Genomic DNA, 113,151 nt, shown 5'->3' with positions numbered 1-113,151 from the left:
AACGTTTGCAACTGCTTCCGCGACGGCATCGGTGTCGTTCAGATCGAGCGAAAGATGCTCGAAAGCTGGGTGCGCGAAAGCCCCACGACGGCGGCTGACACCCGTCACACGCCAGCCGTCGGCGAGCAGGCGCACAGCGATCGCTGCGCCGATCCCTGAGCTCGCGCCCGTGACCAGGGCGTGGAGCTTTGCCGCCATATCCTAGCCCGCAGCCTTGGAGGTGACCCATGGCTCGGTGACGCGCACGTGCTTGATGGCCCGGCGATGGAAGGTGAACGCCATGTGGAGCGCGCCGTCCGCTGTCTGCTTGATGGACGGGTACGACAGCTCGCGGTTGGTTTGGTCGCGCGAATTGTTGGTCAGGCAATATCCGTCGCCGATCTCGACGTCGCGCTTTGTCCAGCTGCGTCCATCGTCGGTGGAGACAGCCAGCGTCATCGGGGCCCGCGGTGCGCCCCAGAAGGCTGTGCGCCCATCCGCCTTGCTGCCGTCGTCGGCGATCACGGGCGGCAGGTCGTCTTCGATCTCGTCGTAGAGCGAGAGGCGGCGCTCGGTTGCGGTCTTGGCGCTGGAGTCATTGAAGACCAGCGCGAGGTGTCGGTTGGCAAGACGCGTGAACTGGATCGAGGAGTTGTTGTTAGGAAGCGCGGTGGCAACCGGTGCCGACCAGGTGCGGCCGTGATCCTTGGACCGGCTCTCATGGATATTGTCTGCCCAGCGGCTGCGAAACAGCGCGAGCAGCGAGCCGTCGCCGAGCCGCTCGATGCACATATGCACACAGCCGCGGCTTCCGGGGACCTCGACGTCTCGCCAGGTCACTCCGGCATCGGAGGAGATTTTTACGGCGCTGGTATCCTCATCGCCGTTCCATTTCCGTCCCGGCAGGCTGTGACAATAGAACACCGGCAGGAGCCAGTCGCCATTGTCGAGCACCACGATCGGCTGCCGAATGAAAGTGCCGCGGCCGCGCTGCTCAGGGAACAGAGTCTCGATCGGACCCCAGCTCCGGCCGTTGTCGCGGGAGAGGCGCCGACGGACGAAAGCGGTGTCCTGGTTTCCTGCGATCTGCGCTGTCCACATCAGCCACAATTTGCCGTCAGGTGCAGGGAATAGCACCGGATTCTGCTCGGAACGCCTGGAGTCGTCGGACAGCTTTTCGGCCGGCGACCATTGCGTCGAACCGCGGGGCAGGCGCGAGAACCAGACCGAGATGTCCGACATGCCCTCTTGCGTGCCGCCGAACCAGACGCAGCCGAGATCGCCATTGGCAAGCGGCATCAGATTGGCCGCGTGGTTCTGCACGCACGGCGATGGAATGAAGGCGTCGAACCGGTCGGGATCGCCGGCGATCTGACGCATGACGCCGTCGGCCGCAATGTCGATTGCGCCGGTCATGTCGAGGTCCTTTCCGCGAAAGCGTTCGGTTGCGCGGCGGCAGGCGCGGCATGGCCGGCAGAGGCGGGGCCGAGCGCGAGCCGCTCGATCACCATGACGATCAGCGGCGTCACCGCGGCGATGTACATGTTGTCGATATCAAAGGGATTTCCGAGCAGGTACCAGACCGTGGTCGAAATCGCCGCGCCGATCAGGCCCGCGGTGGCTCCGCGGTTGCTGACGAACATCGGCAGATAGAAGCCCATCATCGCGACGAGGGTGATCGACAGCCGCAATGCGCGGGTAAAGAACGATAGTTTGAGGATCTCCGGAATGAAGAACACGAACACCAGCGGCACGACGCCGATCAGCACTGAGAACAGGCGCGTCATCTTCAGCTCGCGTTCCGCCGTCGGCTTCCAGTAGGGCACGTAGAAATCGCGCACCACCAGCGAGGCGATCGCAAGCGCGACCGTGCAGACGCTGACGAAGATCGAGGCAACCAGCGACGTCGTCACGAAGGCGGAGGCCAGCGGCGGCATCTTTTCCAGGAACACCGGCAGCGCGTACAGGCTCTTCATGTCCGGATAGAGAAACTTCGCCGCGACACCGATCAGAGCGAGCAGGAAGCCGAGCGGAAGACAGAGTGCTGCTGCATAGAACGTCGCCTTGCGGGCATCCTGCGCGCTCGGCGTCGAGGAGATCGCCTGCACGATGAACTGCGTGGAGAAGATCGCGCCGACCGTCCCGAAGGTCCATGCAAAGATGGTCGCAAATCCGATCTTGCCGTCCCAGGTGAAATAATAGGCCGGCAGCTTGGCCTGAATCGGTGCGATACCGCCGGTCAGCGACATCGCGACCGCGAAGATGATGACGATGCCGATCACCTTGACAGCGCTGTGCAGGATCGTGACCCAGGCGACGCCCTTCAGCCCGCCGAACACGTAGTAGAACGTGCTGACCACTGCGATGATGCACATCGCGACCGGCAGGCTGACATGCAGCGCGGTGGCAATCGCCGCTGCGCCGCTGACATAGTTGCCGACGTTCACGAGCAGCAGCGCATAGATCATGATCACCGACACCGTGAGCATGGTCGACTTGCCGTATTTCTGCGCGATCGCCGCGGAGATGGTGTATTCGCCGGAATTGTAGAGCTTCTTCACCATCAAAAGCCCGAATAGCAGAAAGCCGATCGAGGCGCCGAGCACGGCCCACCCGGCCGCCATGCCGGACTGGAACGCCTCCTGCGCGGTGCCGACCGTCGACTTGGCCCCAATGAACTCGGACATCATCAGGATGCCGACGACAACCGCCGGCATGGCGCGAGCACCGGTCATGAATTGATCATTCGTCCTGCTGCGCAGCTTGATCGTCAGCCACGACGTGAAGGCGATATAGGCGACGATCATCGCGACGACGAGCGTGCTTTCGCCATTGAGGATAGCTTGCATGTGTTTCCTCTCATGATGCGGCAGCGGTGCGAAGACGCCCGCGGGCTTCTTTTATTGATCGGAACGCGAACAATTGTTGTTAACGGATATTAGACCTTCCCGCTGCCCGCCAGTCAAGCGCGTGGGTCTACGTGGAACGCTGCCCGAATCGGCGAGCATCACCGGGCCATAGCAGGCAAGGTGCACGCGATCCGCGGTCTCCATGGCGACAGCCCGCGGGATGTTCTCGCATTTGCCGGGCCGCGATGCCGGATGAATTGCCGTTACGGGCGTCACCGCGCCGTGCTAGATGATTCGTTTCACGGCGGGCAACGGCATTGGCGGCAAAGCGAAGTCTGAAGTGGCAGCGCGACCCCGAGGGGATGCGCCTGCGCATTCTGGAGGCGGCAAAGCAGGAGTTCGCCGCTCACGGCCTGGCCGGCGCGCGGGTCGATCGCATCGCCGCCAAGGCCGGCGCCAACAAGCGCATGCTCTATTACCATGTCGGCAAGAAGGATGAGCTTTATCTCGCCGTCCTGGAGGGCGCGTACGAGAAGATCAGGAGCGAGGAGAGGGGGCTCGATCTCGAGCACCTCGCTCCGCCCGAGGCAATCAGACGCCTGATCGAATTCACCTGGAACTACTTCCTGCGCAATCCGGAGTTCCTGGCGCTGCTGCAAACCGAGAACCTGGCGCGCGCGAAATATCTCAAGCGCTCGACCAAGGTGAAGTCCCTGCATTCTCCATTCGTCGAGATGATCCGGACCGTGGTGCGGCGCGGGCTCGAGAGCGGTGACTTCAAGGTCGCGGTCGATCCGGTCCAGCTCTACATCTCGATCGCCGCGCTGAGCTTCTTCTATCTGTCGAACAGCGCGACGCTCAGCGTGATCTTCGGCCGCGATCTATTGTCTCAAGCGGCAAAAGATGAACGGCTGACTCACATGGTTGCGCTCGTGCTGGCCGCCTTGACCGGCCGTTCGGCCGCGCTGTTCGACGTTGCGAAGAGCGGACGGCCCCGCGCGCCTGTGCACCAGACGGTCTGAACGGGTTCCCAAGAAGACCACGACATCGCTGCATTGCAGGTGATCCGCCGATTACCGGGAGCAAGCGTGCCGAGCCCATGGGAGCCAAATGTCGCTGGACAGTATTTATCCAACGAGTTAATTACGGGACAAAGAAACTGAAGAACGACAGATGGGAGTGAAGCCGTGGCCGAGCCGAAGGCGCCCTCGATCTTCGCAAAGGCGGTGAATGCAGCCTGGGTCAGGCCGGTCCTGTTGCTGGTCCTCATTGTCGTGATCTGGGATCTGACGATCCGTCTGTTCCAGATTCCCGCCTACCAGATCCCGGCGCCCGCGGATGTCGTAGCCGTGCTGCTGAGCGACTGGCCCGAACTGCTCAGGCAGTCGTGGCCCACGACCTACGCGACCCTCTGCGGGTTTCTGCTGTCCGCGGCGTTCGGCATTCCCGTTGCCATGCTGATTGCGGGCTCGAAGACGGTGGAGAGCTATGTCTATCCGCTGCTGGTGTTCTCGCAGTCCGTGCCGAAGGTCGCGATCGCGCCGCTGTTTGTCGTCTGGTTTGGCTTCGGCATCATTCCGAAGGTCATTTCGGCTTTCCTGCTCGGCTTCTTCCCCGTCGTGGTCTCGGCCGTGCAGGGCTTCAAGTCGGTCGATCCCGACATGGTCGACTTGGCGCGCGCGATGCAGGGCAGCCGCTTGCAGGTGTTTCGCGCGGTCAATCTGCCCCATGCCCTTCCGGCGATTTTCTCCGGCCTGAAAGTCTCGGTCACGCTGGCCGTTGTGGGCGCCGTCGTCGGCGAGTTCGTCGGCTCTAATTCGGGGATCGGCTATGTGCTGCAGCGCTCGATCGGCACCTTCGACCTGCCGACGATGTTTGCCGCGCTCGTGATCCTGGCGCTGCTCGGCGTCGTCCTGTTCTGGATCGTCGACCGGGTCGAGCGACTGATCATTCCCTGGCACGTCAGCCACCGGGAGGACATTGTCTTCACAGCGTAGAGCGCTTGGCCGCGCCAGCGCGGCCGGTGAAACCAATAACAAGGAACAGGGAGAGAGATGATGCGCTGGATTTCAGCTGTTGCCGCGGTGCTCGCCTCCGCTGCGCTGGCAGTCGCGCCGGCTCGGGCCGCCGACAAGGTGGTGCTGATGCTGAACTGGTACGTCTATGGCGAGCATGCGCCGTTCTATTACGGCAAGGCCAAGGGCCTCTATGCTGCTGAGGGCATCGACCTCGAGATTCAAGAAGGCCGTGGTTCGGCGGCGACGACGCAGGCGGTCGCCGCGAAGACCGCCGACTTCGGTTATGTCGACGTGCCGACGATGATGCGCGCGGCGGTCAAGGGCGCCCCGGTGATCGCAACGGGGGTGCTGCTGCAGACCAGCCCGATGTCGGTGATGAGTCTTGCCGAGAAGAACATCCGCAAGCCCGAGGACCTCAAGGGCAAGACCGTCGCGATCACGCCCGCGGATTCGATGACGCAGATCTGGCCGCTGTTCCTGAAGAAGACCGGGCTGAAGGAAAGCGATTTTCAGACGGTCGCCGGCGACGGCCAGACCAAGCTCAATGCCGTCATCAACGGCCAGGCGGATGCGCTGCTCGGCTACGTCATGGACCAGTCGATGAAGATCAAGGACGCCACAGGGAAGGACGTCTATCCGATCAAGTTCGCCGATTACGGCATCAATCTCGTCTCCTCCGGCATCATCGCCAACACGGACTACGTCAAATCGCATCAGGATCTGGTGCGCCGCTTCATGGCGGCAACCACCAAGGCGGTCGAAGCCGCCGAAAAGGAGCCCAAGGCGGCCGCGCAGTCGATCCTGGATGCCAATCCCAAGGGCGGCAAGCTCGAAACCCTGACGCAAGGCTTCGAACTGACGATCCCGCTGTATCGGACCAGCGAAACCAAGGGCAAGCGTCCGTTCCAGGTCACCGACCAGAACATGGCCGATAGCGTCAACTTGATGGTCGAGTATGGCGGGCTGGACGCCAAGGCCAAGGACAATCCGAAGACTTTCTATACCAACGAGTATCTGCCCAAAGGCGACTCATGAGAGGCCGCAATCAGGCATGACCCCGGTGATGAGACCGACGGACCAATCTGCGCGCCTGCGCCTCGTGAGCGATCGCGCCGAAGCGCGCGCTCCAGAGATCACGTTGTCGGGCGTGTCCAAGACCTATCGGACGCGCGACGGCGAGGTGGCGTCGCTGCGGCCGCTCGACTTTCGCATCAATGAGGGCGAGTTCTTCGTCGTGGTCGGCCCGTCCGGCTGCGGCAAGTCCACGCTGCTCAAGCTGATCTCCGGCCTCTTGGCGCCGACGACGGGTGAGATCACGGTCGGCGGGGAGAAGGTGATGAGGCCGCACGGCAATGTCGGCATCGTATTTCAGAACGCGCTGCTGCTGCCTTGGCGCAACATCCTCGCCAATGTGATGCTGCCGATCGACATGAAGCGCCTGCCGCGCGAGCAATACCTGCCGCGGGCCAGGGACCTCCTGAAGCTGGTCGGCCTCGAAGGTTTCGAGAAGAAATTGCCATGGCAGCTCTCCGGCGGCATGCAGCAGCGCGCCTCGATCTGCCGGGCGCTGGTGCACGATCCCAAGATTATGCTGATGGACGAGCCGTTCGGCGCGCTGGATGCGCTGACGCGCGAGCGTATGAACCTCGAACTAATGGCGATCCAGCGCGAGACCGGCAAGACCGTGCTCCTCATCACGCATTCGATCCCCGAGGCCGTTTTCCTCGCGGACCGGGTGCTGGTGATGACGGAGCGCCCGGGCGCCATCGCCGCTATCTATGACGTGCCGTTGCCGCGTCCGCGATCGCTCGAGGCGATGGGAGATCCGGCATTCACCGCGCTGGTGCAGCGCATCCGCAAGCATTTCTTCACGCAAGGAGCGCTGGACTGACCATGGCGCTTCGCTTCGGCTTACGCGATATCGCTCTCTTCGAACGGCCCGTGCGCTTCGCACGACCGTTTCGCTTTGGCGCGGTGACGGTGGAAGCGACGCCGCAGCTGCTCGTGCGGGTGGAGATCGAGACCGAAGGTGGCGCGCGTTTCGTCGGCGCCGCCGCGGAGCTGATGGTGCCGAAATGGTTCGATAAGCGGCCGCAGCTCTCGCCCGAGCAAACCGTTGCGGATTTGCGTCGCTCGCTTGCGATCGCGCGCGAACTCTATCTGGCGCACGAAGGCTTCGATACCGCGTTCGCCCTGCACGCCGCCTGCATCGGTGCGCAGCTGTCGGCCTGCGCGCAGGAGGACATTCCACCGCTTGCGGCGGCCTATGGTCCCGCCGAGCTCGACAAGGCGCTACTGGACGCGGTGCTGCGCGCTGCAGGCATCGATTTTTTCAGCGGTATGGCCGAGAACGTCGCCGGCATCGATACGCGCCTCACGCCAGATCTGAGTGATGCCGAGGTCGCCGCCTTCCTTGCTGCGCGCAAGCCGCTCGCGCGCGTCGCCGTCAGGCATACAGTTGGGCTCGACGACCGCATTGAGGGGCAGGGCGGGGTCGCCGATATCAGCGAGAACGCCGGGGCGCGCTATTTCAAGCTGAAGCTGTCGGGCGATCCCGACGCAGATACATCGCGCCTGCGCCGCATCGGACGGGAGCTTGCGCCCCTTCCTTACGACTACATGGTTACGCTCGACGCCAATGAGCAATACGCCGAGCTCCCTGCGCTTCATCTCCTGGCGGATCGGGTCGAGACTGACAACAGCTTGCGGCCGATCGCGGCAAAGCTGCTCTATATCGAGCAGCCGATGCCGCGCGATCTGACGCGGCAATCCCCGCTTGGCGGTCTTGCAGCGCGGGACTTCATCATCGACGAAGCGGATGACAGCTACGAGGCGTTCCCGGCGGCGCGCCAGCTCGGCTATCGCGGCGTCTCCTCGAAATCCTGCAAGGGTCTCTACAAGTCCGTTCTCAACGCTGCCCGAGCGGCCAAGTGGAATGCCGAGGGCGGCAGGTTCTTCGTCACCGGCGAGGACCTGACCTGCCAGCCGGGGCTCGCCTTGCAGCAGGATCTCGCGCTGGGCGCATGGCTCGGCCTGCAGCACGTCGAGCGCAATGGCCACCACTATGTCGACGGGTTCGGCGAGACGCCGGAGCGCGAAGCCGCCGCGTTCGCGGCGGCGCATCCGGATCTCTATCGCAGCAGCCCCGATCGTGTGCATCTCGCGATCCACGAGGGTGACCTTCTCACCACGTCCCTAAGCGTCCCAGGTTTCGCCAGTTCGGTGCATCCCGACTGGGCTTCCCTGTCACCGGTTCAGCAGACAACACCAAGACTCTCCAAGGAGCACTTCGCATGACCACACAGCGCCTCGGCCTGATCATGAATGGCGTCACCGGCCGCATGGGGTTGAACCAGCATTTGATCCGCTCGATCGTTGCCATTCGCAACCAGGGCGGCGTGAAGCTGGCCAATGGCGATCGCGTGATGCCGGACCCGATTCTGGTCGGGCGCAATGCCGAGGTTGTCGAACGCCTGGCGCGGCAGTTCGAGATTGCGCGCTGGACGACTGATCTCGACGCGGCGCTTGCGGCCAAGGACGACACCGTGTTCTTCGACGCGGCAACGACGCAGGCGCGCCCCTCGCTGCTCAGACGCGCGATCGAAGCAGGCAAGCACGTCTATTGCGAGAAGCCTATTGCGACCAGCTTCGAGCAGGCCGTCGATGTCGTACGGCTCGCCAATGCCAAGGGCATCAAGCACGGCACGGTGCAGGACAAGCTGTTCCTGCCCGGCTTGAAGAAGCTCGCCTTCCTGCGCGACTCCGGCTTCTTCGGCCGCATGCTCTCGGTGCGTGGCGAGTTCGGTTATTGGGTGTTCGAAGGTGGCTGGCAAGAGGCGCAGCGGCCGTCCTGGAACTACCGCAGCGAGGACGGCGGCGGCATCATTCTCGACATGGTCTGCCATTGGCGCTACGTGCTCGATAACCTCTTTGGCGAAGTCGAGAGCGTCGTCTGCATCGGCAACACCGATATCCCTGAGCGCTATGATGAGCGCGGGGAGAAATACAGCGCCACCGCCGACGATTCCGCCTATGCGACGTTCCGCCTCAAGGGCGGCGTCATCGCCCATATCAACATGTCCTGGGCGACGCGGGTCTATCGCGACGACCTCGTCACCTTCCAGGTCGACGGCACGCTGGGCTCGGCAGTCGCCGGCCTCACCGACTGCATGATCCAGGCCCGGCAGGCGACGCCGCGCCCGGTGTGGAATCCCGACGAGAAGCGGCTGCACGATTTCTATGCCGATTGGCAGAAGCTGCCCGATAACGTGGTCTACGACAACGGCTTCAAGGAACAGTGGGAGATGTTCATCCGCCATGTCTGCGAGGACGCCCCGTACAAATACACGCTGCTCGAAGGCGCCAAGGGGGTGCAACTCGCCGAATGCGCGCTGAAGAGCTGGCGGGAGCGGCGCTGGATCGACGTTGAACCGATCAAGCTGTGAGGCTCACGATGAATAAGCTCGTGCCGCCGACGCCCTCGCTATCGCTCAAGCTGCCGCAGTCGGATCGCTCGCTGCAGACCTATCGCCTGGCAGCGGCGCGAAGCTTCCCCGAAAAGCTTGAGGGCAGGTTGAACCGCGTTGCGTTCTCGGCCGTGCATGTGGTGGCCGATCCCCTGGCCGAGTGCGATCCCTGGCTCTCGGCAGCGATCGACTGGGACAGGACCATCGCCTTCCGGGAGCACATCTGGGACCTTGGGCTCGGCGTTGCCGAGGCCATGGACACGGCGCAGCGCGGCATGGGCCTGGACTGGCCGACCTCGCTGGAATTGATCAACCGCTCGGTCGCGGCGAGCAAGCAACGCGGCGAGGCGCTGGTCTTTTCCGGGGCCGGCACCGATCACCTTGCGGTCGACCAGGCCAAGACGCTGGACGACGTCATCGGCGCGTATGAAGCGCAGATCGCGGCAATCGAAAAGGTCGGCGGGCGGATCATCCTGATGGCCTCACGCGCGCTCGCCAGGCTCGGCCGCAATGCCGACGACTATGCGAAAGTGTACGATCATGTGTTGTCGCAGGTCCGCGAGCCCGTGATCATCCACTGGCTCGGCGACATGTTCGATCCGGCCCTCGCGGGCTATTGGGGAACAGCCGATCTCGATCAGGCAATGGAGACCGCGGTCGCCATCATCAACGCCAACGCGGCGAAGGTCGACGGCGTCAAGATCTCGCTGCTCGACAAGCAGCGCGAGATCGACATGCGGCGCCGGCTGGATCAGCGCGTGAAGATGTATACCGGTGACGATTTCAACTACGCCGAACTGATCGCGGGCGATGCGCAGGGTCATTCGCATGCGCTGCTCGGCATCTTCGACGGGATCGCGCCCGCCGCGTCCTATGCATTGTCGCGCCTCGCCGTCGGTGACGAAGCTGGGTTCCACGACGTCCTTGGGCCGACGGTGCCGCTATCGCGCCACATCTTCAAGGCGCCGACCCGCTTCTACAAGACCGGCATCGTGTTCATGGCCTATCTCAACGGCCATCAGGATCACTTCACCATGATCGGCGGCCAGGAGAGCGCGCGCTCCACGCTGCACCTGGCCGAGCTGTTCCGGCTGGCCGACAGGGCCGGGCTGCTGGCCGACCCCGACAAAGCAACGCGCCGAATGAAAACATTGCTCGCAACGCGTGGTGTCGAGGCGTGATGCGGGACTTCTCTTCAGATCATCGCTGGCTGTCGCTGAACACGGCGACGGTGCGCAAGCAGGGCGATCTCGCCACCATCATCGACGCCTGTGCGAGGCACAGCATCCGGGCCATCGATCCCTGGCGCGATCAGGTGGCCGCGGTCGGGCTGGAGCGTGCGGTTCGCGCCGTGCGCGACGCCGGGCTCGAACTGTCAGGTTATTGCCGCGGTGGCATGTTCACCTCGGATGCAGCGCGTCGCGGCGAGGTGCGCGACGACAACCGCCGTGCGGTCGACGAGGCGCATGCGCTGGGCGCGACCTGCATCGTGCTGGTGGTCGGCGGCTTGCCGCAATATTCGAGGCCGGGCAGCACAGTTTCGAAGGATATCGCGGCGGCGCGGGTTCAGGTCGAGGACGCCATCGCCGAGATGCTCGACTATGCCGGGCAGGCGGGCCTGCCGCTCGCGATCGAGCCGTTGCATCCGGCCTATGCCGCCGACCGCGCTTGCGTGAACACGACGGGCCAGGCGCTCGACATCTGCGACCGGCTTGATCCGGCGCGTTCGGGTGCCATCGGCGTGGCGCTCGACGTCTATCACATCTGGTGGGACCCGGCGCTGATGGACCAGATCGCACGTGCGGGCAGGGATCGCATCCTCGCCTTTCACGTCTGCGACTGGCTGGTCCCGACCACGGACATCCTCAACGACCGCGGCATGATGGGCGACGGCGTCATCGATATCAGAACGGTAAGGGCCGCGGTCGAGGCCCAAGGCTACGCGGGCTATTCCGAGATCGAGATCTTCTCCAATGATTGGTGGGGAAGGCCACTGGACGAGGTGCTGCGGGTCTGTATCGAACGGCATAGAACCGTCGTCTGATCGTCCGCTCGGGCTAGTGTAGATGATCTGCAGTGCGCGGGCCTCCAAGCGCGCGCGGTGCGCCGCACATGCCATCGCGGTTGGAGCGTGCGATAGGATATCCCGCGCGGGAGAGGAGCTGCCAAACCTTCGTATAGCCCCCGCATACCTTTCCATACCGGATGCTTACCTCGGTACAATTGAGCTCATCGCGTTGACCTTCTACCCTCGCAGCGCATTGAAGGGCCGATTGCAGGCGATGGAATAGTTGCTATCCGGGACCACGTGCAGTGGGCATTATCCTATTGCCTGCCTCGATTTCCCGAATGTCCAGGCGAGAGGTTACAACGATAATGACGGCCTCCTCCAAAATCGCGCTGTTCATTGATGGCGCCAACCTCTATGCGACGGCCAAAGCGCTCGGCTTCGATATCGACTACAGGCGCCTGCTGCAGGAGTTTCAGGGCCGCGGCACATTGCTGCGCGCCTTCTATTACACGGCCATCTTTGAGGATCAGGAATACTCCTCGCTCCGTCCGCTTGTCGATTGGCTCGATTACAATGGTTATACCGTCGTCACCAAGGCGACCAAGGAATTCATCGACGCCAACGGCCGCCGCAAGGTGAAGGGCCGCATGGATGTCGAACTCGCCGTCGATGCCATGCAGCTTGCCGACCATATCGACCAGATGGTGCTGTTTTCCGGCGACGGCGACTTTCGTCCGCTGGTCGAGGCGGTACAGCGCCGCGGCGTCCGCGTCAGCGTGGTTTCGACCATTGCGAGTCAGCCGTCGATGATCGCCGACGAGCTGCGCCGCCAAGCCGACGTCTTCATCGACCTCGCCGAATTGCGCGCCAAAGTCGCTCGCGAAATCGTGGAACGGCTGCCCCCGCGCGAAGCACGGTCGACGGCGTCGCTTTAGGTCGCCATGGCACATCGAAGAGATCGGGCAGACCGCAAGCAGGCGCGCGATCTCACATTTCGGTTTTGCTCCTGCGCGATTCGAGCGCGATATCGAGACACTTGATCAGATTATGGACGGCGAATGGCTTCGCAAGAAAGCAGATCGCTCCGGCCTTCATCGCCCTTGCGCGGAGGTTTTCATCGGGGAACGCCGTGATGAAGATGAAGGGAGGATCATGGCCCTTCGCGTGCATCTCCGCCAACAGCTCCAGACCGCTCATAGCCGACATTTGCACGTCCGCAATCACGCATGACGTCTGATTGAAATGCGGCGAGAGCAGGAATTCTTCGGCCGACGCAAAGGTATACACGACGTAGCCGCGCGATCTCAGCAGATTGTTGGTCGCGACCCGGACCGAGGCGTCGTCGTCAATGACCGAAATAACCGAAGACGCCGGCACGACGACCCTCCTGAATGTGGGAAGGTTTGCCGAAGCTCCCCGGCCCACAGAAATGGTGACCCGTCGTATTGAAATTGTAAAATCATACTTAGGTTTGCAAGGCGGTGGAGCGCGACGGCATTTGGCCGAAGCGAAACGGCAGGCCGATCTTTGTCGCATCGATCATTTCGGAAAACCGGTTTCGCTCTTGTGCCGATCCGGATTATGTGCCCGTGGTCTTGGCGGGACGAATTCCGAGCGCTTCGGTCATTCTGATCAGTTCGGCGAGTGACTTCGCGCGCATCTTCTTCATGATGTGGCCGCGGTAGATCTTGACGGTGATTTCGGCAAGGCCGAGCTCGGCCGCGATCTGCTTGTTCATCAAGCCGGAGGCGACGAAAGCGAGCACCTCGCGTTCGCGACTGCTCAAGGTCTCGTACAGCGCCTGCAGGCTCGCGACCGTCTTCTCGGCTTCCCGCCGCTTGCGATCCTTATCGATCGCGCTCACCACGGCATCCAGCAGGTCCTGATCTCGAAACGGCTTGGTGAGGAAGTCGACCGCTCCTCCTTTCATGGCGCGTACCGTCATCGGGATATCGCCGTGGCCGGTGATGAAGATAATGGGGATGTGAATGTTCGCTTTGGCGAGCTCGCTTTGCAGATCCAGGCCGCTCAGTCCTGGCAAGCGGATGTCGAGCACGAGGCAGCTTGCCACCTCGGGCAGCTTGTTGTTCAAGAGTTCGGCGGCCGAGCCGAACGCCCCGACTTCCAGTCCCACCGATTGAAAGAGATTGGTCAGCGCCCGGCGCATGGAGAGATCGTCGTCAATGACGAACACGATTGATTCTGTGATCGGCCCCTTGCCGCCCGCAGGCTCAGGCGGGGGTTTCTGTCGCTCACTCACGCCTTGTCCCCTTCGTGCACGGGCAGGACAAATTGGAAAGTCGCGCCGCCCCCCTCGGCATTGAACACCGATAGCCGTCCCTCGTGAGCTTCCAGAATCGAACGGCAGATGGAGAGGCCCATGCCCATGCCGCTGGATTTGGTGGTGAAGAACGGTGCGAACATGCGTTCGGCATCCGCGTCAGGGATTCCGACGCCGCTGTCGGCGACGGCCAGAAACACCCGGTCCGTGTCGTGCCGGCCTGTCTGCACCGTCAGTATGCGCGGCCGATCGGCAACGGCTTCCATGGCTTCAACGGCGTTGATCACCAAATTGATGATCACCTGCTGGAGCTGGACCCGATCACCGAAGATCCCGGGCACGTCGGGCGCGAGCTTCAGCTTCAACGACACCTCATGAGTAGAAAGCTCACGCTGCACGAGCGCCATGACGTCGCGTGCAACATCGTTGATGTCGAGCGGCGTCTTCTCGATGTCGGTCTTTTTTGCTAGCGCGCGGACGCGCCGGATCACCTCGCTTGCCCGATTGCCGTCTTCGATGATCCATTCCACCGAGCGGCGTGCGGCATCGAGATTGGGAGGATTGCGGTCGAGCCAGCTCAGGCACGCCTCCGCATTCGCGATCACGGCGGCGAGCGGCTGGTTGATCTCATGCGCGATGGAGGCCGTGAGTTCGCCGAGCGTCGTCACGCGCGTCACATGGGCGAGCTCGGCTTGCGCCTTGCGCAGCTCCCGTTCGGCCTGGTCGGCGCGGATGCTCGCGGTGATATCGGTGCTGACGCCGCGATAGCCGAGAAAAGCCCCGTTTGCATCGAAGACCGGCTTACCGCTGGTGCGGACGTAGATCGAAGATCCCATCCGGTTTTCACTGCGATACACCAGATCACGGAAAGGCAGGTGCGCTTCGAGCGTCGCACGATGCTGCCGCCATTTCTCGGGTTCGGATTCGAAGTCGGACGCAAGTTCCCAGCGCAGCATGCCCGTTGCCAGAGACGCGGCCGCGTCGGTGTGCTCGGACAAATGCGTGAACCGGTGGTCCGGTCCGGTCTCCCACAGCCAGTCGGAGGCCGTCTCAGCATAATCGCGGAAGCGCTGCTCGCTCTCGCGCAGCGCCAGAATGGCCTGTTCCAGCCTCTCCTTCGCTGCATGTTGATCGGTCACATCCATATGCGTACCGATGATCTCGTTGACCAGGCCGTCGCTATCGACCACCGGGTGCGCCACTGAATGGACGCGCCTTATCGCGCCGTCAGGCAGCACGATCCGAAAATCAAACTCGAAGTGTCCCTGCTTGGCTCGCACAGCCTGCCGGACCACCTCGCCAAGCGCCTGCAGGTCTTCTTCCGGAATACGCGACTGGATTTCTTCCGCCGATGCTCCCTGTTGCGGGTCGAAGCCGAACAGGCGATAGACCTCGGCGGAGCGATAGACGAAGTCGCGACGGCGCACGTCCCAGGACCAGCTGGCGGTGTGGCTCAAATGCTGGGCCTCTTCCAGATAGCCCTCGCTGCGGCGCAGCCGCTGCTCCGCCTGCTTTGCGGCGGTGACGTCCGTAACTGCCCCGACGAACTCGAGGTGGCCTGCTGCATTGATCGTCGCGCGTGCCAGGGCGTGGACATGCTTCACCGACCCATCCGGCAACAGAAGCCGGTATTCATGCTCGAAATCCTGCTGATTACGGGCCGCCTGATCGACGGTCCTTTGCACGGCGTCGCGATCTTCCGGATGCGTACGTTTGATGACCAATTGAACGGTCGGCTTGGTGTCGGGATCGCATCCGAAAATGCGAAACGTCTCCGCCGTCCAGGTGATCTCTCCGGTGGCGACTTGCCAGCCGAAGCTGCCCGTGTGGCTCAATGCCTGCGCATGGGCAAGATAGGCCTCACTCTGCTGCAGCGCATCTTCGGTTCGCTTGCGCTCGGTGACGTCCTCGCAGGCGACCAGAACGATGAGCTTGTCGTCGGCGCGCCGCATTGCCTTGGCGTTCTCGCGCACCCACAACAGCGAGCCGTCTTTCCGGATCTTCTGGATCTCCCAGGTGTGCGATTGGCCGACTGTTTCCAGACAGACTGCCACACATCTGCGCACGAACGGGCGGTCTTCGTCGAGAAAGACATTGAGCACGGACTCTCCCACCAGCTCCGCAACGGTATAGCCGAGCTGTGCGGCGCCGAAGCTGTTCACGTTCAGCACGGTTCCATCGGCATCGACCATGAAATACATGACCGGGTTGTGCTCGAAGACCTCCCGCCATTCCCTTTCGCTGTTGCGCAATTCGACCTGGCTGCGCTTGAGCCTTGCCTCGGCCTCGAGCGCTGCGTCCTTCTCCTGGCGAGCATTTCCCATCAGCCACGCGACGATCATCCCTGTCGCGCAGAAGGCGGCCACGAGGACGAGGTGCTGTGCATCCTCGATCGCGAAGCTCAGGGCGGGAGGAGCAAAGAAAAAAACCAGGCTGGTGACCGCCAAGAGGCAAAGCAAGATCGCGGCGGCGAAGCTGCCGACCACCGAAAACAACAAAATCACGACGAGATCGGCAAAGGCGGTCGTCGCGAGGTCGGCGCGAAGCACAAAGCAAACCAGGCTTGTCAGTGCCAGCGCAATGCCGCCGAGGACGAACTGCGCGGCTGAACCTGCAAAGTTCCTGGTCGGGTTTGGCGTCATTCGCAAACCGCCTGTATCGGCGGACAGATTAAAGCATTTTGCAAGAAAGGCGGTAGTTCGTTCTGATGTGACTTACGTCGCTGGGCATACGCCCTGGACCATCACGGCGCTCTTACTGCCGCACGTCCGCGACGCCTACATACCCGAGTATAGCTCGATGAACCCTTTCAATATCGCCCTATTACCTCCGTACAATTGAGCCGTCCCATCGACAGTCCTAGAGTTTGGGCCAGACGGGAACAGCCGATTGCGGCGGCGGATATTGTCCCAAAGGGGCTGGTCACGCGATCGCAGTGCGAAGGGGCCGGCACCAAATTACCTGTCAGGCCTGCGACTGCTTGGCAAATTATTTCGATCCCGAAGCCGGACTTCACCTGCATGCAATGTTCGATGCCAACGACGAGCCGCGCAAGACCCAGAGGAGACGGACATGCTCAACCAGGACAATCGGCAGAATCGGCGCGGTCAAGTTGCACGGTGTGCTCTTTGCGACGGAAAGTTTGGTCTCATTCGTTATTATCGCTGCCGCACTGCGCTTTGTTCAACGAAATGCGTCGAGCACTTCAAAGCCCGTCGGGAGAGCGACAGCCGCTGGCTGTGGCGATTTCAAGCCGCCTGAAGGCGGAAGAGATCACGCAATGATGTCCTGGCGCGCGACATTTCCGCACAAGGAATCGGCATGTTGAAGGTTCGAGTTTTCGCCCTATTCGGGACCCGGCGTCATTTTTGCACACCGCTGCCCGGTGTCTCGGGCCCGTCAGATGCGGTCCAGTGCTTCTCCTTGGGAGGCGCCACATGAAGTTCGTGCTGGTCAATGGCAGAACGCCGTTCCGGAAAAGTCACTGTGTGCTTTGCGCCGTTCCGATCGGCGAGGGCGGCTATCTGCGGGACATCCGGACGGGGCTTTGTTATTGCGGCGCCGAATGCTACGCGCTCCGGTCCGCCAAATCGTCGACGCTTCCGGAAGACCAGGCGAGGGCCTCGTGAAGAGGTCGTGTAAGGCTCAGTCATCTCGAAAACGATCGGCCTTCCCCATGAAGTTCGTATTGGTCAATCATAGGACACCGCTGAACAGGTCGAGCTGTGCGGCGTGCTCGAAGACGCTCGGATCAGGCTATCTGAAAGCCGTATCGACGCAGCGCGCGTACTGCGATCACGATTGCTACCTCCGCGGCGAGTCGACAAGCCTGTCGATCTCATGGCTCGCCACCACTCCCTTCGAAATGATGGCCTCGTTTGCCGCCGCATCCAGCTGCTATTCGATGGAGATGGCGAGGGCAGCGCTACGGATGAGTGAAGTGATGGCGGCAGAATTGCAGGCGGCGAGCGGCGGCGGAGAACCTGAAGTCTGGATGAAGCGAGAGCCAAAGTAGAGTCAAAGAATCTGGCCGGCTGTGAGCTCCGCTCTAGGTGTGGTCTTTCAGGAGGTTGTCCATCTGGCCTGAACCGAGGAAGCTGAGGTTGCGAAGCTTCAGTGTTCCAAGGAGAGACCAGATGAACATCCATAAGAATGCGCCTTTGACGCCTAAAGGTCGAGAGGCGATGGTTCGCAGCGTCGTGGAAGGCGGACTAAGCCAAGCCGACGCAGCCTACCAGTTCAATACGACGCCCAAAACGGTCGCCAAATGGGTCAAGCGGTTCCGCGCAGAAGGTGCGGCTGGGTTGCAGGATCGCTCCTCCAGACCTCATTCATCGCCAAGCCAAACCCCGCCTGCCACGTGCACGGTCGTCGAGACGTTGCGCCGGCAGCGCCACACCAGTAAGCAAATCGCCGCTGAGGTTGGGGTGTCACCGGCTACTGTGAGCCGCATTCTTCGCCAATTGGGATTGAACCGGATCCGCGATCTGGAGCCGGCCGAGCCGGAACGCCGCTATGAGCGCGAGAACCCAGGCGAGATGCTTCACATCGACATCAAAAAGCTCGGGCGTTTCGAGCATGTCGGCCACCACATCACCGGCGATCGCACCGGCCAGAGCAACAGCCGCGGCGTCGGCTGGGAGTTCGTCCATGTCTGCATCGACGATCATTCCCGCGTCGCCTTCTCCGAGATCAAGCTGGACGAGACGGCTAACAGCGCCGTTCGCTTCCTCAAGGCGGCGGTCGCCTATTACAAGAGCCTCGGCGTCACCGTCACGCGCGTCATGACCGACAACGGGAGTTGCTACAAGGCATTTGCCTTCCGCGATGCCTGCAAGGACCTGCGCATCAGGCACGTCCGCACCAAACCCTACACGCCCAAGACAAACGGTAAGGCCGAGCGCTTTATCCAGACCGCGCTCCGGGAATGGGCTTACGCCAAGGCCTATCCCACATCAGATCGGCGCGCCGAAGAGCTGCCGATCTGGCTGCACCAGTACAACTGGCATCGGCCTCACGGTGGTATAAAGTCTCAAACGCCTATCAGCAGACTCGGTCTAACCGAGGACAACCTCTTGAGGCTCCACATCTAGGACGGAACAGTACGAGGCCCGGTGCTGCCGCGCGCCACGATCTCGAAGCCGAGGTCAATCTGCCGAGTCCCGGGTCGTTTTCCGGTGGCAATCACCTGAAGCACCAGTTCGGATGCAACGCGTCCCATGTCGGCGCGGGGCGTCAGCACGGTCGACAGCGGCGGATTGGACGCGCTTGCGAATTCCAGGTCGTTGAAGCCGATAAGCGAGATACGGCGAGGAACGTCCAGTCCCGCGTGCTGGCAAGCGAACAGGGCCCCGAGCGCGATATTGTCGTCACAGCAGAAAATCGCATCCGGCGGTTCAGCCGCGAGCAGGTCCTCGGTCAGCTTCCGTCCCAGCGAGATCGTCGCCTGCGCCGGCCTTGATGCGACCAGCGAGGAGCAGTCCAGTCCCGCCTCCGCGAGGGCGGCACAATAGCCCTCGAGCCGCGCGCGTGCGCGATCGTCGCGCTGCCCGGAAAGATAGGCGATCCGTCGATGTCCAAGGTCGAGCAGGTGGCGCGTCGCGGCGTAGCCGCCGCCATGCTGCGACAGACCGACGTTGAGATCGATGGGATCATCGGCCAGCTCGAACGTCTGCACCACCGGGATGCGCGAGCGTTCCAGCACGCGCCGCGCGGGGCGGGTCTGGTTCACCCCGACCAGGATCAGCGCCTCGATATTCTGACCCAGCAGCGCTTTGATCGCTGCCTCTTCCTCCTGTGCCGAGTAGCGGCTGCTCACGACCACCGGCCGAAAGCCGAGCGGCAGCAGACTGTCATAGATCGCTTGCAGGTAGTCGGCGAAGATGCCGTTGGAGAGGGATGACACCACCACGCCGATCGAATGCGTGCGCGCGGAGGCGAGCCGGCTCGCTGCGAAATTCGGTACATAAGCCAGCCTCTCGACCGCTGCATCGATCCGCTTGCGTAGCGCCGGCGAAACCATGTCGGGCCGCCGCAGCGCCCGCGAAACCGTGATTGCGCTGACATTGGCAAGCCGCGCGACGTCCTCCAACGTTGTGCGACGCTTCTGAAGCATGATCTCCGGTATCTCTGCTGACAGGCCTTGGCTGGGCCTCACCCGCCGCCGTGACGTGTGTCGCGCGGCAGAAGCCGAGCAACCGCTGATTGACAGCGCTATCATAGGCCAGTAACCCTTAAGGTGTCGAGATGGCGAGCTACGCTCGGAAAGCCTCCGCAAAACAAGTGAGGCGTCTCGCACTGGCGTCAGGCATTGGCGCCACAACAACAGGGGAGGTCACCAATGTCGTCCAAGTCGATGAAGGCGCGATGCCTTGGAGCCTGCGCATCGCTCGTGCTGCTGTCGGCCTTCGCCAGCAAGGCGCTGGCCGAACCCGAGGTCGTCAAGGGACCGGCAGCCGAGCCTGAATGCATGGTGCCGTGGACTGCCGATACCAAGTTCTTCAAATTCCCGGCCAAGAAGGGTCCCTACCGCATCGCATTGGCGAACGGTTACATCGCCAACACCTGGCGCATCCAGATGATCCAGACCGCCAAAGCCTATGCGGCGCAACCGGAGGTCAAGGCCAAGCTGAAGGAATTCAAGGTCGTATCGACCGGGGAAGATGTGCCGGCTCAGATCTCGGCGATCAACAATTTCATCGACTCCGGTTATGACGCGATTGTCGTCAACGCGCAGAACCCGACCGCTTTTGGTCCCGTGATCAAGCGCGCCAAACAGGCCGGCGTGGTCCTTGTTGCCTTCGACAACATTCTGGCGACGGAAGATGCCATCAACGTGAACGTCGATCAGAAGGGGCTCGGAGAACTCTGGGCGCGGTGGCTGGTCAAGAACGTACCCGGCGGCGGCAAGGTGCTCGAAGTGCGTGGCGTGGCCGGAACTTCGGTCGATACTGACCGGCACAACGGCTTCCATGCCGTTCTCGACGGATCGGGCAAGAAGTGGCAGGTCACCGAAGTGGTCGGCAAATGGGACGATGGCGTTGCCCAGAAAGCCACGGCCGATGCCATTGCGACCAACGGCCCCTTCGATGCGGTCTCCGGTCAGGGCGGCGACACCGGAATCGTGCAAGCCATGCTTGATGCCAAGCACAAGATGGTGCCGTTCGGCGGTGAAACCGAAAACGGCTTTCGCAAGTTCTGCGCCGACAAGGCGTCGGAAGGGCTGAAGTGCTCCTCGGCCGGCACCGGTCCCGCGCAGGTCGCGGTGGCGATCAAGGTGGCGCTTGCGGCACTGGAGGGCAAGGTGGTGCCGCAGTCGGTCAAGCTGCCGCTCGCCGTCGTCGAGGATCCCAACTTCAAGAAGGATCAGGACTACTTCCCCGCCCAGTCCGACAATTTCTTCGTCGGCAACTCCTTCCCGACCTGCGGCATCAACTTCACGGCGCAGGAAATCATGGGTCAGTCCAAGGAAAACCAGTAGGGCGTGACTACGAGGGAGTCGGCCAATCAGTTACGCGTCATGCCCGGGCATGCCTCGCCGGCGCGGCCGAAGCCGCTTAGGCGCGGCGGAGACTCGGGCATCCAAGCCTGTCTTTGCAGGTTCTCCAAAGACGTGGGTGGCCGGGACAAACCCGGCCATGACGACGCGGAGAGAGATGGGCACAAGCTAATGTGCTTATATGCGACTGCCTTACGGCAGCGAGCCGGACGTGTCGTCCGGCGCCAACGTTGGTTCGTGAGGCCCTTCGCGGTTAGCACGTCCCTGTCTCCGAACCGTTGAGGGATTCCGCATGATTGCGGCCGAGCCGCTGTTCCGCGCCAAGGGTCTTTCCAAGCGCTATGGCGGAGTCGTTGCGCTCGACCGAGCGGACCTGGACGTTCATCCGGGCCGGATCCACGCCATCCTTGGCGAGAACGGGGCAGGGAAGTCGACTCTGATCAAGCTCATGGTCGGCGTGGTCGCGCCGGACGAGGGGCGCATGACGCTCGAGGGGCGCGAAGTCGCATTCGCGCGCCCGGCAGCGGCGACCGATGCCGGCGTCGTCTGCATTTTTCAGGAATTGTCGCTGATCCCCGACCTGTCGGTCGCCGATAACATCATGATCTCCCGCCCGCCGACGCGGTTCGGCATGATCGATCGGCGAGCCCAGCGCAGACTGGCCGAGGAGGCGCTCGAGCGTGCCGGCGCCGGCGACATCCACCCGCGTGCGCTGGTGAAGGATCTGCCACTCTCGCGCCGGCAGATGGTCGAGATCGCCAAGGCGCTGTCGCGGCAGCCGAAGATCCTGATCCTCGACGAGGCAACATCGGCGCTGACAGCATCCGACGTCACGAAAGTGTTTGGGGTGCTGAAGCGCCTGCGACGCGAGGGCCTCGCGCTGCTCTATATCTCTCATCGCATGCACGAGATCGCCGAGCTCGCGGACGAGTGCACCGTGTTTCGCAATGGACGCAGGATCTCGACCTTTGCAGCCGGCAGCAAGACGGATGCGGAAGTGATCGAGCTGATGATCGGCCGCGAATACAAGCACGTCTTTCCCGCCAAACCCGGGCGAAAGGCCGACGGCAGGCCGCCGGCGCTGCAATGCCGGAGTCTCAGCTGGAACGATCGGCTGAAGGACATTTCCTTTTCGCTGCATGCGGGAGAGATCATCGGCCTTGGCGGGCTCGATGGCCAGGGCCAGCGCGAACTTCTGCTGGCGCTGTTCGGGGTGCTGCGCGGCTGCCGCGGCGATATCCTTGTCGACGGCGATAAAGTGGAGATCGAAAGCCCCGTTGCCGCCAAGTCCGAACGCATCGGGCTTGCCCTGATCCCGGAGGACCGCAAGACGGAGGGGCTGATGCTGCCGATGTCGGTGCGGGACAACCTGTCGGTGGCTGCCTTCGACCGTTTTGCGCGGTTCGGCGTCATCGATCGGCGGCGGCAGTCCGCTTTGATCGACGAGATGATCCGCCTCATCGAGATCAAGACCGCATCGGCGGATCTTGCAGTGAGCGCGCTGTCCGGCGGCAATCAGCAGAAGGTCGTCATCGCCAAATGGCTGATGAACAAGCCGCGTATCATCCTGCTCAACGATCCGACGCGCGGGATCGATGTCGGCACGAAGCAGGAGATCTATCGGCTGCTGCGCCGGCTCGCCGACGAGGGCGCCGCCATCCTGCTCTATTCGACCGACTATGACGAGCTGATCGGCTGCTGCGATCGTGTGCTGGTCATGTATGATGGTGCGATCAAGCGCGAGCTCGCGGGCACTGAAATCACCGAGCGCGCGCTGGTCAGCAGTGCTCTCAACGTGAAGGACAGCGAGCCATCGGGATCGAGCGTGCCATGAGCGAGTGGCGGTACCGGTTCTCCGAACAACGCGGCACGTTGCTGGCGATCGGCATCTTCGTCGCGATGTTCCTGATCTATTCGACCAACCATCCGGCCGGATTCAGCGTCAACATGGTGCAGACCGCGGCCAACAAGGCGACGCTGCTGGCCTTCGTCGCGATGGCCCAGGCGATCGTGGTGATCACCGCCGGCATCGATCTGTCCGTCGGCATGATCCTGACATTGACGAATTGCCTGGCGTCCTGGATCGTAGTCGGCTCTGCCACTGAAACGGCGTTAGGAGTGATCGGCGTGCTCGGCACGGGGCTCCTCTGCGGCATGGTCAACGGCGCGGTCGTGATCTTCGGGCGTCTGCAACCGATCGTGACCACCATCGCCACCGGCGCGATGTATTACGGCATCGCGCTGTTTCTGCGGCCCAATCCCGGAGGGTCTGTCAACGAGACATTGGCGGATGCCTTGACCGGGCGGTTGTTCGGCGTGCTGCCGACCAGTCTGGTGACGCTGGCGGTGGTGGCGCTGGTGATCTGGGTGCCCTACAGCCGCTCGGTCCTCGGCCGCGCCGCGTTCGCGACCGGCTCCTCCGAGATCGCAGCCTTCATGTCCGGCGCGCCGATCCGCGCCGCCAAGTTCACCGCCTACACGCTGGCGGGCCTCTTGTCCGCGATCGGCGGCCTGTTCCTGACCTTCTTTTCGTATACGGGCGAGGCAGCCTATGCGAGCGGCAATGCCTACACGTTGTTCTCGATTGCGGCCGTGGTGCTCGGCGGCGTGTCGCTGATGGGGGGAAGTGGCAGCGCAATCGGAGCGATCTTCGGCGCGCTCGCGTTCCGCACCATCGGCGATCTCCTGTTCGTGTTCGACCTCGATCCGCTGTGGCAGCCGCTGTTCCAGGGCCTCGTGCTGATGCTGGCAGTCTCGATCGGCGCGTTTGGCCTCGTTCGCGTGCGCAACCGGCTGGAGTGGTTCGGATGAGCGAGGCGACCGCCCCCCGATCGGCCCCCCGCGGAATCGCCATGCTACGCCGGCTCGACCCGGCCGTGGCGGCGTCCTTTGGCTGCATCGTGCTCCTGCTGCTGCTGGGCAGCCTTTATTCGCGCAGCTTTCTCTCGCCGGATTATCTGCTCCAGCAGCTGAAGGTCGCGAGCTTCCTCGGCGTGATCGCCACCGGCATGATGCTGGTGATCCTGCTCGGTCAGATCGATCTGTCGGTGCCGTGGGTGGTGACGACGGGCGCGATGATGGCCTGCGCAGCAGCAGGCCATGGCACGATCGGCGCCATCATCGCGATTCCCTGCGGCATTGTTTGCGGCGTAGTCATCGGCCTCGTGAACGGCGTCGGTGTCGCTTACTTACGCATTCCCTCGATGATCATCACGCTCGCAACCAACGCGGTCGCCCAGGGCCTGATGGTCGCGTACACCGGGGGCTTCGCTCCGCAGGATGCCGCCTCCAAGGCCATGCGCTATCTCGCCACCGGGAGTGTCGTGCCCGGCCTTCCCAACGCGGTGCTGGTCTGGGCCGCGATCGGAGGAGCAGCGATCTGGATACTGTCGCGCACCACGTTCGGTCGCGCCATCTATGCCATCGGCAATCGCGAGGGAGCCGCCTATCTCTCCGGCATCGACACGCGGCGCGTCACGATGCTGGCGTTCGCATTGTCCGGCGGGCTCTCCGCCTTCGGCGGCGTGCTGCTCGCCGGCTATGCGTCCAAGGCGGCGCAGTCGATGGGTGATGCCTACCTGCTGCCGTCCATCGCGGCGGTCGTGCTCGGCGGGACGCACATCCTTGGCGGCCGCGGCAGCTATCTCGGCACGGTCGCCGGCGCCGTGCTGATCACGCTGCTGCAGTCGATCCTGTCGGTGATGCAGATCAGCGAGGCCGGCCGTCAGCTGATCTATGGCGCCGTCATCATCCTGATGCTCCTGATCTACGGCCGCCAGAAGGCGTAGCGAACAAGCCGCGTGCGGTCGAAGCGTCGTTCACGCAGCCCGAAGAACGCGATCTTCGAGTTCCTCTTTGCAAACCGCGCACATCGCAACGCCAATTTCGACATATCGCCGCTGAGAAGAACGTGCCTGCCGGCGAGGCCGGAACAAACGGCGATTATGGTCAGCTTTCCTGTTGCTTGCTCGCACGGCAACGCGCCTCGCAACTTCCGCGCACGTCAACTACTCCCGCTTGAGGTGTATGGATAGGGATTTTAGTTGCGTACCTCAAAATTTGAGGGCAGGATCGCAGCAAACGAACAGAAGCCGGTTGGGAGGAGTGTGATGAGACCGCTGGGAAAGCTGGGACTCGCCGCGGCCACATGCCTGCTTGCAGCCAATTTCGTTGCGGCCAATTTCGTTGCAGCTAATGTCGCCATCGCCGACACGACTGTGAAATGGCTGCACATCGAGCAGAATCCCGCGCAGGTGAAGATTTGGGAGGAGGTCGCGCGCGACTACGAGGCATCGCATCCGGGCGTCAAGCTAGAGATGCAGTTCCTCGAGAACGAGGCTTACAAGGCCAAGCTGCCGACCATTCTGCAGTCCAAGGATCGGCCGAACATCATCTATAGCTGGGCCGGCGGTGTCCTGAAGACACAGATCGAAGCCGGCGTGCTCGAGGATATCACCGATCAGGTGAAAGGTTACGGCGACAGTCTCACGCCGGCAGCGCTCGCCGCCTTTACCGACAACGGGCGCGTTTATGGCCTGCCGATCTCGCTGTCGCAGGTCGGCTTTCTCTGCAACAGGGAGCTGATGGCGAAGGGGAAGGTCGATCCGGCCGCAATCAAGAGCTGGGACGATCTGCTGAGCGCCGTAAAGACGCTGAAAGCCGCCGGGGTCACTCCGATCGTGGTTGGCGGCGCAGACAAGTGGCCGCTGCACTTCTATTGGACGCATCTCGCGGTCCGCATTGGCGGCAAGCCGGCATTCGACGCTGCATTGCGCGGGGAGAATGGCGGCTTCGCTGGCGAGACCTTCCGCAAGTCCGGCGAACTGTTCAAGCAGCTCGTTGATCTCCAGCCGTTCCAGAACGGTTTTCTCGGCTTCAAGAATCCGCAGGCGGTCGGCTATTTCGGCGACGGCAAGGCAGCGATGACGCTTGCGATCAGCTCGGTATATCATCTGCAGCGTGCGCTCGCCGCCGACAAGGTCGGATTGAGCGAAGACAAGATCTGCTGGTTCGATTTCCCTGGCGTGGCCGGCGGCAAGGGTGCGCCAACGGACACGCTCGGCGGCATCACCGGCTGGCTGATCACCAAGGGCTCGCCAAAAGAGGCGGTCGATTTCCTAAAGTATTTCATTTCGAAGGACGTGCAGACGCGCCTTGCGGCGCGTAATTTCATCATCCCGGTGGTGAAGGGCGCGGAGGCCGGTCTCAACAACTCCTTCATGAAGCTGATCGCGAGCAATCTGGCGAAATCGAACTACCACCAGAACTTCTATGACCAGAGCCTGGGCCCCTCCGTCGGGCGGGTCGTCAACGACGTCACGGCGGAGATCGCCGGTGGCAGCATGAGCCCGCAAGACGCCGCCGACGCGATCGAAGCAGCGCGGAAGCAGGGCAACTGACAGTGGCATGGCGGATGGCGAGCTCGCCGGTGATGGGCGTTGCGGAGGCGTCGCTCGCCTCGCATGCGGTTCACGGTCCGAGCTGGGACGGTCGGTTCACCGTCTTGATCCTGTTCCTGCCGCCGGCACTGCTGTTGTTCACGCTGTTCGTGGTGCTGCCGATCGGCGAGGCCGCCTGGTACTCGGCTTTCAACTGGAACGGGTTCGGCCGGCCGACCAACTGGATCGGCTTCGACAATTACCGCTTCGTGCTGCAGACGCGTGCCTTCTGGCTCGCGCTGCGCAACAACGGGCTAATCATCGCGGTCTCGCTCGCGATCCAGCTGCCGCTTGCGCTGACGCTGGCCCTGATGCTCGCCGAACGCTTCCGCGGGGCGGTGGCGCTACGAATGCTGTTTTTCATGCCGTATATCCTGGCGGAGATCGCAACCGGGTTGATCTTCAGCTTCGTCTACGACGGTGACTACGGCCTTGTCGCCTCGATCTGGCGCGCTTTCGGCGCCGAGCCGCCGCATCTCTTGGCCTCGACCGACACATCGATGTTGGCCGTGCTGATCGTGATCGTCTGGAAATACTTCGGCTTCCACATGATGCTGTTCATTGCGGCGCTCCAGAGTCTCGACAAGAGCCTGATCGAGGCGGCCCGGATCGACGGGGCGACGCGGACGCAAACCCTCCGCCATGTCGTCATTCCCTTGCTCTATCCGACGATCCGCCTGTCGGTATTCTTTGCCATCATCGGCTCGCTGCAGCTGTTCGATCTGGTGATGCCGCTGACGCGCGGAGGACCGGCCGATTCCTCGAACACGATGGTGAGTTTCCTCTACAACAACGGCATTTCGCGCATGCGGGTCGGCTATGGCAGCGCCATTGGCGTCATCCTGTTCGTGATCTGCGTGACCTTCGCCTTCACCTACAAGCGATGGTTCATGCGTGATGAGTAGCGCGAGCACCACCCGCGCGCCGTTCGATCCCGCCGTGCTGTTCAAGGCGGCGTTCCTCGCCTTGATCGCGGTCATGGTGCTGGTGCCGCTGCTCGCGACCTTGCTCGGCGGCTTCAAATCGCTCGGCGAATTGCGCGTCAATCCATTCGGCCTGCCGCGTCACTGGGAGTGGCAGAACTATGCCGACATCCTGTTCTCCGCGCGCTACTGGCAGCTCATGCGCAACTCGCTGATCATCTCTACACTCACGGTCGTGATGACCCTGATCGTCGCCGCGATGGCGGCATTCACGTTCGCCCATATCAAATTCTTTGGCAGCTCGATGCTGCTGAACTACCTGACGCTCGGCCTGCTGTTTCCAGCAGCGACCGCGGTGTTGCCGCTGTTCATCAAGGTGCGCGATCTCGGGCTGCTCGATACCTATTTTGGCGTTGCGCTGCCGCAGGTGGCTTTCGGCCTGGCGATGAGCGTGCTGCTGCTACGGCGTTTCTTCAAGGACATCCCCTATGAACTGCTCGAGGCGGCGCTCGTGGATGGCTGCAGCTATGTCAAGTTCTTCCGCTACGTGACGCTGCCGTTGTCGCGGCCGATCCTGGCGACGGTCGGCACCATTACCTTCGTCAACAGCTGGAACGCCTACCTGCTGCCGCTTGTGATGCTCAACACCGATGCGCTCTATCCCTGGCCGCTCGGCATCATGATCTATCAGGGCGAATATTCGTCTGAGTGGCACCTGATCCTGGCCTTTATCACGCTGACCATCCTGCCCACGATCATTCTCTTCCTTTTGGCGCAGAAGCATATCGTTGCCGGCCTCACCGCGGGCGCGGTCAAGGGATGAACGGACCGTCACGGAGACCAGGATGGGAAAAGTAGGCATCGGCATCATTGGCTGCGGCACGATCAGCACCGCTTATCTGAAGGCGGCCCAGCGCTTTCCGGTCATGGAGATCAAGGCGCTCGCCGACATGCGCAGCGAGGTCGCAGAGCGGCAGGGCGCCACCTTCGCGCTGCCGGCGATGCGGGTCGACCAACTGCTCAGACGTGACGACATAGAGATCGTCGTCAATCTGACGGTGCCGCTCGCACACACCGATGTCAGCCTCGCCGTGCTGAATGCCGGAAAGCACGTCTATTCGGAGAAGCCGCTCGGTATCAATGTCGCCGAAGCGCGCAGTGTGATGGAACTCGCCGCGCAGAAAAATCTGCGCGTTGGCTGCGCCCCCGATACGTTTCTCGGCGGTGGACACCAGACCGCACGCAAGCTGATCGATGACGGCGTCATCGGCAGGCCGGTCGCTGGTAGCGCTTTCTTCGGCTGCCCCGGACATGAGCGCTGGCATCCTGCACCGGGTTTCTATTATCTGCGCGGCGGCGGGCCGATGCTCGATATGGGGCCGTATTACATCACCGATCTCGTTCAGTTGCTCGGCCCGGTTGCGAGTGTGATGGGCTCGAGCGCGCGCCCCAAATCCGAGCGACTGGTGACCAGCCAGCCGATGAGCGGAGCGCTGATCCCGGTCGAGGTGTCGACCCATGTTGCCGGCACGCTCGAGTTCGAGAACGGGGCGGTCGTCTCGATCACCATGAGCTTCGACGTGCCGAAACATCGACATAACCAGATCGAGATCTACGGCGACAAGGGCAGCATGTCGGTGCCGGACCCCAACCGATTTGGCGGCGAGGTGGAGGTGGCGAAGACCGGTGGTGAATGGGAAGCCGTGCTGCCGACGCACGGACACGCCGACGGCGAGTTCCGTTCGATCGGCGTCGCCGACATGGCTGCCGCGATCCTGAACAACCGGCCGCACCGCGCCAGCGGCGCACTTGCCTTTCACGTGCTGGAGGTGATGGAGGCGTTCCAGACCTCCGCCGACGCAGGGCGGCGCGTCAAGATCGAGAGCCGCGTCGAGCGGCCGGCGATGCTGCCTGTCGGACGTGAAGCTGGACAGATCGACTAAGGACGAAAACCATGCGCAAGGCAATGATCGTATGGGGCGGCTGGCCAGGACACGATCCCGATCTCTGTGCATCGATGATCCGCGGCTGGCTGAAGGCGGAGGGCTTCGAGGTGCGGGTCGAGACCACCACAGCGGCGTTCGCCGACCCCGCTATTCACGACCTGTCACTGATCATCCCGATCTATACCATGTCGAAGATCGAGAAGAGTGAGGCACTCAATCTGTGCGCGGCCGTGCGCAGTGGTGTCGGCCTTGCCGGCCATCACGGCGGCATGTGCGATGCGTTCCGCGAGTCCGTGGACTACCAGTTCCTGTGCGGCGGGCAATGGGTCGCGCATCCCGGAAATATCATCGACTACAAGGTCGACGTGACGAAGCCGGATGATCCCATCATGAAGGGCTTGAAGGATTTCGAGCATCGCTCCGAGCAATATTACATGCATGTCGACCCCGCCAACGAGGTGTTGGCGACGACCACCTTCGCTGGCGAGCACGCCCCCTGGATCGAGGGCGTGGTGATGCCGGTGGTCTGGAAGAAGCGATATGGCGCGGGCAGGGTGTTCTATAGCTCGCTCGGTCACCGCGCCTACGAGCTCGATGTACCGGAGATTCGAACGCTGATGACCCGCGGCATGCTGTGGGCAGCGCGCGAATGACGGCGGGGCGAACCCGGCCGCCGCTCCGCGCTACGTTCGAGGACGTTGGCCGGTTATGGCACCGGCCGGCGTCATAGGAGTCCGTTGCGAACGGGGCCCAAGAACGCTGAAACCAACAGGCCCGCCAGCACGTCAGGAACTGCCCGAATTGACGCGCGCGACGCTGAATTTACCGCATCGCCTGGCTGTTCTGGCCTGAACTGGTCCTTACATCATACCCGGGGCTCAGCAGGCGCAGCGCGGTTCGCTCCTCCCACAGGCGCAACTCGACAAAATTGCGCTCCATATCCGTCAGGTAGGTTTCTAGAAGCCGCTCATATCGATTGATATTGTTTCGGTGAGCTTGCCAAAGCGCGGTTTCGACGACAGCCATGTCGGTCCCCCCTTGATTACCATTATTGCTTTTTTAATTCGCTTAGCAGCAGCGGGAGACGCGACAGGACAGCCACGCCTCCAATGCTCGCTTGAAGAATGCGCCAACTAATAAGAGACGTCTGCCCGAGAGCAAGCATAACACCCGTACGGAACGAAAAAACAAAGTGATCTTTTTGTGGCGCCGTGCAGCGGACAACAACCATTAATCAATCCGAGTACGATCAAACGCGCCGAGCGAGCGAGCATCGAATGAAAAAGGCCACCGAGAATATATTCGGCGGCCTTCCGGGCTCAAAATAGATGCTGAACTAATCCGCGCGCCTGCCCCGGTGCGGCCAAGCTAGCGTTACGCGACAGTAATGAAAAGTCGATTTTCGGGGAATCGTTAATTCCAGTTCGCAAGAACTATCATAGGTTAACGGGGTACCGAAATGCGGAACGCTTGGCCCGGGCTGACCCGCCTGCATCGGCCGGTCCGGTCATTGGGCCCTCGCTGAGGCGCTCGCAAACGGTCCTGATGATCGCGCCCAGATCTTTCGCATGCTTGGCGAGCGTCCGGCGGCGGATCCCTGACGTCTTCAGGAGCAAACCCAGATGATCAGCAGTGATAGCGGAAAGCCTAGCGCTATGGCGCCAATGATCATCAAGGCCAGTGCCGACGGTAATCCATTAGTCCGAAGAGAAGCTTTCGACATGGTCGCCTCCCGGTACACAGACATACGGACAGAGTCGTGGCCATAAAGCAACAGCACGAAATGATTTCGATCGCGCCATGAAAACAGCATGAAGCAGAAGGCTTCTAGGTGCGTGCTTACTTTTTGAGTCGTTTGTTGCAGAGGATTTATGATGTTCGAGCTGGTTGCCCCTATCATTTCCGTGTTCAGTATCTGCATCTTTTTCGCTCACGCAGTCGATGCTTGGGGCGATCTGACCTGAGGTCTATCTGACTTGCTGCACGGAGCTGCAGGAGCGATGCCGTTGTCGAGCGGGCGCGTTCGGAGTCGCCGACATCTCCGCCATGATAGACTGACGAGGCGATCCAGCTTTAGAGCCGCGTCTATTCGTCCGAACCCGCCGTCTCCCTGGCCGCTGATCGTTCGATCATGTCGAGCGCGGCTACCGCGGCTGCGTTGATATGATCGACGCAGCAGCGCTCGGCGAGGTCGGCATCGCCGCTCTGGATAGCCTTCCAGATCGCGGTCACCTCACGCAGGCTCTTGTTGATCCGTTTCGGCTGGGACATCGACGTGATCCGCAGCAGCTGGATCCGGTCGTGCAGAGGCTTGAGCATGCGCTCGATGAAGGCGTTGCGGCAGCCGCCGATCAGAGCGGCGTAGAACTCGGTTTTCGCCTCCAGGCACCCGACCAGATCTTGCTTGGCGGCGGCCGCCTTCAGCCGAGTCAATGCCTCGCCAATTCGCCGGGCCACCTCCGGATCATGGAGCCTGGCACATTCGCGGCCGGCGAAGCCTTCCAGAACCGCGCGTGCCGCGTAGAGCTGCCGGGCTTCTTCCAGGCTGATGGTGCTGACCACCGGACCCCGGTGACGAACCGTTTTGACCAGCCCATCGGCCTCCAGGAGCCGTAGCGCTTCACGGATCGAAGGGCGGCTGACGCCCATCATCTCGCAGAGCTCGCGCTCGACCAGGCGCTGGCCCGGCTTGAGCGTTCCGGACATGATCGCCGCGCGCAGCTTTTGTGCAACCATCGCCCGGACGGTTGGCACGTCCTCGATGCGGAGCGTCGAGTGCAATTCGCTACGTCTTTCCATGTCCGGGCTCTGGCTAGGCTGATTCAATAGCGGTTTACAGGCAGAATCATCATTTCGGCAATTTGAACATGGGCCGGCTGGTCGAGCGCGAAGACGATCGACCGGGCGATGTCGGCCGGATCGAGCGCCATCTTGAACTGGTCGAAATAGTCCTTTTCCTTCTGCCGGTCGCCGCGATAGCGGGTCAGGATGATATTGGTCCGGGTCAGGCCGGGCTGCAGTTCGGTGACCCGGATCGCGGTGTCCGCCAACTCGCCCCGGAGCGTCTGGGTGAACATGTGCACGCCGGCTTTGCTGGTGCTGTAGGCAGCCATGTCGGGGACGATGCGCACCGCATTGATCGAGCTGATGTTGACGATATGGCCGACGTTGCGCCGGATCATATCGGGAAGAAGGGCGCGCGTGATGCGCATCAGCCCGATCAAGTTGGTCTGAATGATGTTGGTCCAGTCGTCCGCGGAGCCGAGATCGAAACGCGTCCGTCCGCCGATATCGTGCCCGGCGTTATTGATGAGCACGTCGACCGGCTTGAAATGCTCTGGAATCGCATCCGGCAGGCGATCGACGGCCTGTGCGTCGCTGACGTCGAGCTCGATTGGAACTACGGAGCTGCCGGCGGTGGCCGCCAGCTCCTGGAGCGCCTTGGCGTCGCGGTCGACCAGCACGACGCGGCGACCGCTCTCGAGCAGCGCGCTGGTGATGGCACGGCCCATGCCGCCGGCGGCACCGGTCAGGACGACGGTCTGGCCCGATTGTTCAGTCATCGCAACACTCCTATTCCAAGCGTCTCATGCGGCGGACCAGCCTCCGTCGATCGGCAGGGTGGCCCCGGTGATATCGTTTGCGTCTGCGCCACAAAGGAAGACAACCATGGCGGCGACGGCCTTCATGGCGATGAAGCGCTGCGTGGGCTGGCGCTCGCCGAGATATTGGCGGGTGGCGTCCTCGACAGGACGTCCGCTGTCCGCCGCCATCGCTGCGATCTTGGTCAGGATGGCCGGTGTCGGCAGCGTGCCAGGGCAGAGCGTGTTGCAGGTGATGCCGCTGCGTGCCGTCTCGAGGGCCACGGCGCGGGTCATGCCGGCGATCGCCGTTTTGGTGGTGACGTAGTCGATCCGGTCCTCGACCGCGCGGGTCGCGTAGATCGAGCCCATGTTGATGATCCGGCCCCAGCCGCGCTGCTTCATGGCCGGCAGCGCCAGGCGGATCAGGTGGAATGGCGCCGAGAGGTTGACGGCCAGCGCCTGGTCCCAGCACTCCGGCGGAAACTGTTCGACCGCGGCGAAATGCCGGACCACGGCATTGTTGACCAGGATATCGATAGCCCCGCTGCGGGCGAGCAGATCCGCCATCATGGCTTCGATGGCGTCACGTTGTGAGAGATCGGCGCCGGCCGCGATGACCTCGACGTTGAAGTGTGCGCGCAGCACGTCGGCAGCCTGCTTCGGCGCGTCGAGATCATGAAGGATGATATTGGCGCCCGCACCGGCCAGGCCTTCCGCGATGGCCAGTCCCAGCCCCGCGGTCGCACCGGTCACGAGCGCCCATTTGCCCTTCATCGCGGCGTCGCTTCGCTGTTTTTATCGAGTTCTGCGAAAACGTCCTTCGCGTTCCGGAACGCGTCGACACCGGCAGGCACGCCGCAATAGATAGCAACCTGCATGAAGACCTCGCGGATCTCCTCGCGCGTTGCGCCGTTGGCGAGCGCGCCCCGAATATGGGTTTTCAGCTCATGCGGCCGATTGAGCGCACAGAGCATCGCGAGATTGAGGAAGCTACGGGTCTTGCGCGTCAGTCCCTCGCGGCCCCAGACATAACCCCAGCAATACTCCGTCGTCAGGTCCTGCATCGGGCGATTGAAGTCGTCGGCCGATGCGATCGCCTTATCGACGAACTCGCTGCCGAGCACGCTCTTGCGGATTTCGAGACCGCGGTCGTAGGTCGCCTTGTCCATCTTGCTCTCCGTTTCTGTCTCGGACGGCATCAGCTTTTCGGCCAGAACGGCTGTGCGAGTGCGAGCTCGGGCGGGAATACGGTCACCGGCACGCCGGACTGCCACTGCACGATGGTCATGCCGGCGCCGACGCGCCGGCCTTTCTCGTCGAACTTGATCTCGCCGAGCGGATAGTATTTCGAAGGGCCGGCATCCATGCTGCGCAGCGCCTCGCCGACAGCGACGCGGTCGGCCTTGCCGGCTTTCTCCAGCGCATCCTTGATCACCCACATGTCGCCATAGGTGGAGATCGCGTTCTGCGTCATCCACGGCTCCTTGTAGCGGCTCTTCAATTCAGCGATCAGCGCCTCATGGCCCTTGGCGCCCCAGCTCGCGACGCAGGTCAGCACGCCCTGGAGCAATTCGGGACTCACGGTCTGCAGCATGTCCGGCTCGGCAATGGCGATGCCGAACGAGATGGTCGGGATCTTGCCCTGGCCGAGGCCGAACTCGTTCATCTTCTCCAGCAGCAGCTTTGCGTCCGAGATCACCGTCGGCAGGAAGAACAGCAGATCGGGCTTCGCCGAGCGGATCTTCTGCACCAGCGATGTCGCATCCGCGAGCGGCGGCGTGAAGGTTTCGTCGACGATCAGCTGCAGCTGGTTTTCCGCCAGCAGACCTTCGCGCATCGATTTTGCAGAGGCGATTGACGCCGCTGTGTTGTCGGTGAGGATCGCGACCGTTTTCGGCCGCTTGCCGGACGCCGTCTCCGCCAGCTTGACGATTTGCGGCAGCGCCTGACGGGCCTGGGAGCCTGCCGTTGCCGAGGTCTGGAACACGTATTTGAAGCCGCGATCCGTGATCAGGTCGGAGTAGGAGAGGGTGAGGACGGGCAGGTTGGCGCGCTCGGTCACTTCGGTCACCGCGAGCGTGAACGAGGACAGGTAGGCGGCGCTTGCGGCGACCAGATCGCTCTCCTGCGCGACCATGCGCTGCGCGGCGTTCTTGGCCTTTTCGGTCGTGTCGCCGGAATCGAGCACGATCAGCTTCATTTTCGCGCCGCCGAGCGCCTTGATGCCGCCTTGCGCGTTGATGTGATCGATCGCCATTTCGGCGCCCTCGCGCATGACAGTTCCCGGGCGAGCATAGAGCCCGGAGATCGGCACCAGCAGGCCGACCTTGACCTCCGACGGCTGCTGCGCGAAGGCGCGGGATGCGATCAGCGTACTGGACGCGCCGGCAAGCAGCGTTCGCCGGGTGACCGTTGTTCGGTTCTTTATAGTCATGACAATTCTCCTCCCTGAAAAAATCGCGCGACGCTTCAGGATTTTTTGGGCCAGAACGGCTGCGCCTGCGCGAGTTCGGGCGGATAAACGGTGACAGGCACGCCCGATTGCCATTGCACAATGACGACGCCGGCGCCGACGCGGCGGCCCTTCTCGTCGAATTTGAGCTCGCCGCCGGGATAGTATCTGGCCGGCCCGGCATCCATGGTGCGGAAGGCCTGTGCGACGGCGTTGCGGTCGGCCTTGCCGGCCTTCTCCAGCGCTTCCTTCATCAGCCACATGTCGCCATAGGTCGAGATGACGTTCTGCGTCATCCATGGCTCCTTGTATTTGGCCTTCAGCTCGGCGATGAGGTCCTCATGCCCCTTCGAGCCCCAATTGGCGACGATGGTCATGATTCCCTGCACGGTTTCGGGGCTTACGCTCTGGAGCATGTCCGGTTCGGCGATGGTGATGCTGAAGGAGACGGTCGGGATCTTGCCCTGGCCGAGGCCGAACTCGCTGATCTTCTCCAGCCCAAGCTTGGCGTCCGACACCGCATTCGGCATGAACAGCAAGAGATCAGGCTTTGCGGAGCGAACCTTCTGGATCAGTGGCGTGGCGTCTGACAGCGGCGGGGTCCACACTTCCTCGACGACGAGCTGCAGGCCTTCCTGCGCGAACAGCTTCTCCTTCAGCGCCTTGGCAGTGGCGACGGACGTCGCCGTGTTGTCCATCAGCATCGCGACGGTCTTCGGCTTCTTGCCTGACGCGTTCTCGGCTAGCTTCATCAGCGTTGGCAGGCCGAGCTCGGACTGGCGGCTTGCGGTTGCGGCGGTCTGGAAGATGTACTTGAAGCCGCGATCGGTCAGCAGGTCCGAGTAGGACAGCGTCAGCATCGGCAGCTCGGCACGCTCGGTGACCTCGGTCACCGCAAGCGTGAACGAGGAGAGATATGCGCCGGTGGCCGCCACGAGATCAGGCTCCTGCGCCACCATGCGCTGCGCGGCATTCTTGGCCTTCTCGGTGGTGTCGCCGCAATCGATCACGACCAGCTTCAGCTTGGCGCCTCCGAGCGATTTGATACCGCCTTGCGCGTTGATGTGATCGATGCCCAGCTCGGCACCCATCCTCATCACCTGACCTGGCCGGGTATAGATGCCCGATAGCGGTACGATCAGCCCGACCTTGATCTCCGCCGGCGCCTGCGCGCGTGCCATCCGCGACAGGCCGACGGCTGCGGCGCCCGACAACACCGTGCGGCGCGTCAATCCCCTGGATGGCTTCTTCATCTTGTTTTCTCCCTGCGCTTTTTGTTCTCTTTGTCTGTCACATGCCGAGATAGGCCTTGCGCACGCGGTCGTCGGCGCGCAGCGTCTCATTATTGCCGTCGAGCACGACACGTCCGGCCTCGAGGACATAGCCGTGGTCGGCCGTTTCCAACGCCTCTGCGACGCGCTGCTCGACCAGCAGCATGGCCAGCCCGGACTGACGGCGGATCTCGATCAGCCGCTCGAAGATGAAGTCCGCGGTCGACGGCGCGAGCCCCATCGAAGGCTCGTCCAGCATCAGCAGCTTTGGCGAGGAGGCGAGCCCGCGACCGATCGCGAGCATCTGCTGTTGGCCGCCGGACATCGTGCCGGCGAACTGATTGCGGCGTTCCTTCAACACTGGCAGCCACGCGAAGATGCGTTCGATATTGGCTTGCCAGTCGCGCCGGCCGCTCGCGGTCATCGCGCCCATTTCCAAGTTCTCCATCACGGTCAGTGACGGAAACACCTGGCGGCCCTCGGGGACGTGGGCGATGCCGAGATGGGCGCGCAGCGGCGGGGGCACAGCGAGGAGATCGGCGCCTTCGAACGAAATTCTCCCGCCGCTCGGTTTCACGATGCCGGAGATCGTCTTGAACAGGGTGGTCTTGCCGGCACCGTTGGGGCCGACGATCGCCACGAACTGGCCTGCTTCGACATTGATCGACACGTCGTTCAGAACGGGCCTCGCCGAATAGCCCGCGCTCAATCCCTCAATGCGGAGCATGGGCCACCCACTTCTTGCCGAGATAGGCCTCGATCACACGGCTGTCGTGGGTCACCACCTCTGGATCGCCTTCGGTGATGACGGCGCCGTGGTCGAGCACGAGGAAGCTGTCGACGAGCCGGACCATCGCCTGCATGGTGTGCTCGATGATGGCTATGGTCATGCCATCGCGCGCGAGCTGCTGGATCACGGCGACGACCTCGTCCGCCTCGCCATGGCCGAGGCCGGCGAGCGTCTCGTCGAGGAGCAGGACGCGAGGTTGCCCGGCGAGTGCGCGGGCAAGCTCCATCAGCCGCAACTCCTTGGTCGAGAGTTCGCCGGCAACACGATCGGCCATGGCGGAGAGTCCGACGCGGGCGACCGCATCGGTTGCCAGCTTGCGCGCCTCCTCGTCGGACCGCGCGCGCACATAGGCGCCGACCACGACGTTGTCGAGGATCGACATGCGCAGGAACGGCCGCATGACCTGGAAGGTGCGGCCGACACCTGCCTTGCAGATCGTGTGCGGCCGCTCGCCGGACATGTCGCGGCCGTCGATCAGGACCTCGCCCTGGCTCGGTTTCAGGAAGCCGTTGAGGAGATTGAATAGCGTGGTCTTGCCGGCGCCGTTCGGCCCGATAATGCCAAGGATCTCGTTCTGGTGGAGCGTGAAACTGACATCCTGCACAGCCTTGAGGCCGCCGAACGAGCGCGAGAGATTGCGGACCTCGAGCACGACCTCGCCGGTCGCGGCGCGCCGCCGTGATGTGGGCTTCAGCGGCGGGACGCTGATAGTGGCGGCTCCGGGGACATCGGCGGCGAGGTCCAGTTTGGACGCGCGCTTGCGCAGGAGATCCCGCAGTTTCCAGAACAGTCCCTCCGGCGCGACGAGAATGACGCAGACGATGGCGAAGCCGAAGATCACGCCCTGAATGCCGGGGAAGCGCGCGCCGGCTTCGGCGTGCAGGATCTCGGCGAGCGGGATCAGGATCACCGCGCCGATGACCGGCCCCCACACCGTGCCGACGCCGCCGAACATCGCGACCGTCAGCGCCTGCGCCGACACCAGCATGCCGAACACGGATTGTGGCGTCACGACCAGCAGCACCTGCGCGTAGAACGCGCCGATGGCGGCAGCGATCGTACCGCTCAGCGTGATCGCGCGCAGCTTCCAGGCCAGCGTGTCGATGCCGGCGGCTTCGGCCGCGGCTTCGTTCTGCTTGATCGCAAGCAGCGCCATGCCGAATCGGGAGCGCTCGATGACGAGCGTCAGCACGATGATGACGAGCATGATCACCAGCGCAAGCAGGGTGTAGAGATGCGGATCGGAGAACTGCATATAGGCGATCGGCGCGTCGCGCTTGATCGGCAGCGTTACTTCCTGAAAGCCGAGCCACTCGAAGACGTAGAGAATGGCGAGCGGATAGGCGAGCATCGCCAGGGCGAAGTAGTGGCCCTGCAGGCGGAAGGTCGGAAACCCGATCAGCAGCCCGGCAATGCCGCCGAGCATCGCTGCGAGCGGGATCAGGAGCCAGGGCGAGAGATCGAAATAGATCTGGCCAAGCGCGGTCGTATAGGCGCCAATGCCGAAGAAGGCCGCGTGGCCGAACGAGATCAGCCCGGTGTAGCCGCTGAGCAGGTTCCAGGACAGGCCGAACACCGCCCAGACCGGCACCAGCGTCAGGATGAGCTGGTAATAGGAGTTGGTGACGCTGAGCGATACCACTGCATAGGCGAGCGTAAAGAGCAGGGGAGGCAGCAGCGAGCGCATGGAGAGCATGGTCATGTCCTCTCGACCATGCGCCCGAAGAAGCCTTGCGGGCGGAAGAAGATGATGAGCAGGAAGACGACGAAGATCGCTGCGTTTTGCAGTTGCGTCGGCAGGATCAGCGTCGACATCTGCTGCACGAGGCCGATCGTCATGCCGCCCCAGAAGGCGCCGATGATGCTGCCCATGCCGCCGAGCACGACGCCGGCGTACATGACGATGACATATTCGAGGCCGACGAAAGGATGGAACGGATAGTTGGTGGCGAGCAGACCGCCGGCAATCGCCGTGATGCCGCAGCCCAGCGCGAAGGCGGTGCGGTGCGCGCGATCGACGTCGATGCCCATATAGGTCGCGGCGGTCGGATTGTCCGCGGCGGCGCGCAGCGACTTGCCGATCCGCGTCCGCGTGATCAGGAGCGAGAGCAGCGCCATGATCGCCAGCGACACGATCGCATCGATGCTGCGCGCCTTGTTGAGGAAGATGCTCATGTCGAAGAAGGGACCGACCTCCCAGGCCGAGCTCGACAATGGCGTGCGGATCGAGGCCAGCACCGATCCGAAAATGATGAGGCCGCCGTTCTGGAGGATCAGCGCGATGCCGAGCGTGAGGATGAGCTGCGCGTAGTGGCCTTCGCCTTCGAGCGAGGCGGTGCGCGTGCCCGACACGTGGGAGATCAGGGCGAGATGAACGAGATAGCCGAAGACGGCGAGCGCAGGCCCGGCCAGCAGGATCGCAACGAACGGCCCCACCGTATTTCCGAAGAGCGCCTGGACGCCCGCTGCGGTGAAGAGATAGAACGCGACATACATGCCGAGCATCATGAAATCGCCATGGGCGAAGTTGATGACCCGCATGACACCGAAGATCAGGCCGAGACCGACGCACATCAGGCCATAGACGGCACCGATCAAAAGGCCGGCCGCGAGGGCTTGCAGAAATCCCTCCATCAGCGGCGTCTCCATGACGCGCTCATGCCGGCTTTCGGGCGATCTTTCGCTGATGGTCGCGTCAGGCTGGCATCCCGGTCGAGCATGTCTCCCCCATATCTTCTGAACTTATTATGACGCCGATCGCGAAGCTCGCTCCGGCTTGTCCAAACGGCACTGCGTTGCGATGACGCTGGCATCGCCAAGCCGTTCGCAGCCATCGATCAGTTGCGCGAGCCTGTCCGCGCGGTCTTCTCCGATGGTACGGCCAGCAGCAGCTCGAAAGCGCGTACGAATGTCTGCAGGCGTCGCGGCGATGACATCGGGCAGGGCGTGCCGGATCGTTCGGCCGTCGCTTAGATGCACCATCACGTCCGCGCCCTGCTTGCCTGGGAACGCGGCTGTGAAGGCGTCGTCTGCGGTGAGATCGGTAACTGAGACCAGGCGCAGGATGTCGGCATCATCAAGCCGTGCGTAGTTCTGCTCCTGGATCTCGCCTTTCGCCAGAGTCGCCGCGACACTGAACGGAATGCTCATCTTGGCCTGGAGGGCATTGCGATAGGGCCCTGTGGAGTCGCAGCCGGGATAACGAATGGCTGCCTCGGGGGCGCGAATGATGATCCGATCGATCTCGTGCGCGTCAGCGAGCTCGTGCGCGACGCGAAGCGCAGCCTGTGCTGCGGTCTGGGCGAAATTGCAGGCCGGGACTGGCTTGTTGTAAACGGCCATGATCTCGCTCTCGCCATCCGGAAAGAGCACGATCTTTTCGGGAGCGGCTTGGCGCCGATAGGCGGCGAAAAGGCCGGCTTCGCCCTCGAGGATCGTCTCCGAGCCGAAGGCGCCGGCCGCGGCAAGACCAACCGCCCTGATCGCATTGCTAGCCGCGAACCCCGGATGAAAATACATGTCCGAGCCACCGGCATGCGCCCACTCGTTGAGACCGCTGGAGGTGTTGGCTGCAATGGCGATCGCGCTGGTTGCCGCGTCCTCGGACAGGCCGAGCGCGAAACTTCCCGCCAGTGCCGCGCCCAATGGGGCGACCAGCCCGGTCGGGCGGTAGAGGCGCGCGAGATCGGAGGTGAGCAGCGCGCGGCCGATCCGCGCGCCCGTCTCGTAACCGATGATGGCGGCAGCGAGCAGCCTTCTCCCATGTATCGGCGTTTGCTCCGACAAGGCCAGCAGGGTCGGCCAGATCACCACGCCGTGGTGGCTGATACTGGCTGCATGCATGTCCTCCCGCACGAGGCCGTGCCCCATCACGGCGTTGGCAAAAGCGGCGTCGGCCGATGAGGACAGTCGCGGAGTGCCGATGATCGTCGCGCTGCCGCAGGCCTGCGCGATCGCAACCGCCTGCCGGCTCCAGGGATGATTGCCTGCCTCGAAGGCGCAGGAGAGAAAATCGAGCAGGCAGATCTTCGCTTTGGCGACCACATCGGGACCGAAATCGCCAAGATCGAGGGCAAGCGCGCTCTGCGCTAACAGGCGCGAGAGCGAGACCCTGCCGGATCTGGTCGGGCCGATCGTCATCGCAATCGAGGCTCCTTCACGGCTCGCGGGATCAGCCGCGCATCTGCACCCCGGCCCATTCCTCGACGACCTTGGCGATCGAGGTGAAATCCGACGCTGGGCCGTATTTGGCATTGGTGATGGCGAGCATCTGTCGCACCACTGCGCCACAGACCATCGGCACGCCCATCGCCTCGGCCTCGTCTACGCACAGCCGGACATCCTTGTAGGACAGGCCGGTCGCGAAGCCGAAGTCGAAGGTGCCGGGCAACACTGAGCGGGGAAATTTATCTTCGGAGGCGCTGTTACGGCCGCTGCTCGCATTGATGATGTCGATCAGCACCTTGGCGTTGACGCCGCCCTTGACGCCCATCGCGACCGCTTCTGACGTGATCACCAGGGCGGCGGCCGCCATCAGATTGTTGGCGAGTTTGGCGGTCTGCGCCACGCCGGGCTTATCGCCGGTGTAGAACAGCTTGCCGAAGTTCTTCAGGATCGGCTGGACGGTCTCGTAGGTTGCCTGCGGGCAGGACACCATGACCGCCAAGGTGCCATTGATGGCGCCCTTGATGCCGCCGCTCACGGGTGCATCGACCAGCGTCATTCCCTTGGCTCTCAGGCCGTCCGCAACCACCTTCGCTGCGCCGGGACCGGTGGTCGACAGATCGATCACGATCTTGGCGCGGCTGCCGCTGCTAATGCCGTCCGTCCCGAGCGCGACCGCCTTCACGATATCGGGGGTGGGCAGGCTGGCGAGCACGATGTCGGCGCGGGAGGCTACATCCGCCGGCGATTTAGCCATTTGCGCGCCGCGCTTGATCAGTGGCTCGGTGGCCTCGGCTAACGTGTCATGGACGACGAGCGAATAGCCCGCGTCTATCAATCGTCCCGCCATGGGACCGCCCATGCGGCCCGTGCCGATCACGCCGAGCGTCTCTCCCGCCATCGTTCACTCCCTGTCGCGCCATCCCTGAACGGGGGCGTCTTCTTGTCTCTGTTCGTCCGTCTCAATCGGACGATCCTTGCTTTCGATCGATATCGTTGATTCCAGTCGTCAAGCGTCAAGATTGTTATGATTGTCAGACAAGCTGTCAAGCATAACATTCTGGTCGACAGCTTGCCACCCGTCGGCATAAGGTTCGCGAAAACGAGGACGACGCCCGAGTGCCGAAAGATCGAACTTCAGGTGTGAGCAGGACGCTTGCCGACTTCGTCGCTGCCTCGTGCTGGGCCGACGTGGAAGCGCAGAGCCATGAGGCGCAGCGATCGATCCTCAATTTCTTCGCGACCGCGCTCGGTTCCGCACACGATCCGGTGGTCGCAGCCGCGCTGCGGACCTTGTCACCATTCAGTGGAGCTGCGACCGCGACGATTGTTGGCCGCCCGGAGCGGCTGGACGCATTGTCCGCGTCGTTCCTCAATGCCATCTCGGCCAATCTGCTCGACTTCGACGATACGCATCCCGAAACGATCATTCACCCGGCCGCGCCGGTCGCCGCTCCGGTGCTCGCGGTCGCAGAGACGCACCGGTTATCGGGACGCGATGTGCTGACAGCGTTCGTCCTGGGCGTCGAGGTCGAATGCCGCATCGGCAAGGCCGTCTCGCCGCAGCATTACGCGCGCGGCTGGCACATCACTTCGACCTGCGGGATCTTTGGCGCGGCTGCAGCAAGTGCCAAATTGTTGGGACTCTCGGCGCAAGCGATTGCAAACGCGATCGGGATCGCGGCGAGCCAGTCGGCCGGCAACGTCGAGAACCTGCCGAGCGCGGCCAAGAATGTCAGTGTCGGCAATGCGGCGCGGGGCGGGCTGTTCGCGGCCTTGCTTGCGCAGCAGGGCTATGACGCCGCGCCCCGTGCCATCGAAGGTCCGCTCGGCTGGGCTCGCACAATGGGAGATGAACTCGATCTTGCCCGTCTGCACGATGGCCTCGGTGAGAGCTGGGAGATCGCTGAGAATACCTACAAGCCCTATCCGGCCGGCATTGTCTTCCATGCGGTCATCGACGCCTGCCTCCTGTTGCGTGAGCGGATCGGCGGACGCGTCGACCGGATCGAGCAGGTGTCCGTGCAGGGCTCGGCGCTGCTGCTTGCCCGGGGCGACCGAGCTGTCAACAACGAGCGTGATGCGCGCGTCAGCATCCATCATTGCGCTGCCTGCGGATTGCTCGTCGGCGCAGCCGGCGTTGCTGAACTTTCGGCAGAGGCTATGAGCCGACCGGATATCGTAGCGTTGCGGCAGAAGGTGCGGGCGGAGCTCGACGGCGAGATGCGTGATGGCGCCGCGCGAGTTACCTTGCGCCTGTCCTCCGGAGACGTTCTCACGGAGACCGTCATCTCGCCGCGCGGCAGCCTTGCCGCGCCGCTTGAAGACCGCGACATCGAGGCCAAGCTGCGCGAAGGCGTGCAGACCGGCCGAAGCAACTGGGATGCGGATCGCGTCATTGAGGCGGTCTGGCGGCTCGACGCAATCGATGACGTCGCCGATCTCCTGCAATCGTTGCGAGCGTCGCCGGAGGCGCGTCCAACGGCCTCCAGCCGCCTCCTCCAGACATAATCTCAAGACCTGAAAGGACGATCATGAGCAAGACCGAACTGTTCGAAAAGGGCCTCAAGGTCCGCAAGGAAGTGCTGGGTGAGGATTACGTCAACAAGTCGATCGCTGGCGCCGACGAGTTCACGCGCACGATGGCGGAGTGGTCGACCGAATTCTGCTGGGGTGCGCTGTGGACGCGTCCCGGAGTCGATCGGCGCACGCGCTCGATCGTCAACCTCGCGATGCTCGGTGCGCTGAACCGGCCCCACGAATTGAAGCTGCACGTCAAGGGCGCCTTGAAGAACGGGCTTACCAAGGAGGAGATCAAGGAGATACTGCTCCAGGTCGCGGTTTACTGCGGCGTTCCCGCCGGGATCGATGCGTTTCGCAATGCACGCGAAGCCTTCAACGAAGTCGACAAGGACTCCTGACGACGGGGGAATCATGGCAGACCCGGACTATGAGCTGTTTGCGATCCGCTATGCAACGCGCGATGCGCAGCGAAGCGAGCACTTCATCGGCGGCGATCCGCATGACGGGCCAATGCCGATGGATTACTTCGTGTGGCTTGCCAGGGGAGGCGGCCGCACCTTCGTCATCGACACCGGCTTCAACGCCGAGATCGCGAAGAACCGCAGGCGGACATTCCTGCGCTGCCCGGTGGAGACGCTTGCCGCGTTCGACATCGACGCAGCCGCCATTGAGGATGTGATCCTCACGCACTTGCATTACGATCACGCTGGCAATTTCGACCGGTTCCCGAATGCGCGATTCCACCTTCAGGAGCGCGAGCTTACGTACGCGACCGGACGCTACATGCAGTATCCACGGCTATCGCATTCGTTCGAGGTCGAGGACGTCTGCGGCATCGTCCGGCTGAACTACGCGCGCCGAGTGCTGTTCTACGATAGCGACGCCGAGATTGCCCCAGGATTGACCGTCCATGCGGCGGGCGGACATTCGGCCGGTCTCCAGTTCGTCCGCGTTAGGACAAGGCGGGGCTTTGTCGTGCTCGCCTCCGATGTCAGTCATTTCTATGAGAACATGACGAGCGAGCGCCCATTCACCACCGCATTCCATGTCGGTGATATGCTGGTGGGCTTCGACAGACTAAGGGCCGCCGCACCGGACGAGGATCACATCATTCCCGGCCATGATCCGCTGGTCATGAAGCTCTATCCGGCGCCAAATCCCGGGCTGGAGGGCATTGCCGTTCGTCTTGATGTGCCGCCGTCCAATGCAAACGCGAGTTGATCCGACTGGCAGCGCGCGGCGAAGGCGGCGCGCCTTCATTGCCAGGTGGCTGGCGCGTCTCGCGCGGCTGCGGGCGACGAATCTTTGGCCGCTGCTTTCGTTGCGATCAGGTTAGGTCATGAGCGCCGACCGGAGCTTTGCCGACAGCTCAGCCTTTTCTCTGCGTGCTGACAGCGCCGTCTCCATGTCGACCTTGACGAACTTCACTGGCGTATTTGGCTGCAGCTGGCCGATCAGGTCCATGTCCGCGGAGATGACTGTGCCGACCATGAAGTAGCCGCCGCCCGAGACAGCGTCACGATGCAGCACGATCGGCTCGGTACCACCGGGCACCTGGATCGAGCCATAGGGATAGCAGGCATCGGTGATGTTGGAGGGATCGGAGCCCGCGCCGAATGGCGGCTGGCGTGGCACGAAGTCGAGCGGCTTGCCGCCTCTGAAGCGGTAGCCGATCCGGTCGGCTTCCGGCGCGACTTTCCAGGTGTCGGTGAAGAAGCCGATACCCGCCGCCTCGGTGATGCGATGCCAATACAGGCCAGGCATCACGCGCAACTCGGTCGGCGTGCCCGCAGGCAAGCCGCGCAGATCGTCTGCGACCGTACGGCCTTCATCGACTGTTGTTGTCGGCGTGCCGACCGGCAGCTCGTCGCTGGCCTCGAGCTTGCGGCCCTTGAAGCCGCCGAGCGCACCGAGCGCATAGGTCGAGCGCGAGCCGAGCACCACCGGCACATCGATGCCGCCGGCTACCGCGATATAGGCCCGCGCGCCCTTCTTGAGGAAATCGAACGCCAGCTTCTGCCCTGCCTTCACCTTGAAGGACGACCAGGTTTGCTGCGGCTGGCCGTCGAGCTTCGGCGGAAGCTCGGCGCCGGTCACCGCAACCAGCGCGTCCTCGGCGAATTCCAGCTCCGGTCCCATGAACACGGCTTCGAGCACCGCGGCGCCTTCCGGGTTGCCGACCAACAGGTTGGCGGCTGCGAGCGCGTGCCGGTCCATGCCGCCGGAAAGGGGAATGCCGATGTGGTAGTAGCCCGGACGTCCGAGATCCTGGACAGTCGTCGCCAGCCCCGGCTTCAGTACCTTAATGGCCATGGAGAACCCCCTCCAGCTTGCGATTGTAACCGTCGATGTCGCGATTGAATTCAGCGAGCGAGAACGAGACATCGCGGATGATCGGAGCAAAGCGGCCGGCGTCGACATCGGCGACGGCTGCATCATAGGCGGCGCGATCGATCGGCTTCCATTTGACGATGTCGCCCGGCTTGAACAGGCACATGAAATCCCGGAGATAGCTGATGGTCTGGCTGGGGTCGTAGATCGGCATCGGCGTGACGCCGTACATCTGATAGCCACCGGCGCCGCGCACCGAATAGATGCAGCTGAAGCAGCCGCCATGGCCGATCGTGAGCTTCGGCGTGTCGGTGCGCGGGCGAAGATATTTCGGCGCCTGGATCTGCCGCTGGCGCTCGACCATCTGGTAGAGGAATGGCAGGCCCGCGACGAAGCCGACCATCGAGACGAACCACGGGGCGCTCGAATGCGCTTTGATGAAGCCATCGACGCCGTCGAGATTGTTGATGCGCGCCGAATATTCGAGATCCGTGCTCGTCGGGTCCTGATGCCGCTCGCGGAAGCGCATCAGGGTCTCATACGTCCAGGGGTCGTTATAGAGCACGGGGATCTCGATGATCCGGGTCGCGATCACGGGCTCGGACTTGTCAGCGGCTACATCCATCTCCTTCAGTTCGGTGAGCAGATCATCAGGCTTGATCACGTCGGGATCGAATTTCACCTGATAAGAGGCGTTGGCCGGACAGATCTCGGTGACGCCTTTGATCTTGGCTTCACGCACCGCATTGGTGATGAAGAGGCTCTTGAAGAATGCCTCCAGCGACATCGCTTCGTCGACCTCGGCGAAGATGTGCTCGTCGCCGCCGAAGGAAAATCTGGTTTGCATGGGGATCACTGGCCTCCTGTTGCGGACGGGGCGGATTTTGCAGATGTTGCGGTCGCGAGGCGTGCGGCATTGACCTCCAGCCAGGGCTCGAGCCAGCCGGTATGAAACCGCGCAGCCTGCACGTCGGCGTCGCGCGCAAGGGCCTGATGCAGCGGCTTGGTGGTCACCAGACCGCCGATTGTGAGCTCCGACAGCGCCTGTGCGAGTCGCCGGATCGCGCTGGCCCGGTCCTCATCATGGACGATCATCTTGCCGAGCAGACTGTCGTAGAATGGCGGCACCGTGTAGCCGGGATAGAGCATGCTGTCGAAACGCACGCCATTGCCGCCGGGGACGGCGAGCGCTGTGATGGTCCCGGGGTTCGGCATGAAGTTCTTCGCCGGGTCTTCGGCATTGATGCGGACCTCGATCGAATGGCCGCGCAACTGCATTTGATCCTGGCGGATGCGCAGGCGCTCTCCGCCGGCGATGCGGATCATTTCGCGCACAAGGTCGATGCCGGTGACCATCTCGGTCACGGGGTGCTCCACCTGGATGCGGGTGTTCATCTCCAGGAAGTAGAATTCACCGCTGCGATCGTCATAGAGATATTCGAGCGTGCCGGCGCCGCGGTAATGCACGGACCTGGCGAGCGCGACGGCGGAGGCGCACAGTCTGTCGCGAACGGAAGGAGTCAGGGACGGCGAGGGCGCTTCCTCCCAGACCTTCTGGCGGCGGCGCTGCAGCGAGCATTCGCGCTCGAAGCAGTGGATGACATCATGTCCATCGCCCAGCACCTGCACCTCGATGTGCCGCGCGCCCTCGACGAGTTTCTCGATATAGAGTCCGCCGTCGCCGAAGGCCGCGAGCGCTTCGGCCTGAGCCTGCGGCATCAGATGATGGAATTCCTCGGCCGAGCGCGCGACGCGGATGCCGCGGCCGCCACCACCGGCCGCAGCCTTGATCATGACCGGAAAGCCGATTGTCTCGACCAGTGCAAACGTCGCCTCCGCCGATGTCAGCCGGCCACGGCTGCCCGGGACGGTGGGCACGTTGGCCGCCGCTGCCGCTTCGCGCGCCGCGACCTTGTCGCCCATCAAGCGGATCGAGCGCGCCGTGGGCCCGACGAACACGAGTCCGGCCTCCTCGACGGCCGATGCGAACTCGGCATTCTCGGCGAGAAAGCCGTAGCCGGGGTGGATCGCGTCGGCGCCCGTCGCCTTGGCCGCTTCGAGGATCGCATGCCGGTTGAGATAGGATTTCGAAGCCTGCGCCGGCCCGATCTCGATGCGCTCGTCAGCGAGCCGCACCGCAAGCGACTCGCTATCGGCCTTGCTATAGACCTGCACGGTGGCAATGCCGAGCTCGTGGGCAGCGCGGATGATGCGCACCGCGATCTCGCCGCGATTGGCTATGAGAAGCTTATGGATCGTCATAGATCGACCTGGCGCCTCACACCTCGATTTCCGCGATCGGCTGGCCGGCCATGACGGCGTCCTCGTTCTCGGCCAGGAATCGCAAGAGCTTGCCAGCCGCGCCGGCCTTGACCTCGTTGAACGACTTCATAACCTCGATCAGGCCGATCGTGTCGGTTTCCACGATGATGTCACCATCATTCTTGTAAGCCGGCTTGTCGGGCGCCGGCTTGCGATAGAAAATCCCGGGCAGGGGCGAAAAGATCTGCTGGATGGCCATCACGTCCTCGTCGTTGAATGTCTTGCTCTGTTGTTAGCGAGCCGGCAGGTAAGCGCCGACAGCTTCTCGCACGGCTTGCGTGATCGCGACCGCATTCGGCGTGTCGGAATGCACGCAGATGGAGTCGGATCCCACCGCCACGTCGTTGCCGGCGATCGTCCGTGTCTTGCCATCGGTGATGGCGCGCAGGCAACGCGATGCGGCGTCGGCCGGGTCCTTGGCATCATGCTCGCGGGTCACGATCAGCGAACCGTCCTGGTTGTAGTCGAGATCGGCATAGTATTCGGCGACGAAGGCGTGGCCGCGGCGTTGATAGATCGTCTCGTGCAGCGTTCCCTTCATCCCGAACAACGGCACCTTGTAGACATCGGCTGCATCGGCAACAGCTTCCGCGATGTCCTCCATCCGCGAGGCCATGCCATAAAGCGAGCCGTGCGGCTTGATGTGATTGAGGACCATGCCTTCCGCATCCAGGAACGCTTTGAGCGCGCCGACCTGGTAGAGAATGCAGTTGGTCATCTCCTCGCGGCCGATCTTCATCTCGCGGCGGCCAAAGCCCTGCAGATCGGGCAGGGACGGGTGCGCGCCTATCTTGACGCCGTATTTCTTCGCCAATTGGACGGTCTTGCGCATGTGATTGAAATCGGAGCCGTGAAACCCACAGGCGACGTTGGCGACGTCGATCAAGGGCATCAGGCTGTCGTCATCGCCGAGCTTGTAGATGCTGAAAGCTTCGCCCATGTCGCAGTTGATAGTGACCATTCCCGTCGTTCTCCCGGTGTTCCGGCTTCTTGCTCATCACGGTGGCGACCGCCGCAGGGTCCGGAGGAGCTGCGGCGGCCCGGTGTTGATCTACTTCGATACCAGATAGTCGACCGGGATCTTCTCGGAGATCGTCCACTCGTCGATGACCTTCGGCTTGCCCTGCTCGGTATCGACGACCAGATAGCGGCCCTGGTTCTGATGGTGCAGCTCCTTGCTGAACGTGCGCGGTCCGAACAGCGTCGGCTCGTTGTTCATTTTTTCGAGCTCGGCGACCACAGCTTCGGTGTCCGTCGTCTTGGCGCGCTCGACCGCCTTGGCCCAGACATCGATCAGGACATAGCCCGGATAAACATATTGACTCGATGGATCGCCGCCGGTGGCCTCCTTGTATTTCTTGTTGAAATCCGCAACCTTCGGATTGGGATCGTCGCCATAGATCGAGCCCTGCACCGGCACGTAGAAGTTCGAGAGATCCGGGACCGCATTCAGCCAGTAGCTGCCGTCCACGCCGGAGCCGTTGAGGATCATCGACTTTATGCCGGCGGCCCTGATCTGCTTCACGGCCGAGACCGCGCCCGGCATCATGGTGCAGAGCATGATCGCATCCGGCTCCTTGGGCAGGCTCTTGATGCGGGTGATCTGCGATGCGATCGACGCATCGTCATTCTTGAAGGTGTCGCTGCCGACAAGGGTCGCGTCCTTGAGATGCGGCAGCTGCCAATCGAAGCCGTCGCAGATGCCCTTGTTGTAGACGGTCCAGCTGTCGAGCAGCCGATAGAAGGCGCGAGCGTTCTTCTTCTTGTAGGCCCATTCGGCCATGGTCGCGCCCTGCACCGCGGCCAGTACGGAAGCCGAGAAGGAGTAGGGACCGACACCAGGGATTCCGGCCTTGATCGATTCCGCGCACAGGAAGAAAGAGATCTTGTTGGCCGCCTGTGCCTGCAGCGCCGCAGGCGCGCCGAAATCATAGTCGCAGGAGACGATGACGAGGTCCGCGCCCTGGTCGAGCACGGCAAGGCCGGCTTTGGCGCCTTCCGCCTGGTCGGTCTTGGTGTCCGCGAAGACCGCCTTGATCTTCTTGCCGAGCAGTCCGCCGGCCTTGTTGATCTCGTCGATCCGGATCATCGCGGCGTCCTGGGCCGGTTTGTCATAGGCCTGCATGAAGCCGGATGCCGCGGTCGCAAATCCGACCACGATCTCGTCGGCTGCCTGGGACGGCGCGCACCACAATGTCACCAGCATGGCGAGCCCCCCCGCCAATCTCGTCATACGCATCAGCAACTCTCCTCCGTTGTGTCAGCCTCAAGTCTCAGTTGGATTCCTCAAGGGCGGGCTGGACCGGGCGCGGAACGGCGCGCCCGCGTCGCCATCCCGGCCATGACAGTTCACGGTTGCGCGTCAGCCCGGTCGGCAGGTACATCAGGATGACGATGGTGATGACGCCGATCGCGATCTCCTGGACGCCGTTGGGCAATGCGATCGTGAGGCCGCCCAGTGCGACGCCTTTCTCTAAATTGCGGAACAGCTCGATCAGCGCAGACATCGCGACGACGCCGGCGACCGCGCCGCTGAGGCTGGACATGCCGCCGACGACCAGCATCGACAGCGTGACGAAGGTGGTGCGCAGATAGAACGCGCCGGGATTGACGATGCTGAGGAAGTGCGCGTAAAGCGCGCCCGCAAGGCCGATGATGAAGGCGCTGACGACAAAGGCAATCAGGCGCTCCCGGACGATGTCGATGCCGGAGGCGCTAGCTGCGACGGCTTCGTCGCGCGTCGCGCGCAGCGCGAGACCCGAGCGGGAGATCGCGTAGAGATAGGCGATCGCGATGGCGATGGCTGCGCCGAGCCAGCCGTTCCAGACGTTCATCGTCGGTGGGATGCCGACGATCGAGCCTTGCCCGCCGGTGACCGAGTCCCAGTTCGAATAGACGTTGTTGACGACGCCGAGCAGGCCAAAGGTCGCGATCGAGGCGGCGATGCCTGACAGCCGCATGATGATCCGCCCGACGACGAGCGCGAACAGGGCCACGAACAGGCCGGAGATCGGGGTCGCCACCCACATCGAGAGCTTGCTCTGCAGCAGCCACGCCGGCAGACCCTTGAGCGTGATCGACTTCATCACAGGCGGGATGGTCAGCCACGCCGTCATGTAGGCGCCAAGGCACATGAAGCTGATATGGCCGAACGACAGCAGGCCGGAATTGCCGATAAACACGTAAAGGCCGACGACCACCATGATGTTGATGAACATCTCGACGATGGTGCGGTTGAAGGCCCGGCTACCGAACTGATAAGACAGCGCCGCAATGATGAGCAGCAACATCGTGAGGGCGACCGGCGTTGCGATAGTCCGCCATAGAATTGAAGCCCGCCGCGCCATTGACTACACCCTCTGCTTGGCGGATCTGGGCGCAAACAGGCCCTGTGGGCGGACCAGCAGCACCACGATGACGGCACCATAGACGAAGGCATCGCGGAAGACGCGGGCGTCATTCGGCAGCGTGGTCTGAAAGACCACGCTGGCCGCGCCGATCAGAAAGCCAGCGGCGACCGCTCCGGGCACGCTGCCGAGACCGCCGATGACGGTGGCGATGAACGCGATCAACATGACATTGGCGCCCATGTTGATGTCAGCCGTGCCCGAATTGGTCGCCAGGATCAGACCGATTGCGGCCGCCAGCATGCCGCTGATGGCGAAGGCAAACAGGATGACGGCGTTGGCACGCACGCCGAGCATGCGGGCCATGGTGAAGTTCTCGGCTGCCGCGCGCATCTCCAGGCCATAGCGCGTGCGCCTCAGAAACAGCGTCAAGGCGGCGAGCACAGCGAGCGTGATGATGACCGTCACCACCTGCAGCATCGGGATGCGGGCGCCAAGCAGTTCGACCGGCAAACTCAAGGTCGGCCATAGCGTGATGGATTTCGGCCGACTCGAATACAGCATCAACAGGAAATTGCGAATCGCAAAGCCGAGCGCGAAGGAGGCGATCATCATGGTGGCCGGGTTCGCATTGCGAAAGCGGCGGAATATGATCACCTCTGATAGCATCGACAGGCCAGCGCCGACGAGAAGCAGCAGCGGCACCAGCACAAAGGACGGCAGATTGCCGGCAAACAGGATTGCGGCGGCGTTGGTCGATGGCCAGAGCATCGCGAATACGCAGAACGCGATGAAATCGCCATGGGCAAAGTTGACCAGCCGCATCACGCCAAAGATGAGAGCGATCCCGAGCGCCCCGAGCGCATAAAGACTGCCGAGGCTCAGTGCGTCGAAGACGATCTGCAATAGCTCCGTCATGCCTAGTGGTCTCCGAAGCCGAAATAGGCCTGCTTCAGGCGCTCGTCCTTGGCCATCTCGCCGGCTGGTCCCTCCAGCACGACGCGACCGCCGCGCATCAGGATCATCCGCCCGCCGGTCATCATCGCGCGGGTCGAGCTCTGCTCCACGATCAGCAGCGTCAGCTTGCGCTGTTCGCGCAGCCGAACCAGGATCTCGTAGACCTGGTCAATGATCTTGGGTGCAAGGCCGAGCGACGGCTCGTCGATGGCGATTAGGCGCGGCGATGTCATCAGTGCACGGCCGATCACGAGCATCTGCTGCTGGCCGCCGGACAGCATGCCGGCGATCGCGTGGCGCCGATCGGCGAGAACGGGAAATTCGCGGTAGACGGTGTCCAGGTCGGCTGCGATCTGGTGCCTGTCGGGCCGCATGCCGGCGCCGACCTTCAGATTCTCCTCGACGGTGAGAGCGCCGAAAACATTGCGCCCCTCCGGTACCATCGAGAAGCCCAGTCGCGCGATCTGCTCGGGCGCAGCAGCCGTAATGTCCGCCCCGTCAAGCGTGATGCTGCCCGAGACCGGCGGCACGACTCCGGCGATCGCGTTCAGCAATGTCGACTTGCCGGCGCCGTTGGGGCCGGTCACGAACAGGATCTCGCTCTCATCGATCGCCAGACTGACGCCGCGGAGCGCAGTCAGGCGTCCATAGCGAACAGTGAGACTGTCGACCGCGAGCAGCGTCATCAGGCGAGCGCCCATCGACAGCGAGCGCCGGGACGACCTCGTCGTGCTGCGTGCCCATATAGGCGTGGCGGACGGCGTCGCTGGCGCGGATCTGGGCCGGAGGCCCGGCTTCGATGATCTCGCCGGAGTCGAGAACAAAGATGCATTCGCAGAGTTCGAGCACGAGACCGATATTGTGCTCGATGAGCAGCACGCCGACGCCAAGTTCTGAGGCAATACGCCTGATGATCGACGCGAGATCGCGGCTTTCGTGCTCCGACATCCCCGCGGCCGGCTCGTCCAGCAGCAGATAGCGCGGATTGCACATGATGGCGCGGCCAATGGCCACACGGCGCTCGTCGGTATAGGGCAGGGCTCCGGCGATGGTGCCGGCGAGATGGGAAATTCCGAGCCAATCCATCACGCGTTCGGCCTCAGCGAGCGCATTGCGACGTCTCTGGCCAAGGCCAACCCCGGTGACCTCCAAATTGTCGACCACGGTCAGCTCGCGAAATAATCGGCCAGACTGAAAGGTGCGCGCCACGCCTTTGCGGCGCAGCTTGTGCGCAGCGATGCCGCTGATCGTCTCGCCCTCGAGGGCGACGGTACCATGATCGGCTTGCTGAAAGCCGGTCAGGACGTTGATCAACGTCGTCTTTCCCGCGCCATTCGGGCCGATCAGCCCGGTGATGCGGCCGCGCGGTACCGTCAGCGAGACGTCCGATAGCGCCTTCAATCCTTCGAACTGGACACTGATCTCTTGGGCAATCAGGTCCAACCGAGCCGAAGCCATCATGACGCCTTTTCAGAACCGCGAGCGAACGGCTTGATTTTCGGCGTCGCACCGAGCAATTGTAAAACTCGAAAAATTGTTCGCTGATATCGGATTTTTTGATGGCTCTGACCTTCCGTCAGGTCCGCCACTTCATCGCAACGGCCGAAACCGGCAAGGTGTCGGCTGCCGCGGCGACGCTCAACGTCACGCAATCGGCGATCACCGCGTCGATCAAGCTGCTCGAAGCCGAGCTCGGAAAGAAGCTGTTCGACCGACATTCGAACGGCGTGACCCTGACCTTCGACGGGCAGCAATTCCTGCAGCGAGCCCACGCGATCGAGGCCAGCGTTGCTGATGCGATGCGCAGCCCGCATCGCTGGGGTAAGCATGTCGACGGCACGGTCGACATTGCCGTCAGTTACACTGTTGCCGGATATTTCATGCCCGCGCTGCTCTCCCGGTTCTGGCGGGCATTTCCGGGCATTACGGTCCGGCTTCATGAATACGCACGCGATGCGATCGAGCTCAGCCTGATCAATGGGACCGTTGACGCAGCAGTCATGCTGGTCTCGAACCTGCACGATCGTGGCTCGATTCGGTCGCATCTTTTGTTGCGCTCGCCGCGGCGGCTATGGGCCTGCGCCAATCATCCGCTTCTGCACAAGGACACTGTCCGCCTGGCCGACCTCGCCGCCGAGCCGTATTTGATGTTGACCGTGGACGAGGCGGAACGCTCTGCCATGCGCTACTGGCAGTGTACGCCACACGTGCCCAACGTCATCTTCCGCACGCTGTCGATGGAGGCGGTGCGCAGCATGGTGGCGACCGGCATGGGCATCACCATCCTGTCCGACATGGTCTATCGACCATGGTCGCTGGAAGGACATCGGATCGATGTCAAGACGCTCGACGACGACATTCACACCATGGATGTCGGCCTTGCGTGGAAGAGCGGCGCGAAGCTGTCGCCGGCGGCGCGCGCCTTTTGCGAGTTCGTCGCGCTGGCCTATCCAGCGTCCTCGCCGGTGCAGTTTGAATGAGAGCGATCCAAGCTCGAACGCGCGGCCGTGCAGCAGCCGCTCCGCATCCGGTGTCGCCAGGCAACACCGATCAAGGACAACAACCCTGATCACGAATTGAGCAGAGTGGACCAAAACAGGGGCAGAGCAGCCAGCCGGTTCAGTCGAGCAGCGGCGCCGCGTTGCTTCGGCTGTCGTTGCTCGCCACGATGCGCTGCATCATCGCGATGAATTGTGCGCGCTCCTTGTCCGACAGTTGCGCCAAAGTGGCGTCATGGGCCGCATGCGCGGCACCTTCGATTTTGGCGAGCAGCGCTACGCCGGCCCTGGTCAGGCGGCACAGCCGCGCGCGGCGATCCGTTGAATCGATCGGCCGCTCGACCAGGTTGCGGGCTTCCAGTCGCTTCAGCGCGCCCGTCGTGGTGGTGCGATCGAGCGCGACATCGGCCGCCAAGGTGGTCTGATCGGCGGTTTTCCGCTCCGCAAGGGCCGAGAGCAAGCTATATTGCAGCGGCGTGATCTCGAACCGGCCGCAGGCCTCCTGGAACAGCGCGACGTGGATCTGGTGCAGCCGCCGGATCAAAAAGCCCGGACGTTCCGACAAGCGCCAGGGGCGCCCGTTGTCGCGATTCTTCCTTTGCTGCATTTGCCGCATTGCACGTCTCCAACTCGCGCTATCGTCCTGCAACTAGCTCGATTCGATATCGCTGACCACACGCGGACGATGGCATGACGCTTGCTTAGTAGAAATTACGAAGCATGCTTCGTAATTCTGCGTCGCCGTCCCAAAAGAGGAGAGCGCCAATGTCCGTCAGTCCGAGCTTTGATTTGCTGCTGCGCGGCGGGCGCGTGATCGATCCGGCTTGCGGCATCGACGGGCTCAAGGATGTCGCGATTCGGAACGGCAAGGTCGCGGCGGTGCAGCCGGATATCCTTCCGACCAGCGCCAAAGAGGTAATCGACGTGACGGACAAGCTGGTGCTGCCCGGCCTGATCGACACCCACGCGCATATCTATCAATATGTCACCGGCCGCTTCGGCATGAACGCGGACATGGTCGGCGTCCATTCCGGCGTCACCACCCTGGTCGATCAGGGTGGGCCGTCCTGCATGACCTTGCCCGGCTTCCGTCATTTCATTGCCGAGCCGGCGAAGTCGCGGGTATATGCCTTCCTGTCCGCTTATCTGGTGGGCGGTCTCGAAGGCCATTACTACCCGCAGCTCTACAGCCCTGACGGGGTCGATATCGAAGCCACGTCCAAATCGGCCAGTGCCAATCTCGATATCGTGCGCGGCATCAAGGCGCACGCCGAGATCGGCGGCTTCGCGCGCTGGGGCATCAAGGTCATCGAGATGGCGGCCGAGATCGGGCACCGGTCCGAGCTTCCGGTCTATGTGCATTTCGGCCAGCTCTGGGGCTTGCCGGAGAGCGGCGCCAATGGCGAGGACGCGGACACGATCCTGACCCGTGTCATCCCGCTCCTGAAGCAAGGCGACGTGCTCGCGCATCCATTCACCCGGCATCCCGGCGGCTTCATCAATCGCGAGGGCGAAGTGCATCCGGTGATCCGGGCGGCGCTCGACCGCGGCCTGACGGTCGATGTTGGTCACGGCAGCCATTTCTCCTATCGGCTGGCGAAGAAGGCGATCGCCGCCGGCATCGTGCCGACCACGCTCGGTGCCGACATCCATGGCTACAACACGCATGTCCCGGCGCCTGCGGGCACGCCCGATCAGCATGAGGATGACGAGAACCATCCGTTCGCGGGCCAGGCGAAGTTCAGCCTGGTGCAGGCGATGAGCTCGATGATGGCGCTTGGTCTGTCACTGGAGCAGGTGGTGCCGATGGTGACAGCCAATCCCGCCAAGCTGCTCGGACGTGCCGACGAGATCGGCGCGTTGAAGGTGGGCATGGACGCCGATGTATCGGTACTGACACAGCGCAGCGGCCGCTTCGTGCTGCGCGACAATGAGGGTACGCAGGTGATCGCTGATAGCCTGCTGCAACCGGCGTTCTGTCTGCGCGCAGGCGTGCGCTACGACGCGGATGCCTCGATCCTGCCCGAGGCGGTTGCCGCCTGAATCTGTCGTGCGGGGGACGTTCTTTGCATCACGAGGAGCCACGCAACGCCAACCGCGACGGCTATCAAGGCGTCGGCGCGCGGCTTCCGCGCAAGGAAGACGAGCGGTTGATGCGCGGCCGCGGCCAATATGTCGCCGACATCCGTCTGGCCGGGATGCAGGACGTCGCTTTCGTGCGCAGCCCGCTCGCGCATGCCCGCATTCGCGGCATCCATATCCCGGAAAGCTATCGTGATCGCGTCTTTACGGCCGAGGACTTGACCGGGGTCAATCCGATCCGCGCCGTATCGGGGCTGCCGGGCTTCAAGATCTCCGAGCAGCCGGTGCTCGCCACCGACAAGGTGCGGCAGGTCGGGGAGCTGATCGCGATGTGTGTGGCACCAACGCGCGCGGAAGCCGAGGACATCGCCGCGTCGGTCGTGCTCGATCTCGAAGAGCTGCCTGCAGTCCATGACATGCTGCAGGCGCGCGCGCCTGGCGGACCTTTGGTGCACGAGCATTGGGGCGACAATATTTTCCTCGAGACCAACTACGAGGTTGACATCTCGACTGCGCTGGACGCACCGATCCAGGTGACGCGCGAGATCACGACCGCGCGGCAATGCATGGCCCCACTGGAAGGCCGCGGCGTGGTCGCGACATTCGATAACAGGCTCGACCAGCTCACGCTGTATTCCGCGGCGCAGATGCCCCACATCAACCGCAATGGCCTCGCCGAATGCCTTGGCATCGAGCAGGGCCGCATCCGCGTCGTCTCGCCCGATGTCGGCGGCGGTTTCGGGCACAAAGGCATTCTGCTGCCCGAGGAAGTCTGCTTAGCCTGGCTGACGATGAGGCGCGGCCATCCCGCGCGCTGGATCGAGGATCGCCGCGAGCATTTGACCGCGAGCGCGAACTGCCGCGAGCACCACTACAAGATCACGGTCTACGCCGACCGCGACGGGCGCTTGCGCGGCATTGACTGCGAGGCGACGGTCGATTCCGGGGCCTATTCGTCGTATCCATTTTCGGCCTGTCTCGAAGCCGCTCAGGTCGCGAGCATTCTGCCGGGACCTTACGTGATGCCGGCCTATCGTTGCCGGACGTTTTCGGTCGCAACCAACAAGTGCCCGATCCTGCCCTATCGCGGCGTCGCGCGTACCGGCGTCTGCTTCGCGTTGGAGCTGATGCTCGATCTGGTCGCGGCGGAAGCGGGGTTGGAGCCCGGCGAGGTGCGGCTGCGCAACCTCGTGCGTCCCGAACAGATGCCATTCGACAACATCACCCGAAAGCATTTCGACAGCGGCGATTATCTCGAGGCGATGCGCCGCGCGCTGGCATCGATCGATGTGGAAGGCGTACGCGCACGGCAGCGCCAAGGCGAGGCAGACGGACGCCGCATCGGCGTTGGCGTTTCGATCTATTGCGAGCAGGCCGCGCATGGCACCTGGTGTATTCCGGTTGGGGCATTCCGATGGTGCCGGGCCACGAGCAGGCGACCGCGCGGCTGACGCCGGATGGCGGGCTCGAGCTGCGCGTCGGCGTGCATTCGCACGGCCAAGGTATGGAAACGACGCTGGCCCAGGTCGCGCACGAGATGCTCGGCATCGATGTCGCCAAGGTCCGCATCATTCTCGGCGACACGGCGACGACGCCTTACTCGACCGGCACCTGGGGCTCGCGCTCCATGGTGATGGCGGGCGGGGCGGTCGCCGCGGCCTGCCGCGAGCTCGGCGAGAGGGCGCGGCGGATCGGCGCCAAGCTGCTGCAGCTGGATCCGGCGCAAGTCGCACTGGCGCTGGGCGAGGTGCGCGCGGCCAATGGCAGCGTCAGCTTGAAGGAAATCGCGCACACCTGGTATCGCCGGCCGCAGGATCTGCCTGGCGATGTCGATGCCGGCGGACTCGAGGTGACCACTGGCTACAAGCCGCAGCGCGACAGCGGCACCTTCAGCTACGCGGCGCACGCAGCCGTGGTCGCAGTCGATCCCGATCTCGGCACCGTCGAGATCCTCGACTACGTGATCGTCGAGGACGGCGGCGTGCTGGTCAATCCGATGATCGTCGACGGCCAGATCTATGGCGGCCTGGCGCAAGGCATCGGCACCGCGCTCTACGAGGAGATGCCGTTCGATGCGGCGGGACAGCCGCTGGCGACCACGCTCGCCGATTACCTGTTGCCGGGCCCCACCGAAGTGCCGGCGCCGCGGCTCGATCACATGGAGACGCCATCGCCTTACACGCAGTTCGGCGTCAAAGGCATCGGCGAGGGCGGCGCGATCGCGCCACCGGCTGCGATTGCCAATGCCGTCAACGATGCGCTGCGCCTGCTCGGCGCGGAGCTGATGCGCTCGCCGATCACGCCCTATCGGATCGTGGAGGCCGTGCTCGGCGCGGAGGGCAAGGGGAAGGCGGCCGCATGAAGCCCGCGCCTTTCGCCTACGACCGGCCGCGCGAGCTCGCAGCTGCGCTCTCGCTGCTTGCCGAAAGCAATGGCGCCGCCAAGGTGATCGCCGGCGGCCAGTCGCTCGGGCCGATGTTGAACCTGCGGCTGGCCGCGCCCGAGCGGATCGTCGACATCACCGCGATCCCGGAACTCAAGCAGGCTGAGATCGACGGCGACGAGCTCGTGCTCGGCGCATGCATCACGCATGCGGATATCGAGGATGGCCGCGTGCCGGACGTGACGCGCGGCGCCATGCGCGGCGTCGCGGCTAACATCGCCTATCGCGCGGTGCGCAATCGCGGCACGCTCGGCGGCTCGCTCAGCCATGCCGATCCTGCCGCGGACTGGCTGTCCGCGCTCGCAGCGTTCGGCGGCAGCGTGACCGTGTCGGGCCCGACGGTCACGCGCAAGGTTGCGATCGCGGAGTTTGCCACCGGCGCGCTGCAGAGCTGCCTGCGGCCGGACGAACTCGTGGTATCGATCCATATCCCCAAGCGCGCGGCGTCGGCGGAGTGGTGCTATGTCAAGACATGCCGCAAGACCGGCGAATTCGCCCACGGGCTCTGTGCGGTGCTGATCGATCCGGAGCACGGTACGGCGCGCATCGTGATCGGCGCGATCGATGCCGCGCCTATCCTGATCTCCTGTCCCGAGGAGATGTTTGGCGGCCGCATCGCTGGTGACTACAAGCAGACATTCGATGCGCGCGCCGGCGATCATCTGCTTGCGGAGGCCGGCATCATCAATGCCGCGCATCGCCACATCCATCTCACCGTGCTGAAGCGCGCCATTCAGGAGGCCGGATGACGCCGTTCGCGCTCACCGTCAACGGGCGCGCCGTCGAGCTGCTCGCGGAGCCGCGCATCAGCCTCGCCGATGTCGTGCGTGACAAGCTCGATCTCACCGGCACTCATCTCGGCTGCGAGCATGGCGTTTGCGGTGCCTGCACGCTGTTGCTCGATGGTGTGCCGGCGCGCTCTTGCATCACCTACGCCGTCGCCTGCGACGGCGCTGAAGTCACCACCATCGAAGGGCTCGACGAGGACGACATCACGACAGAGCTGCGCGCGGCCTTTGCCCGCGAGCACGCTCTGCAGTGCGGCTATTGCACGCCGGGCATGCTGGTCTCGGCGCGTGACCTGGTGATGCGACTGCCCGATGCTGACGAGCGCCAGATCAGGGTCGGCATGAGCGGCAATCTCTGCCGCTGCACGGGCTATGTCGGCATCGTCAGGGCGGTCAGTTCTGTTATCGCCGAGCGCCGCGCGCGCGGTATCGCGCCCCAAGCCGATGGCGGTCGGAAATGTCTCGGACCGGTCGGCTCCGGCCATGGGCCCGAGACGGCCGCGCGGCTGGCGCAGGGCGTTCCCTCGATTGCGCGATCGGCGGCGCCGGCTGCAGTCCTGACGATTGCGAATGTCACGCCCGCGATCACGATCGAGCAATCCTTCGAGATTGCGCATTCGCCGGAGCAGGTGTTTGCGCTATTCGGCAACCTCGCTGCCGTCGCGTCCTGCCTGCCGGGCGCGTCGCTGACCAAGGCGGACGATCCGCGGCATGTCGAGGGCGCGATCGGTGTGCAGATCGGGCCTGTTGTCGCGAGCTTTGCCGGCAGCGCCCGGATCGAGCGCAATGCAGCCGACCTGTCGGGACGCATCGTCGGATCGGGCCAGGATCAGCGGAGCCGCTCGACGACACAAGGCGAGATTTGCTACCGGCTCACGCCGCTCGCTGGTGGCGCTTCGACGCGCGTCGATTTGTCGATCGGCTACACGTTGACCGGCATGCTGGCGCAAGTCGGCCGTAGCGGACTGGTACGAGACCTGGCGCGGCGCATGGTCACGGAATTTGCCGGCAATCTCGATCGCAAGCTGCGAGGCGCTGCGCCGGGCGAGCGAGTCGCGAGCCGGACCATCAACGGATGGAGCCTGCTGCTTGGCGTGGCGCGCGAGCGTCTGGCGCGCTGGCTCGGAGGAACGGTCGGCGGTTAGTGTGCAACAGCGACGTCGTACAAACGTCTGCTGTCGTCTCGCTCGTCGATGATCATCGTCGAGCCGGACGACTCCATCCGGCTCGACGATAGCAATTCAAGCAAGAAGACGAACAGGCCTACATGGACGCGTAGGCTCGCCTGAATGCGATGGCACCGGCGAGGGATCGTGGACGGGTCCGCACAGCATGGCCATCATTGCCGCTGCGAACGATCCATTGGCCATTCTCATGGCCGACGATCGTGCCGACGTGATGACGCCACACCACGATCGTTCCGACCGAAGGACCGCCGGCGCTCACGCCATAGTGAGCCCAGGATCTCGCGAGATTATATTGCGGGCCGGGATCCTGGCCTACTTGAGTACGCATATACCATCCGCACCACGCGGACGGACGTCCTAAATGCGCATGTTGTGAGTGGTGCCTGAAATGAGGATGATGAGTTCGTGCTTCCGCACTGGACGCAAATGCGCATAGCAATGCTACACCAGCGACGAGCTTACGCATGTACGGATGTCCTTCGTTGCTGTTGAGGGAAAGAGCGTCGCAAAAACGCGACCAGACGTTGTGCCGCATGGAAAAGACGATCAGACGTCGGCGGCATGGATCGGAATAGCTCCGACGAATTGGGTTTAAGAAGTCACAAATGGCCAAAATATGGCAAGGGGCAGATGTTTAGATAGGCTGATTTTGCCGAGGGGCAGCAGTGCTCACGAAACTCATTAGTACGATTTGTTAGTTAATATGCCAACGGCCTCGTCGCATTGAACTAAAGCTCGACATCCGCCCTGAACGGCCCCTTACGACACAAGAAGTGCTTGTCCGAGCGATGAACAAGGGTAACAATCTTGGTGCGTTTGCATCAATTGGACGCGGCAAGGCAAGTGAGGCAGAGTACTTGCCTGCTTCTCAGAAGGCAGATCGATTGAAAGCAGGAAGATCAGGGACGGCGTGGCGGCACGCCAATGTGGGGCGCCTGCTCAACAATGCCGTGGCGCGTTTCGAAGCTCGTGTGCTCGAACTGATGAGCGACAGCGGGCATGTCGAGACGCGAATGGCGCATATCAGTCTGACCCGTAACCTGGATGTGGAAGGGACACGTCTCACTGAGCTTGCCCGGCGTGCGTCGATCAGCAAACAGGCGATGGGTGAACTGGTCGATCAATGCGCGGCACTGAAATTGGTGGACCGCGTCGTGGACCCCGATGACCGGCGCGGCCGGATCGTCAGGTTCACGCCAGCAGGGCTGAAATGGCTCGACGCGTTCCGGCGTGCGGTCGATCTCGCCGAGAAGGAAATGCGCGCAGAGTTGGGCAGGGCGACGATGGACGCTCTGCTCAGAGGGCTGGCGATCTATGGGGCGGATTTCGACACCCTGGCGGATCGAGATGGTAAGGTTACTTGACGATATCGTCAGGCATCGTTATGATCAACGTTGATGCCAAGAGGGAGACACGTCGTGGGGCCGCCTTCGCAGGCCGCTGTGCTCATCGTGGGCGGCGGGCCTTGCGGCTTGATGCTGGCAAACGAGCTCGGCCGCCGTGGCGTTTCCGCCGTCCTGGTGGACGAAAAGCCGGGCACCGCGTTCAATCCGCAAGCGAATGCAACCCAGGCCCGCTCGATGGAGTATTATCGCCGGCTTGGGTTCGCTGACGAGATCAGGCAGGCCGGTCTGCCCGCCGACTATCCGACCGATGTCGCCTATTTCACGCGCTACGCCGGCTACGAGCTGGCGCGCTATCGACTGCCGCCCTCCGGCCGCGCCGGCGACCTGATCAAGGCGCTCTCCGGCTCCTGGAGCGCGGCCGAGCTGCCCCATCGCGTGTCGCAGAAATTCGTGGAAGCGGTGCTGCGGCGTCAGGCGCAGCGGCTCCCCGGCATCCGGCTCCACTATGGCCATAAGCTGATCAGTTACGCCGAGGATGAGGGTATCCTCGCGGAAATCGAGCGCCTGGATGACGGCCGCCGCATGCAGGTCCGAGCGGACTTTCTGATCGGCGCCGATGGGCCGCGATCGATGGTCCGGCAGTCGCTCGGTATCACCTATGGTGGGGAAACCGGGACCCAGCGCGATTTCATGGGCGGCCGGATGCTGGCGGTCTATCTCCGTTCGCCCGGCTTCTACGCGCGCATCCCGCATGCGAAGGCGTGGATGTATAATTGCTTCAATCGCGATCGCCGCGCCTTCATGGCCGCCGTGAATGGACGCGATGAATTTGCGTTCCACACCCAGCTGCGGCCCGGCGAGGATGCGAATGCGATCACCGCGACCGAGGCGAGGGTCGCGTTCCAGCGCGCGTGCGGCACGCCGGTCGGCTGCGAGGTTCTGTCCTTCCAGACCTGGACTGCGGGCCACGCACTCGTCGCTGATAGCATGCAGAAGGGCAGGGTGTTCCTCGGCGGCGACGCCGCACATCTGTTCACACCGACGGGCGGGCTCGGCTACAACACGGCCATTGAGGATGCGGTCAATCTGGGCTGGAAGCTTGCAAGCGTGGTCAAAGGCATCAGCCCGGCGGCGCTCCTTGACAGCTATGAGGTGGAGCGGCGCCCGGTGGCGCTGCGCAACACCGATCATGCGCGGCGCTTTGCCGACTCGCTCGGCCGGTCCACACCTGCGCCTGAGATCGAGGACGACAGCGAGGCAGGCTCTGAAGCGAGGAGGGCGGCAGGAGCCTACCTCGAGCAACACGCGCGGGCCGAATTCAACATTCCCGGGATCACGTTTGGTGGGCGCTACGATGGCTCGCCCGTCATTATTTCAGATGGCAGCCTACCGCCGCCGGACTCTGCGAACGTCTATGTGCCGAGCGCCTGTCCAGGCGGCCGTGCGCCACATGCTTGGCTGGCGGACGGCATTTCATTGTACGATCTGCTCGGCTTCGAATGGACGCTACTGCAGTTCGGCGAGGTCGCGTCTGCCGATCTGCTGATCGAGGTTGCGCAGGCGTGGGGCGCCGATCTCGAGCTCGTTCAGCTGCCCCGCAGCTTACGCGATCTCTACGAAGCCGATCTTGCGCTCATCCGTCCCGATCAGATCGTCGCCTGGCGCGGCAGCGCATCACAGGCCGCAACGCTCGTCGACGTTTTTGCCCGTGCGCTCGGCCGCGGCGCGAACTAGCGATCAGTCTGTTTCAGCCGGCCTGCCCGACAGTCTGCCGATCCGATTCGCGGATTTCGCGACTGCGGCCAATCGCGCGGTTTTTCCGCAAAACCGCGCGAGATCAGGGAACTCCGGTCTGACACATGGGTTGGCTTGCATTGTCCATCCACTCAGGAGCTTCATCATGAAGAAGACCCAGCTCGCGCTTGCGTTACTTGTGGCCTCCGGCCTTGCCGCCGCTCCCTTTGCTGCAGAAGCGAAATCGCACAAGAAACATCACTCGATGTCCTCGCAGACCACGACGGGCGCCAACATGAAGTCCGGGACCAGCGCCAATCCATCCAGTGAAGGCAATGTGGGTCCCGGAACCAACCAGGCCGGCAGCATGTCCAAGGGCATGGGCAAGTAAGCTTCGCTGTTAGGTGCGACTGGAAGCCCCGCGATCCGGGGCTTCCTCGATTCCTGGCGGCCGCATCAGCTCGCCAGCGCGCCCGATGCGTCAGCCGCTCATTTGAGCCGCATTGGTCAGGAGAGCGGCGACCCGCTGGATCTCGGGGAGCGCCGATTTTTCGAACGCCTTGATATCCATGCGGCTGGCATCGATGGTCAGACTGACGCCTGCGATGATGGACTTATCCTGACCGAGGACCGGAGCCGCGAGCGTGCGAAGGCCGTAGGCATTTTCGCCATCGGAGACCGCATAGCCCTGCTTGCGCACCAGCTCGAGCCGCACCAGCAACGCCTTCAGATCGGTCAGCGTGCGCTCCGACAGCTTGATCCTTTCAGTGGCTTCGAGCCGCGCAATCTGCTCGGCTCTCGGCAATCCTGCCAGCATGACATGGCCAAGCGCGGCAGCGTAGGCCTTGATGCGGCTACCCGGCCGGCGATCGATCTTGTGGCGGTCGAGACCGGCGCTCACGCGGGCGAGATAGATCACATCGCTGCCGTCGAGAACGCCGAGCGAGGCGGCATCGCCGAAGGCGGGTACCAGCTCGCGCAAGAGCGGCTCGGCCTGGCCGCGCAAGTTTCCTGCTGAAAGCGCGGTGTAGCCGAGATCGAGGCACTGCAAGCTGAGCCGGTAGTGTCGGGTCGTTGTATTCGCATGCAAATAGCCGAGCTTCACGAGCGTCTGCACCAGGCGGAATGCCGTACCGCGATCGAGCGCGGCCCGTTCGGCGATCTCTGTGATCGTCAGCTCGAAATCCTCCGCCGTGAAACATTTCAGCACCGCGAACGCTTTCGCGACCGAGTTGACGAAGTTCTTGGGATTGTCGGCGGGCGGCGCGGTCTTGGCCAAGATCGATTTTCCTCAAAAAACTGATGCGAACGACGTTACGGCTGACAACAAGCTGACGCTGCTTGTGAATTCCTGCTGGCCCGGATGCAGCATTGATAGCAGATGGCGCCCAGCGGCCGCACCGCTTTTGATGGTCGCTTGACGCGCCCGGCTGTCATGTCTAATCACGCGGTTAACCGATTTACAACATTTGTTCGGATTCCGATCAAGCTCGATTTTCCGAATGCCGTGGAGGAGCTCTCGTGAACGTTCAGCCCAAAGGTGTGTTCTGCGCGGCGTTGACGCCGCTCGAGGCGGACCTCGCACCCGACCACGCCGTCTTCGTGCAGCATTGCCGCCACTTACTGGACGAGGGCTGTGATGGCATCGCGCTGCTTGGTACCACCGGAGAGGCGAATTCGTTTTCGGGTGCGGAGCGGAGAGGGCTGCTGGAGAGCGCGGTTCGCGGCGGCATCGCTCCGTCGCAGCTCCTGCCCGGTACCGGCGTCCCGGCGCTGACCGAGACCGTCGAGCTGACGAAGCACGCAATTGCGCTCGGCGTCACCACCGTCGTGATGTTGCCGCCCTACTACTACAAGGACATTACCGACGAGGGCCTGTACGCCTCCTACAGCGAGGTGATCCAGCGCGTTGCCGATCCGCGTCTGCGGATCGTGCTCTATCATATCCCGCAGATGTCCCATCAGCCGATCCCCCATGCGGTCATCGCGCGATTGCGCGCGCAATATCCGGCCAGCATCGTCGGCATCAAGGATTCCTCCGGCGATTTCGCCAACATGACGGCGATGATCGAGACATTCCCCGGCTTCGCGGTGCTGGCGGGCGCCGATCCGCTGCTGCTGCCGCTGCTGCAGAATGGAGGTGCGGGCTGCATCACCGCAACTTCGAACCTGGTGGCGCGCGATCTCGCTTATGTATTTCGTCATTATAAGGATGGCGATGCCGCGCTCGATGCGGCGCAGCAGCGCATTGTCAGCGCGCGTCAGCAGGCGTCAAACTTTCCGCAGATCGCGTCGTTGAAGACGCTGCTTGCGCAAAAGACCGGCCAGGTCGGCTGGCGCCGGCTGCGGCCACCGCTGCTGCCGCTCACGCAGGAGCAGGCCAACAAGCTGCTGGCCACGGATCAGGCCGAGCAAGCCGTCGCATGACGAACGAAACGGAGCTCGGTTTGCTGGACGCGCTCGCCGGCCTGATCGGCGATCGCCGATGTTATCGGGCCCGGCGCCGACCAGGAGCCTTATGTGGTCGATTGGCGCAGTCGCTATCACGGTCGTGCCAGCGCCGTCGTCAAGCCCGGTTCGACGCAAGAGGTGGCGGCGGTCGTGAAGCTGTGCACCGAGCGCGGCAAGACCTGCCTGGTCGGCGGCATGCTGACAGCATCGATCGTTGCGCTCGCGGCGATCGTACCGGCGACATGGCCGCGATCGGCTCCTGTCGATCTCCTATGCGGGCCTCGCGTTCGCCGGCGCCAACATCTGGACGCTGCCTGGCGATGTCGCGCCGACGAAGGCGCATGTGGCCTCGATCGGTGGCATCCAGAACTTTGCGTCCAACATCGCGGGCATCGCGCTGACGACCTTCACCGGGGTGATGGTCAGCCTCACCAAGGGCTCGTTCTTTATTCCGCTGGCTGTCGCGGGCGGTATCAGCATTCTCGGCGCCGCGTCCTATCTCTTCATCGTCGGCGAGATCGCACGGCTTCGCCCGCGTGATGAGGACGATGGAATGCTGGCGGCGGAGCCGTCGAAGAGTGTAGCGTAGCTTCCCGAAAGGACCCGATCGCTCATGCCATCTCTTCGCCTTCTCGCCGACGATCTCTCGGGCGCGCTGGATACCGCCGCCGAATTCGTCGGCGTCTACGGACCGTTCGAGGTAACATGGGCGGACGGGGTGCCGTCGCAACATCCCGCTTGTCTCGCGATCGATACAGGCACGCGCGAGAAGAGCCCGGCACAGAGCGTGGCTGTGGTCGAGCGCCTCGCGCCGCTGCTTTGTGAGGGCACCATCGCCTACAAGAAGGTCGATAGCCTCTTGCGCGGCGCGTGGGCGGCCGAGCTTGCCGCCTGCCTGCGCGCTGGATCCTGGGCATCCTGCGTGATTGCGCCGGCCTTCTCCTATCAGGGGCGTCTGACACGCAACGGCCAGCAATATGCGCGCGCGCCCGACGGCAGCTGGTCGCCGGTCGGCGATCATCTGCTGGCGCAACTCGCAGCCGCAGGTCTCGATGCGCAACCCGGGCGCTACGATGTCGAGCTGACATCCGGCGTTCACGTGTTCGATGCCGAGAGCGACGACGATCTCGACCGCGTCGTCGCGCTCGGGCGCCGCGCGCCGCGGCCAGTTCTCTGGTGCGGCAGCGGCGGGCTTGCCGGCGCGCTCGCGCGCGGCAGCGATCCCACAGCGTCCTCGCATTTGCGCAAGGCCGTGCTCGGATTGTTCGGCTCGGACCAGCCCATCACGGCCGCGCAGCTCGATGCTTGCGGCTCGGCCGTGGTCGCGCTCGCAGACGCCGGTGATGGCAGCGCCGAGCTCGTTCGCCGCAAGCTCGATCAGGAAGGCGTTGCCCTGGTGAGGTTCGATCTCGCTGCCGGGTTGTCCCGCGACGAAGCCGCGCAGCGTATCGCCGGCTTGATGGACAAGCTGACCGCGGTGCTCGCGCCGCCGGGCACGCTGATCGTCGCCGGCGGCGAGACCCTGCGCGCGCTGTGCCTTGCGCTCAATGCACGCGCGCTCGAGGTCACCGGCAGGATCGTCCCGGGACTGCCGCGCTCGACACTTCAAGGCGGTCGCTGGGCCGGCGTCGAGGTGATATCGAAGTCCGGCGCCTTTGGCGCGCCTGATCTGTGGCGCACTCTGCTCCGCGACAATCAATTGATTAGCGAAAGAAGCCATCCATGACTCATCCGCATCTCGCCGTCACGATGGGCGATCCCGCCGGCATCGGTCCTGAAATCATCGTCAAGGCATGCGAGAAGCTGCGTCAGCGGATCGAAACCGGCGACCTTCGGCTTCTGATCATCGGCAGCGGCGCCGCGCTGAAGAATGCCGCAGTGCAACTGGGCGCGACTGTCGATATTCCCGAGGTGCGTGTGACGGATACCACATGGCCGAACCTGTGCTTCCTGCAGGCTGACGATGAAGCGGAGCCGATCAGGCCAGGCGGTCTGTCGGCCGATGGCGGACGCTTTGCGTTCAAGGCGGTCGAGCAGGGCGTCCGGCTGACCCAGGCCGGGCGCGCGAGTGCCATCGTCACGGCGCCGCTGAACAAGGAAGCGCTCAACAAGGCCGGCTATCATTATCCCGGTCACACCGAGATGCTGGCGGAGCTGACCGGCGTCAAAGGCTCTGTCATGATGCTGGCCCATGGCAACATGCGGGTGAGCCACGTCTCCACCCATGTGGCGCTCGAGGATGTTCCGAAGCGGCTGACGCCTGAGCGCTTGCGCCATGTCATCGATCTCACCGACGAGGCGCTGCGCGGCCTCGGCATTGCGAAGCCGACAATCGCGGTCGCGGCGCTCAATCCGCACGCAGGCGAAGGCGGCCTGTTCGGCCGCCAGGACATCGACGTCTCCGCGCCGACCATCGCCAAGGCCGTGGCTGACGGGCTCAATGTCGTCGGTCCCGTGCCGGGCGATACCGTGTTCGTGAAGCTGCGTGCCGGTCAGTTCGATGCCGTGATCGCGATGTATCACGACCAGGGACACATCCCCGTTAAGCTGCTCGGCTTCGAGGTCGATCCCGCCACTGGCCGCTGGCAGGAATTGTCGGGCGTCAACATCACGCTTGGACTTCCGGTCATCCGCACTTCGGTCGATCACGGCACGGCGTTCGACATCGCCGGCAAAGGCATTGCCAACGAGCGCAGCCTGATCGAAGCGATCGAATACGCCGAACGCCTCGCAGCGGGTCGCGCACGCATCTGACATTCTCCAGACAAAGGACATCATGACCAATCTATCTGCGACGATCGAGATCATCCGCCCTGAAGCGATCGAATTCGGATCCGGCGCCATCAATGCAGTGGCGCGCTTTGCACGCGCCAAGGACATCCGGCGGCCGCTCGTCATTGCGGATGCGTTCAACGCTGCTCGTGTCGATCTGCTGGGGCTTCCCCGAGAGGTCACGGTGTTCGGCGAGGTCAAGCCGGAGCCAGACGTGCCCAATCTGGAGAAAGCGCTCGCGGTGGCGCACGCGGCGCAGCCGGATCTCGTGCTCGGATTTGGCGGCGGCAGCGCGATGGATCTCGCCAAGCTCGTTGCCGTGCTCTGCACCGGTGATCAAACCCTCGCTGACGTTGTCGGCCCCGACAAGGTCGCGGGTCGCAGCGTCGCGCTGGTGCAGGTGCCGACCACGTCGGGAACCGGCAGCGAAGGCGGCATTCGGGCGCTGGTCACCGATCCCGTCACGCGCAGCAAGCTCGCGGTGCAGAGCCGCTTCATGCTCGCCGATCTCGCGGTGGTCGATCCTGATCTCACCATGAGCGTTCCGCCGCAGGTCACGGCTGCGACCGGCGTCGATGCGCTCGCGCATTGCGTCGAGGCGTTCACCAGCCGCAAGGCGCATCCGGCGATCGACCTCTATGCGATCGAGGGCATCCGCCTGGTCGGCCGTCATCTGGCGCGCGCGGTGAAGGACGGCTCGGACCGTGAAGCACGCGCAGGCCTGGCGCTTGCCTCGCTCTATGGCGGCTTCTGCCTCGGCCCGGTGAACACGACGGCTGGTCATGCGGTCGCCTATCCGCTCGGGACGCGCCACAACATCCCGCACGGCCTTGCGTGCGCGGTGATCTTTCCCCACACGCTGGCGTTCAACATGCCCGCGGTGCAGGACAAGACTGGTGCCGTGCTGCAGGCGCTCGGTGCGAGCGCTATGACCGATCCAGCCGCTGCGTTCGAGATCGCGTATCGGTTCTGCACGGATCTCGGAATCGAGATGCGGCTGTCTGCGCTCGGCGTGGCGGCCGATGATCTCGGCATCATGGCTGCTGAGGCTCATGCCATCCGCCGCCTGCTCGACAACAATCCGCGTGATCTGAGCGCGGAGGCGATCCTGAAGATGTACCGAGCGGCTTTTTAGCCCAGCGCTTTGTGCTATGGACGACTGTGTGTCACGAAACGGACAGGTCGCGCCATGGATGAGCAATCGAAGTTGGCGGAACGCATCCTCGATCAGATGGCGGACGCGATGATCTACGCCGATCACACCGGCAAGATCGCCCGCTGGAACCGCGCCGCTGCAGCGTTGTTTGGGTATTCGGCAGAGGAGGCGCTCGGCCAGAGCCTCGACCTGATCATTCCCGAGCATCTGCGGGCCGCGCATTGGCGCGGCTTCGAGGCCGCGATGACCAGCGGTGTGATGAAGCTGCAGGGCCGTCCCACGCTGACCCGCGCCGTGCACAAGGGCGGGCGCAAGCTGTATGTCGAGCTGACATTCGCGATCGTCAGTTCCGGCACAGCGAACGAGGTGCTCGGCTCGGTCGCGGTGGCGCGCGATGTGACCGAGCGCGTCGAGCGTGAGCGGGCCGCCCGGACGACCTCCTGACGGCAGCGTACTCTCAATCGGGACTGAGGATCGATGTCCAATTTCAAGGCTCCTCAAACCATCGCGGCCGCGAATGGCATCGCCGCCGACACCGCCTTTGGCGCGGTCGTGCCGCCGATACATCTGTCGACCACTTTTGCCTTTGCGGGGTTCGAGCAGCCGCGCAGCTACGAATACGGCCGCGTCGGAAACCCAAGCCGGGACCTGCTCGGTGATACCATCGCCAAGCTCGAAGGCGGCGCCGGCGCCATCATGGTGGCCTCCGGAATGGCCGCAGTCGATCTGGTCCTGTCGCGGCTGAGGCCCGGCGATCTCGTGGTCGCGCCGCATGATTGCTATGGCGGCACCTATCGTCTGCTCGGGGCGCGCCGCGATCGCGGACATTTCGATCTGTCGTTCGTCGATCAGGGGAACGGCGCCGCGCTGTCCGCCGCGCTTGATCGGAAGCCGGCGCTGGTCCTGATCGAGACACCCAGCAACCCGCTGATGCGCGTGGTCGATATCCGCGCCATTGCCTCGCGCGCCAAGGCGGTGGGCGCCAAGACCGCCGTGGACAACACGTTTCTCTCGCCGGCGTTGCAGCGTCCCATCGCGCTGGGTGCCGACTACGTCATCCATTCCACGACCAAATATCTCAACGGACATTCGGATGTGGTCGGCGGCGCCGTTGTTGCTGCCGACAAGGCCGACCTCGATGAGCTGTCCGACTGGGCCAACCTCACCGGCGTCAAGGGCGCGCCGTTCGATGCCTACCTGACCCTGCGCGGGCTGCGCACCTTGTTCGCGCGGATCGAGCGCCAGCAGTTGACCGCAGCGGCCATCGCCGAATTGCTGCAAGCCGATCCGCGTGTGCTGGCTGTGCACTATCCCGGACTTGCCTCCCATCCCGGACATGCGATCGCAAGAGCTCAGCAGGCAGGATTTGGCGCCATGCTGAGCTTCGAGCTGGCCGGCGGCATCAAGGCTGTCCGCCGCTTCGTCGAAGCACTTCAACTCGTCACCTTGGCCGACTCGATCGGCGGGGTCGAGACCCTGATCGCGCATCCCGCGAGCATGACCCACGCCGGAATGGGCGCCGAGGCGCGGCAGGCCGCAGGCATCACCGATGGCTTGCTGCGGCTGTCAGTTGGCCTCGAGGCAGAGGCCGACCTGATCGCTGATCTGAAGACGGCGCTTGCGGCTGCCGCCGACTGAGCCATCTGCGCCTGCTCTTTCACCGCAGCCTTGCCAGCCGCTACGGCTCGCGGCTCCGGAGCGGGGCGCGGCCGTCCTCGATGCCTTCCGCCAGTGTGAAGCCGCTTCGGGTCGCACAGCACGATGCGCTGCCGTCCGCCCTCCACGAGCCCCTTGCTTTCCCATGCGCTGAGAATGCGGCTGACGGTATGCAGTGTCGTGCCCGTCATCTCGGCGATGTTCTGGCGGCTGATCGGAAAATCGATCTCGATGCCGTTGTCGACCTTGCGGCCGGCCTGCTTGGCAAGCCGCAGCAGCGTATGCGCAACACGCTGTTCGACTTGTTCGTTCGAGATCTCGATGACGCGTGCCTGGGTATCCTGGAGCCGGCTGCCCACCGTCTGCAGCGCGCTGCTCGCAAGGCTCGGATAGCGGGTGATCAGCCGGGCCCATGATGCCGATGGCCAGGCGAGCGCGATGCTGTCGACGGCCGCAACTGCGGTCGCCGGATAGTGCGACAGGTTCATGGCTTGTGCGACGCCGAACAGTTCGCCCGATGACACGTAGCGCACGACGGTCTGCTGTCCCTGCGGCGTGGTCTTCTCCACGCGCAGGTGGCCGTGCAGCAGCACGAAGAACCGATTGGCTTCCGTGCCCTGCTCGAAAACGGCGGCGCCCTTCGGATAACGGATGGAGCGCGCCTCGCGCAGCAGCTCCTCCTGTTCGGCCGGGGTGAGCCCGGCGAACATCGGCAGATTGGCGACCAGCGAGCGGTCGACGGTGGTCATTGGCAAACCTCTTCTCGAAGCGCTGCGGGACACTAGCCGCTGCGAAAGCCTGTCACAACCGCCAAACTGCCGGTCGGCGGGAACCCAAAGCTTGTTGCGTTGGCGCAAAGTCCAGCCCGGCCTTGCGGTCTAGCGCAGTTGATCGGGGCAGGAGGCAAGGGTTCGCAGACGCATCTTTGCGGGACCACAAAGATGTCAAAGCCAGGCCCGCCTACGCTGCCTCCACGATATCCTTCAGTAAACCGCAGACGGCGAGCATGATCGGCAGCAGCCTCTCGAAATGGACCATGAGCTACTTCGCGATCGCGGTCGGCTGGCTGGTCGCGGCGGAGGCGCTGATGGCGGGCGGCTTCGGTTTCCCTGTCGCCGATCTCACCTCGCCCGACACGCTGGTCATCGTGCACATGGTCTGCATCGGCTGGCTCAGCATGGCGATGTGCGGCGCGCTCTTCCAATTCGTCCCGGTCCTGGTCAACAATCGCCTGTTCGCCGAGCGCTGGCAGCTGCCGGCACTGATGCTGCTCGCGCTCGGACTGCCGGTGCTGATTGCAGCTTTCATGGTGCTGGGTGGGCGACTTCCGGCGTGGCTGTGGTTGTTTCCACTCGCGGCCGGCCTGCTGATGGCGGGCTTCGCTCTCGTGGTGATCGATCTCGGTCTGACGATCTGGCGTGCCCGGCCGCCGGTCGGCCCCGCGCATTTTGTGCTGGCCGGACTCGTCTGCCTCTGCGCGGTGGTCGCGCTCGGAAGTGTCTTTGCCTGGTCGCTGTCCGGCCGTGGCGGAGAGGCACTCGATCGGCTCCTTGGATCTGGCGTGCCGCTTCATGCCATTGCCGGCCTCGGCGGGTGGCTGACGTTGACCGCCATGGGCGTGAGCTATCGGCTGCTGTCGATGTTCATGCTGGCGCCCGACATCGACGGTCGCAGGAGCGGCCTGACGCTCGCCGCGGGCGCATTTGCGAGCGCGCTGGCGGTGGCAGGTGGGCTGTGCGCCATCGCAGCGCAAGAGGGAATGGCGATCATGCTCGGCGCCGCCGCGGTGCTCGGCCTTGCCGCGCTCGCGCTGTACGGCCGCGATGTCGTTGCGCTGTATCGCAGTCGCAAGCGGCGCCAGCTCGAGCTGAACACCGAGATGGCGGCCTATGGCTTTGCGAGTCTCGCAGCCGCCGCGCTGCTCGGCATCGCGCTTGCGCTCACCGGCTCGTTCGCCGCGCATGTCGGAGCCTTCACCTTCCTCGTCGCGTTCGGATGGCTGTCCCGCCTCGTCCTAGCTCTACAAGATCGTCGCGTTCCTCACCTGGCTCGAGACCTACGGCCCGGCGATGGGGCGCGCACCGACGCCGCGTGTGCAGGACCTCGTCGCCGAGCAGCGCGCGTCGAAGTGGTTCGCCGTCTACTTCGTCAGCGTCTGGTGCGGAACCGCGGCTCTGCTTTTCGAACACGCCCTCGTGTTCCGCGGCACCGCCCTCATCATGACCGTGACGACGATTGGCATCGTTCACGAGTTGATCCGGACGCGACGCCTCACCGACGTGGCACAGAAGCTGCGACTGCCGAATGGAACGCAGATGCCGCGACTGCTGTATTCGCGAAGCTGAACCATCGAGAGGAAGATCACCCATGACCGAATTCGTTGATGTCGACGTTCGTCCGATCCTTCGTTCCGGCGGCGAGCCGTTCTCCGTCATCATGGCCGCGCTCGCGCAATTGAAGCCCGGACAGGGCCTGCGTCTGTATGCCACCTTCAAGCCAATCCCGCTGTTCGCCGTGATGGCCGACAAGGGCTTTGCGTACACAGCCAACGAACTCGACGATGGCGAATGGGAGGTGCTGTTCACGCCAGCGGATCTGGCGGATGCGCCGGTTCCGCCGTCGCAGCCGCTGGACATCTGGCCCGATCCCGTCATCCAGCTCGACAACCGCGATCTCGATCCTCCGGAGCCGATGGTCCGCATTCTCGGTGCCGCCGAGCAGCTTGCGCCGGGGCAGACGCTCTCGGCGCTGCTGCGCCGCGAGCCTGTGTTCCTGTTTCCGCATCTCGAGAAGCGCGGCTTTCGCTGGCTCGGCGGCTTCACGCCCGACGGCTCCGTTTACGAACTGACCGTGAGGGCACCGGCATGACCGATGATCTCGTTGCACGGGTGAGAGAGGCGCTTCGCGTCGTGATCGATCCGGAGCTTGGGTACAACATCGTCGACCTTGGTTTCGTCTATGCGATCACGGCCGAGCAGGGCGATATCCGTATCGTCATCACCGCGACGACCAAGGGCTGTCCGGCGACCGGGTTTCTGAAGGAGGGTGTCGCCGCCAGCGCGGCAGAGGTGCGAGGTGTGCGCTCGGTCGATGTCGTCATGACGTTCGAGCCGCCGTGGACGCCGTCCTGTATCGAGCCTGCTATTCGAAGCTCCCTCGGCTTCGCGACGGTGAATTGAGCGGGCGCGCGGATTGTCACCGTGCAATTCGACGATGTTACCAGGAGAGCCGCTGCATCCATTGGCTGACTCGGGTTCTGCAAGGCCCGGTTCGGCGCGCACTTGATTTGCGGGTTGGTCTCGTCGCAAAACGAGGCAGTCCGCATCTCGGCTCAGGCGCCGATCAACAGAACCGGGGTCCGCATGTTCGCGCTCACTTTCCTGGGAACGTCGGCGAGCGTTCCATCGGCCGAGCGCAATCATCCGGGCCTCCTTGTTGAAGCGGGAGGCGACCGCATCCTGGTGGATTGCGGCGAGGGGACGCAGCGCCAGTTGCTGCGCAGTGGCGGCGGCTTCCGAAGGCTGGATCGGCTGTTGTTGACGCACGGTCATCTCGACCACGTGCTCGGCATTCCCGGCCTGTTCTCCACGTTGCGGCTGCGCCAGAGCGCCGACATCATGACCATTCATGGCGGCCCGGACACGCTCGATATCGTGATGCGGATGCTGGCAGGCCTGTGGGGCGAGGGCAGGGCGCCAATTCCGCTGCAACTCGTTCCGCTGGCCGCCGGTCCCGTCATCGACGCCGGCGATTTCACGGTTCACTGCTTTCCGGTTCGCCATCGGGAGACGGACAGCTTTGGCTTCTCCTTCGAAAGCCGCATCCGCCGCCATCTCCTGCCGGACCGCCTGGTGGCCCTCGGCGTGCCCGATGGTTCCGTGCGCAAGGAGCTGGCGGAGGGGCGGCCGATCAAGCTCGCGGATGGCAGGACGATCGATCCCGAACACGTGCTCGGGCCGCCGGAGCGGCGGCGGAAGCTTGTCATCGTTGGTGATACGGAGACGACCGACGGCCTTGCCGATCACGTTCGCGACGCCGACCTCCTGGTGATCGAGGCCACGTTTCTCGAGCGCGACGCGGTCACCGCGCGCGAGTATGGTCATCTGACCGCGGCAAGAGCGGCTGCGCTCGCCGCCGCCAGCGGGGTCAAGCGGCTGGTGCTGACTCATATCTCTGGCCGTTACACGGAAGAGGAAATTCTGGCGGAGGCGACGAACATGTTTGCGAACAGCCGGATTGCGACAGATCTCGATCACATCGTGATCTGACCATCCCGATGGCTTTCGGCGTGCAGTTGCCATCTCCTGCGCTCTCCGCATGTATCGGCGCTTCATGCCGTCATGGCACGAAGCCGCGGTCTCGCGGCGCGCTTGGCGTCCGAGCTCTGCTGATCGTCTCGCCCTCATCGGAAAGAGGGCGCAGGGAAGGCCGCATAGGCGTTAAGATAATGCGGGCATCGATTGATATCGTCGTTTTCGAGGTGGCTCGTAGAGGTGCCGGTCCAGTACCCGTTTGCTGTGATGGAGGCGGCGGATGGTTGGTTGTGGAATGATTGCTTGTAGCAAGGACGCAATGAGTTGCTGCAAGACACGCCAAGCGCCAGGTGTCGTCAGGCGGCCTGCGTCCAGTGGGGAGAGTCCTCGAACTCGCGGACAAGCGGTTCGAGCAGCAAAATGATCAAGAGATGAGCCAGCAGGTAGGGCTTGGCGGAGCGCGGATCGGTTCCAGGCGGTGTCTTGAGGCCGATCAAACTCTTCAATCGCTTGAAGCCGAGTTCGATCCGCCATCGCAGTCTGTAAAGCGCAAGCACATCTTCGACGGTGAACTCGTCCGGCGCTAGCGAGGTGACCAGGATGACCCAATCCGCCGCTTCCAAAGTTTCTTTAGAGATGGTGCGGTTTTCGTCTTGGGCGTCTCGCCGGGCTTTACGACGCGACGCGGCAGCCGCATCGGCAGACTTCTTGACTGCGATCAGACGCATAGCCAGAGGCGCGCCGGCCTTGCGTTTGATCCAAATCGGCCGATCGATCAGTCCGCGGGCGTTCCCCGCCCGTAATTCGGCTATCAGATCGAGCGGACAGCCTTTGGCATCAAGCCAACGTGCGTTCTTCCAGCCCGCTCGGATCAAAACATCTGCACCAGCTTCGAGCACTGCCGAGATCCGATCAGGTTGTAGATAGGCGCGGTCAGCAATACGGATCTCACCCTTGACCACTGGTATGCGGTCAAACGTCTCGCCCTCTTGCTGATCTGTCAGTTCGAAATGGCCAAACCGCTCATATGGCAGATCAAATGCACTATGAATGCGCCAAAGCTCGCTGTTCTTGCGCGCAGCCGGCCCTGCCTGAGGCACTGTCGTGGCATCGATGATACGGATCAGACGGCCTCGGCTCGCCTTTGGCGCCGCCGCCGCGAGCAAGCGCTCCACAAGCACGGTAAACCAATCGCCACATTGACGCAGGCGGTAGAACAGCGCCACGCTACTCAGATTGGCAAGGCCAACAGAAGCAGCCCACGCGGCCGTCGATCTTAACCCTCTTTCACCCAGACAATAAGCCAGCATCAGCCGAAGCAACGCCACCGCATCAGGGATCCGCCGTTGCCGCACGAAAGCTTTCGTCTGGCGCGCGCTGCTCTCGAGCTGCGCAGCCCCACCTAGCTGCGTAACGACGCTCGCCCAGTCTTCGTTCAAAAGCGATCTCGTGTCATCCCATGTTCGAATCACGAACGATTCCAACACGCAAGACTAAACTTAACGCCTATGGGGAAGGCCGGGTGCCGACCGCACCCGCGGTCCGCGTGCAGCAAGAAAGCACGCGGCAGAACCACAGGTACGAGCCGGATCATCCGGCCTTCCCTGCGCGATGGCGTTACGGCTTATACGTGATCTCCCCGGGGACCGGCGTTCTTGCCCCCGTGTCGCGACAACGCGCAAGGCGCGTTGCGCTGGGCATCAGCATCGGGATGCCAGGACCACACGATTTCGCCGTGCGCATCGTGCTGTTCGTCCGCATGACGATCCATGCTGCAGCTACATGCGCCCACCGCATCCCGCACTCAACGTCCGTGACGATCGCGATGCGCCCCTCTCACCGAGGCGGGACAGGGATGGATATACACGATTTCCGAAAAAACGAAAGAGAAATCTTGCGGGCGAAAGGCCGCATGATCGGCATCGCTTTGAAGGCGAAGCCGAAATTAATGTTTTCGAGCGAGGCGAATCCGCGGTTCGAAGGGGACCCCGATCGTGCCGCGTCATGAGCAGCTGCTCAATTGCGCAGCGAGAAACTCGGGATTCCGCGATACGCAATTGCGCATCTGACATCGTGGATATTGGTGGCGTGTTCGTACGCCCGGTCATGAGCACGGACCGACAGCGTTGGTTTGCGCCTCAGCAGTCCTGCCACGTGGGGCTCGCGCTCGCCAAATGCCATCGCGTGGGCTCAGGCCGTGAACTGGTGACCGTCATGAGCAGCAAATCTTCACTTGCGTCAACGTATTCTTGCCGAGAGCCGGGCGATACTCGCGCGAGGGTTGGAGGACCAACCTAACACGATGGCAGCGTCGGATGATCCTCCCGTTAACAAGGACACGTACATCCGATCTGATCCGCGCGCCGAGACTACCAACCAGCGGCATAGTGCCCGCTATCAAGGCTCAACCGGAAGCGGGCCGTCAGTGGACCCAAAGGCAGCTTTTGATCCGGAGCGGAAAACCATCGGAATACCGCTAACTAAGCGCGCCCACGATCTCTTGTAGAGGCGGATGCCGCGACGTAACCTAAAGCTCCAAGGCGGCGAATTGCCGTTGCTTTTCGGCTGCGCGCATCGCATCGGCAGCCAAGCATTCAGGCCACTCAATAGAAGCCGCATTCTGGGGAGCAACCGCTATCGTTCACGCCGATCCTTGGTCATCTGAAACGTCGGATAACAAGGGAGGGTGTTCATGAACGGTTCAATCATCCGCGTCCTGATCGCTTTATCTGTCGCTGCGCTCGGCCCGTCCGGTATCTTCGGTGCCTATTCGGCAAGGGCCGACGACGTGCCCGACGCGCTATCGGTTGAGTGGCAAGGCAAGAAACCTTGCGAGAAACTCTTTGACGATGAGCATGTCCGTGTCGCCCGGTGCACGTTCCCCCCCCGGGGCGGTTCACGTCTGTCACTCACACCCAGGTTACCTTAGTTATGTGGTGAGCGGAGGCCAAGGACAGATCCAGGATGAGAAAGGAATACGTAAGATCAGTGTAACCGCTGGTGCAATGTTGGATGTGCCTCCGACCCCATGGCATGAGTTTGCAAACGTAGGAGACACCACCATTCAATTCGTCATCGTGGAGAAAAAATACCAACCTGTAACCCCAGTGAGTCAGACTGCATGTCCGAAAGGAACAGTGGGGCGCTCTCAATAACTGACGACAGGGATTAGGCCGCCGGCTCGCTGGTTGCGAGTCATTGACGACTGCTGTTGGCCTCAAGCGGCGGTTAAGCGATGTCTGTTATTCCGCCGCTGTCAGAGGACAAGCGGACATCTGGCGAATGGGCCGCGATCGCCGCTTTTGACCCTGGCTGTGTGAAAACGCTGTGCTTCTGTTAAGATTCTCCTGTGATTCTTGGGGGAGTCGATGAAGCGCTTCGTTGAAGAGGCGGATCGTGGGCAATGGATGCTATTGCCCGAATGCCTCGATGATTTCATTGACGAGAGTAACCCCGTTCGCGTGATCGACGTGTTTGTCGACGCACTCGATCTGGCCGAGATTGGGTTCGACGGGGTTGAGCCAGCGGCAACGGGACGGCCCTCGTATCACCCCTCGGTTCTCCTGAAGCTGTACATTTACGGCTACCTGAACCGAGTGCAGTCGAGCCGTCGGCTCGAACGGGAAGCCGGACGTAATGTTGAGGTCATGTGGCTGCTGGGTCGACTCGCTCCTGATCACAAGACGATCGCGGATTTCCGCAAGGACAATGGCCTGGCGCTTCGCAGGGTCTGTGCGCGCTTTGTCGAACTCTGTCGTGAGATGGGTCTTCTCGCAACGGCGAGTGTTGCCATTGATGGCAGCAAGTTCAAGGCCGTGAACAACCGGGACAAGAACTTCACGCGGGCGAAGGTGCAACGACGCCGTGATCAGCTGGAGGAGAGTGTCGCGCGTTATCTAAGCCAACTTGATACGGCGGACCGGCAGGAGCCGACGGAGGCGCTGGCGACGAAGGTGACGAGACTTAGCGAGAAGCTGACAAAGCTGAAGGAGGAAATGGGCAAGCTCGCTGTCTACGAGACACGAATGCTTGCTTCGCCCGACCAGCAAATCTCGCTGACCGATCCTGACAGCCGCTCGATGGCGACGAGCGGCCGTGGCTCCGGCGTTGTCGGCTATAACGTGCAGGTCGCCGTCGATACCGAGCATCATCTGATTGTGGCGCACGAGGTGACGAACAGCGGCTCGGATCGGGCGCAACTTGCCAGCATGGCCAAGCAGGCGAAGGCTGTTCTAAAGGCCGATGCGCTCACCGCCGTTGCCGATCGCGGTTACTTCAACAGCCCCGAGATCCTCGCCTGCCACGAGGCCGGCATCACGGTAACTCTGCCCAAGCCGCAGACGTCGGGAGCCAAATCAGATGGCCGCTTCGGCAAGCAGGACTTTGTCTATCTACCAGAGGCGGACGCCTATCGCTGTCCAGCTGGAGAGCAACTGCCATATCGCTTTACGGGCGAAGAAGACGGTAAGCGGATTAGGCGCTATTGGACCACTGCCTGCCAGAATTGTTCACTCAAATCCCAGTGCACGACGGGGCCAGAGCGGCGGATTCCGCGATGGGAGCATGAGCATCTGCTCGAAGCTGTGCAGCAGCGCCTCGATGCGAATCCACAAGCCATGCGCCTGCGCCGAGAGACAGTCGAGCATCCGTTCGGCACGATGAAGGCCCGCATGGGGGCGACGCATTTCCTGACCAAAACGCTTCCGAAAGTAGCCGCCGAAATGGCACTCTCTGTCCTGGCCTACAATCTGACGCGGGTCATGAACATCATGGGGATCAAGCCGCTGATCGCGGCGATCGTAGCCTGAGAAACGCCCGCGTGCTCGTGGTCAGGACGGACACCCATAAGGCCGTTTTTACACGCCCAAGACCCAACTCGGACTGACAGGCTTCTTACACATCTGCGCTGTCGGTCTCGGAGATTTGCATCCGCCCATGTGAGCCGGTTCACATCCAGCGCGCGCGTTTGATCCCATCGTCAGCTTGGCACTTTCAATGCCTTGGGGGGACTGCACACAAGGAGGGAATGCCATGAGATCAAATTACCAAATGGCAGTGGCAGTGACCGCAGGTGTCGCGATTGGCGCTCTCGCGGTTCAAGGTCTTCACGCTCAGGCAAAGCCACCGGTCTATTTCGTGGCAGAAATCGACGTGACCAACCCGGATGCGTATGCAAAGGAGTACGCTCCGAAGGCTCAGGCCATCATCAAAGCAGCCGGAGGTCGCTTCCTGGCTATCGGCGGATCCGCCGCAACTACAGGAAGAGTGACAGGATTTGATGGCGACGCGCCGAAGCGCGTGGTCGTTCAGGTCTGGGATAGTATGGAGAAAATTAGGGCCTGGCGGGCCAATCCAGAATATGTCGAGCTTCGCAAGGTTGGCGAAAAATACGCCAAATTCCGCTCGTTCGCCGTTGATGGTCTGCAGGAGTAGCTTGAATATCTGAGTTGGAGGCCGCCTCTTGCTGACGGCCTCTTCTTTAACCGGTCGAGCCGACGCGAGAGATTCCCATCGTGCATGGACAGCGGAAACGGGATCTTCGACGAGCCGAGGAGCAGGTGACGCTTCCGTCTCACAGTGGGGCAATGGACTATCGGTCTGACGCAGTGCATGAGTCCGAATCTGGACCATCTCCGACCTCGTCCGACGTCCGCTTTGATGCCGCCATTGAGGGCATAGCGGACACGTTCAAAGAGGCCAGGGCACTTCCGAAAAGGGAGAACTCCCAGCGCATCGGAGCGCGGCGGTCCAACTTTAGCGTCCGCACTTTGGCAAATCCCTGAAATAGAATTCCTTCGGTATCAAGTTGCTCGTCAACGGCCACGAACCCGCGCAGATCGGAATGCGCCCAATGATGGGCACCGGTCCCTCGCATCGTCCATGGGTCTGAGTATCGTCCGCATTGGTATCGGAAAGAGCCGCCGTTCCATGTGAGGTGCGCTTTCGGCGACGGCAAGGCCGGGCTGAAACAGATCGGCTACATCAGCACCTATGCCGAGGATAAGTTAGAAAGGCGGCGAGCGCCGGGAGTTTTGGGCATGCGCTCGCCATTGCCCCGGCAGGATGCGCTTACAACGCAATGAGCGCGCGTCGATCGAACAGGAATTGGCCAAGCGGGTGTCGCTCCCGCGGCAAGCGACGGTTTGAGCCGCTTCTTGAGCGAGGAGGTGATCGCTGATTTGTGCGACGCTGTTCATTGCGAGCCGTCGAATTTCCTCTTGATCGGCCTGCTGCTCTAGAGCCTTGTCCGTTCCGATTGAATCGGAACGGACGCTAGCTTTTTATTTTGACGCGTTTTCTTGACGCGAACCGGTGTCCACTTCGCTTGAAAACGCTCTAATGCTGACCGACTTTCAGACATGCGATCTAATTGGCGTTGCGAGCATTGCCGATGCGTGTACCGAAGCTCGTCGCGCGCGACCGGAAATAGAGCTGCGCGCGTGCCGCGACAAAGCGGCAAGTCGCAGCCTCCCGTGAGCGTTGGTTCAGCCTGCCGCGATTGCCGCCGCTTCTTCCGCGGCGCGCTGCATGCTGGAGGACATCTCGCTGGTCACCGTGCTCTGCTCCTCGATCGCGGCCGCCGTGGAATTGACGTACTCGCTGACGGCGTTGATCGCCTGCTTGATCGAGCCCAGTGCACCGACGACCTCGCCGGAGATGTTGTTGAGGCTCTCGATCTCCTGGCCGATCTTGTCGGTGGCCTGCTTGGCCTGCGTGGCGAGGCTCTTGACCTCCGAGGCCACCACCGCAAAGCCTCTACCGGCCTCGCCCGCGCGAGCCGACTCGATCGTGGCGTTGAGCGCGAGCAGGTTGATCTGCCCGGTGATGCTGTTGATCATCTCGACGATGCCGCCCATGGCCTTGGCGGCATCGGACAGGCGCTGGGCCTGTGCGTCGGCGGACGACACACGCTCCACCGCACCGGACGCGGTATCGCGCGACTTGGCCATGGTCTCGGAAATCTCCCGGACCGATGCATTCAGCTCCTCGGCGCCGGCCGCGACGGACTCCATCATTCCGCGCACGCGCTCATTACCCATGCGGACCAGCACCTGCTTGGTCACATCGGCGGCGTATTTCACGACCTTGAACGGCTTGCCGTCGAGACCAAGGATCGGATTGTAGGAGGCTTGGATGTAGATCTCCCTGCCGCCTTTGCCGATGCGCTTGTATTCGGCGGCCTGGTATTGGCCGCGGTTCAGGCTGGCCCAGAACTCGCGGTAGGCGGCGCTGTCGCGCTCGGACGGCGGGACGAAGAGACTGTGATGCTTGCCCTTGATCTCGGCCAGCGCGTAGCCGACCGCACGCAAAAAGTTGTCGTTCGCCGTGATGATCGTGCCGTCCATGTTGAACTCGATCACGGCCTGCGACTTGCCGATCGCGTCGATCTGGCCGGCGTAGTCGGCGTTCCGCAGCTTCTGTGCGGTGATATCGGTTGCGAACTTGACGACGCCGAACGGCTTTCCGGTCTCGTCCAGCATCGGATTGTAGGACGCCAGAAGCCAGACTTCCCGGCCGCCTTTGCCGATCCGCTTGAACTCGCCGGCCTTGTATTCGCCGCGGTTCAGCGCAGCCCAGAAATCGCGATACGCCGCGCTGTCGCGCTGCGCGGGCTCCACGAACATGCTGTGGTGCTTGCCCGTAATCTCCGCCAGCGAGTAGCCGACGGCATTCAGAAAGTTCTGGTTGGCGTTCACGATCGTGCCGTCGAGATTGAATTCGATCATCGCCTGGGCACGATCGGCGACGGCAATCTTCGACGCATCCGCCATGCTTCGAATCTTGGTCTTGGTGACGTCGCTCGCGACCTTGACGACCTTGACCGGTTTGCCGGCGCTGTCGAGCACCGGCATATAGGACGCCTCGATCCAGACCGCGCGGCCACCCTTGCCGATCCGCTTGAATTCGCCGCTGATGGCTTCGCCGCGCTTCAACGCAGCCCAGAACGCGCGATACTCGGCGCTGTCGCGCTCGGCCGGCGGCACGAACATGGAATGCGGCTTGCCTTTGATCTCGTCGAGCCGATAGCCAAGCGCGTCGAGGAAGTTCTTGTTGGCGGTGACGATCGTTCCGTCCATTGAGAACTCGATCACCGCGAGCGCCCGACCGATCGCAGCGAGCTGAGCGTCAGAGTCCGAGCGTGAGTTTGAGCGGAATAACAAGAATCCCTCCGTCACCTGAAACAATATCTTCCGGAAATTCAGCTCGGTCATTCTCGATCGAGCGACGCACGCATCGACGGCGAGCCCCGATCATTGCGCACCAATGGGGCCGATGACGATTTCGCCAGCTCGGCACTTGGCGGGCAGGCCACGTGCTACAATTTGATACAAACAGTTCCAGAAGCGTTAAGGTGGCCGCGAGATTCAGTCGTGCCCGGGGTTCTACGGTCGGATGCCGGTATCCCGCTGGTGAGACGATGCGGTTGGTCGCCGCAGTCCGACGAATCGGAGCAAGGCTGCGGTCCGTCATCGCCGTTTTGCTGCGAGCCTCAGCGAAGCCAGAGCCGGATCAACTCGGCAACGATGCCGAGAGCCAGCACGCTCGCGGCCCAGATCAAGGCCATCCAAGCCAATTGCTTCACGAAGGGCAGAGGCATCCGCATCAGTGATACCATTTGCATCAGTGATAGCCGTGGCTGCCGACCTTGCCGCGGAACACCCAATAGGCCCAGCCGGTATAGGCGAGGATCACCGGCACGATCACGGCGGCGCCGACCAGCATGAAGAGCTGGCTCGATGCGGGTGCAGCGGCGTGCCAGATCGTGACGGCGCGGGGAACGACGTAAGGAAACATGCTGATGCCGAGCCCGATGAAGCCGAGCATGAACAGCGCGAGCGCCATCAGGAACGGCAACCACTCCGCGCCGCGGCGCAGGCTCCAGAACAGGCCCGCCGCGGCGATGATGACGAGCAGAGGCACCTGCGCCGTCAGCAGCACGCCCGGCATTTCGAACCAGCGGCGCCAATAGTCGTAGGTGAGGAACGGCGTGGCCGCGCTCACCGCAGCGAGGGCGGCCAGCGTGGCGATGGCGAGCGTGAACGACAGCCGCCTGGCATGGTCCTGCACCGAGCCCTCGGTCTTCAGCACCAGCCACGTCGCGCCGAGCAGGGCGTAACCGATCACAAGTGCAGCGCCGGTGAGCAGGCTGAACGGACTGAGCCAATCGATCCAGCCGCCGGCATAGGCATCATTCTCCACGCGAATGCCCTGCAGGATGGCGCCGAGCGTCATGCCTTGCGCAAGCGCGGCGACGATCGAGCCGATGCAGAAGGCGATGTCCCACAGCGGGCGATGACGCGCGTCGCGCCAGCGGAATTCGAACGCCACGCCGCGAAAGACGAGGCCGAGCAGCATCGCGATCATCAGTGGGTAGGTTGCCGGCAGGATGATCGCGTAGGCCAGCGGGAAGGCGGCCAGCAAGCCGCCGCCGCCCATCACCAGCCAAGTCTCGTTGCCGTCCCAGACTGGTGCGATCGCGTTCATGGCCTGGTCGCGTTCGTCACCAGCGGCGAAGCTCGGGAACAGGATGCCGATGCCGAGGTCGAAACCATCCATCACGACATAGGCGAAAACCGCGAAGGCGATGATGCCGGCCCAGACGATGGTCGGATCGATATTGAAGCTCATGGCGTCACGCTCCAGCCTGCAGCGATGTGCCTACCGCGGGCGCTGGCGTAATGCCGGCCGCACGCTGCGGCACGTGCGGCGGCTCGGCCTCGTGCCGCTCCGGCGGCTTTGCCATCAGGCGCAGCAGGTAGTAGGTCCCGGCGCCGAAGGCGAAGAAGTAGACCACGACGAAGGCGAGCAGGGAGGCGGCGACCGCGGGCGCAGCGAGCGGCGAGCGCGACTCTGCCGTCGTGAGCAGGCCATACACTGTAAAGGGTTGCCGGCCGACCTCCGTCGTCACCCAGCCCGCGATGACAGCGATGAAGCCTGCCGGCCCCATCGCAACCGCGGCGCGGTGCAGCCAGGGCCAGTCGTAGAGGCGCCGACGCAGTCGCGCAACAAGGCTCCAGAGGCCGAGGCCCAGCATGGCGACCCCGAGCCCGACCATGATGCGGAACGACCAGAACACGATCGGCACCGGAGGCCAATGGTCGCGCGGAAAGTCGGTCAGACCGGGCAGCGCGGCGGAGGCATCATGCCTGAGAATGAGCGAGCCGAGACGTGGAATCTCGAGCCTGAAGCGCACGCGCGCCTCTTCGCTATCAGGCAGGCCGAACAGCACCAGCGGTGCACCATCCGGGCTGGGTTGGTAGTCGCCCTCCATCGCCAGCACCTTGATAGGCTGATGTTCGAGCGTATTCAGCCCATGAGCATCGCCCGCGAGGATCTGGATCGGTGCGACGATCGTGATCATGCCCATGGCCATCGAGAACATGCGCTGGGCGCCGAGATTGGTGCGGTCGCGCAGCAGATGCCAGGCGCCGACGCCGCCGACCACCAGCGCGGTGGTGAGATAGGCCGCGATCACGGTGTGGACGAGACGGTAGGGGAAGCTCGGGTTGAAGATGATCGCCCACCACGAGCCCGCCGGCGCGAACTGCCCGTTCGCGTTGATGACATAGCCGGCCGGCGTCTGCATCCAGCTGTTCGCGCTGATGATCCACGTGGCCGAGATCAGCGTGCCCAGTGCCACCATGCAGGTGGCGAAGAAGTGCAGGCGCGGGCCGACCTTGTTCATGCCGAACAGCATGACGCCGAGGAAGCCCGCCTCCAGGAAGAAGGCGGTCAGCACCTCATAGGCCATCAGCGGACCGATGATCGGTCCGGCCCTGGTCGAAAACACCGACCAATTGGTGCCGAACTGGTAGGACATCACGAGGCCGGACACGACGCCCATGCCGAACGTGACCGCAAAGATCCGGAGCCAATAGCGATAGAGGTTGGCGTACAGGCCGCTCCCCGTCTTCAGCCACAGCGCCTCGAGGACCATCAGATAGCTCGCCAGCCCGATCGAGAAGGCCGGAAAGATGAAATGGAACGAGACGGTGAACGCGAACTGCGCCCGGGCGAGGATCAATGCGTCCATCACGCGACCTCCTCGTCGCCATCTTCGCCGGTGCTTTGGCCGCGCTTCTTCTTAGCCCCAAACACGTTCACCTTGCTCTTGAAATCGAGCACGCGCGACACGCCCCTGCCCAGTGCGAGCAGCCGTGCGAGGCTGGCGTTATCAAGCTTCTCGACATCGTCCGCCCAGCCGGTCAGCAATTCGATGAGATCATGCATCTCGCGCATTTTCGCCTGCGCGTGCCGTTCCTCCGCCGACCCTGGCCTTTCGAGCAGGATATCCCGAAGCAACGAGAGGGTGGGATCGATCTCGCGCCGGCGCCGCTCCTCCGCGAGCGTGCGCAGGATCTGCCAGATGTCGTCGGGCGTCTCGATATATTCCCGCCGGTCGCCGGGCAAATGACGCTTGCGGATCAGCCGCCAGGCTTCGAGCTCCTTCAGCCCCATGCTGACGTTAGACCTGGACATCCCGAGCGCCTCAGCAATCTCGTCGGCGTTCAGCGGGCGGTCGGACAGGAACAGCAAGGCGTAGATCTGGCCGACGGTTCGGTTGACGCCCCACCGGCTGCCCATCTCGCCGAAATGGAGCACGAAGGTCTGAATCAGTGGCGGAAGTTGCATGACGTTTTGAACTTTCAAGAATTTCTGAAAGTTCTATATGTTTGATCCAGCGCAATCAACCGCGCGCCGCGCCGTCCGCGCTCACACTTGTTTGAGGGCGCTTAGCCAAACGGTCCTTCGGATGCGTCGATGCGAATGCGCGTCGCGCACTTAGCCATACGCATCGCTGTTGATGCCGTATTCCTCGTAGATCGTGAGCGGATCGCGCTCGGGGCATAGCCGGCACTTGGCCTGGGCGAGGTGAAGCGTGACAGTGTCGGGGGCGCGTCCGGAGGACAGCAGCTTGCGTAAGTCCTCCATATGCGCGCGCGGCTGGTGCTTGTCGGGTAGCTGCTCGAGCGCGACCAGCGCGGTGGCGAGCGCCTCGGTGACGACCCAGTCGTCATGGCCCGTGATTCCCGGTCGCGGCATCGGCGCACCTCACATCCGTGGTTGGAGTGCCTCCAGCGAACGGAGTGTAGCTCAATCCGCGGCGGCCGGCCATCTTGCGCCGCGCAGCCGTCGCAAAGAAATCCGCGTGGTCGCCGAAGCGCCGCCTCAGAACATGGTTGCTTCAGGAAGGATCATCTCAGGACGCCGCGTCGCGGCTCGCGATCCTGTGCAACTGCTCGAACAGGTCGGATGAATCGCTCTGGCAAAGACAGACGCCTTGCGCGCTCGGCGCATCGCCGGCGTTGAGATAGGCGTGGCCCATGGTACTGTCGAGATAGATGCCGTCGCCCTCCTGCAGGATTGCGGGCGCGTAGAACTCGGTGTGGACGGCGATGGTGCCGCGGGTCACCAGGAAATATTCCTCGCCGGCGTGGCGCAGCAGCGGGCCGAACTCCTCCAAGGTGCGGGCGCGCACCTCGGTGATCATCGGCACCATGCGCTTTCCGATCAGGTCGGTGCATTGATAGGTGTAGGTGTAGAATTTCGTGTTGACGATCTGCCCCTGGCCGGCACGGCTGATGCTGCGCCGCGCGGTGACCGGAGGCGCCGCATCGGAACGGGCAGGGATGGTCGGGCTGAACAGCTCGGCGATATCCATCTTCAGGCCTGAGGTGAGCTGCAGCAGCTTGTCGTAAGTCAGCGACATCAGGCCGTTCTCGACCTTCGAGAGGGTCGACAGCGCCATGCCCGTCTTTTCCGCCACCTGCTTCAGGGTCAGGCCGCGGGCCTGCCGCGCCGCCTTCAGGCACAGGCCAAGCTGGGAATGGGGGCCCTCGGCCAAAGCAGGCTCGTTGATGCCGGTCTCTGCCACGTCGATCTCCGGAAAATCCATTTAGCGGATCAGGCTGCCATGACTACCCTGGTCCGGTCCCACTTTCGCGCGAAAGTGCAAATGTTTCAATCAAACCGCTGGCGGTCCACGCATTTATGCAGGGATCGCGGCCGAATGATGCATTTTCATGGCATGCGTCTCGTTTCCTTTGTGCTAAATAGTTTTCAGAAATGGAAAGAGAAGCGCCGTGGATGCCATTTGCGATAAAACCGCCGTCGAGCTGGTCGGGTTGCTGAAGCGCCGGGCGCTGTCGCCGGTCGAGCTGCTGGACTCGTGTCTTCAGCGCATCGACGCGGTCAATCCGGCCGTGAATGCTGTCGTCACATTGGACGCGCCCGGCGCCCGGGCCGCTGCCAAGGCGGCGGAGGCTGAAATTATGCGTGGCGACGACCACGGTCCGCTGCATGGCTTGCCGATCCTGATCAAGGATACCCAGGACACCAAGGGGATGCGCTCCACCTATGGCAGCCCGATCCTGGCCGACAACGTGCCATCAGCCGATCAGGCCTCGGTGGCGCGGCTGCGCGCGGCCGGCGCCATCATCTTCGGCAAGACCAACACGCCGGAATGGGCGGCCGGCGCCAACACGCGCAATCCGGTGTTCGGCGCCACCGGCAATCCCTTCGATCCGATGCGCTCGGCGGCCGGCTCCTCCGGCGGCTCGGCGGTGGCGCTGGCGTGCGGCATGGCGCCGCTCGCCTCCGGCTCCGACACCGGCGGCTCCCTGCGCAACCCGGCCGCCTATTCGGGGATCGTCGGCATGCGGCCGTCGTCTGGCCTGGTTGCGAGCGACAAGCGCGCCCATGGCTGGTCGAACCTGTCGACCGACGGGCCGATGGCGCGCAATGTCGCCGACCTCGCCCTGATGCTGTCGGTGATGGCGAGCGATGATGCGCGAGATCCCTTGGCCTATACGCTGCCGGACGAGGCGGTGCGCGGCAAGCCTGCACGCTGGTCGCCGCCGGCGCCGGTCGATCTGAAGAGGCTCCGCGTCGCCTTTACCGCAGATTTCGGCTTTGCGCCGACGGAAGCCGCTGTACGCCGCGTGTTCGCGCAGCGCGTGGCGCGGATCGCCCCGCTGGTCGCGCAATGCCGCGAAGGCACGCCTGACTGTACTGATGCCGACGAGACCTTCGCCGTGCTGCGCGCGGCGCTGTTTCTCAGCAATCACGGCAAGAATTTTCGCGAGCGGCCCGACATGCTCGGACCGAACGTGCGCGCCAATGTCGAGGAGGGGCTTTCCTACAGTCTCGACGACTATGCGCGCGCGGCCGCGGCGCAGACGCGGATCTACCGCTCCTACCAGAGCTTCTTTGCGAGCTGTGACGTGCTGATCTCACCGGCGATTACGCTGAGCCCGCGGCCGTGGTCCGAGCTCTATCCGACCGAGATCGACGGCGTGCCGACCAGGTCCTATTTCCATTGGCTGGCGCTCGCCTATGCGGTGACCCTGTCAGGCCACCCGGCGCTGAGCCTGCCGCTCGGGCTCGATGAGCAGGGCCTGCCGTTCGGCATGCAGATCGTGGGCCCGCGCGGCGGCGATGCGATCGTGCTTTCCGTCGCGGCCGCGCTGGAAGCCGCCTTTGCTGATGATGCCGAGCTGCGTCGCCCGATCCCCGATCTTGCGCGGCTCGCTGCAGCGCCGCCGCTGTCGGCAGCGCCTGGTTTCCGTGCCTGGGACTAACAGGACGATCCGAGCGGTCGCATATTCAAAATTCAGGAGTTCACATGTCCGATTCAACGTCTTGGCCGTTCTCGCTGGTGCGCCGCGCCGGCGGCCTGGTGTTCCTGTCCGGCGAGGTGCCGGTCGCCGATAATGGCTGGATTCCCGAAGGCATCGCGGCACAGACCGACCTGACCCTGCAGCTGATCGCAGAGACGCTGGCGGGCGAGGGCCTGTCGCTCGCAGACGTCGTGTCGTGCACCGTCTATCTCGCCGACAAGGCCGACTTCGCCGAGTTCAACCAGGCCTATCGCAAGCACTTCAACGATCCCTTGCCGGTGCGCACCACCGTCGAGGCCAAGCTGATGGCGGACGTCAGAATCGAGATCACGGTCGTCGCGGCGGAACGGACATAGAGCCTTTTTATTTTGACGCGTTTTCTGACGCGAACCGGTGTCCACTTCGCTTGAAAACGCTCTGATTAGGAGTTCACGAATATGGCAAGCGCAATCGTTCTCGGCGGCGGCATGGTGGGCGTGGCGACGGCTCTGCATCTGCAGAGCCGCGGCTGGTCGGTGGTTCTGCTCGACCGCAAGGATCCGGGACGAGAGACCAGCTACGGCAATGCCGGCATCATCCAGAGCGAGGCGGTGCGGCCCTATGCGATGCCGCATGATGTCGCCGGCCTGTTCGACATCGCCACCGGCCGCACCAACGACGTGCATTACGATCTGGCATCATTGCCTCATCATCTGCGTCCACTGATGCAATATTGGTGGAATTCGTTCCCGGAGCGGCACGACAAGATCTCGCAAGTGTATGCACGGCTGATCGCGCGCGCCACGCCCGAGCACGAGCCGCTGATCGCGGCCTCCGGCGCCGGCAACCTGGTGCGGCGCGACGGCTTCCGCGTCATCCATCGCGACCAGGCGCAGTTCGACGAGGAGGTGAAGGAGGCCGAAGCGGTCCGCGATGCGTTCGGCGTCAAGTTCAGGGTGCTGAGTGCGAGCGAGCTTGCGGCGGCAGAACCGGGCCTGGTCAGTAGCGGTCTGGGCGGCCTGCATTGGCTGGAGCCGTGGACCGTCTCCGATCCCGGCGCGCTGGCGCAGTCCTATGCCGACCTGTTCGTGCGGCGCGGCGGCAAGTTCGTGCATGGCGATGCACTGAGCCTGAAGCAGACCGGCAGCGGCTGGTCGGTGACAACGGAGGATGGCCCGATCGATGCCGAGGCGGCGGTGGTCGCGTTGGGGCCGTGGTCGCCCGAGTTCCTGACGCGATTCGGCTATGACATCCCGATGGTGCGCAAGCGCGGCTATCATATGCATTACAGCGGCGGCGCGCCGCTGGACCTGCCGCTGCGCGATGCCGCCTTCGGCTATTTGATGAACCCGATGGCCAAGGGCGTGCGCATTACGACCGGCGCCGAGCTCTCCGGTCCTGACGCCAAGCCGACGCCGGTGCAGCTTGCCAAGGCCGAGACCGCCGCGCGCACGCTGATCGATCTCGGCAAGCGCGTGGAGCCCGAGCCGTGGGTCGGGACGAGGCCGTGCATGCCGGACATGCTGCCGGTGATCGGACAGGCGGCGCGGCACAAGGGCCTGTGGTTCAACTTCGGCCACGGCCACCAGGGCTTCACGCTGGGACCCGCGACGGGACGAATCCTCGCCGAACTGATGAGCGGCGAGCCGGCCAATGTCGACGTGAAGGCGTGCGCACCGTCGCGTTTCGACGCATGATCGCTGCGATCCACAATCGTGCGCGTTCCGATTGAATCGGAACGCATGAGGGCGCGCAGCAGTAGTTCCACAGTTCGTCGATCCCAAGCGAAAGGTATTTCACTACACGCCGCGGCGAAGCATTCTTCAACTATTTCAGGTGTAGAACGAGGGGCTTCGAGGATTAGCCAATCATAATGATTGCGCAGAGCCGCCGTGAGTTCCACGCCGTCCATGATCATCCTGGGCTGGTCGCGGCATTCGCTCGGGCCGCGAACGCGCAGGGGAGACCGATGAGATTCTTCAGCTTCATTTATCGCATCGCGTCGAATTTCGCGCTGCTTGCGGTCACCTATCTCAGCCTCAACTACATCGACAAGTACCAGAACCGCGCGATCCTCGCGATGATGATCCTGGTCTATGCCGGCATGCGCAGCGTGACCGTGCTGCGCTCGTTCCAGTTCTTCACCCGCATCGAGCGGCTGGAACTCGAGGTGCGCCGCATCCTCAACGCCCTCGGCGAGGTGGCCGCGGGAACAACCTCCAAGCAGGTCGTCAACGAGGTCAGCGTGTTGCGCCATGACGGCGAGAAGAAAGCCTATATCGATCTGTTCTTCCTCGCCGCGATCGTCATCCTCTGCGCGGCCAAGATCGTGACGAACTGATCTCGTCTTGATGCAAAGAATGTAGGTTGGGTATCGCTGCAGCGATGCGCATCCTACGATGATCGCTCAGCGCTTCCTGAGACTGGCGACGCGAACGGGGCGCCGGGCCGCCTTCGCTGCTCGCCTCAGAGGTTGTGCCGGAAGCGCGTCATGCCTGGCAAGTAGTCTCGGTATCGGAGCCTGGATCTCGAACAGATCGGCTGCTGGCACCGGCAATGCGGCCGCGGTCTGCCGCGAGGCCGGGCTCGTCACCGGCGGCCATGCCGTCTCGCGCGCGGCGCGGCGCGTGGTGGTTGGCCCTGATGACAGCAGGCTGACATCGGTGGACGTCAGGCTCAGGTGCGTGGTCGCGCCGGTGAAGTCGAAGCTGGGGATATCAGGCCATTGCGCGACTGGCACGTTGTCGGAGGGACGGTGCACCAGCCAGTCCTGCGGCTCGGTCGGCGTCGCTGGCCGATTGGCAGTGGCCGGCACCACCTGGACGATGCGGTAGCCGCGCGCCTTCAGTTCATGCAGGATCTTCGGCAGCGCCAGCACCGTGCGCTCGTGGATGTCGTGCAGGAGCAGGATGCCCTTGTGCCGCGCCTCGAGCCGCTTGATGGCAAGCTCATACACTTTCGCGGACGAGATGTTGCGCCAGTCGTCGGCGAGAAAATCGGCGCTCCACATCTGCACGCCGAGCGACCCGACATAGCCCTCGACGGCCTCGGCCCGGAGCAGTCCGGGCACGCGGAAGAACGGTGACAGCGCCGACGCATTGTTGCCGAGCGCTGCCTTCACCGAGGCGATGCCCTGGTCGACCTCGGGCCGCGCCTGTTCCAGCGTCATCTTGTTAAAGGTCAGCGGATGGGTCTGGCTATGCGTGCCGATGGTGTGACCGGCCGCAGCGAGCTTGCGCACGCCCTCCGGATTGGCCTGAGCCTGATGACCGATCGTGAAGAAGGTGGCTTTCACGCACTGGTCGGCGAGGATCTGCAGCACCTGGTTGCTGTATTTCGGCAGCGGGCCGTCGTCGAAGGTGAGCACCACCTCGTGATCATGCAGCGGCAGCGTTTCCTTGTACTGCATGGCGCCGATCCGCGGATGCTCGCGGGGATCGACGACGAGCACGCGCGAGGTGCCGAGCGCGTCGGGATGGCCGGGACAATCGGCGGCGCGGGCGGTGGTCGCTGCGAGGCCGGTGGCTACGCCGAGCAGCAACGCAATCCAGCTACGCTTCTCCACGCTCCAGCACCGATCACCACGCATTGCATCGCCCAAATCTCTAAAGTGGCATCGTCATAGCAAGGATAGAGGTACCGGTCGCGATAGGCGATCGGTGGCAAGGCAGCTTTCCGGACAGCTGTTGCGCAATTGCAAGCTGTTGCATTCCGAGCCTGCCGACCTTAGCCAAGCCGCGATGAACGGCGGATTAATCCTTCAATCCCTCGTCATGCGGTACCGGCTCCGGGCTCTGCGCCGATTGCGCGGCCGACCCCGGAACGATATGCACGATATGATAGTCGTTGTCCCTGAGATACCGCAGAAAGGCCGGCAGCATCTTCACCGTCCGCGGTTGCGGGTCGTGCAGCAGCAGGATGCCTTTTCGGATCTCTTCGAGGCGGCTGATCACGAGCTTCAGCTCCTGCTCCGGCGACATCCGTTCCCAATCGCTGGCCCAGAAATCCGCCCCGAACACGGCGATGCCGCGGGACTGCAAGAGGTCAAGCTCAGCCGGGGTCGAATCGAAATAGGGGAAGCGGAAGAACGGCGTCGAGGGCGTCGTGGTCGAGACGCCGTGCAGCGCCGTCTCGACGCCGGCGATGCCGCGGTCGATCTCCTGCACCGCCGCCTCGGGTGCGATGTGGGCAAGGTTGGCGTGGGTATAAGTGTGATAGCCGATGGTGTGGCCCTCGGCGGCGATGCGTTTGACCAGCGCCGCGCGCCCTAGCGCCGGCTTGCCGACCAGGAAGAAAGTGGCGCGAACACATTCCGCAGCGAGCGTGTCGAGCACCTTGTTGGTCATTGGCGGCGAGGGACCGTCGTCGAACGTGAGCACGATCTCGTGATCCCGCAGTGGCAGGGTGTCGGGAAAGCTTTTCAAGCCTACGCGCGGAAAGATCTTGGGATCCACGCTAAGGACGCGTGAGGTGCCGAGCGTGCCCTCACGCGGACACGGCGCGGGGGCCGCGCTTGTGCCGTGAGACAGCGCGAGCGCGAGCACAAAGCTCGCTGCGTTTACCCATCGTCCGATCTGCAGGTCGTTGCGCATCTTTCTCGTTGCGTCCGGTGTTGCCGATTAGGTAATGCGGGATCGGGTCCTGAGAAAGCGGAAATCAGGCCCATTCAAGTCAATCTGTCAAACTCGTGGGGCACGTCATGGAGGAGCAATTGGACGTAGCCCATGGCGAGGGCGCAGCGGTACTCGATCATTCGTCGATGCGCACGGATGATGGCGAGATCCGGCCCGAATTCATCGAGACCATCACCGCTGCCATCGCAGCCGAGGACGAGACGTTCCTGCGCGCGGAGGTCGCCGAACTGCACGAGGCCGATCTCGGCGACCTGATCGCGGCGCTTGCGCCGGAGGATCGCGTCCGCCTGGTCGAGCTGACGGGAACCGACTTCGACTTTTCCGCACTCAACGAGGTCGACGACGCCGTCCGCGAGGAGATCCTCGAGGAGCTCGAGCCCGAGACGGTCGCAGAAGGGGTCCGCGAACTCGAATCCGATGACGCCGTCGAGCTGCTCGAAGGGCTGCATCCGGAAGACCAGGAAGAGATCCTCGAGCACCTGCCGCCATCCGAGCGCGACGTGCTCGAACGCAGCCTGGACTATCCGGAAGGCTCGGCCGGCCGGCGCATGCAGAGCGAGTTCATCGCCGTGCCCCCGGAATGGACCGTCGGTCAGGCGATCGACTACATGCGCGAGACGCCGGACTTGCCGGAGCGCTTCTACGAGATCTACGCCGTCGACGGCACGCGGCACTGGCAGGGCGCGGTTTCGCTCGACGCGCTGCTGCGCGCGCGACGTCCGGTGCCGCTCGGCGACCTGATCGACGAGGACCGGCGCCGCGTCTCCGTCACCGACGACCTCGCCGAGGTCGCGCGGATGTTCGGTAAGTACAATCTGGTCGCAGCACCCGTGGTCGACGCTGACAATCGCCTGGTCGGCGTCATCACCATCGACGACGTCGTCGACGTCATCGAGGAGGAGGCCGACGAGGACTTCAAGGCGCTGGGCGGCGTCTCCAGCGACGAAGAGCTGTCGGACAGCGTCTGGACCATCGCCAAGGGCCGCTTCAACTGGCTCCTGATCAATCTTGCCACGGCGTTCCTGGCGTCCTCCGTGCTCGGCCTGTTCGAAGGCCAGCTTGAGCAGATGGTCGCGCTCGCGGTGCTGGCGCCGATCGTCGCCAGCCAGGGCGGCAATGCCGCAACCCAGACCATGACGGTCGCGGTGCGCGCGCTGGCCACGCGCGAGCTTGGATCGAGCAACGCCTTGCGCGTCGTCATGCGCGAGCTTCTGGTCGGTCTCGTCAACGGCGTGGCGTTCGCGCTGATCACCGGCGTCGCCGCGGTGGCCTGGTTCAAGACTCCAGGGCTCGGCATCGTGATCGGACTCGCCATCATCTCCAACCTGGTCGCCGGCGCGCTCGGCGGCATCCTGATTCCGATGGTGCTGGAGCGAGTGAGGGCCGACCCCGCGGTGGCCTCGGGAACTTTCGTCACGACGGTGACCGATGTGGTCGGATTCTTCTCCTTCCTCGGCATCGCGACGCTGTGGTTCGGATTGAAATAGCCGCATCGTTTGAAAGACTTGTATCGTTAATCGGCCCTTAACGCGACTGCGCGAGACTGCCTCCAGGATGGAGCAGAATCATGCAGCGCTTGCGGCTGAAGGCGGATGGACGGATCGTGGAGCTGCGCGATGGGCAGGAGGTGCCGCTGGCGCCGATCGCCCCCGACGCCTCTGCGCCTTCAGGTCCGGTCGGGGTGCGTGATCTCCGTCGCCGCGCCCATCTGACGCAGCAGGAGTTCGCCGCCAAGCTTGGCGTTCCCGTCGAGACCATCAGGAACTGGGAACAGGGCAAGCGCATGCCACGCGGCCCGGCACGGGCGCTGCTCACGGTGATCGCGCATGCGCCGGATGCGGTGTTCGCCGCCTTGGCCAAGGCTTAAGCGCGAATCCGCGCGTCCATTGGCGGCGGATGACCGATTTCGCCTTCGCGCCGAAATGGGATTGAGGCCCTGGTCCGTCCCGCTATGCTATGGCAGGGGATGGGCGTGCGATAGAGCGCGAGTCTCGCGCTCGATGAGGCCTGCCAGCGACCGCCATGCGACAGCGCCGCATGGATGGTGCTTGCGCGTGGGCATTGATGAAGCAGCATGGAACGATGGCAGTTCATAGGGTGGGGAATCGCGGCGTCGATGCTCGCGCATATCCTTCTGGCGGGCACCATCGTGCTCTCCACCAATGTACGGACCTACGACCTGGTTGCTCCCGACCCGATTCCCGTCGACGTCGTGACCGAAGAGCCGGAGAAGGCGCCCGAGCCAGCACCGACGCCTTCGCCAGACCTGACATTGCCCAATCCGGCTGCCTCGCCATCGCCGCAGTCAGCGCCGTCCCAGCAGGCGGCTGCTCAGCCTGAGCCGCAGCCCCAGCCATCGCCGCAGCCTCAGGCTCAGCCCACCCCCCGCGAGACCCCGAAGCCGCAGGCCAAGGCGGCGCCGCAGCCTCAACCCCAATCACAACCCTCGCCGCAAGCTCAGCCGCCGTTGGCCGCACCGGAGCCGCCGCGGGCACAGAGCTACATTCCGGCGCAGCCCGATCTCACCGTCAGATACGGCGTGATGCTCGGCCTGCCGGAGGCACTGCCGCCGCTGGCAAGGTCCGCGGACAATCACGACGATGACAAGGACGCGGGGTCGACTGCGACGAGCAGTCTGGCGACCGATCTCGTCGCCAAGTTCCGCGGCCACTTGCGGACCTGCTCGCGGCTGCCGGCGTCGATCTCGTCCGCCGACAATGTGCGGGTGAAGCTGCGGGTGATCATGAGTCCGGACGGACGGCTCGCGGCCGAGCCCGACGTCATCGAAGTGGTCAGCCCGCTGAAGGCCCTCCATCTGAAGCAGGCCGCTGTCACGGCGCTGGCGGCGTGCCAGCCCTATTCGATGCTGCCGCCCGATCGCTATCGGGAGTGGCGGGTGCTGGAGCTGTCGTTCACTCCGCAGGATTTTGCCAATTAGAGTATGATTTGGAATGCGACAGGTCGCAGAACGGTTCGGATCGCAGCGCAAGGAAATGGATTGGGAATGACGTTGAAGCTGGTGATTGGCAACAAGAACTATTCGTCATGGTCGATGCGGCCGTGGCTGGCGATGCGCGGCTGCAACATCGCGTTCGAGGAAATCTTCACGCCGATCTACACCGATGATCCGGCCGACAAGGCGCGCATCCTGAGCTTCTCGCCCGCGGGCAAGGTGCCGATCCTGATCGACGGCGATATCACCGTGTGGGACTCGCTCGCGATCATCGAATATCTGGCCGAGCGCTTCCCGGAAGCGGGCTTGTGGCCCAAGGACGTTGCGATGCGCGCGCATGCACGCGCGATCTCGGCCGAGATGCATTCGGGCTTCGTGCCGCTGCGAAATGCCTGCGGCATGAATCTGCACCGGCCGGTGCGTGCGATCGCGCTGTCCGACGAGGTCAAGGCCAATATCGCGCGTATCGAGGAGATCTGGGCCGATTGTCGCAGCCGTTACGGCACGCGGGGGCCGTTCCTGTTCGGCGCCTTCAGCGCTGCTGATGCGATGTTCGCGCCCGTCGTGCACCGCTTCCACACCTATGCGATCGAGGTTTCGCCGCAGACCAGGGCCTATATGGATACGATGTGGGTGATGCCTGCCTTTGCCGAGTGGACGCGTGACGGGCTGGCCGAGACCCTGGTGATCGCGCGGCTCGAGGACATCTAGGAAGCCGCGCGCAGTGACGCGATTATGAAGCCGTCGCGCAAGCCGCGCGGCTTGACGGTCCGTGCCAAAAGCCGTCTCTGTTCGGTTGCGGGATCAGGATGGAGGATGAGCACATGGGAATTTTCGATTCACTGGAAAACTCACCGGCCATCAGGGGCGCTCTCGGTCAGCTCGAGGCGGCCGTGCTTCCGGTCGTGCTCAACGAGGTGCTGGGGCAGGGTGGTCAGGGCGGCCTCAACACCATCGTCGCCAAGTTGGAGCAGGCCGGGCTCGGCGCCCAAGTGAAGTCCTGGATCGGCAATGGCCAGAACCTGCCGATCACGGCCGATCAGCTCCGTGCGGCGCTCGGCAGTGACGTTGTCAAGCAGCTGGCAGCGCGCTTCAACGTGCCGATCGACCAGCTCTCGGAGGTGCTGGCCCAGCAATTGCCGCAGGCCGTCGACCACGCCAGCCCGGACGGGAAGCTGCCGCCCGCCGCTTGAGGCAGGGCTCCGGCTCATGACACTCGCTCGGACTCGCCCTCAAGAGGGAGGTCGGCGCACGCTTGAGCGCTGGGATTGGGGAACCGCCGCTTAATTCGGGCCATCCTGCTGAAAATTCTGCAAAATCGCGCATTTGCCATGCTGTCAATCGCTGGCATTGCCGCGCCTGCGCATGCTATAAAGGCCATAGATATAAAGAGCCGGCCTGGGCGGCGGGACCATGGAGCCCAGCGCTGGCGTTCGACTAGCAGGAGAGGGCGTTGAAGCACAAATTCCCTGTCGGAGCGACCGTCACCTTCACCGCGAGCAATGTCTCGCGTCCGGCCGCCACCGGTACCTACGAGATCATCCGTCAACTTCCGACCGAAGGCGACGATTACCAGTATCGGATCAAGAGCTCGACCGAAGCGTTCGAGCGCGTCGCCAAGGAAAGCCAGCTCGCGCAGTCCTGAATTCCGGCCTGCGCAGCGCCTCGCTTGCGGTCTCGAAAAAGCATTTGCCTCTGATGCGCGGCGTGGATTGAATGGACTTGCGGCCGAGGGCCTGTGTGGCGGGTCGCGTGGTAATCCGTGTAACTGCACGACGGGCGGTGACGGCACGCTGCAGCGCCGATTGCGGAGGGGACGGCGTGAACCTCGCCCGCAGGTTCCAGCTGTTCGATGGGGATAGCGGGACCGCTGCCGTCGTCTGTGCGCGCCGACGGTTTGGAATCGGCCTATATTCGATCCGCCGATGGCGACCCAATGCCCTGCCCGGGAACGCTCGCGTGCGCGAGGAACCATCGCGATGAACGTGTGAACCTGCCATGAACTTCTCCTGGCCCACATCAATTGATCAACTCTGGAGCTCGCCGGCCTCGCCGATGTGGCTGACGCTCGCGGCTGCAGGGTTCTTCGCGATCATCACGCTGATCACGCTGATGCGGGCGGAACGATCGGTTGCCAATGGCGCGCTGACGGTGATCACGCTGCTGGCAGTCGGCATCGCGGTGGCGTCAACGTCGCGCGAGCCCGATTCCTCATCCCGCTCCGAAGGCGGCAATGCCCGGGCCATGCCGTCACCGGCTTCGCCGGCGCTTGCCTGCATCGACGATCTCGCCGGCGACCTCGTCCTGCAGAACTGCGAGAAAAGCCTGTACGGCTCGGCGGAGTCGACAGCCGCCGCGGTGAGCTATGCGGCTGCCATGATCACCCGTTTGACCGCGGCGGGCGATGTCGCCACCGCCAACAAATCGATGACGCCGGATCTGCTGGCGCTGCGGCGCGCCGTGGAGCACGACCGCTATGGGCTGATGGCCTACGTGCTGCTGGCACGTGACCACTGTACGCCATCGGATTGCGTCGCGTTCCGCTCGGTGGCCGATCGCCAGCAACTGGTCAACAACATGGAAGGGCGCACCTATGAGGGGCTGGTGACGCGCTACGCCGCACAGTGGAACGCGCCGCCGGCGCCGGCGCAGCCCGCCACCGGCGTTCTGGCCGGTATCGCGCCGAACGTGCCCACCGGCAAGCCGACCAACGCCGAATTCCCGAGTGCTGCTTCGACGCCGCCCGTCAGCATCATGACCCCGGAACCAACCGCATCCGCGACGCGCTCGCTGGCATCACCGGCGGCGGCCGGAACACCAGCGCCTGCCGTGCGTCCACCAGCCGCCGTTGCCGCAAGCCACGCCCAGGCGCCAGCCAAGAAGCCGGCGCCGCCAAAGCCGAAAGCTCCGGCAACCACGGCGCCGGCTGCGCCCGAGGCGGCCGAGCCGCCGCCTGCCAGTGAGCAATGAGTAAGTCTGCGAGACCATGCCGCTTCATCTGATCAAGCTTGCGGTCGGCTGCGAGTCCGTCAAAGAGCTCAAGGAATGGATCGCCGAGCGGATGCTGACGGCCAAGAAGAAGGGCCTGCCGCAGCACCACGTCCATGTCACGCGGATGACGCCGAAGCGGGTCGATGACATCCTCGCCGGCGGCTCGCTCTATTGGGTGATTCGCGGCGAGATTGCCGCCCGCGAGAAGATCATCGCGATCGAGCCGTTCCGCGACCGCGACGGCATCGGACGGTGCCGCCTGGTCATGCAGCCGAAGGTAATCGCCGTGTCGCCGCGGCCGATGCGCCCGTTCCAGGGCTGGCGCTATCTCAAGACCGAGGAGGCGCCCGCTGATCTCGGCAAGACCAGCGCCAGCGGCGTCGCCGCCATGCCAGAACCGCTGCGTCGCGAGTTGCGCGACCTCGGACTCTTGTAGCCGGCGCAACGAGCCTGCTCCCCTAAACTGCGATATTGTCGATCAGCCGGGTCTTTCCGAGCCTCGCAGCAACCAGGAGGCGCTTGGGTGCGTCCTTGCCGCTGCCTTTTGCCGAGGTGACCGGCGCCAGCGTCTCGGCATGGCGCAGCTCGAGATAATCGAGCTCGAAGCCGGCCGTGGTGATGATCTTGGCGCCGCCGGCGACCGCCGCCTCCGCCTTGCCGCCGGCGCGCAGCCGCGCCGCGACCTCCTTGAGAGTCCGATAGAGCACAGGCGCCACACGGCGCTCCTCTTCCGAGAGATACACGTTGCGCGAGGACCGCGCGAGGCCATCGCGCTCGCGCACCGTGCGTGCGCCGATCACCCGGACACCAAGATCCAGGTCCCGCACCATCTGCGCCACGACGCGGAGCTGCTGGAAATCCTTTTCCCCGAAGATCGCGATATCGGGCCGGCATTGCGTGAACAGCTTGGCAACCACGGTGGCGACGCCGCCGAAGAAGTGCGGACGGAAGCGGTCTTCCAGCCCGACAACGGCCGCGCCCTCCGGCACGATGCGCGTCGCGAAGCCCGAAGGATACATCGCCTTGGTGTCGGGATGCCAGACCAGGTCAACGCTCTCCGCCGCGAGCTTCGCCACATCCTCGTTCCACGTGCGCGGGTAGGCGCCGAAATCCTCTGACGGTGCGAACTGAGTCGGGTTGACGAAGATCGAGACGACAACCTTGTCGGCGCGCCGCTTCGCCTGGCGAACGAGCGACATGTGCCCGTCGTGGAGTGCACCCATGGTCGGGACCAGCGCGACAACAGCATTTTTCGCGCGCAAGCCGTCAAGCGCACGACGAAGCGCGGGCACGTTGCGGGCGATCACTGGAGTTCGTGACATTTTTGCTCTGTCTGCAGGGAGAAAATGCTGTTTTGCGCGTTCTATCTTGACGGCTATGAGCCCGACCTTATCAAGGATGACGACACGCCGCCAAGCGCAGGCGAACTAACTATGCTCCCGCTGCCGGATTCAAGTTCGTCCGGCAGCGTGTTAGTTCGCGCGTCACGCGCCAGCGGCCGGCGCGTCACCTCGCGGCTCATGATCTTGCATTTAACTTGACCGCAGGCGGGCGTGACTCGAAGATGTCGCAAGGGATCGGATATGCTGGTGCAGGCTAGCCAAGGGCAATCGGGTTCAGCCCACGTCGTGGTGCTCGGTAATGAGAAGGGTGGTTCCGGCAAGTCGACCACCGCGCTGCATATCGCGGTCGCCCTGCTGAAGGCCGGGCAGCGTGTCGCCACCATCGATCTCGACTGCCGCCAGCAGAGCTTCACCCGCTACATTACCAACCGCAGCGCCTGGGCGCGGCGGACCGGCCTCAGGCTCGAGCTGCCGACCCATTACTGCATCAAGCTCAGCCAGACGATGCAGATCGCGGATAACGAGAGCGCCGAGTTCCAGCAGTTCATGGAGGCGGTGGCCGCGGTCGAGCACGCCTTCGATTTCATCGTGATCGATACGCCGGGCAACGACAGCTACCTGATGCGGCTCGCGCACTCGATGGCCGACACGCTGGTGACGCCGATCAACGACAGCTTTCTCGACTTCGACGTGCTCGGTACGGTCGATCCCGCCACCTACGCAGTCACCGGCGAGAGTCATTATGCCGAGATGGTGCGCGACGTCAGGCGCAAGCGCCGGCAGGTCGACGGCGCCACCTCCGATTGGATCGTCGTCCGCAACCGCCTGTCGATGCTGGGCTCGCGCAACAAGCAGCTCGTCGCCGATGGATTGAAGGAACTATCGCTGCGGCTCGGCTTCCGCGCGATCGACGGCTTTGCCGAGCGGGTGGTCTATCGCGAGTTCTTTCCGCGTGGCCTGACCGCCCTCGACGACATCGACGAGGCGACGCTCGGCACGCGCCCCAATCTCGGCCATGTCACGGCGCGGGAGGAAGTCACGAGCCTGCTGCGGCAGCTCAAGCTGCCGCTGGACGAGCGGGGGCGCCGCCGCGCCGCCAACCGTGCCGAATGGTTCGCCCAGGTCGACAAGCCGCTCGAGTTCCACGACATCATCAGCGCCTGAGCCAGGTTCCAGGGAACTCGGCCAGGGAGGCAGCGGCTCGGCGCTCCCCGGATTTATTTTAGTAGCTGATTTTACTGCAATTTTACCGCGGTTTTGAACCCGACATTGAGAGGTCGGGTCGCAGAAGAAGGCCCACGACTGCGGGGACCGGCAGGAGATTCACCTGATTGCTGCACAGCAACTAGGTGCGGCGCACAACGATAAGGCGGGCAAGACACAACTTTTAGCCTTCCTGTCACAGCGCCGTGACATATATTAAACACAACAGGCCACGAGAGTCTTACAGGTTGCGGGCGACTTTGGGTTGCAGACCCCGAGGGACGAACATGAAGCGTGGAATTACCGTTCTGGTTTCTGTCGGAATTCTGGCTGCGGTCGGCTATGTGACCGCGAGCAAATGGGCCATTCGGCACGAGACATTGCGCTTCCATGACGCCTCCCGCGACAACCGTCTCGTGGAGGTCGACGTTGCGGTTCGCCGTGACAAGGAGATGCAGGCCGAGGCCGGCATGATCAAGCTGCCGGTGGCGATCCTCAACCACGGCAATACCGTCAAGTTCACCGAATACTCGTTTCTGGCCAACGTCTTTGCCGCCCGTGGCTATATGGCCATCAGCATTCAGCATGACCTGCCGACCGACGCGCCCATGGTCACCAAGGTTGGCGAGCTCTATGTCGGGCGGCTGGCGCAGATCCAGCGCGGCGTCGCCAACATCAAATTCGCCGTCGAACAGATGCGCAATGCGCAGCCGAACGCCGATTACGACCATCTGACCGTGGTCGGGCACTCGATGGGCGGCGATATCACGATGTACTTCGCCAAGCAGTATCCGGACGAGGTCCGCAAGGTCGTGACCCTGGACAATCTGCGGGTGCCGTTCGTTACCGACGGCAAGTTCAAGATTCTGTCGTTCCGCTCGAAGGACCCGCAGTTCAAGACCGACCCTGGCGTGATCCCGAGTGCTGACATCTGTGAAAAGACCGGCATCACCGTGGTGCAGACCAACTTCCAGCACAACGACATGCGCGACACTGGCCCTGATGATGCGAAATCGTCGATCCAGGCCATGCTCGACAAGTTCCTGGCCGACGCCGACAGTTCGAGCGATGTTGCGCCGGTCAAGACGGCCTCGCCGCTGACTGATCCCGGTCCGGTGCCGCCGTTCGTGCCGACCGGCAAGCAGGCCGACCCGGCCAAGACCCCCGACAAGGCGCTGACGCATTGAGCTGACCTACTGAAGAGGCCCCGCCTCACAAAAGGCGGCCGATCCACGAGAGCCATCGGTTTCGCAACGTTGCCGCAGCGTGAGCCTGCGACCATTGCTGAGCGCAGCGTGGCTGCACTGCCGGATGGTTGCCGGGTGTTTCCCTGCCGCTCTATAGTCGGCCAATGACCCTGATCGCGGGCCTTGTTGCCGTCATCACTCTTTATCTGCTGCTGCAAACGCTGCGCACCGCCAGTCCCGCTCTGTTGGCGCGGATGGGCAGGAAAGCTGGCGGTGTCGCTTGCCTGGCGATCGCCGCCTTCACCGGCATCAGGGGCGAGCTCGCGGTGGCGATTCCACTTGGCTTATTCGGAGCAGGGCTGCTCGGCTGGTCGCCCGGCGGCCTTGATCGCCTCGGTCTCGGCGGCCTGTTCGGCGGGAGGATGGGTTCTGGAGGTGCGCGGTCGCGGTTGGTCGAGCTGGAGGAGGATCGCGACACTGGCCGGCTTTCCGGGCGCTTCATCGCCGGCCCCTATGCCGGCCGCTCGCTCGACGAATTCGAGGTGCCGCAGCTCGCGGAGATGATCTCCTATCTCGATAGCGGCAGCGCGGTGTTACTTGAAAACTATCTGGACCGCCGGCTTCCCGCTTGGCGTCAGCACGCGCAGCGAGACGCGGCAGGGCGGCAGCGCCGCGCGGCGGCGAGCACCAAAATGACGGAAGAGGAGGCCTATCAGATCCTTGGCCTGCAGCCGGGCGCGGGGCGCGACGAAATTGGACGCGCCCACCGTGCGCTCATGAAGAAACTGCATCCCGACCAAGGGGGGTCGACGTACCTCGCCGCCCGGGTAAACGAGGCCAAGGATACTCTGCTTCGCACGCATCACGGCTGACTCCGGCAACGCCACGCAACGCCACAAGACCGAAAGCTGCTGTCGTCGTCTTCGCTCTGCCGACGCCCGCGGCCCGCCGTTGTCCGGCGTGATCGATCCTCATTGCGAACAAGGTTCTAACTGCAAAACCTTGACGAGAGGTTTGCGGGTCGCCGGTCGCTGCCGATCAGGCCGACAAAGAAAAAGCCCGCGCTCGATGAGCGCGGGCTCTGTGTCTTGAATGTCGAAGCTTAGCGCTTCGGCGCCGTATCAATTGTGCATGGTCATGCAGGAGATGTCGGCGCGCTTCAGTTTCTTGCACACCGCTTCGGCCTGATCGCGGTCGAGCACGGCGAAGCGGGCGCGAACCAGCGTCTGGCCGCCCTTGGACACGGTCTCCGTGAACGGGTCAGCCTTGTTCAGCAGGCCCTGGGCGTGGCTGCGTGCGGTCTCGATGCGCTCCTTGGCTTCCGCCTCGCTCTCGAGCGCGCCGACCTGCACGATCCAGCCGGACCGCTTGGTTGCGCTCTCCTGCTGCAGCGAGGCCGCTTGCGGAAGCGGCTGCGGCGGCACAGGCTGCTGCTGAACCGGCTGCGGCGCAGGCGCTGCATAGGCCATGGCCTGCGACGGAGCCGGCGGTGCGCTGGACGCCGGCAGCACGCCGAGAATGCCATTGCCGGTGCCAAAGCCCGGCGGCTGCTGCGGCAGATCGGTTCGCGCGGCGGGAAGCGGCGCGGGCTCCACGGGCGCGATCGGCTGCGGGGCGGCGGAGGCGAGCTTGGTCAGACCGGACTTGACCTGCACGGTCTTGACCCGGACCGGCTTCATCGGCTCGGTCGAACCGGGCACGATCGCCATCGGCTGACCCTGGATCACACCCGAAGTCATCGGAGCGGGCTCGACCTTGGCATCCTTCGGCTGCGTGGGCGGCAGCGCGGCAGTCGCCTCGGCAAGCGCGGCAACAACCTTCGCAGTCCGGCTCGGCGCCGGGGCTTCAGATGCGACCTCGACTCCACCCTGGTCGGCGACATCGGTCGCCTGGTCAGAATTGCCGCGCTCGGTGATCGCCGCGACCGTGCGCCGCGTCGCGGCCTTGTCCAGGTTTTCGGCGAGGAGGTTGCGCATGATCGCGTCGCGCGAGCCGCCGCTGCGTCCGCCCATCACGACGCCGATCAGGAAGCGGTTGCCCCGATGCATCGAGGTCACGAGGTTGAAGCCGGAGGCGCGGGTGTAGCCGGTCTTGATGCCGTCGACGCCCTCGACGCTGCCGAGCAGGTGATTGTGGCCGGTGATGGTGTGGCCGCGGAAATTGAAGGCGGTGGTCGAGAAATAACGATAGTAGCGCGGGAAGCGGTCCTGCAGGGCGCGGCCGAGGATCGATTGATCGCGCGCCGTGGTGACCTGCTCGTCGTTCGGCAGGCCGGAGGCGTTGCGATAGATCGTGCGGCTCATGCCGAGCGCATGCGCCTTGCGCGTCATCATCCTGGCGAAGTTCTCTTCGTCGCCACCGATCGCCTCTGCGATCACGACGGCAGCGTCGTTCGCCGAACGGGTGATCAGTCCCTTGATCGCATCCTCGACCCTGATGGTCTGGCCCGGACGCAGACCGAGCTTGGTCGGATCCTGGTCGGATGCGCGCTCGGAGACCGGCATCTCGGTGTCGAGCTTCATCTTGCCAGAGTCGAGGCGCTCGAACAGCAGATAAAGCGTCATCATCTTGGTGAGCGATGCCGGATGACGAAGACCATCGGGACTGGTCGCAGTCAATGTCGCGCCGGTGTTGCCGTCGACGATGATCGAAGAAAAGGAGGGGCTATAGCTGTCGTCGTCGTTGTGCGGGGAATGGCGGGAGGCGTGGTGACGATGATGCCGGCGTGCTTCCGCGCCGTCCATCGTAGTCGCCACGGTCGCGAGCGCGAGCACCCCATAAACGCCAACTCGCACGAGGCGCGAGGAGACCAAGTTTTTGCGATGCATGAAATCCCCGTCCAATTTCTGACTTGATCACCGGCTCGTGGGGCAAAATTGTGCCCACGCGCTGGGCCTCAGGTCTGTCCGAACCGCCGATCGCAGCTGGTGGACAACTGCAGATCGAAAAACCCGGAACTGAGGTTTTGTTAAGGCGCTGTTTTGAAACAGCTTTCGCCGGCTGGCCGAAACCGAGCACGGCCCATTGGCGAGGTTAGGACGCCCGGGTTGCCAAAAAGTTAAAGAAACCTTGCGGAGCGACACGGGATTTTCCGCAAAAAGCCAGTCCTTATATGCTCGGTGTTGTGCATTGCACAATTTTCTTGCAATTTTTTGTGCGCTGCACTATATGACCGTTGCGTCAGGGAGCCGGGCCTCCCGGGAGCGCTCAAGTCTGGGAAAAGGAAGCCATGATGTTTAAGGTTGAGGACTTTCAGAACTACGGCAAAGAGCAGTTCGAGACGGTCGTGAATTCGGCGACCACCGTGCAGAACGGGCTGCAGGCCATTGCCACCGCGTACGGCGACTACACCAAGAAGTCGTTCGAGGACACCAAGTCGTTCGTCGAGAAGCTCTCGGGCGTGCGCTCGCTCGACAAGGTGATCGAGGCGCAGAACGAATTCGCCAAGTCGGCGTATGAGACCTTCGTCGCCGATTCCCAGAAGATCGCGGGCCTCTATTCCGATCTCGCCAAGCAGGCGTTCAAGCCGCTGGAAGGTCTTGCGGCGAAGTTCGCTCCGCAGGCCGCGGCGCACTAACCGATCCCGTCACCTTGATGGCAAAAAGCCCGGCGCGAGCCGGGCTTTCTTTTTTTGGTGCGCTGCAGCCGCACCTATTTGGAGACGCGCAGCTTAGATAGTGCGGTGCCGATGGTCTGGAATGTGGTCAGGATCTCGGTCGAGCTCGTCAGCATGAAGAACTTGTCCGAGCCACTCGCGCAGTTCTGCAGCACGGTCGAGGTCGCATCCGCGGGCGTCGAGGTGTTCACCTGGATCGCGTAGATCGTGTACATGTAATTGCCCTTGGAGTCCTTGGCGTTCTTCAGGTTGGTGCACAGCTGCGCCTGCCGTGCATCGATCGGATTGCCCGAGGCCTGCGTCGAGCCGTTGCCGTAGGCGGGCCAGCGATCCTCAGTGTTGAGGCCGTCCGACAGGATGATGATGACGCGGTTGTAGGTCGTGGTGGCGTCCTCGCTGGGCGCATTCAGCACGCCGCCGGGTATCAGCGACTGCCAGCCCCAAGCCAAACCGATCGCCTGGTTGGTGCCGCCGGTCGGCTGCATCGCGTTGATGGAGTTCTTCAGCGACGTCCAATCATAGCTCAGCGGCGTGATCGGATAGAGCTCCGGCGAACTGCTGCTCGAGCAGTACGATTTGCTGTTCTCGTAATATTCGTTGGCAGGAAACAGCGTGGTCACATCGGAGCCCGTCGGCTGGGCGCCGGTTGCATCGTTCGGCTGGCTGCGGTCGGCGACGCAGCCAGTCCAGGTGCTGATGGGATTGGTTGACGCCTGGTTCCACGCGTTCACCACGGTAGGAGTGGGGCTGGCGGTTGTGTATTTGTGGTTGGTCCAACCGACCACCGCGCTGACCCGAGGCTGGTTCGTATTGTGGGCCGTGTCGTTGGGGCCGGGCTGAGTCCAGTTGTGGTCATAGAGATTGCCGGTGCACTGATAGACGCCGCCGCTGTAGCCGCAGCTGCAGCCCGAGACCTTATTGCCGCTGCCATCGACCGGGCAGCTGCAGGAGGTCGTACCGGAGCAGAACACGCCTGAACCGGCAGACGTGCTGACCCAGCAGCCGTTGTAGAGCGTGTGTGAGTTGGCATCCACACTCGGACAGATGTAACCGGTATAGGTGCCGGTTGTGGGAATGACTCCCCCCGAGACGGCTGTTTTGCTGCCGGGACCGTTCACGCAGGTGAAGCCGCCGCTGCTGTTGGTGAATGGGCATTTCGCGCCCGGGCCCACCGCATGCCAATTGATGGGGAGGGACGCCTGGTAGCTGCCATTGTTTGGCTGCTGCGTCGGCGGGTTCAGCCAGTCGGTCCAGTCGATCCAGCTCTGGTTGTAGTTGCTGGCTCCGACGTTGACGGTCTTGGCGAACGGAATGATCGAGACGTAGACGTCGCCGGGACTCTTGGCGAGATTACTGAGCTGATCGATCAAGCCGCCGGTGCCGGCGACGGCATTCTTGAGTGCGGTCATCTTATTGTTCTGGCTCATCGACCCCGTGTTATCGAGCACGAGCGCGACCCGCATCTTGACGTTGCCCCAAGTCGTGGTCGTCTTGGTGTCGAAGCCCATCGTCGGGAAGCCGACGATGTTCATGAAATCCGTGGTGATCTGGCCGGATGCATTGAGCAGGATGGTCGCGGCGCTGGAACTGGTGGCGGTGGTATAGGTCGCGTTCACCTGCACATTCTGGGCGTCGGTGCTGGTGTAGAGCGCCTTGAAATAGGCGCTGGCCTTGGTGGGGATGTCGCTGGCTGTGATCGTGCCCGCCGAAAGGTCCTTCGACAGCATCAGGGCGGTGGCATCGAGCGCCGCCTGCATCGACGAACGCGCTGCGTTGGCGCGGCTGTAATCGACCGCCGCTCCGACGAAGGCCAGGATGGGGATGATCGCGATGCCGAAGAGGACGGCGATATTACCGCTCTGGTCGGCGCCGAAGCGGCGCACGGCGCGGCGGAGCAGAGGCATGAGGAACGCACGTGTCATGACGGTCACCAGCAGTAGGTTCTGGCGACATTTCGGTTCGTGGAGTTGAATGGCGGGTAAACCGGCTGAGAGAAATCTCGACAAATGCCGTTGAACGCGCAAAGGCGGGTGACAAAAAGGGGTTCCTTCCCTAACGCCGCTTGAATGGGCTTTGTAAAATGCGAGGGGTTTGATTAACCTTGGTGATGGTTCGCCGGTCAAGGAATCAGTCGCGCCGGTCGTTCGGGCAGCCGCGGTACGGACGCTTGCGGCGGACGGGCAACTGACCCATATTCCCGGGACCGGTCCGCCGCGGACCGGCTGGCTGGGATCGGCGATCTGGAGAACGGTGGTCTTAAGAAACGTCCGGACAGCCAGATGGCCCCGGCGGGGAGAAGGCGGGAAACCTCGGACCTCTGAGATCCCGCATCGATATCTAACGCGTGTACCATGTCGCAGCGAACGTCCAGAGATTTGTCGACGCCAAGGATGAGCAGCAACGAGAATCGGCCCGGTGGAACCGGTGGCCCGGTGACATCCGTCATCACAAAGGTGAAGCCGAAAACCAAGCGTCCGAATCTTTATCGTGTCCTGATCCTGAACGACGATTACACGCCGATGGAATTCGTGGTTCACGTGCTGGAGAAATTCTTCAACAAGGACGTGGAAGCCGCGACCAAGATCATGCTTCACGTGCACCATCACGGCATCGGCGAATGCGGCGTGTTCACCTATGAGATCGCGGAAACCAAGGTAACGCAGGTGATGGATTTCGCCCGCAAGCACCAGCACCCGCTGCAATGTGTGATGGAAAAGAAATAGCCGCCCGCTTCGGTGCAGCGCAGCCGGCGGATACAGATAGGGCTGACACGCGTCGGACGGACATCCGTCGGACCGACACAATGGCCCGGTGGGCCTGATCGACGCGGATGCGTCGGCTTCGTTCCCCGCAATCCTACGGCCGTCTCGCCGGGACGAGTCCGTACGACGAGAGCGCGACCGAAACGAGAGCGATTCAAGACAGCCGGCGCGTCATCTGCCTCAATCGGAACGGGTTTTGCATTGACGATCCGGTGAACGCGTAACCGGGAGGCAGAACCGGTCTTTTGTCACGCTCGGTTATCTCTATATATTTACGAAAGGTTGTTGTTGCCTGACCGGGCGGCGGCGATCATGATGGCAGGGGGCCACAGAGGACGCGCATGCC

The 113,151-nt window shown here is 63.4% G+C and carries 108 protein-coding genes and 2 pseudogenes (2 of these 110 only partly in view); 63 read left to right on the top strand and 47 right to left on the bottom strand.

Annotated elements, in window-relative coordinates; translation table 11 throughout:
• The 3 genes in view from P6U24_RS22620 to P6U24_RS22610 are tightly spaced (at most 3 nt apart) and all read right to left on the bottom strand, a layout consistent with a single transcriptional unit that may run on beyond the window.
• Positions 1-198, bottom strand: the start of a protein-coding gene (locus P6U24_RS22620) for an SDR family NAD(P)-dependent oxidoreductase (protein WP_407154709.1). The gene continues 483 nt to the left of window position 1, outside the view; only the first 198 of its 681 coding nucleotides appear in the window; the start codon lies at positions 196-198; its stop codon lies beyond the left edge, outside the window.
• A gap of 3 nt (positions 199-201) precedes the next feature.
• Positions 202-1,395: an exo-alpha-sialidase gene (locus P6U24_RS22615; RefSeq protein WP_407154708.1), complete on the bottom strand. Its 1,194-nt coding sequence runs from the start codon at positions 1,393-1,395 to the stop codon at positions 202-204.
• On the bottom strand, positions 1,392-2,828 hold the full coding sequence (locus P6U24_RS22610) for a sodium:solute symporter family protein (protein ID WP_407154707.1): 1,437 nt from the start codon (positions 2,826-2,828) through the stop codon (positions 1,392-1,394). The genes P6U24_RS22615 and P6U24_RS22610 overlap by 4 nt, the downstream gene beginning before the upstream one ends.
• Positions 2,829-3,190: 362 nt before the next feature.
• Between P6U24_RS22610 and P6U24_RS22605 the strand changes: the two genes are divergently transcribed.
• The 9 genes from P6U24_RS22605 (at position 3,191) to P6U24_RS22565 (ending at position 12,258) form a co-directional block, all read left to right on the top strand.
• Entirely contained in the window at positions 3,191-3,850 is a 660-nt protein-coding gene (locus P6U24_RS22605; protein WP_407154706.1) for a TetR/AcrR family transcriptional regulator, read from the top strand.
• A 165-nt stretch (positions 3,851-4,015) separates the two neighbouring features.
• The gene (locus tag P6U24_RS22600) at positions 4,016-4,825 is read left to right on the top strand and encodes an ABC transporter permease (RefSeq protein WP_407154705.1); all 810 of its coding nucleotides are present in this window, start codon (positions 4,016-4,018) and stop codon (positions 4,823-4,825) included.
• Positions 4,826-4,882: 57 nt separating this feature from the next.
• Complete coding sequence (locus tag P6U24_RS22595) at positions 4,883-5,881, top strand: ABC transporter substrate-binding protein (RefSeq protein WP_407154704.1); 999 nt, start codon at positions 4,883-4,885, stop codon at positions 5,879-5,881.
• A gap of 16 nt (positions 5,882-5,897) precedes the next feature.
• Positions 5,898-6,737, top strand: coding sequence for an ABC transporter ATP-binding protein (locus P6U24_RS22590; RefSeq protein ID WP_407154703.1), 840 nt, complete (start codon positions 5,898-5,900; stop codon positions 6,735-6,737).
• Between the two features lie 2 nt (positions 6,738-6,739).
• Positions 6,740-8,143 (top strand): hypothetical protein, encoded by a 1,404-nt coding sequence (locus P6U24_RS22585; protein WP_407154702.1) that lies wholly within the window; start codon positions 6,740-6,742, stop codon positions 8,141-8,143.
• Positions 8,140-9,291 carry a Gfo/Idh/MocA family protein gene (locus tag P6U24_RS22580; protein WP_407154701.1) on the top strand — a complete coding sequence of 384 codons (1,152 nt, stop codon included), beginning with the start codon at positions 8,140-8,142 and terminating at the stop codon, positions 9,289-9,291. The genes P6U24_RS22585 and P6U24_RS22580 overlap by 4 nt, the downstream gene beginning before the upstream one ends.
• Before the next feature lie 8 nt (positions 9,292-9,299).
• Positions 9,300-10,493 carry a dihydrodipicolinate synthase family protein gene (locus P6U24_RS22575; RefSeq protein WP_407154700.1) on the top strand — a complete coding sequence of 398 codons (1,194 nt, stop codon included), beginning with the start codon at positions 9,300-9,302 and terminating at the stop codon, positions 10,491-10,493.
• Positions 10,493-11,356 (top strand): sugar phosphate isomerase/epimerase family protein, encoded by an 864-nt coding sequence (locus P6U24_RS22570; RefSeq protein WP_407154699.1) that lies wholly within the window; start codon positions 10,493-10,495, stop codon positions 11,354-11,356. The genes P6U24_RS22575 and P6U24_RS22570 overlap by 1 nt, the downstream gene beginning before the upstream one ends.
• Positions 11,357-11,688: 332 nt before the next feature.
• Entirely contained in the window at positions 11,689-12,258 is a 570-nt protein-coding gene (locus tag P6U24_RS22565; protein ID WP_407154698.1) for an NYN domain-containing protein, read from the top strand.
• A 52-nt stretch (positions 12,259-12,310) separates the two neighbouring features.
• Here P6U24_RS22565 and P6U24_RS22560 read toward each other — a convergent pair whose 3' ends face one another.
• The 3 genes from P6U24_RS22560 to P6U24_RS22550 form a co-directional block, all read right to left on the bottom strand.
• Positions 12,311-12,700, bottom strand: a complete 390-nt coding sequence (locus tag P6U24_RS22560) for a response regulator transcription factor (protein ID WP_407160554.1) — start codon at positions 12,698-12,700, stop codon at positions 12,311-12,313.
• A gap of 202 nt (positions 12,701-12,902) precedes the next feature.
• Positions 12,903-13,490 carry a response regulator transcription factor gene (locus P6U24_RS22555; RefSeq protein WP_407160553.1) on the bottom strand — a complete coding sequence of 196 codons (588 nt, stop codon included), beginning with the start codon at positions 13,488-13,490 and terminating at the stop codon, positions 12,903-12,905.
• An 89-nt stretch (positions 13,491-13,579) separates the two neighbouring features.
• Positions 13,580-16,246: a PAS domain S-box protein gene (locus P6U24_RS22550; RefSeq protein WP_407154697.1), complete on the bottom strand. Its 2,667-nt coding sequence runs from the start codon at positions 16,244-16,246 to the stop codon at positions 13,580-13,582.
• Positions 16,247-17,740: 1,494 nt separating this feature from the next.
• Here P6U24_RS22550 and P6U24_RS22545 point away from each other — a divergent pair.
• On the top strand, positions 17,741-18,697 hold the full coding sequence (locus P6U24_RS22545) for an IS481 family transposase (protein ID WP_407154696.1): 957 nt from the start codon (positions 17,741-17,743) through the stop codon (positions 18,695-18,697).
• Here the strand turns inward: P6U24_RS22545 and P6U24_RS22540 are convergent.
• Complete coding sequence (locus tag P6U24_RS22540) at positions 18,694-19,719, bottom strand: LacI family DNA-binding transcriptional regulator (RefSeq protein ID WP_407154695.1); 1,026 nt, start codon at positions 19,717-19,719, stop codon at positions 18,694-18,696. The two genes, P6U24_RS22545 and P6U24_RS22540, sit on opposite strands and share 4 nt — an antisense overlap.
• Before the next feature lie 225 nt (positions 19,720-19,944).
• Between P6U24_RS22540 and P6U24_RS22535 the strand changes: the two genes are divergently transcribed.
• From P6U24_RS22535 to P6U24_RS22495, 9 genes are all read left to right on the top strand, one after another.
• Positions 19,945-21,084, top strand: a complete 1,140-nt coding sequence (locus tag P6U24_RS22535; RefSeq protein WP_407154694.1) for a sugar ABC transporter substrate-binding protein — start codon at positions 19,945-19,947, stop codon at positions 21,082-21,084.
• Positions 21,085-21,394: 310 nt separating this feature from the next.
• Positions 21,395-22,936: a sugar ABC transporter ATP-binding protein gene (locus tag P6U24_RS22530; protein WP_407154693.1), complete on the top strand. Its 1,542-nt coding sequence runs from the start codon at positions 21,395-21,397 to the stop codon at positions 22,934-22,936.
• Positions 22,933-23,913 carry an ABC transporter permease gene (locus P6U24_RS22525; protein ID WP_407154692.1) on the top strand — a complete coding sequence of 327 codons (981 nt, stop codon included), beginning with the start codon at positions 22,933-22,935 and terminating at the stop codon, positions 23,911-23,913. The genes P6U24_RS22530 and P6U24_RS22525 overlap by 4 nt, the downstream gene beginning before the upstream one ends.
• A complete protein-coding gene (locus tag P6U24_RS22520) occupies positions 23,910-24,890 on the top strand; it encodes an ABC transporter permease (protein WP_407154691.1) in 981 nt (326 codons plus the stop codon). Before P6U24_RS22525 ends, P6U24_RS22520 begins: the two co-directional genes overlap by 4 nt.
• A 321-nt stretch (positions 24,891-25,211) precedes the next feature.
• Positions 25,212-26,501: an extracellular solute-binding protein gene (locus tag P6U24_RS22515; protein WP_407154690.1), complete on the top strand. Its 1,290-nt coding sequence runs from the start codon at positions 25,212-25,214 to the stop codon at positions 26,499-26,501.
• Between the two features lie 2 nt (positions 26,502-26,503).
• Positions 26,504-27,445, top strand: coding sequence for a carbohydrate ABC transporter permease (locus P6U24_RS22510; protein WP_407154689.1), 942 nt, complete (start codon positions 26,504-26,506; stop codon positions 27,443-27,445).
• A complete protein-coding gene (locus P6U24_RS22505) occupies positions 27,438-28,286 on the top strand; it encodes a carbohydrate ABC transporter permease (RefSeq protein ID WP_407154688.1) in 849 nt (282 codons plus the stop codon). Before P6U24_RS22510 ends, P6U24_RS22505 begins: the two co-directional genes overlap by 8 nt.
• Positions 28,287-28,308: 22 nt before the next feature.
• A complete protein-coding gene (locus tag P6U24_RS22500) occupies positions 28,309-29,406 on the top strand; it encodes a Gfo/Idh/MocA family protein (RefSeq protein ID WP_407154687.1) in 1,098 nt (365 codons plus the stop codon).
• A gap of 11 nt (positions 29,407-29,417) precedes the next feature.
• Entirely contained in the window at positions 29,418-30,062 is a 645-nt protein-coding gene (locus tag P6U24_RS22495; protein WP_407154686.1) for a ThuA domain-containing protein, read from the top strand.
• Between the two features lie 169 nt (positions 30,063-30,231).
• Here P6U24_RS22495 and P6U24_RS22490 read toward each other — a convergent pair whose 3' ends face one another.
• The 13 genes from P6U24_RS22490 to P6U24_RS22430 all read right to left on the bottom strand — a co-directional run bounded on the left by P6U24_RS22490 (position 30,232) and on the right by P6U24_RS22430 (position 42,571).
• On the bottom strand, positions 30,232-30,435 hold the full coding sequence (locus P6U24_RS22490) for a hypothetical protein (protein ID WP_407154685.1): 204 nt from the start codon (positions 30,433-30,435) through the stop codon (positions 30,232-30,234).
• A 580-nt stretch (positions 30,436-31,015) separates the two neighbouring features.
• Positions 31,016-31,330 carry a hypothetical protein gene (locus P6U24_RS22485; RefSeq protein WP_407154684.1) on the bottom strand — a complete coding sequence of 105 codons (315 nt, stop codon included), beginning with the start codon at positions 31,328-31,330 and terminating at the stop codon, positions 31,016-31,018.
• Positions 31,331-31,494: 164 nt separating this feature from the next.
• Positions 31,495-32,145: a GntR family transcriptional regulator gene (locus P6U24_RS22480; RefSeq protein ID WP_407160552.1), complete on the bottom strand. Its 651-nt coding sequence runs from the start codon at positions 32,143-32,145 to the stop codon at positions 31,495-31,497.
• 86 nt (positions 32,146-32,231) lie between these two features.
• Positions 32,232-32,972, bottom strand: a complete 741-nt coding sequence (locus P6U24_RS22475; RefSeq protein WP_407154683.1) for an SDR family oxidoreductase — start codon at positions 32,970-32,972, stop codon at positions 32,232-32,234.
• Positions 32,973-32,996: 24 nt separating this feature from the next.
• Positions 32,997-33,767, bottom strand: a complete 771-nt coding sequence (locus P6U24_RS22470; protein WP_407154682.1) for an SDR family oxidoreductase — start codon at positions 33,765-33,767, stop codon at positions 32,997-32,999.
• Entirely contained in the window at positions 33,764-34,162 is a 399-nt protein-coding gene (locus P6U24_RS22465; RefSeq protein ID WP_407154681.1) for a carboxymuconolactone decarboxylase family protein, read from the bottom strand. Before P6U24_RS22465 ends, P6U24_RS22470 begins: the two co-directional genes overlap by 4 nt.
• Positions 34,163-34,191: 29 nt before the next feature.
• Positions 34,192-35,427 carry an ABC transporter substrate-binding protein gene (locus P6U24_RS22460; protein WP_407154680.1) on the bottom strand — a complete coding sequence of 412 codons (1,236 nt, stop codon included), beginning with the start codon at positions 35,425-35,427 and terminating at the stop codon, positions 34,192-34,194.
• Positions 35,428-35,462: 35 nt separating this feature from the next.
• Positions 35,463-36,698: an ABC transporter substrate-binding protein gene (locus P6U24_RS22455; RefSeq protein ID WP_407154679.1), complete on the bottom strand. Its 1,236-nt coding sequence runs from the start codon at positions 36,696-36,698 to the stop codon at positions 35,463-35,465.
• Positions 36,699-36,735: 37 nt separating this feature from the next.
• Positions 36,736-37,443, bottom strand: a complete 708-nt coding sequence (locus P6U24_RS22450) for an ABC transporter ATP-binding protein (protein WP_407154678.1) — start codon at positions 37,441-37,443, stop codon at positions 36,736-36,738.
• A complete protein-coding gene (locus P6U24_RS22445; protein WP_407154677.1) occupies positions 37,430-39,208 on the bottom strand; it encodes an ABC transporter permease subunit in 1,779 nt (592 codons plus the stop codon). The genes P6U24_RS22450 and P6U24_RS22445 overlap by 14 nt, the downstream gene beginning before the upstream one ends.
• On the bottom strand, positions 39,205-40,140 hold the full coding sequence (locus P6U24_RS22440; RefSeq protein ID WP_407160551.1) for a branched-chain amino acid ABC transporter permease: 936 nt from the start codon (positions 40,138-40,140) through the stop codon (positions 39,205-39,207). The genes P6U24_RS22445 and P6U24_RS22440 overlap by 4 nt, the downstream gene beginning before the upstream one ends.
• Before the next feature lie 111 nt (positions 40,141-40,251).
• On the bottom strand, positions 40,252-41,646 hold the full coding sequence (locus tag P6U24_RS22435; RefSeq protein ID WP_407154676.1) for an MmgE/PrpD family protein: 1,395 nt from the start codon (positions 41,644-41,646) through the stop codon (positions 40,252-40,254).
• A gap of 31 nt (positions 41,647-41,677) precedes the next feature.
• Positions 41,678-42,571 carry an NAD(P)-dependent oxidoreductase gene (locus P6U24_RS22430; RefSeq protein WP_407154675.1) on the bottom strand — a complete coding sequence of 298 codons (894 nt, stop codon included), beginning with the start codon at positions 42,569-42,571 and terminating at the stop codon, positions 41,678-41,680.
• Between the two features lie 242 nt (positions 42,572-42,813).
• On the opposite strand from P6U24_RS22430, the gene P6U24_RS22425 reads away from it, so the two are divergent.
• From P6U24_RS22425 to P6U24_RS22415, 3 genes are read left to right on the top strand one after another with little or no spacing between them, the layout of a single operon-like run.
• Entirely contained in the window at positions 42,814-44,181 is a 1,368-nt protein-coding gene (locus P6U24_RS22425; RefSeq protein ID WP_407154674.1) for an MmgE/PrpD family protein, read from the top strand.
• A gap of 23 nt (positions 44,182-44,204) precedes the next feature.
• Positions 44,205-44,591 carry a carboxymuconolactone decarboxylase family protein gene (locus P6U24_RS22420; RefSeq protein WP_407154673.1) on the top strand — a complete coding sequence of 129 codons (387 nt, stop codon included), beginning with the start codon at positions 44,205-44,207 and terminating at the stop codon, positions 44,589-44,591.
• A gap of 13 nt (positions 44,592-44,604) precedes the next feature.
• Positions 44,605-45,414 (top strand): N-acyl homoserine lactonase family protein, encoded by an 810-nt coding sequence (locus P6U24_RS22415; protein WP_407154672.1) that lies wholly within the window; start codon positions 44,605-44,607, stop codon positions 45,412-45,414.
• A 111-nt stretch (positions 45,415-45,525) separates the two neighbouring features.
• On the opposite strand, the gene P6U24_RS22410 is transcribed toward P6U24_RS22415, so the two are convergent.
• The 10 genes from P6U24_RS22410 to P6U24_RS22365 form a co-directional block, all read right to left on the bottom strand.
• Positions 45,526-46,506: a biotin-dependent carboxyltransferase family protein gene (locus P6U24_RS22410; protein ID WP_407154671.1), complete on the bottom strand. Its 981-nt coding sequence runs from the start codon at positions 46,504-46,506 to the stop codon at positions 45,526-45,528.
• Positions 46,496-47,371 carry a 5-oxoprolinase subunit B family protein gene (locus tag P6U24_RS22405; RefSeq protein ID WP_407154670.1) on the bottom strand — a complete coding sequence of 292 codons (876 nt, stop codon included), beginning with the start codon at positions 47,369-47,371 and terminating at the stop codon, positions 46,496-46,498. Before P6U24_RS22405 ends, P6U24_RS22410 begins: the two co-directional genes overlap by 11 nt.
• A 5-nt stretch (positions 47,372-47,376) precedes the next feature.
• On the bottom strand, positions 47,377-48,786 hold the full coding sequence (locus tag P6U24_RS22400; RefSeq protein WP_407154669.1) for an acetyl-CoA carboxylase biotin carboxylase subunit: 1,410 nt from the start codon (positions 48,784-48,786) through the stop codon (positions 47,377-47,379).
• 16 nt (positions 48,787-48,802) lie between these two features.
• Positions 48,803-49,045, bottom strand: a complete 243-nt coding sequence (locus tag P6U24_RS22395) for an acetyl-CoA carboxylase (RefSeq protein WP_407154668.1) — start codon at positions 49,043-49,045, stop codon at positions 48,803-48,805.
• 33 nt (positions 49,046-49,078) lie between these two features.
• Positions 49,079-49,807 carry a 5-oxoprolinase subunit PxpA gene (pxpA, locus tag P6U24_RS22390; RefSeq protein ID WP_407154667.1) on the bottom strand — a complete coding sequence of 243 codons (729 nt, stop codon included), beginning with the start codon at positions 49,805-49,807 and terminating at the stop codon, positions 49,079-49,081.
• 90 nt (positions 49,808-49,897) lie between these two features.
• A complete protein-coding gene (locus P6U24_RS22385; protein WP_407154666.1) occupies positions 49,898-51,085 on the bottom strand; it encodes an ABC transporter substrate-binding protein in 1,188 nt (395 codons plus the stop codon).
• 34 nt (positions 51,086-51,119) lie between these two features.
• Positions 51,120-52,136 (bottom strand): branched-chain amino acid ABC transporter permease, encoded by a 1,017-nt coding sequence (locus P6U24_RS22380; protein ID WP_407154665.1) that lies wholly within the window; start codon positions 52,134-52,136, stop codon positions 51,120-51,122.
• 60 nt (positions 52,137-52,196) lie between these two features.
• A complete protein-coding gene (locus P6U24_RS22375; RefSeq protein ID WP_407154664.1) occupies positions 52,197-53,111 on the bottom strand; it encodes a branched-chain amino acid ABC transporter permease in 915 nt (304 codons plus the stop codon).
• A gap of 2 nt (positions 53,112-53,113) precedes the next feature.
• A complete protein-coding gene (locus P6U24_RS22370; RefSeq protein WP_407154663.1) occupies positions 53,114-53,836 on the bottom strand; it encodes an ABC transporter ATP-binding protein in 723 nt (240 codons plus the stop codon).
• On the bottom strand, positions 53,754-54,611 hold the full coding sequence (locus P6U24_RS22365) for an ABC transporter ATP-binding protein (RefSeq protein WP_407154662.1): 858 nt from the start codon (positions 54,609-54,611) through the stop codon (positions 53,754-53,756). The genes P6U24_RS22370 and P6U24_RS22365 overlap by 83 nt, the downstream gene beginning before the upstream one ends.
• Positions 54,612-54,709: 98 nt before the next feature.
• Between P6U24_RS22365 and P6U24_RS22360 the strand changes: the two genes are divergently transcribed.
• Positions 54,710-55,630 carry a LysR family transcriptional regulator gene (locus tag P6U24_RS22360; RefSeq protein WP_407154661.1) on the top strand — a complete coding sequence of 307 codons (921 nt, stop codon included), beginning with the start codon at positions 54,710-54,712 and terminating at the stop codon, positions 55,628-55,630.
• Between the two features lie 139 nt (positions 55,631-55,769).
• Here the strand turns inward: P6U24_RS22360 and P6U24_RS22355 are convergent, their stop codons facing one another.
• A complete protein-coding gene (locus P6U24_RS22355; RefSeq protein ID WP_407154660.1) occupies positions 55,770-56,213 on the bottom strand; it encodes a MarR family winged helix-turn-helix transcriptional regulator in 444 nt (147 codons plus the stop codon).
• A gap of 200 nt (positions 56,214-56,413) precedes the next feature.
• Between P6U24_RS22355 and P6U24_RS22350 the strand changes: the two genes are divergently transcribed.
• The 4 genes and pseudogenes from P6U24_RS22350 (at position 56,414) to P6U24_RS22335 (ending at position 62,106) form a co-directional block, all read left to right on the top strand.
• On the top strand, positions 56,414-57,691 hold the full coding sequence (locus tag P6U24_RS22350; protein WP_407154659.1) for an amidohydrolase/deacetylase family metallohydrolase: 1,278 nt from the start codon (positions 56,414-56,416) through the stop codon (positions 57,689-57,691).
• Positions 57,692-57,801: 110 nt separating this feature from the next.
• Positions 57,802-60,092, top strand: a pseudogene (locus P6U24_RS22345) (xanthine dehydrogenase family protein molybdopterin-binding subunit).
• A complete protein-coding gene (locus tag P6U24_RS22340) occupies positions 60,089-60,922 on the top strand; it encodes an FAD binding domain-containing protein (RefSeq protein ID WP_407154658.1) in 834 nt (277 codons plus the stop codon). The pseudogene P6U24_RS22345 and the gene P6U24_RS22340 overlap by 4 nt, the downstream one beginning before the upstream one ends.
• Positions 60,919-62,106, top strand: a complete 1,188-nt coding sequence (locus P6U24_RS22335) for a xanthine dehydrogenase family Fe-S subunit (RefSeq protein ID WP_407154657.1) — start codon at positions 60,919-60,921, stop codon at positions 62,104-62,106. Before P6U24_RS22340 ends, P6U24_RS22335 begins: the two co-directional genes overlap by 4 nt.
• 118 nt (positions 62,107-62,224) lie before the next feature.
• On the opposite strand, the gene P6U24_RS22330 is transcribed toward P6U24_RS22335, so the two are convergent.
• Positions 62,225-62,476 carry a hypothetical protein gene (locus P6U24_RS22330; RefSeq protein ID WP_407154656.1) on the bottom strand — a complete coding sequence of 84 codons (252 nt, stop codon included), beginning with the start codon at positions 62,474-62,476 and terminating at the stop codon, positions 62,225-62,227.
• 556 nt (positions 62,477-63,032) lie between these two features.
• Between P6U24_RS22330 and P6U24_RS22325 the strand changes: the two genes are divergently transcribed.
• From P6U24_RS22325 to P6U24_RS22315, 3 genes are all read left to right on the top strand, one after another.
• Positions 63,033-63,512, top strand: a complete 480-nt coding sequence (locus tag P6U24_RS22325) for a MarR family winged helix-turn-helix transcriptional regulator (RefSeq protein WP_407160550.1) — start codon at positions 63,033-63,035, stop codon at positions 63,510-63,512.
• A gap of 111 nt (positions 63,513-63,623) precedes the next feature.
• On the top strand, positions 63,624-65,228 hold the full coding sequence (locus tag P6U24_RS22320; protein ID WP_407160549.1) for an FAD-dependent oxidoreductase: 1,605 nt from the start codon (positions 63,624-63,626) through the stop codon (positions 65,226-65,228).
• 166 nt (positions 65,229-65,394) lie between these two features.
• Positions 65,395-65,619 (top strand): hypothetical protein, encoded by a 225-nt coding sequence (locus P6U24_RS22315; RefSeq protein WP_407154655.1) that lies wholly within the window; start codon positions 65,395-65,397, stop codon positions 65,617-65,619.
• Between the two features lie 90 nt (positions 65,620-65,709).
• Here the strand turns inward: P6U24_RS22315 and P6U24_RS22310 are convergent, their stop codons facing one another.
• Complete coding sequence (locus P6U24_RS22310; RefSeq protein ID WP_407154654.1) at positions 65,710-66,507, bottom strand: IclR family transcriptional regulator; 798 nt, start codon at positions 66,505-66,507, stop codon at positions 65,710-65,712.
• A gap of 242 nt (positions 66,508-66,749) precedes the next feature.
• Between P6U24_RS22310 and P6U24_RS22305 the strand changes: the two genes are divergently transcribed.
• From P6U24_RS22305 to metB, 7 genes are all read left to right on the top strand, one after another.
• Positions 66,750-67,655, top strand: coding sequence for a dihydrodipicolinate synthase family protein (locus P6U24_RS22305; RefSeq protein WP_407154653.1), 906 nt, complete (start codon positions 66,750-66,752; stop codon positions 67,653-67,655).
• Positions 67,656-67,893: 238 nt separating this feature from the next.
• On the top strand, positions 67,894-68,268 hold the full coding sequence (locus P6U24_RS22300) for a hypothetical protein (protein WP_407154652.1): 375 nt from the start codon (positions 67,894-67,896) through the stop codon (positions 68,266-68,268).
• A 24-nt stretch (positions 68,269-68,292) separates the two neighbouring features.
• Positions 68,293-69,405 carry a four-carbon acid sugar kinase family protein gene (locus P6U24_RS22295; protein ID WP_407154651.1) on the top strand — a complete coding sequence of 371 codons (1,113 nt, stop codon included), beginning with the start codon at positions 68,293-68,295 and terminating at the stop codon, positions 69,403-69,405.
• Complete coding sequence (gene pdxA / locus P6U24_RS22290; RefSeq protein ID WP_407154650.1) at positions 69,402-70,433, top strand: 4-hydroxythreonine-4-phosphate dehydrogenase PdxA; 1,032 nt, start codon at positions 69,402-69,404, stop codon at positions 70,431-70,433. The genes P6U24_RS22295 and pdxA overlap by 4 nt, the downstream gene beginning before the upstream one ends.
• Before the next feature lie 22 nt (positions 70,434-70,455).
• On the top strand, positions 70,456-71,586 hold the full coding sequence (locus tag P6U24_RS22285; protein ID WP_407154649.1) for an iron-containing alcohol dehydrogenase: 1,131 nt from the start codon (positions 70,456-70,458) through the stop codon (positions 71,584-71,586).
• Positions 71,587-71,640: 54 nt separating this feature from the next.
• On the top strand, positions 71,641-72,051 hold the full coding sequence (locus tag P6U24_RS22280; protein ID WP_407154648.1) for a PAS domain S-box protein: 411 nt from the start codon (positions 71,641-71,643) through the stop codon (positions 72,049-72,051).
• 33 nt (positions 72,052-72,084) lie between these two features.
• Positions 72,085-73,245 (top strand): cystathionine gamma-synthase, encoded by a 1,161-nt coding sequence (gene metB / locus P6U24_RS22275; protein WP_407154647.1) that lies wholly within the window; start codon positions 72,085-72,087, stop codon positions 73,243-73,245.
• Between the two features lie 98 nt (positions 73,246-73,343).
• Here the strand turns inward: metB and P6U24_RS22270 are convergent.
• Positions 73,344-74,012: pseudogene (locus tag P6U24_RS22270) on the bottom strand (Crp/Fnr family transcriptional regulator); the annotation flags it as partial.
• A gap of 257 nt (positions 74,013-74,269) precedes the next feature.
• Here P6U24_RS22270 and P6U24_RS22265 point away from each other — a divergent pair.
• From P6U24_RS22265 to P6U24_RS22250, 4 genes are all read left to right on the top strand, one after another.
• Positions 74,270-75,634 (top strand): hypothetical protein, encoded by a 1,365-nt coding sequence (locus P6U24_RS22265; RefSeq protein WP_407154646.1) that lies wholly within the window; start codon positions 74,270-74,272, stop codon positions 75,632-75,634.
• Positions 75,631-76,131 (top strand): DUF2249 domain-containing protein, encoded by a 501-nt coding sequence (locus P6U24_RS22260; protein ID WP_407154645.1) that lies wholly within the window; start codon positions 75,631-75,633, stop codon positions 76,129-76,131. Before P6U24_RS22265 ends, P6U24_RS22260 begins: the two co-directional genes overlap by 4 nt.
• Positions 76,128-76,442 (top strand): metal-sulfur cluster assembly factor, encoded by a 315-nt coding sequence (locus tag P6U24_RS22255; RefSeq protein WP_407154644.1) that lies wholly within the window; start codon positions 76,128-76,130, stop codon positions 76,440-76,442. Before P6U24_RS22260 ends, P6U24_RS22255 begins: the two co-directional genes overlap by 4 nt.
• 183 nt (positions 76,443-76,625) lie before the next feature.
• The gene (locus tag P6U24_RS22250; RefSeq protein WP_407154643.1) at positions 76,626-77,531 is read left to right on the top strand and encodes a ribonuclease Z; all 906 of its coding nucleotides are present in this window, start codon (positions 76,626-76,628) and stop codon (positions 77,529-77,531) included.
• A gap of 341 nt (positions 77,532-77,872) precedes the next feature.
• Here P6U24_RS22250 and P6U24_RS22245 read toward each other — a convergent pair whose 3' ends face one another.
• On the bottom strand, positions 77,873-78,955 hold the full coding sequence (locus P6U24_RS22245) for an IS4 family transposase (protein ID WP_407154642.1): 1,083 nt from the start codon (positions 78,953-78,955) through the stop codon (positions 77,873-77,875).
• 20 nt (positions 78,956-78,975) lie between these two features.
• Between P6U24_RS22245 and P6U24_RS22240 the strand changes: the two genes are divergently transcribed.
• From P6U24_RS22240 to P6U24_RS22225, 4 genes are all read left to right on the top strand, one after another.
• Complete coding sequence (locus P6U24_RS22240) at positions 78,976-79,524, top strand: hypothetical protein (protein WP_407154641.1); 549 nt, start codon at positions 78,976-78,978, stop codon at positions 79,522-79,524.
• Positions 79,525-80,365: 841 nt separating this feature from the next.
• Positions 80,366-80,671, top strand: a complete 306-nt coding sequence (locus P6U24_RS22235) for a cupin domain-containing protein (protein WP_407154640.1) — start codon at positions 80,366-80,368, stop codon at positions 80,669-80,671.
• Between the two features lie 213 nt (positions 80,672-80,884).
• Entirely contained in the window at positions 80,885-82,324 is a 1,440-nt protein-coding gene (locus P6U24_RS22230) for an IS1182 family transposase (RefSeq protein WP_407154639.1), read from the top strand.
• 223 nt (positions 82,325-82,547) lie between these two features.
• Positions 82,548-82,949 carry a DUF1330 domain-containing protein gene (locus P6U24_RS22225; protein WP_407154638.1) on the top strand — a complete coding sequence of 134 codons (402 nt, stop codon included), beginning with the start codon at positions 82,548-82,550 and terminating at the stop codon, positions 82,947-82,949.
• A gap of 1,052 nt (positions 82,950-84,001) precedes the next feature.
• Here P6U24_RS22225 and P6U24_RS22220 read toward each other — a convergent pair.
• The 7 genes from P6U24_RS22220 to P6U24_RS22190 all read right to left on the bottom strand — a co-directional run bounded on the left by P6U24_RS22220 (position 84,002) and on the right by P6U24_RS22190 (position 90,414).
• Positions 84,002-85,594, bottom strand: a complete 1,593-nt coding sequence (locus P6U24_RS22220) for a PAS domain-containing protein (protein WP_407154637.1) — start codon at positions 85,592-85,594, stop codon at positions 84,002-84,004.
• A 413-nt stretch (positions 85,595-86,007) separates the two neighbouring features.
• Positions 86,008-86,121, bottom strand: a complete 114-nt coding sequence (locus tag P6U24_RS22215) for a DUF2474 family protein (RefSeq protein ID WP_407154636.1) — start codon at positions 86,119-86,121, stop codon at positions 86,008-86,010.
• Between the two features lie 17 nt (positions 86,122-86,138).
• On the bottom strand, positions 86,139-87,146 hold the full coding sequence (gene cydB, locus P6U24_RS22210; RefSeq protein ID WP_407154635.1) for a cytochrome d ubiquinol oxidase subunit II: 1,008 nt from the start codon (positions 87,144-87,146) through the stop codon (positions 86,139-86,141).
• 4 nt (positions 87,147-87,150) lie between these two features.
• Positions 87,151-88,551, bottom strand: coding sequence for a cytochrome ubiquinol oxidase subunit I (locus P6U24_RS22205; RefSeq protein ID WP_407154634.1), 1,401 nt, complete (start codon positions 88,549-88,551; stop codon positions 87,151-87,153).
• Positions 88,551-89,150: a GbsR/MarR family transcriptional regulator gene (locus tag P6U24_RS22200; RefSeq protein ID WP_407154633.1), complete on the bottom strand. Its 600-nt coding sequence runs from the start codon at positions 89,148-89,150 to the stop codon at positions 88,551-88,553. The genes P6U24_RS22205 and P6U24_RS22200 overlap by 1 nt, the downstream gene beginning before the upstream one ends.
• A gap of 150 nt (positions 89,151-89,300) precedes the next feature.
• Complete coding sequence (locus P6U24_RS22195; protein ID WP_407154632.1) at positions 89,301-89,561, bottom strand: hypothetical protein; 261 nt, start codon at positions 89,559-89,561, stop codon at positions 89,301-89,303.
• A gap of 157 nt (positions 89,562-89,718) precedes the next feature.
• Complete coding sequence (locus P6U24_RS22190; RefSeq protein ID WP_407154631.1) at positions 89,719-90,414, bottom strand: helix-turn-helix domain-containing protein; 696 nt, start codon at positions 90,412-90,414, stop codon at positions 89,719-89,721.
• A gap of 187 nt (positions 90,415-90,601) precedes the next feature.
• Here P6U24_RS22190 and P6U24_RS22185 point away from each other — a divergent pair, with 187 nt between their 5' ends.
• From P6U24_RS22185 to P6U24_RS22170, 4 genes are all read left to right on the top strand, one after another.
• Positions 90,602-92,098, top strand: a complete 1,497-nt coding sequence (locus P6U24_RS22185; RefSeq protein ID WP_407154630.1) for an amidase — start codon at positions 90,602-90,604, stop codon at positions 92,096-92,098.
• A 44-nt stretch (positions 92,099-92,142) separates the two neighbouring features.
• Entirely contained in the window at positions 92,143-92,493 is a 351-nt protein-coding gene (locus P6U24_RS22180) for a RidA family protein (protein WP_407154629.1), read from the top strand.
• Positions 92,494-92,574: 81 nt separating this feature from the next.
• Positions 92,575-93,813, top strand: a complete 1,239-nt coding sequence (locus P6U24_RS22175; protein WP_407154628.1) for an NAD(P)/FAD-dependent oxidoreductase — start codon at positions 92,575-92,577, stop codon at positions 93,811-93,813.
• 272 nt (positions 93,814-94,085) lie between these two features.
• On the top strand, positions 94,086-94,457 hold the full coding sequence (locus tag P6U24_RS22170) for a hypothetical protein (RefSeq protein ID WP_407154627.1): 372 nt from the start codon (positions 94,086-94,088) through the stop codon (positions 94,455-94,457).
• A 66-nt stretch (positions 94,458-94,523) separates the two neighbouring features.
• On the opposite strand, the gene P6U24_RS22165 is transcribed toward P6U24_RS22170, so the two are convergent.
• Complete coding sequence (locus P6U24_RS22165) at positions 94,524-95,705, bottom strand: polysaccharide deacetylase family protein (RefSeq protein WP_407154626.1); 1,182 nt, start codon at positions 95,703-95,705, stop codon at positions 94,524-94,526.
• A gap of 163 nt (positions 95,706-95,868) precedes the next feature.
• Positions 95,869-96,708 carry a polysaccharide deacetylase family protein gene (locus P6U24_RS22160; protein WP_407154625.1) on the bottom strand — a complete coding sequence of 280 codons (840 nt, stop codon included), beginning with the start codon at positions 96,706-96,708 and terminating at the stop codon, positions 95,869-95,871.
• 107 nt (positions 96,709-96,815) lie between these two features.
• Between P6U24_RS22160 and mgtE the strand changes: the two genes are divergently transcribed.
• The 8 genes from mgtE to P6U24_RS22120 all read left to right on the top strand — a co-directional run bounded on the left by mgtE (position 96,816) and on the right by P6U24_RS22120 (position 103,130).
• Positions 96,816-98,237 (top strand): magnesium transporter, encoded by a 1,422-nt coding sequence (mgtE, locus tag P6U24_RS22155; RefSeq protein WP_407154624.1) that lies wholly within the window; start codon positions 96,816-96,818, stop codon positions 98,235-98,237.
• A gap of 80 nt (positions 98,238-98,317) precedes the next feature.
• A complete protein-coding gene (locus tag P6U24_RS22150; protein ID WP_407154623.1) occupies positions 98,318-98,617 on the top strand; it encodes a helix-turn-helix domain-containing protein in 300 nt (99 codons plus the stop codon).
• Between the two features lie 249 nt (positions 98,618-98,866).
• Positions 98,867-99,688, top strand: a complete 822-nt coding sequence (locus tag P6U24_RS22145; protein WP_407154622.1) for a hypothetical protein — start codon at positions 98,867-98,869, stop codon at positions 99,686-99,688.
• Between the two features lie 66 nt (positions 99,689-99,754).
• Entirely contained in the window at positions 99,755-100,414 is a 660-nt protein-coding gene (locus P6U24_RS22140; RefSeq protein WP_407154621.1) for a glutathione S-transferase family protein, read from the top strand.
• A 113-nt stretch (positions 100,415-100,527) separates the two neighbouring features.
• Positions 100,528-100,896: a YidB family protein gene (locus P6U24_RS22135; protein ID WP_407154620.1), complete on the top strand. Its 369-nt coding sequence runs from the start codon at positions 100,528-100,530 to the stop codon at positions 100,894-100,896.
• A 260-nt stretch (positions 100,897-101,156) separates the two neighbouring features.
• Positions 101,157-101,348, top strand: a complete 192-nt coding sequence (locus P6U24_RS22130; RefSeq protein ID WP_407154619.1) for a hypothetical protein — start codon at positions 101,157-101,159, stop codon at positions 101,346-101,348.
• A gap of 353 nt (positions 101,349-101,701) precedes the next feature.
• Complete coding sequence (locus tag P6U24_RS22125; protein ID WP_407154618.1) at positions 101,702-102,673, top strand: hypothetical protein; 972 nt, start codon at positions 101,702-101,704, stop codon at positions 102,671-102,673.
• A gap of 16 nt (positions 102,674-102,689) precedes the next feature.
• A complete protein-coding gene (locus P6U24_RS22120; protein WP_407154617.1) occupies positions 102,690-103,130 on the top strand; it encodes a DUF1489 family protein in 441 nt (146 codons plus the stop codon).
• A gap of 22 nt (positions 103,131-103,152) precedes the next feature.
• On the opposite strand, the gene panC is transcribed toward P6U24_RS22120, so the two are convergent.
• On the bottom strand, positions 103,153-104,016 hold the full coding sequence (gene panC, locus P6U24_RS22115) for a pantoate--beta-alanine ligase (protein ID WP_407154616.1): 864 nt from the start codon (positions 104,014-104,016) through the stop codon (positions 103,153-103,155).
• A 261-nt stretch (positions 104,017-104,277) separates the two neighbouring features.
• On the opposite strand from panC, the gene P6U24_RS22110 reads away from it, so the two are divergent.
• The 3 genes from P6U24_RS22110 (at position 104,278) to P6U24_RS22100 (ending at position 107,299) form a co-directional block, all read left to right on the top strand.
• Complete coding sequence (locus P6U24_RS22110; RefSeq protein ID WP_407154615.1) at positions 104,278-105,201, top strand: division plane positioning ATPase MipZ; 924 nt, start codon at positions 104,278-104,280, stop codon at positions 105,199-105,201.
• A gap of 326 nt (positions 105,202-105,527) precedes the next feature.
• Entirely contained in the window at positions 105,528-106,427 is a 900-nt protein-coding gene (locus P6U24_RS22105) for an alpha/beta fold hydrolase (protein WP_407154614.1), read from the top strand.
• 164 nt (positions 106,428-106,591) lie between these two features.
• Positions 106,592-107,299 (top strand): DnaJ domain-containing protein, encoded by a 708-nt coding sequence (locus P6U24_RS22100; protein ID WP_407154613.1) that lies wholly within the window; start codon positions 106,592-106,594, stop codon positions 107,297-107,299.
• Positions 107,300-107,548: 249 nt separating this feature from the next.
• Here P6U24_RS22100 and P6U24_RS22095 read toward each other — a convergent pair whose 3' ends face one another.
• Positions 107,549-109,255, bottom strand: a complete 1,707-nt coding sequence (locus tag P6U24_RS22095; RefSeq protein WP_407154612.1) for a serine hydrolase — start codon at positions 109,253-109,255, stop codon at positions 107,549-107,551.
• 404 nt (positions 109,256-109,659) lie between these two features.
• On the opposite strand from P6U24_RS22095, the gene P6U24_RS22090 reads away from it, so the two are divergent.
• Positions 109,660-110,004 (top strand): phasin family protein, encoded by a 345-nt coding sequence (locus P6U24_RS22090; protein WP_407160548.1) that lies wholly within the window; start codon positions 109,660-109,662, stop codon positions 110,002-110,004.
• Positions 110,005-110,078: 74 nt separating this feature from the next.
• Here P6U24_RS22090 and P6U24_RS22085 read toward each other — a convergent pair whose 3' ends face one another.
• Entirely contained in the window at positions 110,079-111,965 is a 1,887-nt protein-coding gene (locus P6U24_RS22085; protein ID WP_407154611.1) for a pilus assembly protein TadG-related protein, read from the bottom strand.
• Positions 111,966-112,433: 468 nt separating this feature from the next.
• On the opposite strand from P6U24_RS22085, the gene clpS reads away from it, so the two are divergent.
• Positions 112,434-112,766 (top strand): ATP-dependent Clp protease adapter ClpS, encoded by a 333-nt coding sequence (gene clpS, locus P6U24_RS22080; protein ID WP_407154610.1) that lies wholly within the window; start codon positions 112,434-112,436, stop codon positions 112,764-112,766.
• 380 nt (positions 112,767-113,146) lie between these two features.
• A protein-coding gene (clpA, locus tag P6U24_RS22075; protein ID WP_407154609.1) for an ATP-dependent Clp protease ATP-binding subunit ClpA crosses the window boundary here: on the top strand, positions 113,147-113,151 show its beginning. It continues 2,407 nt past the right edge of the window; only the first 5 of its 2,412 coding nucleotides appear in the window; its start codon is at positions 113,147-113,149; its stop codon lies beyond the right edge, outside the window.

This window comes from Bradyrhizobium sp. STM 3557 (genome assembly GCF_045571465.1).
In the GTDB taxonomy this organism is placed as follows: domain Bacteria; phylum Pseudomonadota; class Alphaproteobacteria; order Rhizobiales; family Xanthobacteraceae; genus Bradyrhizobium.
This window is presented reverse-complemented; position numbering and strand designations above follow the sequence as displayed.

Excerpts from the sequence above, each read along its gene's own strand:
- P6U24_RS22615 (WP_407154708.1), bottom strand. The coding sequence starts at position 1,395 with ATGACCGGCGCAATCGACATTGCGGCCGACGGCGTCATGCGTCAGATC.
- P6U24_RS22610 (WP_407154707.1), bottom strand. The coding sequence starts at position 2,828 with ATGCAAGCTATCCTCAATGGCGAAAGCACGCTCGTCGTCGCGATGATC.
- P6U24_RS22605 (WP_407154706.1), top strand. The coding sequence starts at position 3,191 with ATGCGCCTGCGCATTCTGGAGGCGGCAAAGCAGGAGTTCGCCGCTCAC.
- P6U24_RS22595 (WP_407154704.1), top strand. The coding sequence starts at position 4,883 with ATGATGCGCTGGATTTCAGCTGTTGCCGCGGTGCTCGCCTCCGCTGCG.
- P6U24_RS22590 (WP_407154703.1), top strand. The coding sequence starts at position 5,898 with ATGACCCCGGTGATGAGACCGACGGACCAATCTGCGCGCCTGCGCCTC.
- P6U24_RS22585 (WP_407154702.1), top strand. The coding sequence starts at position 6,740 with ATGGCGCTTCGCTTCGGCTTACGCGATATCGCTCTCTTCGAACGGCCC.
- P6U24_RS22580 (WP_407154701.1), top strand. The coding sequence starts at position 8,140 with ATGACCACACAGCGCCTCGGCCTGATCATGAATGGCGTCACCGGCCGC.
- P6U24_RS22575 (WP_407154700.1), top strand. The coding sequence starts at position 9,300 with ATGAATAAGCTCGTGCCGCCGACGCCCTCGCTATCGCTCAAGCTGCCG.
- P6U24_RS22570 (WP_407154699.1), top strand. The coding sequence starts at position 10,493 with ATGCGGGACTTCTCTTCAGATCATCGCTGGCTGTCGCTGAACACGGCG.
- P6U24_RS22565 (WP_407154698.1), top strand. The coding sequence starts at position 11,689 with ATGACGGCCTCCTCCAAAATCGCGCTGTTCATTGATGGCGCCAACCTC.
- P6U24_RS22555 (WP_407160553.1), bottom strand. The coding sequence starts at position 13,490 with ATGCGCCGGGCGCTGACCAATCTCTTTCAATCGGTGGGACTGGAAGTC.
- P6U24_RS22550 (WP_407154697.1), bottom strand. The coding sequence starts at position 16,246 with ATGACGCCAAACCCGACCAGGAACTTTGCAGGTTCAGCCGCGCAGTTC.
- P6U24_RS22545 (WP_407154696.1), top strand. The coding sequence starts at position 17,741 with ATGAACATCCATAAGAATGCGCCTTTGACGCCTAAAGGTCGAGAGGCG.
- P6U24_RS22540 (WP_407154695.1), bottom strand. The coding sequence starts at position 19,719 with ATGCTTCAGAAGCGTCGCACAACGTTGGAGGACGTCGCGCGGCTTGCC.
- P6U24_RS22535 (WP_407154694.1), top strand. The coding sequence starts at position 19,945 with ATGTCGTCCAAGTCGATGAAGGCGCGATGCCTTGGAGCCTGCGCATCG.
- P6U24_RS22530 (WP_407154693.1), top strand. The coding sequence starts at position 21,395 with ATGATTGCGGCCGAGCCGCTGTTCCGCGCCAAGGGTCTTTCCAAGCGC.
- P6U24_RS22525 (WP_407154692.1), top strand. The coding sequence starts at position 22,933 with ATGAGCGAGTGGCGGTACCGGTTCTCCGAACAACGCGGCACGTTGCTG.
- P6U24_RS22520 (WP_407154691.1), top strand. The coding sequence starts at position 23,910 with ATGAGCGAGGCGACCGCCCCCCGATCGGCCCCCCGCGGAATCGCCATG.
- P6U24_RS22515 (WP_407154690.1), top strand. The coding sequence starts at position 25,212 with ATGAGACCGCTGGGAAAGCTGGGACTCGCCGCGGCCACATGCCTGCTT.
- P6U24_RS22505 (WP_407154688.1), top strand. The coding sequence starts at position 27,438 with ATGAGTAGCGCGAGCACCACCCGCGCGCCGTTCGATCCCGCCGTGCTG.
- P6U24_RS22500 (WP_407154687.1), top strand. The coding sequence starts at position 28,309 with ATGGGAAAAGTAGGCATCGGCATCATTGGCTGCGGCACGATCAGCACC.
- P6U24_RS22495 (WP_407154686.1), top strand. The coding sequence starts at position 29,418 with ATGCGCAAGGCAATGATCGTATGGGGCGGCTGGCCAGGACACGATCCC.
- P6U24_RS22490 (WP_407154685.1), bottom strand. The coding sequence starts at position 30,435 with ATGGCTGTCGTCGAAACCGCGCTTTGGCAAGCTCACCGAAACAATATC.
- P6U24_RS22485 (WP_407154684.1), bottom strand. The coding sequence starts at position 31,330 with ATGCAGATACTGAACACGGAAATGATAGGGGCAACCAGCTCGAACATC.
- P6U24_RS22480 (WP_407160552.1), bottom strand. The coding sequence starts at position 32,145 with ATGGTTGCACAAAAGCTGCGCGCGGCGATCATGTCCGGAACGCTCAAG.
- P6U24_RS22475 (WP_407154683.1), bottom strand. The coding sequence starts at position 32,972 with ATGACTGAACAATCGGGCCAGACCGTCGTCCTGACCGGTGCCGCCGGC.
- P6U24_RS22470 (WP_407154682.1), bottom strand. The coding sequence starts at position 33,767 with ATGAAGGGCAAATGGGCGCTCGTGACCGGTGCGACCGCGGGGCTGGGA.
- P6U24_RS22465 (WP_407154681.1), bottom strand. The coding sequence starts at position 34,162 with ATGGACAAGGCGACCTACGACCGCGGTCTCGAAATCCGCAAGAGCGTG.
- P6U24_RS22460 (WP_407154680.1), bottom strand. The coding sequence starts at position 35,427 with ATGACTATAAAGAACCGAACAACGGTCACCCGGCGAACGCTGCTTGCC.
- P6U24_RS22455 (WP_407154679.1), bottom strand. The coding sequence starts at position 36,698 with ATGAAGAAGCCATCCAGGGGATTGACGCGCCGCACGGTGTTGTCGGGC.
- P6U24_RS22450 (WP_407154678.1), bottom strand. The coding sequence starts at position 37,443 with ATGCTCCGCATTGAGGGATTGAGCGCGGGCTATTCGGCGAGGCCCGTT.
- P6U24_RS22445 (WP_407154677.1), bottom strand. The coding sequence starts at position 39,208 with ATGACCATGCTCTCCATGCGCTCGCTGCTGCCTCCCCTGCTCTTTACG.
- P6U24_RS22440 (WP_407160551.1), bottom strand. The coding sequence starts at position 40,140 with ATGGAGGGATTTCTGCAAGCCCTCGCGGCCGGCCTTTTGATCGGTGCC.
- P6U24_RS22435 (WP_407154676.1), bottom strand. The coding sequence starts at position 41,646 with ATGACGATCGGCCCGACCAGATCCGGCAGGGTCTCGCTCTCGCGCCTG.
- P6U24_RS22430 (WP_407154675.1), bottom strand. The coding sequence starts at position 42,571 with ATGGCGGGAGAGACGCTCGGCGTGATCGGCACGGGCCGCATGGGCGGT.
- P6U24_RS22420 (WP_407154673.1), top strand. The coding sequence starts at position 44,205 with ATGAGCAAGACCGAACTGTTCGAAAAGGGCCTCAAGGTCCGCAAGGAA.
- P6U24_RS22415 (WP_407154672.1), top strand. The coding sequence starts at position 44,605 with ATGGCAGACCCGGACTATGAGCTGTTTGCGATCCGCTATGCAACGCGC.
- P6U24_RS22410 (WP_407154671.1), bottom strand. The coding sequence starts at position 46,506 with ATGGCCATTAAGGTACTGAAGCCGGGGCTGGCGACGACTGTCCAGGAT.
- P6U24_RS22405 (WP_407154670.1), bottom strand. The coding sequence starts at position 47,371 with ATGCAAACCAGATTTTCCTTCGGCGGCGACGAGCACATCTTCGCCGAG.
- P6U24_RS22400 (WP_407154669.1), bottom strand. The coding sequence starts at position 48,786 with ATGACGATCCATAAGCTTCTCATAGCCAATCGCGGCGAGATCGCGGTG.
- P6U24_RS22395 (WP_407154668.1), bottom strand. The coding sequence starts at position 49,045 with ATGGCCATCCAGCAGATCTTTTCGCCCCTGCCCGGGATTTTCTATCGC.
- pxpA (WP_407154667.1), bottom strand. The coding sequence starts at position 49,807 with ATGGTCACTATCAACTGCGACATGGGCGAAGCTTTCAGCATCTACAAG.
- P6U24_RS22385 (WP_407154666.1), bottom strand. The coding sequence starts at position 51,085 with ATGCGTATGACGAGATTGGCGGGGGGGCTCGCCATGCTGGTGACATTG.
- P6U24_RS22380 (WP_407154665.1), bottom strand. The coding sequence starts at position 52,136 with ATGTTGCTGCTCATCATTGCGGCGCTGTCTTATCAGTTCGGTAGCCGG.
- P6U24_RS22375 (WP_407154664.1), bottom strand. The coding sequence starts at position 53,111 with ATGACGGAGCTATTGCAGATCGTCTTCGACGCACTGAGCCTCGGCAGT.
- P6U24_RS22370 (WP_407154663.1), bottom strand. The coding sequence starts at position 53,836 with ATGACGCTGCTCGCGGTCGACAGTCTCACTGTTCGCTATGGACGCCTG.
- P6U24_RS22365 (WP_407154662.1), bottom strand. The coding sequence starts at position 54,611 with ATGATGGCTTCGGCTCGGTTGGACCTGATTGCCCAAGAGATCAGTGTC.
- P6U24_RS22360 (WP_407154661.1), top strand. The coding sequence starts at position 54,710 with ATGGCTCTGACCTTCCGTCAGGTCCGCCACTTCATCGCAACGGCCGAA.
- P6U24_RS22350 (WP_407154659.1), top strand. The coding sequence starts at position 56,414 with ATGTCCGTCAGTCCGAGCTTTGATTTGCTGCTGCGCGGCGGGCGCGTG.
- P6U24_RS22340 (WP_407154658.1), top strand. The coding sequence starts at position 60,089 with ATGAAGCCCGCGCCTTTCGCCTACGACCGGCCGCGCGAGCTCGCAGCT.
- P6U24_RS22335 (WP_407154657.1), top strand. The coding sequence starts at position 60,919 with ATGACGCCGTTCGCGCTCACCGTCAACGGGCGCGCCGTCGAGCTGCTC.
- P6U24_RS22330 (WP_407154656.1), bottom strand. The coding sequence starts at position 62,476 with ATGCGTACTCAAGTAGGCCAGGATCCCGGCCCGCAATATAATCTCGCG.
- P6U24_RS22320 (WP_407160549.1), top strand. The coding sequence starts at position 63,624 with ATGCTGGCAAACGAGCTCGGCCGCCGTGGCGTTTCCGCCGTCCTGGTG.
- P6U24_RS22315 (WP_407154655.1), top strand. The coding sequence starts at position 65,395 with ATGAAGAAGACCCAGCTCGCGCTTGCGTTACTTGTGGCCTCCGGCCTT.
- P6U24_RS22295 (WP_407154651.1), top strand. The coding sequence starts at position 68,293 with ATGCCATCTCTTCGCCTTCTCGCCGACGATCTCTCGGGCGCGCTGGAT.
- pdxA (WP_407154650.1), top strand. The coding sequence starts at position 69,402 with ATGACTCATCCGCATCTCGCCGTCACGATGGGCGATCCCGCCGGCATC.
- P6U24_RS22285 (WP_407154649.1), top strand. The coding sequence starts at position 70,456 with ATGACCAATCTATCTGCGACGATCGAGATCATCCGCCCTGAAGCGATC.
- P6U24_RS22280 (WP_407154648.1), top strand. The coding sequence starts at position 71,641 with ATGGATGAGCAATCGAAGTTGGCGGAACGCATCCTCGATCAGATGGCG.
- metB (WP_407154647.1), top strand. The coding sequence starts at position 72,085 with ATGTCCAATTTCAAGGCTCCTCAAACCATCGCGGCCGCGAATGGCATC.
- P6U24_RS22265 (WP_407154646.1), top strand. The coding sequence starts at position 74,270 with ATGATCGGCAGCAGCCTCTCGAAATGGACCATGAGCTACTTCGCGATC.
- P6U24_RS22260 (WP_407154645.1), top strand. The coding sequence starts at position 75,631 with ATGACCGAATTCGTTGATGTCGACGTTCGTCCGATCCTTCGTTCCGGC.
- P6U24_RS22255 (WP_407154644.1), top strand. The coding sequence starts at position 76,128 with ATGACCGATGATCTCGTTGCACGGGTGAGAGAGGCGCTTCGCGTCGTG.
- P6U24_RS22250 (WP_407154643.1), top strand. The coding sequence starts at position 76,626 with ATGTTCGCGCTCACTTTCCTGGGAACGTCGGCGAGCGTTCCATCGGCC.
- P6U24_RS22240 (WP_407154641.1), top strand. The coding sequence starts at position 78,976 with ATGTTCGAATCACGAACGATTCCAACACGCAAGACTAAACTTAACGCC.
- P6U24_RS22235 (WP_407154640.1), top strand. The coding sequence starts at position 80,366 with ATGAGCATGTCCGTGTCGCCCGGTGCACGTTCCCCCCCCGGGGCGGTT.
- P6U24_RS22230 (WP_407154639.1), top strand. The coding sequence starts at position 80,885 with ATGAAGCGCTTCGTTGAAGAGGCGGATCGTGGGCAATGGATGCTATTG.
- P6U24_RS22225 (WP_407154638.1), top strand. The coding sequence starts at position 82,548 with ATGAGATCAAATTACCAAATGGCAGTGGCAGTGACCGCAGGTGTCGCG.
- P6U24_RS22220 (WP_407154637.1), bottom strand. The coding sequence starts at position 85,594 with ATGGACGGAACGATCGTCACCGCCAACAAGAACTTCCTCGACGCGCTT.
- P6U24_RS22215 (WP_407154636.1), bottom strand. The coding sequence starts at position 86,121 with ATGCGGATGCCTCTGCCCTTCGTGAAGCAATTGGCTTGGATGGCCTTG.
- cydB (WP_407154635.1), bottom strand. The coding sequence starts at position 87,146 with ATGAGCTTCAATATCGATCCGACCATCGTCTGGGCCGGCATCATCGCC.
- P6U24_RS22205 (WP_407154634.1), bottom strand. The coding sequence starts at position 88,551 with ATGGACGCATTGATCCTCGCCCGGGCGCAGTTCGCGTTCACCGTCTCG.
- P6U24_RS22200 (WP_407154633.1), bottom strand. The coding sequence starts at position 89,150 with ATGCAACTTCCGCCACTGATTCAGACCTTCGTGCTCCATTTCGGCGAG.
- P6U24_RS22195 (WP_407154632.1), bottom strand. The coding sequence starts at position 89,561 with ATGCCGCGACCGGGAATCACGGGCCATGACGACTGGGTCGTCACCGAG.
- P6U24_RS22190 (WP_407154631.1), bottom strand. The coding sequence starts at position 90,414 with ATGGATTTTCCGGAGATCGACGTGGCAGAGACCGGCATCAACGAGCCT.
- P6U24_RS22180 (WP_407154629.1), top strand. The coding sequence starts at position 92,143 with ATGTCCGATTCAACGTCTTGGCCGTTCTCGCTGGTGCGCCGCGCCGGC.
- P6U24_RS22175 (WP_407154628.1), top strand. The coding sequence starts at position 92,575 with ATGGCAAGCGCAATCGTTCTCGGCGGCGGCATGGTGGGCGTGGCGACG.
- P6U24_RS22170 (WP_407154627.1), top strand. The coding sequence starts at position 94,086 with ATGAGATTCTTCAGCTTCATTTATCGCATCGCGTCGAATTTCGCGCTG.
- P6U24_RS22165 (WP_407154626.1), bottom strand. The coding sequence starts at position 95,705 with ATGCGTGGTGATCGGTGCTGGAGCGTGGAGAAGCGTAGCTGGATTGCG.
- P6U24_RS22160 (WP_407154625.1), bottom strand. The coding sequence starts at position 96,708 with ATGCGCAACGACCTGCAGATCGGACGATGGGTAAACGCAGCGAGCTTT.
- mgtE (WP_407154624.1), top strand. The coding sequence starts at position 96,816 with ATGGAGGAGCAATTGGACGTAGCCCATGGCGAGGGCGCAGCGGTACTC.
- P6U24_RS22150 (WP_407154623.1), top strand. The coding sequence starts at position 98,318 with ATGCAGCGCTTGCGGCTGAAGGCGGATGGACGGATCGTGGAGCTGCGC.
- P6U24_RS22145 (WP_407154622.1), top strand. The coding sequence starts at position 98,867 with ATGCTCGCGCATATCCTTCTGGCGGGCACCATCGTGCTCTCCACCAAT.
- P6U24_RS22140 (WP_407154621.1), top strand. The coding sequence starts at position 99,755 with ATGACGTTGAAGCTGGTGATTGGCAACAAGAACTATTCGTCATGGTCG.
- P6U24_RS22135 (WP_407154620.1), top strand. The coding sequence starts at position 100,528 with ATGGGAATTTTCGATTCACTGGAAAACTCACCGGCCATCAGGGGCGCT.
- P6U24_RS22125 (WP_407154618.1), top strand. The coding sequence starts at position 101,702 with ATGAACTTCTCCTGGCCCACATCAATTGATCAACTCTGGAGCTCGCCG.
- P6U24_RS22120 (WP_407154617.1), top strand. The coding sequence starts at position 102,690 with ATGCCGCTTCATCTGATCAAGCTTGCGGTCGGCTGCGAGTCCGTCAAA.
- panC (WP_407154616.1), bottom strand. The coding sequence starts at position 104,016 with ATGTCACGAACTCCAGTGATCGCCCGCAACGTGCCCGCGCTTCGTCGT.
- P6U24_RS22110 (WP_407154615.1), top strand. The coding sequence starts at position 104,278 with ATGCTGGTGCAGGCTAGCCAAGGGCAATCGGGTTCAGCCCACGTCGTG.
- P6U24_RS22105 (WP_407154614.1), top strand. The coding sequence starts at position 105,528 with ATGAAGCGTGGAATTACCGTTCTGGTTTCTGTCGGAATTCTGGCTGCG.
- P6U24_RS22100 (WP_407154613.1), top strand. The coding sequence starts at position 106,592 with ATGACCCTGATCGCGGGCCTTGTTGCCGTCATCACTCTTTATCTGCTG.
- P6U24_RS22095 (WP_407154612.1), bottom strand. The coding sequence starts at position 109,255 with ATGCATCGCAAAAACTTGGTCTCCTCGCGCCTCGTGCGAGTTGGCGTT.
- P6U24_RS22090 (WP_407160548.1), top strand. The coding sequence starts at position 109,660 with ATGTTTAAGGTTGAGGACTTTCAGAACTACGGCAAAGAGCAGTTCGAG.
- P6U24_RS22085 (WP_407154611.1), bottom strand. The coding sequence starts at position 111,965 with ATGACACGTGCGTTCCTCATGCCTCTGCTCCGCCGCGCCGTGCGCCGC.
- clpS (WP_407154610.1), top strand. The coding sequence starts at position 112,434 with ATGAGCAGCAACGAGAATCGGCCCGGTGGAACCGGTGGCCCGGTGACA.